This is a genomic window from Microbispora bryophytorum (assembly GCF_006874465.1).
Classification (GTDB): Bacteria; Actinomycetota; Actinomycetes; order Streptosporangiales; family Streptosporangiaceae; genus Microbispora; species Microbispora bryophytorum.
In genome coordinates, this window is record NZ_VIRL01000015.1 from 1 (window position 1) to 115343 (window position 115343).

Annotated in this window: 91 protein-coding genes, 1 tRNA gene and 1 pseudogene; 51 read left to right on the plus strand and 42 right to left on the minus strand. The window is 73.1% G+C overall.

Features of this window, described 5'->3' with window-relative positions:
* Positions 1-451: RNA-guided endonuclease InsQ/TnpB family protein (locus FLX07_RS24300; RefSeq protein ID WP_142573728.1), on the plus strand; the 451-nt coding region annotated here is incomplete at its 5' end.
* A 95-nt stretch (positions 452-546) separates the two neighbouring features.
* Here the strand turns inward: FLX07_RS24300 and FLX07_RS24305 are convergent.
* The gene (locus tag FLX07_RS24305; protein WP_142573729.1) at positions 547-1224 is read right to left on the minus strand and encodes a TetR/AcrR family transcriptional regulator; all 678 of its coding nucleotides are present in this window, start codon (positions 1222-1224) and stop codon (positions 547-549) included.
* A gap of 96 nt (positions 1225-1320) precedes the next feature.
* Between FLX07_RS24305 and FLX07_RS24310 the strand changes: the two genes are divergently transcribed.
* Positions 1321-2367 (plus strand): aldo/keto reductase, encoded by a 1047-nt coding sequence (locus tag FLX07_RS24310; RefSeq protein ID WP_142574009.1) that lies wholly within the window; start codon positions 1321-1323, stop codon positions 2365-2367.
* A 75-nt stretch (positions 2368-2442) separates the two neighbouring features.
* Here the strand turns inward: FLX07_RS24310 and FLX07_RS24315 are convergent, their stop codons facing one another.
* A complete protein-coding gene (locus FLX07_RS24315) occupies positions 2443-3015 on the minus strand; it encodes a hypothetical protein (protein WP_142573732.1) in 573 nt (190 codons plus the stop codon).
* A 1-nt stretch (position 3016) separates the two neighbouring features.
* Complete coding sequence (locus tag FLX07_RS24320) at positions 3017-3784, minus strand: bestrophin-like domain (RefSeq protein ID WP_142573734.1); 768 nt, start codon at positions 3782-3784, stop codon at positions 3017-3019.
* A gap of 148 nt (positions 3785-3932) precedes the next feature.
* On the opposite strand from FLX07_RS24320, the gene FLX07_RS24325 reads away from it, so the two are divergent.
* The 6 genes from FLX07_RS24325 to FLX07_RS24350 all read left to right on the plus strand — a co-directional run bounded on the left by FLX07_RS24325 (position 3933) and on the right by FLX07_RS24350 (position 10697).
* A complete protein-coding gene (locus FLX07_RS24325; protein ID WP_142573736.1) occupies positions 3933-4595 on the plus strand; it encodes an SDR family oxidoreductase in 663 nt (220 codons plus the stop codon).
* Between the two features lie 223 nt (positions 4596-4818).
* Entirely contained in the window at positions 4819-7554 is a 2736-nt protein-coding gene (locus FLX07_RS24330) for a M14 family metallopeptidase (RefSeq protein ID WP_142573738.1), read from the plus strand.
* 93 nt (positions 7555-7647) lie between these two features.
* On the plus strand, positions 7648-8280 hold the full coding sequence (locus FLX07_RS24335) for a hypothetical protein (protein ID WP_142573740.1): 633 nt from the start codon (positions 7648-7650) through the stop codon (positions 8278-8280).
* 280 nt (positions 8281-8560) lie between these two features.
* Positions 8561-8905, plus strand: coding sequence for an SPW repeat domain-containing protein (locus FLX07_RS24340; RefSeq protein ID WP_142573742.1), 345 nt, complete (start codon positions 8561-8563; stop codon positions 8903-8905).
* Between the two features lie 260 nt (positions 8906-9165).
* Positions 9166-9513, plus strand: a complete 348-nt coding sequence (locus FLX07_RS24345) for a bifunctional 3-phenylpropionate/cinnamic acid dioxygenase ferredoxin subunit (RefSeq protein WP_142573744.1) — start codon at positions 9166-9168, stop codon at positions 9511-9513.
* 17 nt (positions 9514-9530) lie between these two features.
* Positions 9531-10697, plus strand: a complete 1167-nt coding sequence (locus FLX07_RS24350) for an NAD(P)/FAD-dependent oxidoreductase (protein WP_142573745.1) — start codon at positions 9531-9533, stop codon at positions 10695-10697.
* Between the two features lie 24 nt (positions 10698-10721).
* On the opposite strand, the gene FLX07_RS24355 is transcribed toward FLX07_RS24350, so the two are convergent.
* The gene (locus tag FLX07_RS24355) at positions 10722-11564 is read right to left on the minus strand and encodes an IclR family transcriptional regulator (RefSeq protein ID WP_142573747.1); all 843 of its coding nucleotides are present in this window, start codon (positions 11562-11564) and stop codon (positions 10722-10724) included.
* Positions 11565-11593: 29 nt separating this feature from the next.
* Here FLX07_RS24355 and betA point away from each other — a divergent pair, with 29 nt between their 5' ends.
* Positions 11594-13228 carry a choline dehydrogenase gene (gene betA, locus FLX07_RS24360; RefSeq protein WP_142573749.1) on the plus strand — a complete coding sequence of 545 codons (1635 nt, stop codon included), beginning with the start codon at positions 11594-11596 and terminating at the stop codon, positions 13226-13228.
* Position 13229: 1 nt separating this feature from the next.
* Complete coding sequence (locus FLX07_RS24365; RefSeq protein ID WP_142573751.1) at positions 13230-14687, plus strand: aldehyde dehydrogenase family protein; 1458 nt, start codon at positions 13230-13232, stop codon at positions 14685-14687.
* A 1-nt stretch (position 14688) separates the two neighbouring features.
* On the opposite strand, the gene FLX07_RS24370 is transcribed toward FLX07_RS24365, so the two are convergent.
* A complete protein-coding gene (locus FLX07_RS24370; RefSeq protein ID WP_142573753.1) occupies positions 14689-15564 on the minus strand; it encodes an alpha/beta fold hydrolase in 876 nt (291 codons plus the stop codon).
* 61 nt (positions 15565-15625) lie between these two features.
* Between FLX07_RS24370 and FLX07_RS24375 the strand changes: the two genes are divergently transcribed.
* From FLX07_RS24375 to FLX07_RS24390, 4 genes are all read left to right on the plus strand, one after another.
* Positions 15626-16087, plus strand: a complete 462-nt coding sequence (locus FLX07_RS24375; protein ID WP_208762365.1) for a MarR family transcriptional regulator — start codon at positions 15626-15628, stop codon at positions 16085-16087.
* Between the two features lie 26 nt (positions 16088-16113).
* Positions 16114-16830, plus strand: a complete 717-nt coding sequence (locus FLX07_RS24380) for a Mut7-C RNAse domain-containing protein (protein WP_142573755.1) — start codon at positions 16114-16116, stop codon at positions 16828-16830.
* A 22-nt stretch (positions 16831-16852) separates the two neighbouring features.
* The gene (locus tag FLX07_RS24385) at positions 16853-17776 is read left to right on the plus strand and encodes a MerR family transcriptional regulator (RefSeq protein ID WP_142573756.1); all 924 of its coding nucleotides are present in this window, start codon (positions 16853-16855) and stop codon (positions 17774-17776) included.
* Positions 17777-17840: 64 nt separating this feature from the next.
* The gene (locus tag FLX07_RS24390) at positions 17841-18755 is read left to right on the plus strand and encodes a DUF6461 domain-containing protein (RefSeq protein ID WP_142573758.1); all 915 of its coding nucleotides are present in this window, start codon (positions 17841-17843) and stop codon (positions 18753-18755) included.
* Between the two features lie 22 nt (positions 18756-18777).
* On the opposite strand, the gene FLX07_RS24395 is transcribed toward FLX07_RS24390, so the two are convergent.
* From FLX07_RS24395 to FLX07_RS24440, 10 genes are all read right to left on the minus strand, one after another.
* Positions 18778-19947, minus strand: a complete 1170-nt coding sequence (locus FLX07_RS24395) for an alpha-hydroxy-acid oxidizing protein (protein WP_142573760.1) — start codon at positions 19945-19947, stop codon at positions 18778-18780.
* 167 nt (positions 19948-20114) lie between these two features.
* Positions 20115-21077: a UDP-glucuronic acid decarboxylase family protein gene (locus FLX07_RS24400; protein ID WP_142573762.1), complete on the minus strand. Its 963-nt coding sequence runs from the start codon at positions 21075-21077 to the stop codon at positions 20115-20117.
* Positions 21074-22021, minus strand: a complete 948-nt coding sequence (locus FLX07_RS24405; RefSeq protein ID WP_142573764.1) for a glycosyltransferase family 9 protein — start codon at positions 22019-22021, stop codon at positions 21074-21076. The genes FLX07_RS24400 and FLX07_RS24405 overlap by 4 nt, the downstream gene beginning before the upstream one ends.
* Complete coding sequence (locus tag FLX07_RS24410; protein ID WP_142573766.1) at positions 22012-22692, minus strand: SDR family oxidoreductase; 681 nt, start codon at positions 22690-22692, stop codon at positions 22012-22014. Before FLX07_RS24410 ends, FLX07_RS24405 begins: the two co-directional genes overlap by 10 nt.
* Before the next feature lie 31 nt (positions 22693-22723).
* Complete coding sequence (locus FLX07_RS24415) at positions 22724-24121, minus strand: PfkB family carbohydrate kinase (RefSeq protein ID WP_142573768.1); 1398 nt, start codon at positions 24119-24121, stop codon at positions 22724-22726.
* The gene (locus tag FLX07_RS24420) at positions 24118-24669 is read right to left on the minus strand and encodes a D-sedoheptulose-7-phosphate isomerase (RefSeq protein ID WP_142573770.1); all 552 of its coding nucleotides are present in this window, start codon (positions 24667-24669) and stop codon (positions 24118-24120) included. The genes FLX07_RS24415 and FLX07_RS24420 overlap by 4 nt, the downstream gene beginning before the upstream one ends.
* Before the next feature lie 3 nt (positions 24670-24672).
* Positions 24673-25866, minus strand: coding sequence for a glycosyltransferase (locus tag FLX07_RS24425; RefSeq protein ID WP_142573772.1), 1194 nt, complete (start codon positions 25864-25866; stop codon positions 24673-24675).
* Positions 25863-26957 carry a glycosyltransferase family 9 protein gene (locus FLX07_RS24430; protein WP_142573774.1) on the minus strand — a complete coding sequence of 365 codons (1095 nt, stop codon included), beginning with the start codon at positions 26955-26957 and terminating at the stop codon, positions 25863-25865. Before FLX07_RS24430 ends, FLX07_RS24425 begins: the two co-directional genes overlap by 4 nt.
* Positions 26954-27988, minus strand: a complete 1035-nt coding sequence (locus FLX07_RS24435) for a glycosyltransferase family 2 protein (RefSeq protein WP_223853865.1) — start codon at positions 27986-27988, stop codon at positions 26954-26956. The genes FLX07_RS24430 and FLX07_RS24435 overlap by 4 nt, the downstream gene beginning before the upstream one ends.
* Positions 27985-29625 carry a carbamoyltransferase family protein gene (locus tag FLX07_RS24440; protein ID WP_142573776.1) on the minus strand — a complete coding sequence of 547 codons (1641 nt, stop codon included), beginning with the start codon at positions 29623-29625 and terminating at the stop codon, positions 27985-27987. Before FLX07_RS24440 ends, FLX07_RS24435 begins: the two co-directional genes overlap by 4 nt.
* 196 nt (positions 29626-29821) lie before the next feature.
* Here FLX07_RS24440 and FLX07_RS24445 point away from each other — a divergent pair, with 196 nt between their 5' ends.
* The 3 genes from FLX07_RS24445 to FLX07_RS24455 all read left to right on the plus strand — a co-directional run bounded on the left by FLX07_RS24445 (position 29822) and on the right by FLX07_RS24455 (position 33226).
* A complete protein-coding gene (locus FLX07_RS24445; RefSeq protein ID WP_229689722.1) occupies positions 29822-30373 on the plus strand; it encodes a D-glycero-alpha-D-manno-heptose-1,7-bisphosphate 7-phosphatase in 552 nt (183 codons plus the stop codon).
* Between the two features lie 132 nt (positions 30374-30505).
* On the plus strand, positions 30506-31459 hold the full coding sequence (locus tag FLX07_RS24450) for a glycosyltransferase (RefSeq protein ID WP_142573778.1): 954 nt from the start codon (positions 30506-30508) through the stop codon (positions 31457-31459).
* Between the two features lie 270 nt (positions 31460-31729).
* Positions 31730-33226, plus strand: coding sequence for an ATP-binding protein (locus FLX07_RS24455; protein ID WP_142573779.1), 1497 nt, complete (start codon positions 31730-31732; stop codon positions 33224-33226).
* A 41-nt stretch (positions 33227-33267) separates the two neighbouring features.
* On the opposite strand, the gene FLX07_RS24460 is transcribed toward FLX07_RS24455, so the two are convergent.
* From FLX07_RS24460 to FLX07_RS24505, 10 genes are read right to left on the minus strand one after another with little or no spacing between them, the layout of a single operon-like run.
* The gene (locus tag FLX07_RS24460; RefSeq protein WP_208762366.1) at positions 33268-34035 is read right to left on the minus strand and encodes an ABC transporter permease; all 768 of its coding nucleotides are present in this window, start codon (positions 34033-34035) and stop codon (positions 33268-33270) included.
* Positions 34036-34075: 40 nt separating this feature from the next.
* Entirely contained in the window at positions 34076-35026 is a 951-nt protein-coding gene (locus FLX07_RS24465; protein ID WP_142574020.1) for an ATP-binding cassette domain-containing protein, read from the minus strand.
* Between the two features lie 23 nt (positions 35027-35049).
* The gene (locus FLX07_RS24470) at positions 35050-35421 is read right to left on the minus strand and encodes a holo-ACP synthase (RefSeq protein ID WP_142573781.1); all 372 of its coding nucleotides are present in this window, start codon (positions 35419-35421) and stop codon (positions 35050-35052) included.
* Positions 35421-36662 (minus strand): acyl-CoA dehydrogenase family protein, encoded by a 1242-nt coding sequence (locus FLX07_RS24475; protein ID WP_142573783.1) that lies wholly within the window; start codon positions 36660-36662, stop codon positions 35421-35423. Before FLX07_RS24475 ends, FLX07_RS24470 begins: the two co-directional genes overlap by 1 nt.
* Positions 36655-37272 carry a hypothetical protein gene (locus tag FLX07_RS24480; protein ID WP_142573785.1) on the minus strand — a complete coding sequence of 206 codons (618 nt, stop codon included), beginning with the start codon at positions 37270-37272 and terminating at the stop codon, positions 36655-36657. Before FLX07_RS24480 ends, FLX07_RS24475 begins: the two co-directional genes overlap by 8 nt.
* Entirely contained in the window at positions 37269-38135 is an 867-nt protein-coding gene (locus FLX07_RS24485; protein ID WP_142573787.1) for a hypothetical protein, read from the minus strand. The genes FLX07_RS24480 and FLX07_RS24485 overlap by 4 nt, the downstream gene beginning before the upstream one ends.
* A gap of 9 nt (positions 38136-38144) precedes the next feature.
* On the minus strand, positions 38145-38417 hold the full coding sequence (locus FLX07_RS24490; protein WP_142573789.1) for an acyl carrier protein: 273 nt from the start codon (positions 38415-38417) through the stop codon (positions 38145-38147).
* A 31-nt stretch (positions 38418-38448) separates the two neighbouring features.
* The gene (locus FLX07_RS24495; RefSeq protein ID WP_142573791.1) at positions 38449-39759 is read right to left on the minus strand and encodes a type III PLP-dependent enzyme; all 1311 of its coding nucleotides are present in this window, start codon (positions 39757-39759) and stop codon (positions 38449-38451) included.
* On the minus strand, positions 39756-41141 hold the full coding sequence (locus FLX07_RS24500; RefSeq protein WP_142573793.1) for a preATP grasp domain-containing protein: 1386 nt from the start codon (positions 41139-41141) through the stop codon (positions 39756-39758). Before FLX07_RS24500 ends, FLX07_RS24495 begins: the two co-directional genes overlap by 4 nt.
* 13 nt (positions 41142-41154) lie before the next feature.
* Positions 41155-42102, minus strand: a complete 948-nt coding sequence (locus FLX07_RS24505) for a ketoacyl-ACP synthase III family protein (RefSeq protein WP_142573795.1) — start codon at positions 42100-42102, stop codon at positions 41155-41157.
* Between the two features lie 211 nt (positions 42103-42313).
* On the opposite strand from FLX07_RS24505, the gene FLX07_RS24510 reads away from it, so the two are divergent.
* A complete protein-coding gene (locus FLX07_RS24510; protein WP_167748378.1) occupies positions 42314-44107 on the plus strand; it encodes a condensation domain-containing protein in 1794 nt (597 codons plus the stop codon).
* Positions 44104-56457: a type I polyketide synthase gene (locus FLX07_RS38730; RefSeq protein WP_142573799.1), complete on the plus strand. Its 12354-nt coding sequence runs from the start codon at positions 44104-44106 to the stop codon at positions 56455-56457. Before FLX07_RS24510 ends, FLX07_RS38730 begins: the two co-directional genes overlap by 4 nt.
* Before the next feature lie 2 nt (positions 56458-56459).
* Here FLX07_RS38730 and FLX07_RS24520 read toward each other — a convergent pair whose 3' ends face one another.
* Positions 56460-57470: a LuxR C-terminal-related transcriptional regulator gene (locus FLX07_RS24520; RefSeq protein ID WP_208762367.1), complete on the minus strand. Its 1011-nt coding sequence runs from the start codon at positions 57468-57470 to the stop codon at positions 56460-56462.
* A gap of 481 nt (positions 57471-57951) precedes the next feature.
* Between FLX07_RS24520 and FLX07_RS24525 the strand changes: the two genes are divergently transcribed.
* From FLX07_RS24525 to FLX07_RS24540, 4 genes are all read left to right on the plus strand, one after another.
* Positions 57952-60819 (plus strand): helix-turn-helix transcriptional regulator, encoded by a 2868-nt coding sequence (locus tag FLX07_RS24525; RefSeq protein ID WP_142573803.1) that lies wholly within the window; start codon positions 57952-57954, stop codon positions 60817-60819.
* A 109-nt stretch (positions 60820-60928) separates the two neighbouring features.
* The gene (locus FLX07_RS24530; protein ID WP_189104974.1) at positions 60929-61453 is read left to right on the plus strand and encodes a DUF6789 family protein; all 525 of its coding nucleotides are present in this window, start codon (positions 60929-60931) and stop codon (positions 61451-61453) included.
* 137 nt (positions 61454-61590) lie between these two features.
* On the plus strand, positions 61591-62241 hold the full coding sequence (locus FLX07_RS24535; protein WP_142573805.1) for a response regulator: 651 nt from the start codon (positions 61591-61593) through the stop codon (positions 62239-62241).
* Positions 62242-62452: 211 nt separating this feature from the next.
* On the plus strand, positions 62453-63076 hold the full coding sequence (locus FLX07_RS24540; protein ID WP_142573807.1) for a DedA family protein: 624 nt from the start codon (positions 62453-62455) through the stop codon (positions 63074-63076).
* On the opposite strand, the gene FLX07_RS37930 is transcribed toward FLX07_RS24540, so the two are convergent.
* Positions 63055-63711, minus strand: coding sequence for a response regulator (locus tag FLX07_RS37930; protein ID WP_229689721.1), 657 nt, complete (start codon positions 63709-63711; stop codon positions 63055-63057). The genes FLX07_RS24540 and FLX07_RS37930 overlap by 22 nt on opposite strands.
* Positions 63699-64919, minus strand: a complete 1221-nt coding sequence (locus FLX07_RS37935) for a sensor histidine kinase (RefSeq protein ID WP_229689720.1) — start codon at positions 64917-64919, stop codon at positions 63699-63701. Before FLX07_RS37935 ends, FLX07_RS37930 begins: the two co-directional genes overlap by 13 nt.
* 110 nt (positions 64920-65029) lie before the next feature.
* On the opposite strand from FLX07_RS37935, the gene FLX07_RS24550 reads away from it, so the two are divergent.
* The 3 genes from FLX07_RS24550 (at position 65030) to FLX07_RS24560 (ending at position 69778) form a co-directional block, all read left to right on the plus strand.
* Positions 65030-65833 carry an ABC transporter ATP-binding protein gene (locus tag FLX07_RS24550; RefSeq protein ID WP_229689719.1) on the plus strand — a complete coding sequence of 268 codons (804 nt, stop codon included), beginning with the start codon at positions 65030-65032 and terminating at the stop codon, positions 65831-65833.
* On the plus strand, positions 65827-68229 hold the full coding sequence (locus tag FLX07_RS24555; RefSeq protein WP_142573809.1) for an ABC transporter permease: 2403 nt from the start codon (positions 65827-65829) through the stop codon (positions 68227-68229). Before FLX07_RS24550 ends, FLX07_RS24555 begins: the two co-directional genes overlap by 7 nt.
* Positions 68230-68431: 202 nt before the next feature.
* Positions 68432-69778: a sensor histidine kinase gene (locus tag FLX07_RS24560; protein ID WP_167748379.1), complete on the plus strand. Its 1347-nt coding sequence runs from the start codon at positions 68432-68434 to the stop codon at positions 69776-69778.
* Here the strand turns inward: FLX07_RS24560 and egtD are convergent.
* Genes egtD through FLX07_RS24580 form a run of 4 tightly spaced genes read right to left on the minus strand, consistent with a single transcriptional unit; the run spans position 69743 to position 73882 of the window.
* Positions 69743-70735 carry an L-histidine N(alpha)-methyltransferase gene (egtD, locus tag FLX07_RS24565; protein ID WP_142573813.1) on the minus strand — a complete coding sequence of 331 codons (993 nt, stop codon included), beginning with the start codon at positions 70733-70735 and terminating at the stop codon, positions 69743-69745. The two genes, FLX07_RS24560 and egtD, sit on opposite strands and share 36 nt — an antisense overlap.
* 9 nt (positions 70736-70744) lie before the next feature.
* Entirely contained in the window at positions 70745-71446 is a 702-nt protein-coding gene (gene egtC, locus FLX07_RS24570) for an ergothioneine biosynthesis protein EgtC (RefSeq protein WP_142573815.1), read from the minus strand.
* Between the two features lie 4 nt (positions 71447-71450).
* Positions 71451-72761 (minus strand): ergothioneine biosynthesis protein EgtB, encoded by a 1311-nt coding sequence (gene egtB / locus FLX07_RS24575; RefSeq protein ID WP_229689718.1) that lies wholly within the window; start codon positions 72759-72761, stop codon positions 71451-71453.
* Positions 72758-73882: a glutamate-cysteine ligase family protein gene (locus FLX07_RS24580; protein ID WP_142573816.1), complete on the minus strand. Its 1125-nt coding sequence runs from the start codon at positions 73880-73882 to the stop codon at positions 72758-72760. Before FLX07_RS24580 ends, egtB begins: the two co-directional genes overlap by 4 nt.
* A 133-nt stretch (positions 73883-74015) precedes the next feature.
* On the opposite strand from FLX07_RS24580, the gene FLX07_RS24585 reads away from it, so the two are divergent.
* The 3 genes from FLX07_RS24585 to FLX07_RS36620 all read left to right on the plus strand — a co-directional run bounded on the left by FLX07_RS24585 (position 74016) and on the right by FLX07_RS36620 (position 75405).
* Positions 74016-74159: a DUF397 domain-containing protein gene (locus tag FLX07_RS24585; protein WP_142573818.1), complete on the plus strand. Its 144-nt coding sequence runs from the start codon at positions 74016-74018 to the stop codon at positions 74157-74159.
* 19 nt (positions 74160-74178) lie between these two features.
* Positions 74179-75144, plus strand: coding sequence for a 2,3,4,5-tetrahydropyridine-2,6-dicarboxylate N-succinyltransferase (gene dapD, locus FLX07_RS24590; protein WP_142573820.1), 966 nt, complete (start codon positions 74179-74181; stop codon positions 75142-75144).
* A gap of 84 nt (positions 75145-75228) precedes the next feature.
* The gene (locus FLX07_RS36620; RefSeq protein WP_167748377.1) at positions 75229-75405 is read left to right on the plus strand and encodes a hypothetical protein; all 177 of its coding nucleotides are present in this window, start codon (positions 75229-75231) and stop codon (positions 75403-75405) included.
* Between the two features lie 102 nt (positions 75406-75507).
* On the opposite strand, the gene FLX07_RS24595 is transcribed toward FLX07_RS36620, so the two are convergent.
* On the minus strand, positions 75508-77385 hold the full coding sequence (locus FLX07_RS24595; RefSeq protein ID WP_142573822.1) for a glycoside hydrolase family 6 protein: 1878 nt from the start codon (positions 77383-77385) through the stop codon (positions 75508-75510).
* Positions 77386-77797: 412 nt separating this feature from the next.
* Here FLX07_RS24595 and FLX07_RS24600 point away from each other — a divergent pair, with 412 nt between their 5' ends.
* The gene (locus FLX07_RS24600; RefSeq protein ID WP_142573824.1) at positions 77798-78775 is read left to right on the plus strand and encodes a malate dehydrogenase; all 978 of its coding nucleotides are present in this window, start codon (positions 77798-77800) and stop codon (positions 78773-78775) included.
* 104 nt (positions 78776-78879) lie between these two features.
* Positions 78880-80262, plus strand: coding sequence for a dihydrolipoyl dehydrogenase family protein (locus tag FLX07_RS24605; RefSeq protein WP_142574027.1), 1383 nt, complete (start codon positions 78880-78882; stop codon positions 80260-80262).
* A gap of 81 nt (positions 80263-80343) precedes the next feature.
* Here the strand turns inward: FLX07_RS24605 and FLX07_RS38885 are convergent.
* From FLX07_RS38885 to FLX07_RS24630, 5 genes and pseudogenes are all read right to left on the minus strand, one after another.
* Positions 80344-80838: pseudogene (locus tag FLX07_RS38885) on the minus strand (DUF998 domain-containing protein); the annotation flags it as partial.
* An 81-nt stretch (positions 80839-80919) separates the two neighbouring features.
* Positions 80920-82590: an alpha-amylase family protein gene (locus FLX07_RS24615; protein WP_223853867.1), complete on the minus strand. Its 1671-nt coding sequence runs from the start codon at positions 82588-82590 to the stop codon at positions 80920-80922.
* Between the two features lie 136 nt (positions 82591-82726).
* A complete protein-coding gene (locus FLX07_RS24620) occupies positions 82727-82930 on the minus strand; it encodes a cold-shock protein (RefSeq protein ID WP_030511616.1) in 204 nt (67 codons plus the stop codon).
* 211 nt (positions 82931-83141) lie between these two features.
* Positions 83142-84086 (minus strand): aminoglycoside phosphotransferase family protein, encoded by a 945-nt coding sequence (locus FLX07_RS24625; protein ID WP_223853868.1) that lies wholly within the window; start codon positions 84084-84086, stop codon positions 83142-83144.
* Between the two features lie 16 nt (positions 84087-84102).
* Positions 84103-85599, minus strand: a complete 1497-nt coding sequence (locus FLX07_RS24630; protein ID WP_223853869.1) for an NsdA family TPR-like regulatory protein — start codon at positions 85597-85599, stop codon at positions 84103-84105.
* A 237-nt stretch (positions 85600-85836) separates the two neighbouring features.
* Here FLX07_RS24630 and FLX07_RS24635 point away from each other — a divergent pair, with 237 nt between their 5' ends.
* Complete coding sequence (locus FLX07_RS24635; RefSeq protein ID WP_142573831.1) at positions 85837-86124, plus strand: hypothetical protein; 288 nt, start codon at positions 85837-85839, stop codon at positions 86122-86124.
* Positions 86125-86143: 19 nt separating this feature from the next.
* Here FLX07_RS24635 and FLX07_RS24640 read toward each other — a convergent pair whose 3' ends face one another.
* Entirely contained in the window at positions 86144-86887 is a 744-nt protein-coding gene (locus tag FLX07_RS24640; RefSeq protein WP_142573833.1) for a DUF427 domain-containing protein, read from the minus strand.
* Positions 86888-87013: 126 nt separating this feature from the next.
* Between FLX07_RS24640 and cysS the strand changes: the two genes are divergently transcribed.
* Positions 87014-88369: a cysteine--tRNA ligase gene (cysS, locus tag FLX07_RS24645; protein ID WP_142573836.1), complete on the plus strand. Its 1356-nt coding sequence runs from the start codon at positions 87014-87016 to the stop codon at positions 88367-88369.
* A 290-nt stretch (positions 88370-88659) separates the two neighbouring features.
* On the opposite strand, the gene FLX07_RS24650 is transcribed toward cysS, so the two are convergent.
* Positions 88660-89778, minus strand: coding sequence for a glycosyltransferase family 4 protein (locus FLX07_RS24650; protein WP_142573838.1), 1119 nt, complete (start codon positions 89776-89778; stop codon positions 88660-88662).
* Positions 89779-89945: 167 nt separating this feature from the next.
* On the opposite strand from FLX07_RS24650, the gene FLX07_RS24655 reads away from it, so the two are divergent.
* The 5 genes from FLX07_RS24655 to FLX07_RS24675 all read left to right on the plus strand — a co-directional run bounded on the left by FLX07_RS24655 (position 89946) and on the right by FLX07_RS24675 (position 96967).
* A complete protein-coding gene (locus tag FLX07_RS24655; protein WP_142573840.1) occupies positions 89946-90758 on the plus strand; it encodes a PIG-L deacetylase family protein in 813 nt (270 codons plus the stop codon).
* 88 nt (positions 90759-90846) lie between these two features.
* Positions 90847-91932, plus strand: coding sequence for a lysylphosphatidylglycerol synthase domain-containing protein (locus tag FLX07_RS24660; protein WP_142573842.1), 1086 nt, complete (start codon positions 90847-90849; stop codon positions 91930-91932).
* A 170-nt stretch (positions 91933-92102) separates the two neighbouring features.
* On the plus strand, positions 92103-95450 hold the full coding sequence (locus tag FLX07_RS24665; protein WP_142573844.1) for an ATP-binding protein: 3348 nt from the start codon (positions 92103-92105) through the stop codon (positions 95448-95450).
* Between the two features lie 166 nt (positions 95451-95616).
* Positions 95617-96120: a DedA family protein gene (locus FLX07_RS24670; RefSeq protein ID WP_229689716.1), complete on the plus strand. Its 504-nt coding sequence runs from the start codon at positions 95617-95619 to the stop codon at positions 96118-96120.
* On the plus strand, positions 96113-96967 hold the full coding sequence (locus tag FLX07_RS24675) for a D-alanyl-D-alanine carboxypeptidase family protein (protein ID WP_142573850.1): 855 nt from the start codon (positions 96113-96115) through the stop codon (positions 96965-96967). Before FLX07_RS24670 ends, FLX07_RS24675 begins: the two co-directional genes overlap by 8 nt.
* On the opposite strand, the gene FLX07_RS24680 is transcribed toward FLX07_RS24675, so the two are convergent.
* Positions 96954-97763 (minus strand): TrmH family RNA methyltransferase, encoded by an 810-nt coding sequence (locus tag FLX07_RS24680; protein WP_142573852.1) that lies wholly within the window; start codon positions 97761-97763, stop codon positions 96954-96956. The genes FLX07_RS24675 and FLX07_RS24680 overlap by 14 nt on opposite strands.
* Positions 97764-97877: 114 nt before the next feature.
* Between FLX07_RS24680 and FLX07_RS24685 the strand changes: the two genes are divergently transcribed.
* From FLX07_RS24685 to FLX07_RS24695, 3 genes are all read left to right on the plus strand, one after another.
* Positions 97878-99638, plus strand: coding sequence for a substrate-binding and VWA domain-containing protein (locus FLX07_RS24685; RefSeq protein ID WP_142573854.1), 1761 nt, complete (start codon positions 97878-97880; stop codon positions 99636-99638).
* Positions 99639-99772: 134 nt separating this feature from the next.
* Complete coding sequence (locus FLX07_RS38535) at positions 99773-101521, plus strand: sigma-70 family RNA polymerase sigma factor (protein ID WP_142573856.1); 1749 nt, start codon at positions 99773-99775, stop codon at positions 101519-101521.
* 197 nt (positions 101522-101718) lie between these two features.
* Positions 101719-102258: a hypothetical protein gene (locus FLX07_RS24695; RefSeq protein ID WP_142573858.1), complete on the plus strand. Its 540-nt coding sequence runs from the start codon at positions 101719-101721 to the stop codon at positions 102256-102258.
* On the opposite strand, the gene pdxR is transcribed toward FLX07_RS24695, so the two are convergent.
* Complete coding sequence (pdxR, locus tag FLX07_RS24700) at positions 102236-103621, minus strand: MocR-like pyridoxine biosynthesis transcription factor PdxR (RefSeq protein WP_229689715.1); 1386 nt, start codon at positions 103619-103621, stop codon at positions 102236-102238. The genes FLX07_RS24695 and pdxR overlap by 23 nt on opposite strands.
* Positions 103622-103718: 97 nt before the next feature.
* On the opposite strand from pdxR, the gene FLX07_RS24705 reads away from it, so the two are divergent.
* From FLX07_RS24705 to FLX07_RS24750, 10 genes are all read left to right on the plus strand, one after another.
* On the plus strand, positions 103719-104366 hold the full coding sequence (locus FLX07_RS24705; protein WP_142573862.1) for a pyridoxamine 5'-phosphate oxidase family protein: 648 nt from the start codon (positions 103719-103721) through the stop codon (positions 104364-104366).
* Positions 104367-104570: 204 nt separating this feature from the next.
* Complete coding sequence (locus tag FLX07_RS24710) at positions 104571-106265, plus strand: serine/threonine-protein kinase (RefSeq protein ID WP_142573864.1); 1695 nt, start codon at positions 104571-104573, stop codon at positions 106263-106265.
* On the plus strand, positions 106266-107651 hold the full coding sequence (locus tag FLX07_RS24715; RefSeq protein ID WP_142573866.1) for a protein kinase family protein: 1386 nt from the start codon (positions 106266-106268) through the stop codon (positions 107649-107651).
* Between the two features lie 19 nt (positions 107652-107670).
* Complete coding sequence (locus FLX07_RS37175) at positions 107671-108690, plus strand: DUF2510 domain-containing protein (protein WP_208762368.1); 1020 nt, start codon at positions 107671-107673, stop codon at positions 108688-108690.
* Between the two features lie 35 nt (positions 108691-108725).
* Positions 108726-109322: an oligoribonuclease gene (orn, locus tag FLX07_RS24725; protein ID WP_142573868.1), complete on the plus strand. Its 597-nt coding sequence runs from the start codon at positions 108726-108728 to the stop codon at positions 109320-109322.
* Between the two features lie 83 nt (positions 109323-109405).
* Positions 109406-109481, plus strand: a tRNA-His gene (locus FLX07_RS24730).
* 90 nt (positions 109482-109571) lie between these two features.
* Positions 109572-110096: a PadR family transcriptional regulator gene (locus FLX07_RS24735; protein WP_142573870.1), complete on the plus strand. Its 525-nt coding sequence runs from the start codon at positions 109572-109574 to the stop codon at positions 110094-110096.
* Positions 110093-110773 carry an ABC transporter ATP-binding protein gene (locus FLX07_RS24740; RefSeq protein ID WP_142573872.1) on the plus strand — a complete coding sequence of 227 codons (681 nt, stop codon included), beginning with the start codon at positions 110093-110095 and terminating at the stop codon, positions 110771-110773. The genes FLX07_RS24735 and FLX07_RS24740 overlap by 4 nt, the downstream gene beginning before the upstream one ends.
* A complete protein-coding gene (locus FLX07_RS24745) occupies positions 110770-112983 on the plus strand; it encodes an FtsX-like permease family protein (protein ID WP_142573874.1) in 2214 nt (737 codons plus the stop codon). The genes FLX07_RS24740 and FLX07_RS24745 overlap by 4 nt, the downstream gene beginning before the upstream one ends.
* A 9-nt stretch (positions 112984-112992) precedes the next feature.
* Positions 112993-115242: a penicillin acylase family protein gene (locus FLX07_RS24750; RefSeq protein ID WP_142573876.1), complete on the plus strand. Its 2250-nt coding sequence runs from the start codon at positions 112993-112995 to the stop codon at positions 115240-115242.
* Positions 115243-115343 lie beyond the last annotated feature (101 nt).

Consider the following 115343-nt stretch of genomic DNA (forward strand, 5'->3'; position numbering starts at 1 on the left):
GGCGAACAGGAAGAAGGCCGTCGCCCGTGTCGCCCGCGCACACGCCAGGGTGACCGACGCGCGCCGGGACTTCGCGCACAAGCTCTCCACCCGGATTATCCGCGACAACCAAGCGGTGATGGTGGAGGACTTGTCCGTGAAGGGCCTGGCCCGCACGAAGCTCGCCAAGTCCGTACACGACGCCGGATGGGGCCGGCTCACGGCGATGCTCGCCTACAAGGCCGCCCGGCACGGCCGGACCTTCGTGAAGGTGGATCGCTGGTTCCCCAGCTCGAAGCTCTGCTCGGCCTGCGGGACCGTCGCCGAGTCGATGCCGCTGAACCTCCGGTCGTGGACCTGCCCGTGCGGGGCCGTCCACGACCGGGACGTCAACGCGGCGATCAACATCCTGGCCGCCGGACGGGCGGACAGGCTAAACGCCTGCGGAGGGACCGTGAGACCCGCCGCCTAGCGGAGGGCAGGACCCGGTGAAACAGGAAGCCACAGAAGCGCCGCACGCGCGGCCCAGGCTGAATCCCCAGCCTTCACTTCAGGCTGGGGAGCGCGTCAAACCTGCTCTGCCCCGGGAATCGGAATCCGGCTGGGCGGGGTGACCGGCCGGCCGTAGAGGATCGATGCCCAGGCGTTGGTGAGGACGTCGACGAGGACCTCCTCGTCGACGAACGGGGGGACACCGGCCGCGGCCAGATAGTAGAGCCGTTCACCCATCCAGGTCAGCGACGCGGCGACCGCGCGCACGTCCATGTCCCCGAGCCGCCTGCGGACCTGCGGGTCGGACTCGATACGGGCCGCGGCGGCGTCGGTGAACAGGTTCATCTGTTCCAGCCAGAGGGCTCGCAGCCCCTCGTCCGAGCCCTGGCTCTCCACGATCGCCATGAGGATGCCCGCGTTGTCGCGCCACAGCCGGGCGCCGTCCCGCACCCCCGCACGCAGCGCGGCGACGGGGTCCTGCGACCCGCCGATCCACGGGTCCGCGGCCTGCTGCCCCTGCGCGACGGCGTCGCGCACCAGCTCGCCGAGCACGGCCTGCTTGCTCGGGAAGTAGAAGTAGAAGCTCGCCCGGGAGACCTCCGCGGCGGTGAGGATGTCGGCGACGCTGAGGGCGTCGAAGCGGCGCTCCCGCAGCAGCTCGCGGGTCGCGGACAGGATCCGCTCCCGCAACCCGGTGGACGCCGGCTCCGCGGCCGATCTACGGGCCGGCTGCGCGCCGGGCTTCGAAGGCATGCCCCTCAGGATACCGACGTGCTGTACGGACGCCTTGTACATACATTGTGTCCATACATGATGTATGGTGCTTCCATGACACATTCTGCCATCGGCATGAGGTACCGCACCTTGGGCACGAGCGGTCTTCGGGTGCCCGAACTGATCCTGGGCGCGATGACCTTCGGAGAGCAGGGCGGGGTGGGCGCACCGCTAGCGGAGTGCCGGCGGATGCTCGACCTGTACGCCGAGGCCGGCGGCAACATGATCGACACGGCCGTCAACTACCGCGACGGAGCCAGCGAGGAGATCCTCGGCGAGCTGCTCGAGGGCAGGCGCGAGTCGTTCGTCCTCGGCACGAAGTACACCGTCTCCCGCGACCGCTCCGACCCGAACGCCGCGGGGAACCACAGGAAGAACCTCCGGGCCTCCCTGGAGACCAGCCTGCGCCGGCTGCGTACGGACTACCTCGACCTCTTCTGGGTGCACATGTGGGACCGTGACACGCCCATCGAGGAGACCATGCGCGCGCTGGACGACGCCGTCCAGGCCGGCAAGGTGCTCTACGTGGGCATCTCCGACGCCCCCGCCTGGGTCGTGGCCCGCGCCAACACCCTCGCCGAGTGGCGCGGCTGGAGTCCCTTCATCGGCCTGCAGGTGCCGTACAGCCTGCTGCAACGGGACATCGAACGGGAACTGCTCCCCATGGCCGAGTCCCTCGGGCTCGGCGTCACGGCGTGGAGCCCGCTCGGCGGCGGGGTGCTGTCCGGCAAGTACACGCTGCCCGGTGGACACACCCGCCAGGACGGGGCCGCGCCCACGGGACGGCTGAAGGCCGAGTCGCTCTCGGCCCGCGACCACGCCGTCGCCCGGGCCGTGCAGGAGGCCGCCGACGACCTCGGCGCGACCCCGGCACAGGTCGCGATCGCGTGGACGATGAGCCGCTCTCCCGCCGTCCATCCGATCGTCGGGGCGCGTTCCGCCGACCAGCTACGTGGCAATCTCGCCGCAGCCGGCCTCGCGCTCCCCCCTGAAGTGCGCACGCGCCTGGAAGATGCCACCGAGTTCACCCTCGGATTTCCCGGCGACTTCATCGCCCAGACCTCGCCGTGGGTGTTCGGCGCCGCGCTCGCCGACCCCTCTTCCGGCACATCCAGGCGATGAGGGCCGCGTCAGCGCCTGCGGCCCACTCCGCCGAGGAACCGCCTGCTTCCCCGGCGCGATAACGACCGTTCCCTCCTACCGGTGGCGGAAGGCGGCGGCACCGGCGGCGGCGATCGCCACCGACAGGACCACGACGACCGTGAGCGCCCCCAGAGGGTTGCGGTGCCGTACGGGCGCGATCGCGCGCATGGCCGGCACCCGGTAGACCGGTGACCTCGACGGCGACGGGGTGGGGCGCGGCGTCGGACGAGGGCGGGGGGACGGCACCGCGACGGGCGGCCGGGGCGCGGCCGCCGCCCGATGCGGGGAGTGCCGTGGCGCCGGTGCGGGCTTCTCGGGGGCCCGTGGCGGTGGCGGCGGCTCGGGGGAGGGCGCGGGGGGCGGTTCCGGAGGGGGCACGGCGGTCGGCGGCGTGCAGCCGGGTCTTCCGATGCCGATCTCGGCGTGCAGGTCGACGATCACGTCCACGTTGAGGCAGACGCCGACCCGCAGGCCCGGTACGCCCGGGTCGTCGGCCGTGAGGGACGCGCCCGCGTCGGCCCGCACCGGGGCGGGAGACGCGGCGGTCAGCGTGGCGCACGTCAGCGCGGCGCAGGCGGAAGCGGCCGCGACCGCGACGGCCGCGCGCGGGCCCGCCGTCCTGCCCATGTCAGTGGCCCTCGGGGATCCGCTGGAACTCGTGCAGGGCGCTCACGAACGCGTCGGGCTTCACCGCCAGGCCTCCGCTGAAGGGGTGGGAGATGTTCCAGGCGAGATAGACGCCGACGCCGAGCAGGACGGCCATCGCCGTCACCGGCACGAGCGTGAGCCCCCGGGGGCGGGCCCCGGCCAGGAACGGGAAGACGACGACGAGGACGCCCGTGAGGACCGTCAGCAACATGACGCCGGGAGGCAGCGCGGTGCCCACATCGGCGGCGCGCTGCCGACGGGCGGCGGACAGGTCCCCCATCCGCTCCAGCACCGTGTCCCTGGCGTCGCGCGCCTCGTCGGTCGTGATCGGCAGTTCGGTCACGCGGGCGCGCAGCGACTCCAGTCGCGCCGTCCCCTCGGTGCCGAGGTGTCCTGCCGCCATCTGCGGCCATTCGTCCTCGAGGACGTATCTCGCGTACTCGCGCAGTCCCTCGCGCACCTGGGCGGCGTCGGGGGCGGGGAGCGGCGCGGCGGCCCAGTAGGCCTCCACCAGCGCCTGGGTCTCCGCGTAGGTGTTCTGCCGCGCCGAGTCGGCCGAGGTCCACGGCACGACGATCGCGATGGCGAACACGAGCAGGAACAGCGAGGAGAGCATCGAGCCGGCGTGACCGGCGGACGCGCCGCCGGGATCGCGATCGTCGGTGCCCCGGCCCAGCACGCGGAACAGAAGGGCCGCCACGGCCACCAGCCCGACGGCCGCCGCGACCGCGAGTACGCCTATGAGCATGTCATCTCCACAGACACTTTGCTGATTACAAGTAGTGACATGACTATCACATGAAGTAACCATTGACCAGCGAGGACGGGCAAGTGACGGCGCGGCCTGCCCCGGCGGCCGGGACCTGTCATGGCAGGATCGGCGCGGAGGTGAGCGCATGCGCGTAGTGATCGCGGGCGGGCACGGGAAGATCGCCCTTCGGCTGGCACGTCTGATGAGCGGGCGGGGCGACGCGCCGGTGGGGCTGATCCGCAACCCGGATCAGATCGCGGACGTGGAGGCGGCCGGCGCCGAGGCGGTGCTGTGCGACCTGGAGCGGACCACGCCGCAGAAGGTGGCCGAGATCCTCCGGGGAGCCGGAGCCGTCGTCTTCGCCGCCGGGGCGGGACCGGGCAGCGGCGCCGCGCGCAAGTTCACGGTGGACGAGGGCGCCTCGGTGCTGCTCGCCGACGCGGCCGAACGGGCCGGCGTGGCCCGCTTCGTCCAGATCTCCTCGATGGGCGCGGGATCGCCGCCCGCGCCGGGCAGCGACGAGGTCTGGGCGGCCTACATCACCGCGAAGACGGCCGCGGAGGAGGACCTGCGCGCCCGCCCGCTCGACTGGACGATCCTGCGGCCGGGGCGGCTCACCGACGGGCCGGGGACCGGCCTGGTGACACTGGCCGATCCGTCGCTTCCCTCCGGGGCGGTGCCGCGCGACGACGTCGCCGCCGTGATCGCCGCGCTGATCGACGCCCCGGAGACGCGGCATCGCGTCCTCGAACTCATCGGCGGGGGCGTGCCCGTCGACGAGGCCGTGCGCCTCGTGCTGATGCGGTGACCGACCGGACCTCGCCGGTACCGTTACCCATGTTGCCTCAGATGGCAAGGGGCCTTAAATACCCAATCGAGCACTAAGTTATACCGTTACGGAAAAATCCCATATGTGGGGCGTTCATGCGCCTTGACGCCGTTTTCGGGGTGCCAAAGACTTCCCTCGAACTCGCGTGATCACTCCGGGCCGGCCCCCCTTCCCGGAAGGCACGCCAGATGGAGGAAACTCGATGAGTAGCTCTCCCCGGCGAGCGCGGCGCTACGCCGCCGCGCTGGCACTCCCCCTGGCGATCGCCCTGAACGCCCTTCCGGCGTTCGCCGATCCCTCTCCCGCTCCGGTCCCGCCCGACCGCGCGTCCAGCACCGCGCAGAACGGCGTCGCGCTGATGCGCGTCGTCGTCGCCGACCAGTCGGCCGTGGACAGGCTGATCGCCCTGGGCGTCGACCTCGCCGAATACAGCAAGCCGGTCGACGGCGGCATCGAAGTGCACGCCGTGCTCAGTCCCGAAGAGGCGCGGAATCTGCGCGACCGTGGCTTCGACGTCCGCGACGCCATCTCCGACCAGAGCGACTACGCCGCGAACCTCACCGAACGCCGGCAGGCCCTCGCCGCCGCGTCGGCCGACGCGGCGGAGACCGACACGCTGACCCCGCTGCGCGCCGAGTGGTTCACCAGCCTCGACAACCAGCGTTTCCTGTCGGTGGAGGTGAAGACGAGCGCGACCGACGCCCAGACGGTGCTCACCGCCACCTGGGACAGCGGCCCCGGCACGGCCCCCGACTCCGGCGGCTCGACGACGATGTCCCGCTTCACCGACGCGGGGCAGTACATGTACCACCGGTTCAACTCGCCGCTGCCGATCACGGAGGCCCCCGCCCAGGTCACGATCACCAGCAGCCGGGGCGGCTCGATCACCGTGCCGGTGACCAAGTGGCTGGGCGAGCCGCGCAAGGCGCCGAGCAAGCACTACGTGCAGGACTTCGTCGACCACTACATGGACCCCACCGAGGTCACGAACCGGATCGTGTGGCTGTCCAAGCAGTTCCCGGAGATCTCGGAGGTCGTCGACCTCCCGTACAAGACGAACGGCTACCGCCGCCAGGCGCAGGCGCAGTTCGGCGCGGGCTCGGGAAGCGCGCTGGCGAGCACGTTCTACGTGACGTCCAAGGCGTACGGCAGCGAGGGCGGCAACGACGTCAGCGTCGCGCTGGTGAACCCCGGGACCGCCTCGGCCCCGCTTTCCGTCGCCGTCAACGGCAAGGACGTCGTGGTCAACCTGGCCACGGACGCCTCCGGCGCGGTCAGCAGCACGGCCGCCCAGGTCGTGGGCGCCGTCAACGGCGACTCGGCGGCGTCGACGCTGCTGACCGCCGACCTCTACCGGACCGGCAACGGCTCCGGTGTGGTGACCGCGGCTCCGGCGACGAAGCTGACCGACAACCTGAAGGCGCCCGCAAGCATCTCGCGTCAGCCGTTCCAGATGAAGGCGCTGCGCATCGGCAAGAGCCGGGACGGCTCGAAGACCGGGGTGTTCCTCTACTGCCAGGAGCACGCCCGTGAGTGGGTGACCCCGCTCACCTGTGTGGAGACCGCCGAGCGGCTGCTGCGCAACTACGCGCTCGACGCGGACACCAGGAAACTGGTGAACAACCTCGACATCTTCATCGTGCCGACGATCAACCCCGACGGCGCCCACTACTCGATGTACGACTACAACATGCAGCGCAAGAACATGGTCAACTACTGCGCCGCCGACGGGTCGGACCCGGCGCGCCGCAACTCCTGGGGCGTCGACCTCAACCGCAACTTCTCGGTGGGCAGCGTCTTCGACGGATTCAACGGCGGCTCGACCACCTGCACCGGCGAGACCTTCTCCGGCCCGGCGGAGCTGTCGGAGCCGGAGACGCGCAACGAGGTGTGGCTCACGGAGAAGTTCCCGAACATCAAGTTCGCGATGAACACCCACTCCTACGGCGGCTACTTCATGTGGCCTCCGGGGGCGTACAAGACCGCCGGTCGGGAGACGCTGCCGCGCCCCGATCTGGGCACGGAGGAGTACTTCTGGAACGCCTCCACCCACATCCTGTCCGCCGTCCAGGGCTGGCGCGGCACGGCGATCTGGCCGGGGCGCACCGGCCCGGTGATCGACGTGCTCTACTCGGCGGCCGGCAACAGCGCCGACGAGTTCTGGTACAACAAGGGCATCATCGGCTGGGACTTCGAGGTCGGCGCCGACGTCTACGACCCGGCGACCAAGAGGTACAACGCGGTCGGCTTCCAGCCTCCGTTCGAGGAGGGCCACGAGGAGGCGATGGAGTTCTCCAACGGCCAGATCGGCATCCTTGAGGTCGCCCAGATGTACCAGAAGGACAAGCAGAAGCCCGAGTCGAAGCTCGTGGTGACCGACAGGGCCGACACCTCGGCGACGTTCACCTTCACGGTGGACGAGCCGGCGAACGTCTACTACACCCTCGACGGCAGCCGGCCGAACCTGAGCTCGCCCAAGCTGACCTCCGCGGGCATGCGCGAGGGCGCCGCGAAGATCTCGATCGACAAGACCACCGAGGTGCACTGGTTCGCCATGGACCTCGCGGGCAACGTCGAGAAGAACTACAAGCCGAACGGCAACGGCAAGAACTACAACACGGAGACCGTCACGGTCGAGACGGCTCCGGCGCTCGCGCTGACCGCGACCGCCTCGTCCCGCTGCATCGGCACCTCGGCGTACGTCGCGGTGACGGCCGTCAACGGATCGGACGCACCCGCCACGGTGACGCTGACGACCCCGTACGGCAACAAGACGGTGGCCGACGTGGCTCCGGGCAAGCAGGCCTACCAGTCCTTCAACACCCGGGCCGAGCAGCTCGACGCGGGCACGGTGACCGTCACCGGCACCGCGACGGTCAACGGCAAGCAGGTCACCTCGTCCTACGACGCGCCCTACACGGCGACCGGCTGCCGCTGAACCGCCCAGGAGCGTCAGCCACGACTCAGCACAACCCGGGGCCGGCCGACAAGCCGGCCGGCCCCGCCCCCCCATATATGGAGCGATGACCACATGAGAATCACCAGGACCACGCAGGTGCTCGCCGCGTCGGTGCTCGGCCTCGCCCTCGCCGGCCTGGCCACCCCCGCACTGGCCGACGACCCCGGCAGCGGCAGCGGCATCGACGTGTCGGTGACGATCGAGCCCACCACCACCCCCGGCCAGATCTCCATGACCGTCGCCGACAACGACGGCGTGTCCCTGCAGGAGAACGGCTCCGACGCCACCGCCCGCCAGTTCGTCGGCACCCTCCCGACGGTCACGGTCACCGACACCCGCCGGCCCGAAGACATCCCCGCCGGGGAGTTCTGGGCCGTCGTCGGCCAGTCCAGCCAGTTCGTCGCGGCCGACGACCCGGCCAAGACCATCGGCCCGGAGTACCTGGGCTGGAAGCCGCGCCTGCTCAGCGAGTCCACCACCGGCGCGGTGGCGGCCGGTGAGCCGGTCTCCAGCGTCATCGGCGACGGCACCGGAGCCCCCGAGGTGGGTCTGGAGAGCCAGGAGCTGCTGGTCTCCACCGCCAACTCCGCCGACGAGATCGGCACCTCCCAGGTCAACGCCGACCTCGCCCTGCGCACCTCCACCGACGTCGCCGCCGGTGAATACCACTCCACCCTGACCCTGTCCCTGTTCAACCAGTCCTGAACCGGAGGCGGGTGACAACCGCCCCCTGTGGACGTCCGCACCGTGGGCGAGTCCGGCCCACGGTGCGGACGTCTGTGATGAGACCGTTCCCGGGGCGCCCTCGCCCTCCTCGCCGTCCTTCCCACTGTCGGTGCGACCGCGTTCGCCCGCCGAACCCGCCCTGTTCGGGGCGAGGTGACACAGGGTTAGGAAATCCTGACTTAGCGGAATGTTGACCGGGCGGTCAATCAGGCAGACCGTCGGGTCAACAGGTCACCTCTCCCCCCGTACGGAGGCACGGATGGATCTCACGAGATCGTTGTCCGACATCGTCGCCCTCGTCGCCGGGCTGGTCGCGGTGCTCGCGCCGTTCTTCTGGGCCGACGCCCAGGCCGCCGCGCAGCCGCTGCTCATCCTCGGCGCTCTGCTCGTCGTCTCCGCCCTGTGGTCCATCCTGGGCGCGGGCGGCGCCGGCTCCTGGGTGACCGCGGCGTTCGGCGCACTGCTGTTCGTCTCCCCCTGGGCGTTCGGCTTCGACGGCGACGCCGCCTCGGCGTGGACCGCCTGGATCACCGGCGCGGTCACCGTCGTCGTCGGCCTGCTCACCGTCCTGCAGGTGCGCGGCCGCACGACCGCGGCCGCCTGACCCCTCACCCGCACCACGACGCGTACGGCCCCGCCGCCCGTCGCCCCTCCGGCGACCGGCGGCGGGGCCGTACGCCTTTCCGGCCTTTCCGGCTCGGGCGGTCGGCAGGAGCGGTGAACAGGGGTCTCACCTGCGCCGGGACCAGGGTCGCGCTTATCACCCCGCAGGCGATGTGTCGCCACTTGACTTTGGCGCGATCTCCGCTCAATCTGTTGCGTATAGCGCTTCCTGTTCCACCTTACGAAACCGGAAACCTCCGCATGATTCCTGCGTGCCCCATCGCCGCCCTGCCCCGGGGCGAGGCTCTCCGAATCGAGACAGATCCCCCGATCGCCGTCTTTCACACCGAGGACGGTGAACTGTACGCGGTGGACGACACCTGTACGCACCAGGACGCGTCGCTGGCGGACGGGTGGCTGGAAGGGTGCGAGGTGGAGTGCCCCCTGCACGCGTCGCGCTTCGACCTGCGCACGGGCCGGGTGGACGCTCCTCCCGCGAAGCTTCCGGTGCGCACCCACCAGGTGGTGGTCCGGGACGAGACCGTCTACGTCGTGCCCTCGGACCTGCCGCCGAACCTGCCGCCCGGCGTCCGCACCGGTTCGGCCTGAGCCACCGTGAGGGTGCCGTGAAATCCGTCGCCATCGTCGGCGCGTCGCTCGCCGGGCTGTCGGCGGCCCGCGCGCTGCGCGCCCAGGGCTTCGGCGGGCGCCTGACGATCGTCGGGGCCGAGCCGCACCGCCCCTACGACCGGCCCCCGCTGTCCAAGGAGTTCCTCGCCGGCCAGATGACGACGGCGGACCTCGCCCTGGAGGGCGACGGCGAGGACCTCGACGCCGAGTGGCGCCTGGGCGTCGCCGCGACCGGGCTGGAGCAGGGCCGGTCGCTGCGGATCGCGCTCGCCGACGGCTCCGCGGTCGAGGCCGACGGCGTGGTGATCGCCACCGGCGCGGTCGCCCGCACCCTCGGGGGCAACCTCGCCGGCGTGCACACGCTGCGCACGATCGAGGACGCGGCGGCCCTGCGGGCCGATCTCGACGCCGCCCGGCGGCTCGTGGTGATCGGGGCGGGCTTCATCGGCGCGGAGGTCGCCTGCGTCGCGCGCACGCTCGGGCTCGACGTGACGATCGTCGAGGCGGCGCCCGCGCCGTTCGCCCGCGCGCTCGGGCCCGAGATGGGCACCGCGCTCGCCGGGCTGCACGAGGCGCACGGGGTGCGCCTGATCTGCGGCGCCGCCGTACGAACCCTGACGGGCGAGGGCCGCGTCGACGGCGTGCTGCTGGAGGACGGGCGCCGCCTGGACGCCGATGTGGTCCTCGTCGGCATCGGCGCGCGGCCGGCGGTGGACTGGCTCGACGGCAGCGGCGTGACGGTCGGCGACGGCGTCGTCTGCGACACCGGCGGCGCGACGAGCGTGCCGGGAGTCGTCGCGGTCGGCGACTGCGCCGCCTGGTTCGACCCCGCTCTCGGCGCCCACCTGCGCGTGGAGCACTGGACCGGCGCGGCGCGGCGTCCCGCGACCGCCGCGCGAACGCTGCTGTCCGGCGGCGCCGCCGTTCCGGACACCCTCGCGCCGCCCTACCTGTGGTCCGACCAGTACGGCATGCGCGTGCAGTTCGCCGGGCACACGCTGCCGGGAGACGAGGTGAGCGTCGAGGAGGGCGACCTCGCGTCCCGCCGCTTCCTGGCCGTCTACCGGCGGGAGGGCCGCACGGTCGCGGTGCTCGGCGTCGACCAGCCGCGCTCGTTCACCCGGTGGCGGCGGCGCGTGAACGAGCCCGCCGGGGCGCGATGAGCGCCGTCGCGCCCACGACCCGCGTCATCCCGCGTGGCCGAGACGGTGGCTGATGTCGGCGGCGCCCGCGACGAGCACGGGCGCGAGCTCGCGCATGCGCTCCTCGCTGAACCGGTAGGCCGGGCCGGAGGCGCTGACGGCCGCCACCACCTCGCCCTCGTGGGAGCGGATGGGCGCGGCGATGGCGTTCAGCCCGATCTCGTACTCCTCCGCGGTGACCGCGTAGCCCCGCCGCAGCGCCTCGTCGAGCTGCCGGCGCAGTACCGCGGCGTCGGTCACCGTGGCGGGGGTGAAGCGCTCCAGCCCGGCGGCGGCGATGAGCCGTTCGCGGCGCCGCTCGTCGAGGTGGGCGAGCAGGACCTTGCCGCTCGACGTGGCGTGCAGCGGGGTGGGCTGGCCGACCCAGTTGTACGCGGTCACGGCCGCCTGGCCGCGCACCTGGTCGAGGTTGATGGCGTAGTGGGACCGCGCGACGGCGATGTTGACGGTCTCGCCGATCTCCTCGGCGAGCCGCCGGCACACCGGGCGGCTCTGCTGGACGAGGTCGAGGCGCGCGGCCACCCCGGCGGCGAGCCGGACGACGCCGAAACCGAGGCGATACTTGCCGCGGTCCTCGGCCTGCTCCGCCAGGCCGCGTGCCTCCAGGGCGCCGAGGAGCCGGAACGCGGTGGACTTGTGGACGCCGATCTCCGCGGCGACCTCGCTCACACCGGCCTCACCGCGCTGGGAGAGGATTTCCAGAATCGTCACGGCCCGGTCCACCGACTGGACGCCGCCGCTCCCCTCGGGCCGTACGGCGGCCTCACCGGCTTCCGCGAGATCGGGGCCCGGCGCGTGACGTTGCGAATGCTGCACTCTATTGCGCATATCAATATCATCCTGCCCGGGAGGCGGACATGTATGACTTTGTCATCGTCGGTGGTGGATCAGCGGGGAGCGCTCTCGCGAACCGGCTGTCGGCCGACCCCTCGAACCGCGTACTCGTGCTGGAGGCGGGCCGTCCCGACTACCTGTGGGACGTGTTCATCCACATGCCGGCCGCGCTGATGTTCCCCATCGGCAGCCGGTTCTACGACTGGAAGTACGAGTCCGAGCCCGAGCCGCACATGAACGGCCGGCGCATCTACCACGCCCGGGGGAAGGTGCTCGGCGGGTCGAGCAGCATCAACGGCATGATCTTCCAGCGCGGCAACCCCATGGACTACGAGCGCTGGGGCGCCGACCCGGGCATGGAGACCTGGGACTTCGCCCACTGCCTGCCGTACTTCAAGCGCATGGAGAACTGCCTGGCCGCCGACGCGTCGGATCCGATGCGCGGGCACGACGGGCCGCTGGTGCTGGAGCGCGGCCCGGCCAGGAATCCGCTGTTCAAGGCCTTCTTCGAGGCCGTGCAGCAGGCGGGCTACCCGCTGACCGACGACGTGAACGGCTACCGCCAGGAGGGCTTCGCGCCGTTCGACCGCAACCTGCGCCGCGGGCGCCGCCTGTCGGCCGCCCGGGCCTACCTCCACCCGGTGATGAACCGCCCGAACCTCACGGTCAAGACCGGGGCGTTCGTCACGAAGATCCTGTTCGAGGGCACGCGCGCGGTCGGCGTCGAGTTCGACGGCAAGCGGGTGCGGGCCGGCGAGGTCGTCCTCTGCGGCGGCGCGATCAACTCCCCGCAGCTCCTGCAGCTGTCCGGCGTGGGCGACGCCGACCACCTGAAGGCGCACGGCGTCGACGTGGTCCACGACCTGCCCGGCGTCGGCGAGAACCTCCAGGACCACCTGGAGGTCTACATCCAGTACGCCTGCAAGCAGCCGGTCTCGATGCAGCCCGCGATGAAGTGGCGCAACCGGCCGATGGTCGGCGCCCAGTGGCTGTTCCTGCGCAGGGGGCCCGGCGCGACCAACCACTTCGAGGCCGGCGGCTTCGTCCGCGGCAACGACGACGTCGACTACCCCAACCTGATGTTCCACTTCCTGCCCGTCGCCGTGCGATACGACGGCAGCGCGCCGGCCGGCGGGCACGGCTACCAGGTGCACATCGGGCCGATGTACTCCGACGCCCGCGGCACGGTGAAGATCAAGAGCTCCGACCCCCGCGTGAAGCCCGCGCTGCGGTTCAACTACCTGTCCACCGACCAGGACCGCCGCGAGTGGGTCGAGGCCGTACGGGTGGCCCGCGACATCCTCAACCAGTCAGCCATGAACGGGTTCAACGGCGGCGAGCTGTCCCCCGGCCCGGAGGTCGAGACCGACGAGCAGATCCTCGACTGGGTGGCGAAGGACGGCGAGACCGCTCTGCACCCCTCCTGCACGGCGAAGATGGGCGTCGACGAGATGTCCGTGGTCGACCCGCTGACCATGGGGGTGCACGGTCTGGAGGGCCTGCGGGTCGTGGACGCCTCGGTCATGCCGTACGTCACGAACGGCAACATCTACGCGCCGGTGATGATGGTCGCGGAGAAGGCGGCCGACCTGATCCTCGGTAACACTCCCCTGGCCCCCGAGCCGGTGGAGTTCTACCGGCACAGGAAGGACGCCTGACATGAAGGACCTGTACATCGGCGGGCAGTGGCGCGACGCGGCCGAGGGCGGGCGGCGCGAGATCCACTGCCCGGCCGACGGACAGCACGTGGCCACCGTCGCGGAGGCCGGCCGCGCCGACACGGAGGCCGCGATCGCGGCGGCCCGGCAGGCGTTCGACGAGGGCCCGTGGCCGCGCACGCCGGAGCGGGAGCGCGGGGCGTTGCTGCTGCGGGTGGCCGATCTGCTGCGGCGCGACAAGGCCGAGATCGCGCGGGCGGAGTCGCTGGACACCGGCAAACGCCTGGTGGAAAGCGAATACGACGTCGACGACGTGATCGCGAGTTTCCGCTACTTCGGCGGGATCGCGGGCACCGACGCCGGGCGGGCGGTCGACACCGGCCGCGCCGACGCGATCAGCCGCGTGGTCTACGAGCCGGTCGGGGTCTGCGGCCTGATCACGCCGTGGAACTACCCGCTGCTGCAGACCTCCTGGAAGGTGGCGCCCGCGCTGGCGGCGGGCAACACCTTCGTGCTCAAGCCGAGCGAGCTGACCCCGTCCACCGCGATCCTGCTGATGCGGCTGCTGGAGGAGGCGGGCCTGCCGCCGGGGGTGGGCAACCTGGTGCTCGGGGCCGGCGCGGAGGCGGGCGCGCCGCTGGCCGAGCACCCCGCGGTGGACATGGTGTCGTTCACCGGCGGTCTGGCGACCGGGCGCTGGATCATGGCCTCCGCCGCGCAGACGGTCAAGCGCGTCGCCCTGGAGCTGGGCGGCAAGAACCCCAACATCGTGTTCGCCGACGCGGACTTCGACGCCGCGGTCGACTTCGCCGTGACCGCGGTGTTCCTGCACTCGGGGCAGGTCTGCTCGGCCGGCGCCCGGCTGCTGGTGGAGGACTCGATCCACGAGAGGTTCGTGGACGCGGTGGTGCGCCGGGCCGAGCGGATCAGGCTGGGCGGGCCGTTCGACCCCGAGGCCGAGACCGGGCCGCTGATCTCGGCCGGGCACCTGGCCAAGGTCGAGGCGTACGTCGAGGCGGGGATCGCCGAGGGCGCGAACCTGCGCTGCGGCGGGCGGCGCCTGGAGGGGAAGGGCCACTTCTTCCCGCCGACGGTGCTGGACGGCTGCCACCGCGGCATGCGGGTGGTCCGGGAGGAGTCGTTCGGGCCGGTGCTGACGGTGGAGCGGTTCTCGGGCGAGGACGAGGCCGTCGCCCTGGGCAACGACACCGACTACGGCCTCGCCGGTGCCGTGTGGACGACGGACGCGGGCAGGGCGCAGCGGGTGGCCGGCCGGCTGCGGCACGGCACCGTGTGGATCAACGACTACCACCCGTACGTGCCGCAGGCGGAGTGGGGCGGGTTCAAGCAGTCCGGCGTCGGCCGGGAGCTCGGCCCGACCGGCCTGAACGAATACCGCGAGATCAAGCACATCTGGCAGAACACCGATCCCCGCCCCCAGCACTGGTTCCGCCCCTGAGTCAGTCGCCTCGCCCGTGCGCGGCGAGGAACTCCCCGATGCGCGCGTCCATCTCGGCCGGCGCCGCGAGGGGAAGGGTGTGATGGGTGGCCCCGGGCAGCACGGCCGTCTCCACGCGGGGCAGCAGCGCCGCGGCGGAGGCGGCCACCCGGCCGATGTCGTGCGCCCTGCTGCGCTCGGCCAGCAGGAGCAGCACCGGGAGCCGCAGCGCCCGCAGCGCCTCCGGGCCGGGGCGCGGACCGGTCAGGGGCCGGGCGGCGGGGAAGGCGGCGGCGTGGTCGTAGAGGCGCAGCCACGTCTCGTCCAGCGCCGCGCCCCGGGTCTCCCATTCGAGGAACGCGCGGCGTCGCCGTACGGTCGGGCGCAGCAGCATCGGCAGGGCGCGCAGCAGGTAGCGGCGGGAGAAGCCGGTGAAGCAGTTCGTCGGGTCGACCAGGACCAGCGCCCTCACCCTTGCGGGCGCGTGCGCCGCGTAGTGCAGGGCGCTCCACGCCCCGTAGGAGTGGCCGCACAGAGACACTGCCGGGGACACTCCTGAGGCGCCGAGCCCGTCGAGCACGGCGTCGAGCCAGGCCATCTGGTCGCGCAGCGTCCGGATCGCCCGCTCGCCGGCGACGCTGCGTCCCGCCTCTCCGACGGTGTCGACCGCGTGCACCCGGTGGGCCGTGCCCAGCGCCCTCGCCGTGCCGGACCAGACGGTCGAAGTGGTGCCGCCGCCGTGGAGGAGGACCACCGGCGGTGCGCCCGCGGGGCCGACGGAGTTGACGTGGGTCGTGCCGTAGGGCGTGCGGATCTCCGCCGCCTCGGTGGAGGCGGGCCAGCGCGCCGCCAGGACGGCGTCGTAGGCCGCGAGAAATCCGTCGTCAGTGCTCTCCATGACCGCCTCCACAATGCCTCGCTGAGCGATACTCTCGTTCAACGAGATAATAGGAGGTTTCATGATGACGCGCGGCCACGAGGGCCCGGAGATGGAGATCTTCCACCTGCTGCGGGCGGTCACGGTGGAGTACGGCCTGCGGCAGGCGGAGTTCGCGGCCGAGCACGGCATGCACGTCACCGACGTGCGGGCGCTCATCTGCCTGCTGGACGCGGAGCGGGCCGGGATCGACGCCACCGCCGGCTTCCTCGGCGCCGGGCTGGGCCTGAACTCGGCGGGCACCACGGGGGTCGTCGACCGGCTCGAACGGCTCGGCCTGGTCAGCCGGGCCCGCGACGTCAGGGACCGGCGCCGGGTCCTGCTGAGAGTCGAGGACCGCGCCAAGGAACTGGGCTGGAGCTACTTCGGCCCGCTCATCGACAGGACGGTCGGAGTGCTGTCCGGGTTCGACGAACGGCAGACGGCCGCCGTGCGACTCTTCCTCACCACCGCGCTGGACGCGTTGACGGCGCGAGACCGATGAGCCGACACGGGGAGCATGCTGGGGGTATGGAGGTGTCCGTACGCTTCTCGCCCGAGCTGTGGATCTTCCTCGCGTCGCGCGACCGGCGGCCCGAGGTGCGCCTGCCGTACGACGGGACGTCCTCGCTCGGCCACCTGATCGAGTCGGCGGGCGTTCCGCTGACCGAGATCGGCGAACCGGTCGCCGGAGGCCGCCCGGTCGAGCGGTCGTATCGGCCGGGCCCGGACGAGGTGGTGGAGGTGCCGGCCGTGCCCAGGCCGCAGGCCGTGCCGGACTGCCGGTTCGTCCTCGACGTCCACCTCGGCACGCTGGCGCGGCGGCTGCGCCTGGTCGGCCGGGACACCGCCTACCGCAACGACATGGACGACGACGCCCTGATCGCGCAGGCCGGCGCCGAGGACCGGGTGCTGCTCACCCAGGACCGGGGCATCCTGCGCCGCCGGTCGCTGCGGTGCGGCGCGTACGTGCGCGGCGCCCGGCCGGACGACCAGTTCCTCGACGTGCTCGACCGCTTCCGCCCGCCGCTGACTCCGTGGACCCGCTGCACGGCCTGCAACGGGCGGCTCGCCCCGGTCGGCAAGGCCGAGGTGGAGGACGCGCTGGAACCCGGGACCCGGCGCAGCTACGACGAGTTCGCCCACTGCCTCGCCTGCGGCCGGATCTACTGGCACGGCGCCCACGGCGGGAATCTGGCCGCCGTCGTCGACCGCGCCCTCCGCGCGGCCGGGTTGCGTCTCCAGTAGGGGGAGGCGCGAGGGTGGGGGCATGGACGGCGACACGCTCTACTCGATCGGTGAGCTGGCCCGGCGGACCGGACTGACGGTCAAGGCCATCCGGTTCTACTCCGACTGCGGGATCGTGCCGCCCACCGGCCGCAGCCCGGCCGGCCACCGCCTCTACGACATCGACGCCGCCGCCCGGCTGGAGCTCGTACGGACGCTGCGCGACCTGGGGATCGACCTGCCCACGATCCGCAAGGTCCTCGACCGGGAGCTGTCCCTGGCGCAGGTCGCGGCGGCGCACGCCGAGGCGCTGGCGACGCAGATCCGGGTGCTGCGCCTGCGGCGCGCGGTGGCGACGGCGGTGGCACGGCGCGGCTCCACCCCTGAGGAGATGTATCTCATGCACAGACTGGCCAGGCTTTCCGACGGCGAGCGCCGCCGCCTGATCGACGGCTTCCTCGACGCCGCCTTCGGCGGCCTGGACGCCGGCCTGACGGGGATCAGGCGCACGATGACCCCCGAACTGCCCGACGACCCCGAGGACGGGCAGGTCGAGGCGTGGATCGAGCTGGCCGAGCTGGCCGCCGACCCGGAGTTCGGGGCGCTCATGCGGCGCGTCACCGAGCAGCACCTGACAGACCACGTGCGGGGAGACGTCCCGCGCCCGGGCGCGGTGGCGATGGTCCGCGACCACGTCGCCCCCGCACTCGCGGCGGGCGTCGGCAGCGCCTCACCCCAGGCGGACGCGGTCGTCGCCTCAGTGGCCGCCCGGTACGCCGACCTCGTCGGCCACCCGGACGACACCGCCCTGCGACGCCGGCTGCTCACCTTGCTGGAGACCGCGAACGACCCGCGCAGGGAGTCGTACCTCCGGCTGCTCGCGGTGGTCAACGGCTGGCCGCCCCCGGACCCGCTGGCCCCGGCCCTCACCTGGTTCGTCGCCGCCCTGCGCGCTCGCACTTCGTGAGACGCGCCCCGGCGCCTTCTGCGAAGATCACTCCGAAATGTCCCCGCGCTCCGGAGTGTCCGCCATGACCGATGGCCGCTCAGCCTTCGCCGAGGTGTTCTCCCACTACCGGGAGCTGCTGCGGAAAGAGCCGTGGCTGGAGACGGCCGTCTGCTGGACGGTCGTCGTCCCGCACGAGCCCCGGCCGTTCTCCGCCGCCGACTTCGGAGCCCGGGTGAGCGGCGGAACCCCGCACGAGGCGCACGAGGCCGCCCCGCTGGAGGCGCTCCCCTACTACGACGGGGTCCACCCGATGTCGGTGGCGCCCGCGGGCCCGGCCGTGGTGCTGTTCGAGAACAACGGATTCTTGGGCAGCCTGCCCGAGGTGCTGCGACGGCTCAGCCGCGACGGACGGGTGTGCGGCGTCTACTGGAACGTGGAGGGCGACAACAGGCTCAACTACGCGGCCGACGGCCGGGTGCTGGTCGGCCTCGACGCGATGTTCTGGGACGAGTGGACGGGCGACGACGTCGCGGTGCTCGAACCCGAGTTGCGCGCCATGACCGACCTGCTGGCCGGGGACGAGGACGACTGGCAGGCCGCCGCGATGACCGTGGTCGAGCTGGTGACGGGGGTGCGCCTCACCGCCGAATGGCTGTCCGGAGCGCATCCCTACCTCACCTTCCAGTGGCCCCTGGCGACGGAGCCGCCCTCACCCGAGGAACTCGCCGAATACCGGAACGACCCGGAGGTGAAACTGAGGGACGCGGTGCGGGCCGCGCCGGAGTCGCGGCAGTTCACCGCTCTCACACACCTGGCAGGGCTGCTCGCCACCCGGTTCCGCCTGGGCGAGTTCCCCGTCGTACGAGACGTCCTGGTCGACCTCGCGTCGGGGCGGCGCGCCGGGGACGCCTACCATCACGCCGGTCTGGCCCTGGGCGACGGCTGGCCGGCGGTCCGCGAGACCATTCGCGAGATCCTGTCCGGCACGGACGCCTGAACGCCGCGCACGCGGCCCGGAATCACGAGGTCGTGACGCCTCCCACGCGACGTAGCGCCTCGGGCGTGAGGTCCTTGAGGGTGGGATATCCGTCGACGGCCATGATGAGGTCCGCTTCGGCCAGTATCGAGCGCAGCACGTGCACGACACCGTCGACGCCGCCGACCGCCAGCGCGAACGCGTACGGGCGGCCGATCCCCACCGCGGTGGCGCCCAGCGCCAGCGCCTTGACGACGTCGGCGCCGCTGCGCACACCCGAGTCGAACAGGACCGGCAGCCCGTCGGCGGCCTCGACCACGCCGGGCAGGCACTCCAGGGCGGGCAGTCCTCCGTTGGCCTGCCGTCCCCCGTGGTTGGAACAGTAGACGGCGTCCACGCCGTGGTCCTTGGCGCGACGGACGTCCTCGGGGTGGCAGATGCCTTTGAGCATCAGCGGCAGTCTGGTCTGCGACCGCAGCCAGTCGAGGTCGTCCCACCTGAACGGTCCGCCGAAGATCGGGAATCTGCGCACGAACGCCTCGGTGGCGTCCTCGCCGGGTCGCAGTCCCCGCCGGAACACGGGGTCGCTGGTGTAGTTGCTCAGGCATCCGCTGGGCACCTGCGGATAGCTCGATGCGCGCAGGTCCCGGGGCCGCCAGCCGGTGACCCAGGTGTCCAGGGTGACGGCGATGCCCGTGAACCCCACCGCCTCGGCGCGGTGCACCAGGCTCGCGGCCAGGTCCCGATCGGGCGGCGTGTAGAGCTGGAAGAAGCCGGGCGTGTCGCCGAGCGCCGCGGCCACGTCCTCCATCGGATCCGCGGAGAGGGTCGCCGCGAAGAACGGAACGTGCGTACGCGCGGAGGCTCGCGCGCACGCGAGGTCGCCGTGGCCGTCCTGGGCGCACACCCCGATCACTCCGATGGGCGCCATGAACACCGGCGAGGGCAGCCGCGTCCCGAACAACTCGATCGACATGTCGCGCTCGGCGGGAGCGACCAGCATGCGCGGATACAGGCCCCAGTGCGTGAACGCCTCGCAGTTGGCCCGCTGGGTGTGCTCGTCGCCGGCGCCGCCGGCCACGTATCCCCAGACCTTCGGCGGCATCGCGGCCGACGCCCGCTCTTCCAGCTCCGCGAAGGTCATCGGATAAGGCGGCTGATGGCCGGTCTGTCCCTGGGCGTACAGCTCGTCCTGATACTCCGCGAAACTCATACGTGCGCGTTACCCCTGGCCGGATGCACTACCCGAGCCGGGCGGCCAAGCGGCCTCCAAGTATGCGGAAAGGAGCCGGTGGCCCGTCCGCGGCGTCCGGCGCTGCCGTTCCAGCCGCCCGTCGCCCGCCCCGGGCAGCCCCGGGCAGCCCCGGGGCGGCGGACGCGTCAGGAGGCGGCCGAACAGGACGAGTTCAGCTCCTTGTCGAACCAGTCGATCGTGCGGCGCAGGCCGGTGACGGGATCGACGCGCGGACGCCAGCCGAGCCGCTCCTGCGCGAGCGAGGTGTCGGGACGGCGGACGGCGGGGTCGTCGACCGGCCGCTCGACGAACCGGATTGGGGAGGACGAGCCCGCCAGATCGCGGATCGTCTCCGCCAGCTCGGTCATCGACATCTCCGCCGGGTTGCCGATGTTCACCGGCCCGGCGAAGTCGCTCTCGGCCAGCGCGAGCACGCCGTCGATCGTGTCGTCGACGTAGCAGATCGACCGCGTCTGGCTGCCGTCGCCGGTCACGGTGATCGGCTCGCCCAGCAGCGCCTGACGGATGAACGTGGGGATCGCCCGGCCGTCGTGGGGCCGCATTCGCGGGCCGTATGTGTTGAAGATCCGCACGATCGCGGTGTCGGCGCCCCGCGAGTCGCGGTAGGCCGTGGACAGCGACTCGGCGAACCGCTTGGCCTCGTCGTACACGCTGCGCGGCCCGACCGGGTTGACGTTGCCCCAGTACGTCTCCTTCTGCGGGTGCTCCAGCGGGTCGCCGTACACCTCGCTGGTGGAGGCGAGGACGAACCGCGCGCCCTTCTCGGCGGCGAGCCCGAGGGCGTGCAGCGTCCCCATGCTGCCGACCTTCAGCGTCTCGATCGGATGGCGCAGGTAGTCGGCGGGAGACGCGGCCGAGGCGAAGTGCAGCACCAGGTCGACCTGGCCCGGCACATGGACGAACCCGGTGAGGTCGCACTCCACCAGCCGGAAGGCCGGCCGCCCGATCAGATGCTCGACGTTGCGCGGCGACCCGGTCAGGAAGTTGTCCAGGCAGACGACCGCCGCACCACGCTCCACCAACCGTTCGCACAGGTAGGAGCCGAGGAACCCGGCTCCCCCGGTGACCACGACACGGGATCCCTTCACCGCACTCCCACCCTTCGCAACCTTCCGACGGCGTCGAGCACCTCGGGCACCCCGATCTCGAGCAGCCCCTCCGACGGCCGGTCGCCGTGCGGGTCGCCCCTGCGCCCGGCCCACAACGCGATGTGCGGGCGGCCCGGCGGCGGCCCCCACAGGGCGGGCGGCACCGGGCCGTAAAGGATGACCGAGGGCGTGCCGACGGCGATGGCCAGATGCGACATGCCCGTGTCGCCGCAGACGACGAGCGCCGCGTGCGCCGTCAACGCGGCGAGCTCGGGCAGGTTCGTACGACCGGCCAGCACGGACTCCTCCGGCAGACCGGCGAGCACGGCGACGTGCCGGGCCAGCGCGATCTCGGTCATGCCGCCGGTGACGACGACCCGGTGGCCCTGGCCGGCCAGTTCCGCGGCCACCTGGGCGAAGCGGTCCGGCGGCCACTGCCGTGCCCGGAACGCCGCCCCCGGGTGGATGATCACCTCGCCGCCGGCGAGCGGGCTCGGCCCCGGGTCGCGCAGCGCGAGGTCCTCCGGGTCGGCCGGGACGCCGTACCACTCCAGCAGGGCGCACCACCGCCGCCTCTCGTGCGTCTCCGGCTCCCAGGACGGCCCGTCCGGGCCCGGCACCAGGTGGTGGGCGTGCGTGAGCATGCGGCCCGGCCGGGTGCGGCGCAGCGCCTGGATGCTCTCCGGGCCGCTGCCGTGCAGGTTGACCGCGACGTCCGGCGACTCGTACGGCACGGGCCCCGGCCCGGACACGTCGAGCAGCTCGTCGACGCCGCCGATCAGCGGCAGCAGCCCGCCCAGGTAAGCAGGGGCGGCCAGCACCAAATGGTGCTCCGGGTGCGCCCGCCGCAGCGCCCGCAGCGCGGGCACCGAGGTCAGCAGGTCGCCGAGCCCGAGCCCGCGCAGGGCGAGCAGGACCGGTCTTCGCGGATCTTCTAGGGCCATGACGTCTCCGTGGAGGCGCACACGACGAGCTCCCTGACCTCGCAGTCCCGCGGCTGGCCGAGCGCGAACAGGATCGCCGAGGCGACGTCCTCCGGCTGGTTCAGCCGGGCGTCGGGGCCGGGCTTGTACTGGTCGGGGCGGTCGTCGAAGAAGTTCGTCCGCATGCCGCCGGGGATCAGCAGGGTCACTCCCACCTGCCCGGCCAGCTCGGCCGCCAGGGCCCGGGTGAAGCCCACGACGCCGAACTTCGAGGCGCAGTAGGCCGTCGCGTCGCCGAGCGCGCGCACCCCGAGCGTGGAGGCGACGGTGACGACCCTGCCTCCCGACTCGCGCAGATGCGGCAGGGCCGCCCGGACCACCGCGGCGGTCCCGAGCAGGTTGACCCCGATCACCCGTTCCCACTGCTCGGCGGCCACGTCCTCCAGCCGTCCGCAGGCGTCTATGCCCGCCGCCGTCACGACGCCGTCGAGCCCGCCCGCCCGGTCGGCGAGCTCGCGCACGGCCCGCTCGGCCTGCTCACGGTCGGCCAGGTCGGCCCGGACGTGGTCGAACCCGCCGTCCGGCTCGTTCACGTCCACGACCAGCGGACGTCCGCCCGCCTTGGCGACCGCCGTGGCGGTGGCCCGGCCCAGGCCGGACGCGCCACCGGTGATCAGTACGTTTCCCACCATTGAGGTCGATCCCTTCGATAGGCGGCCGATGTCACGAAGCGGCTCGGGCGGCGGCGATCAGGCCGGTGGTGGAGTAGCCCGGCACGGTCGGCAGGATGACGACCTCCCCGCCGGCCCGGCGCACGGCCTCGGCCTCCGGCATCGACCGCTCGTCGTAGTCGCCGCCCTTCACCCACACGTCGGGGCACAGGCGCTCGATGACCCGCGACGGCGTGTCCTCGCCGAAGACCGTCACCGCGTCCACGCAGCCGAGCGCGCGCAGCACCTCGACCCGGTCGCGCTCGCTCACCAGCGGCCTGCCCGGCCCCTTGAGCCGCCGGATCGAGTCGTCGGAGTTCACACAGACCACCAGGGCGTCGCCTAACGCCCGGGCCCGCCGCAGCAGGCTCACATGCCCGGCGTGCAGCAGGTCGAAACATCCGCCGGTCGCGATCAGGCGGCCTCCTGCGGCGCGCACGGCGGCGGCCACCTCGAAGCCGGACGCGCCGGGCGCGAACGGCGCCGGCGACTCCCCGGCGGGACAGTGCCGGTCGGGATGGTGCAGGCGCAGCGCGGCGGCCCCGCCCTCCGCCACGAACCTGGTGGCCTCGCCGACCGCGCGGGCGACGGCGTCCTCCGTGGACGCGCCGTCCGCCAGTGCGAGCGCCGCCGCCGCCGCGAAGCGGTCGCCCGCGCCGCAGGCGTCCGGGCCGGACGCGACGTGCGGGACGGGGACCGGTCCGAACCTGCCGCCGCGGCGGGCCAGCATCGCGCCGCGCTCCCCCAGGGTGATCGCGACGGCCTCGGCGTCGAGGTCTCGCACCAGCCTGCGGGCGGTGCGCTCCGGTGAGACGTACGGCTCCTCGCACATGCCGCGCGACTCGGCCTCGCTGGGCGTGACCAGCGCGCATCCCGGCACGGGCAGCGAACCCCGGGGATGGGGGTCCCAGACCAGCGGCACGTCGAGGCCGCGCAGCGGCTCGCGCAGCAGGTCGGCCACGCCGCGCCCGTAGTCGGCGACCAGGACCGCGCTCGCCGCGCCGAGGGCGTCGGCCGCGCGGGCGAACGCGGAGGCGGAGGCCACCTGGCCGGGCCGCCCCATCGCCCGCCCGTCGCCGGTGTCGATCCTGACCAGCGTCTGCCCGCGGGCGCGGACCCGCGTCTTGCGCACGGTCGTGCCGCGCAGCGGCAGCCGCACGATCTCGACGTAGGGCGACAGCAGACCCTCCAGGCAGCGGCCGGAGGGGTCGTCGCCCAGGGCGGTGATCAGCACCACCCGCGTGCCGTCGCGGGCGGCCAGCAGCGCCGCGAGCCCCGCGCCGCCAGGACGGCGGTGCTCCGCCCGCCCATCCACGACGGGGACGGGGGCGTCGGGGGCCAGCCGGTCGGCGGTGCCCTCGACGTCGACGTCGAGCAGGGAGTCTCCGACGATGACGAGTGGTCCGCTCACGCGACAGCCTTCTCGATCACGTCACAGAGCATGTGGATCACCGTGAGATGCACCTCCTGGATGGTCGCGGTGTCGTCCGCGGGCACGGTCAGGGCCTCGTCGCACAGCTCGGCGAGTGGGTTCGGCCCGGGGCCGGTCAGCGCCCAGGTCGTCAGGCCGCACTCGCGGCCGGCCTCGGCCGCCTCGGTCACGTTGCGGCTCGTCCCGCTGGTGGACAGGCACATCAGCACGTCGCCGGGGCGGCCGTGCGCCCGCACCTGCCGCGCGTACAGCTCGGCGATGCCGAAGTCGTTGCCGATGGCGGTCAGCGACGAGGTGTCGGCGTGCAGCGGGATCGCGGCGTACGGCCGCCGGTCGACGCGGTAGCGCCCGACCAGCTCCGCGGTCAGGTGCTGCGCCTCGGCGGCGGAACCGCCGTTGCCGCAGGCGAGCAGCCGTCCGCCGCCGCTCAGCACGGCCGCGAGCTTGTAGCCCCAGGCGTGGATCTTGGGCGTCTCCGGGTCCACCGCCGTCAGCGCGGTGCTCAGCCGGGCCAGATGAGGATGCATCGCTCAGCCTCCCGCGGCGGCGAGGGCGCCCAGGCGCCCGCCGGTCAGGTTCCGGAACACGGACTCGGTCTGCTCGGCGATCCTGGGCCAGCCGTAGCGGGCGCGGGCCCGCCGGGCCCCTGCGGCCGACAGCGCCGCCCGCAGGCCGGGCCGGACCAGCAGATCGCAGAGCGCGCGGGACAGCGCGCTCGGCCGCCGGGGCGGCACGAGCACGCCGCATCCCGCGACGGTGTCGAGGTGGCCGCCGACCGCCGAGGCGACCACCGGCACCCCGCAGGCCAGGGCCTCCAGCGGCACTATGCCGAACGGCTCGTACCACGGGACGGTCACCAGGACGTCCGCGGAGCGCATGAGGGCGGGCACCTCGGCCCGGCTCACGCTGCCGATCAGCCGGACCCGGTCGCCGAGGCCGAGGCCGTCGGCCAGCGTGCGCAGCCGCGTCCCCTCCTCGTCGCCCGGGTCGCCGCCCGCGATCACGAGCTCGGCGCCGGGCACCTGCCGCATCGCGCGCACGACGGTGTCCACCCCTTTGCGCGGCACCATGCGGCCGATGCTCAGCACCCGGAGCCGGTCGCCGCGCGGGGCGGCCGGGCCGTCCGGGTGGAACAGGCCGAGGTCGACGCCACACGGCACGACCGCGATCCGGTCGCGCGGCACGCCCATCGCGACGAGTTCGCCCACCTCGTCGGAGCAGGTCGCGATGACCGCGACCGCCCGGCGGCCGATGTCGCGCTCGATCGCGAGCCGGCTCGGCGGGCTGGTGTCGGCCTCGCCCTGCCAGCGCCGCTTCACGGTGCCGAGCGCGTGGTAGGTCTGCACGACCGGTATCCGCAGAGGCTCCGCCGCCGTCAGTGTGGCCAGCCCGCTCATCCAGAAGTGCGCGTGCGCCACGTCGGGCGGCTCTGCCTTCCACCTGCGGGCCAGGTGCTCCCCGAACTCGGGCATGTGCGGCAGCAGCTCGTCCTTGGGCAGCGGCTCGGCCGGTCCGGCCGGCACGTGCTCGACGGTGACGCCGGGCGCCATGGGCACGGTGTCCAACTGGCCGGGGGAGGTCCGCCGCGTGTGCACGACGACCTCGTTGCCCCGTTCGGCCAGGGCCAGGGCCAGCGCCGCGACGTGCACGTTCTGCCCGCCGGCGTCCACACCGCCGAGGGTCGCCAGCGGGCTGGCGTGCTCCGACACCAGGGCGATCCTCATGGCACCCTCTCCTTCACCGCCTCTTCGGCCGGGATGAGGCGGCGCACCGCGTCGACCACCTGCTCGCCGCCGATCGAAGTCAGGCACGGGTGACCGGGCAGGGGGCAGATCCTCGCCCTGCTCCCCCGGCAGGGGGCGCCCTGGTCGCCGAGCACCACCGTGGGCACGCCGTACGGCGCCCAGCGGGCGGCGGGCACGACCGGCGCGAACAGGCTGACCACGGGCGTGCCGACGGCGGCCGCGAGGTGGGCCGGGCCGGTGTTGGCGGCGACCACCGCCGACGCCCCGGCGAGCACGGCGGCGAGCTCGGCGAACGTGGTCGCCCCGCCCAGATCGAGCGGGAAACCGGGGCCGAGAGGGTAACCGGAGCCGAGCGCCGGCCCTGAGACGAGCTCCGGCCCTGAGACGAGCGCGGTCAGCGCCCGCTCGCCCGGACTGCCGGTGACGACGACCCGCTCGCCGGCGGCCAGCAGCGCCTCGACCGCCTCCGCCCACCTCTCGGCGGGCCACGCCCTGGCCGGCGCGGTCGTGCCGGGATGCACCACCACGTAGCCGGGCGGACCGGTGAGGTGCTCCACGTCCGGCAGCGGGCCGCGCACGGCGAGCCGCCCGTCGTCGCCCGGCGGGAGGTCGAAACCGGCGGCGCGGGCGAGGCCGAGCATGCGCTCCGGCTCGGGGACGTCCACGCTCTCGTCCACGACGTGACGCACGTCGAGCAGGGAGCCGGGGTAGTCCTCGCTGATCGCGGCGATCCGCGGCACTCCGGCCAGCCGCAGCAGCAGGGCCGCCGGCAGCGCCGACTGGTGGAAGGACGTGAAGACGACGGCCACGTCCGGGCCGACGGCGCGGACCTGCTCCACCAGGCGGGCCGCGTGCTCGGAGGTCATCGGGACCGGCTCGGGGTCGATCCACGGGGCGCGCCACTCCAGGACGCGGTCGACGCCGGGAAGCAGTTCGGCCGCGGCCCTGCCGTGCGGGCCGGCGAGCATCACGACCTCCCGCGCCCCGGCGGCGACGGCGCGCACGGCGGGCCCCGCGAGCAGCACGTCGCCCGCGTTGTCGGGCCGGACCACCAGAGCGGTCCCGATCACGAGCGCCTCCCCGTCGTGCCCGTCCGCACCCTCGCCTCTCCTGCGATCCGCTGCGCGCAGGCCACCGGAGGGATGACCACGCTGGTCACGGCCATCCGCACGATCTCCTCCGGCGTACGCGGGCCCGGGGCGATGCGGGCGCGGGCGAACTCGGCCGTGAGGCCGAGCCACGCCAGCCCGGCCGCGGCGGCGAGCCGCCTGCGGCGACCCCCGGTGGCGGCGAGCGTGAGCGCGAGCAGGCCCATGCCGGTGGTGAGGGCGTGCCGCCTGAGCCTGCCCGGGTGGCCGCCGATGATCACCCGCCAGTCGGGGCCGTGCACGTGCCGCATGAGCGCGTCGGACGCGTTGCCGCGCTGGAGGCGCACGCTCGACCAGAAGCCGTCGTCGCGCACCGGGTGGCGGGTCAGCCGCTCCCCCTTGACCAGCGAGAACCCCGCGCGCTCGACCCGCAGCGCGAGATCGGCGTCCTCGCGATACGCCCCAGGGAAGCGCTCGTCGAACCCGCCGCTCGTCTCCAGGGCGGTCCTGCGATACGCCATGTCGGCGGTGATCCAGTGCGCGCCGGCCAGGCCGGCGGTGTTGCGCTCGGCGTCGGTCGGGCGGCGGTCCGCGGGCAGCGGCACCTCCAGCCGTCCCTGGCTCCCGCCGACGTTGTCCGGCAGGCGGGCGAGGTCGTCCGTCAGCGCGCGCGCCCAGCCGGGGCCCGGCACCACGTCGTCGTCGAGGAACACCACCCACGGCGTCGTCGCGGCCCGCCATCCGGCGTTGCGCGCGGCGGCCGGGCCGCGCCCGCCCGACCTGAGCACGCGCACGCGGCCGGGCACCGTCAGCGGCTCCAGGCTCTCGCCCGGCCGGTCGTCCACCACGATCACCTCGGGCCCGTGACCATGAACGCGGCCGACGGCGGCGAGTGTGGCGGCCAGGCTCGGCCGGCCGATCGTCGGGATCACGACCGTGACGGCCGGTCCCGTCTCTCGGTGCGGCTCCCCGGGGGAAGCCGCGTTCGTCTCCCGGGTCATCTCAGTCGTCATCCGGCGAACACCGCCCCCCTGCGCACGACGTACGGACCGAGGACGAGCACGTCCACCGGGGCCGAGCCGAAGCACTCCAGCGCGTCGCGGGGGTCGTCCACCATCGGGCGGCCGGCCGTGTTGAGGCTCGTGTTGACCACCACCGGCAGCCCGGTGCGCGCCTCGAACTCCTCAAGCAGCCGGGCGAGCAGCGGGTCGCGGCCGCGCTCGACGGTCTGGATCCGGGCCGTGCCGTCGACGTGCACCACCGCGGGGACGCGGTCGCGCCACTCCGGCCGCACGTCGTGGACGAACAGCATGTACGGGCTCTGCATCGGGCCTCTGCCGAAAATCGTCGGGGCGCGTTCCGCCAGCACCATCGGGGCGATGGGGCGGAACTGCTCACGGCCCTTCACGTCGTTGAGCCGCTCGGTGTTGCGGGGGTTGCCGGGGTGGGCGAGCAGAGAGCGGCGGCCGAGCGCGCGGGGGCCGTACTCGGCGCGTCCCTGGAACCAGGCGACCACGCGGTCGGCCGCGAGCTCGGCGGCGACGGTCGCGGCGAGGTCGGCGGGGCGTTCGTACGGCACGCGCGCGACGTCGAGCCAGGCGCCCAGCTCCTCGTCGGTCCACCCCCGCCCGAGGTCGGCTCCGGGCATCGGCGTGACGGGGTCGCCGCCGGCCTGCGCGAGGTGCAGCGCACCCCCGAGCGCGGTGCCCGAGTCGCCCGCCGCGGGCTGCACCCACACCTCCTCGAACGGGCCCTCGGCGAACAGGCGGGTGTTGGCGACGCAGTTGAGCGCCACTCCCCCGGCCATCGTGAGGTGGCGCGCCCCGGTGCGCTCGTGCAGCCACGTGGCGAGGTCGAGCAGCACCTCCTCAAGGCGGATCTGCACGCTCGCGGCGAGGTCGGCGTGGTCGGCCGTCCACTTCTCGCCCTTGCCGAGCGCCTTGGCGTAGACGCTCCAGTCGATCGCCTCGACCCGGAAGCCGCCGTCGCCCGTCGGGTAGATGAGCTCGCGCATCTCGCGCAGGAAGCGCGGCTCGCCGTAGGAGGCGAGGGCCATCACCTTGTACTCGTCGCTCGACCGGAGGAAGCCGAGGTGCTGGGTGAGGTCCTCGTACATCAGCCCGAGGGAGTGCGGCAGCGCCTGGCTCGCCAGGACGGTCAGCTCGCCGTCCCGGTAGTGCCCGGCCAGGTGCGAGACGGCCTCGCCACGGCCGTCGCAGACCAGCACCGCCGACTCGCGGTAGGGCGCGGCCAGCCCGGCCGACGCGGCGTGCGCGATGTGGTGGGGGACGAACCGCACCTGGGCGGCGTCGAGGCCGGGCAGCGCGGTGGCCAGGAAGGCGGGAGCGCGGCGTGCGTAGGCGGTGCGCAGGTCCTCCCAGCGCTCGTCCTGCCCGGGGCCTGCGGGAACCACGAGCGCGGGGTCGTAGGAGTAGGCGACGCCGTCGAGGTCCTCGGGCCGCAGACCGGCCTGTTCGAGGCACCACGCGGCGGCCAGCTCCGGCAGCTCCCAGGCGGAGAACGGGACCGGGCGCTTGCCGTGCTTGCGGCGGCTGAAGCGCTCTTCCTCCGCTGCGGCGATCACCTCACCGTCCACGACCAGCGCGGCGGCCGGATCATGGAAAATCGCGTTTATCCCCAAGAACCGCATCGGTTTCCCTCCGTGGCGCAGTGGAGGTCTGGTTACCGAGAGAAGCGCTTCCAAACACTGCTTTGTAGAGAAGTCGACGTGAGTGGGGGATGCACTCAATATTTGCTACTCCGCGTAGTCACGGGCGCAGTTGTGGCAGTGTTTGCCGATCTGTCCCTCGGGTAGCCCGGCGGGCGATTCGTGCAGGAGGTTCCTTGTGCCACAGGCCGCTCGTCCACCCGCCGCGGTGCTTTTCGACCGCGACGGAACGCTCATTCACGATGTTCCCTACAACAGTGATCCCGAGCGCGTGCGGCCCGTCGCCGGGGCTCGGGAGGCGCTCGACCGGCTGCGCGCGGAGGGCATCCCCATCGGGATCGTGACCAACCAGTCGGGGGTCGCCAAGGGCCTGATCGCCCCGGAGGACCTGCGCGCCGTGAACGACCGGGTGGACGCCCTGCTCGGCCCCTTCGAGGTGTGGGAGATCTGCCGGCACGACGACGGCGACCGCTGCGACTGCCGCAAGCCCGCGCCCGGTCTCGTGCTGCGCGCGGCCCGGCGGCTCGGCGTGCCTCCGGAGGACTGCGTGGTGATCGGCGACATCGGCCGGGACGTGGAGGCGGCCCGTGCCGCCGGCGCCCGGGGCATCCTCGTGCCGACCCCGGTGACGCTGCCGGAGGAGGTGGCCGCGGCCCCCGAGGTGGCGTCCGACCTCGCCGCGGCGGTCGATCTGGTGCTCGGGGGGCGTTCAGCTCATAGCGGAGGATGAAGAGGAGACGACCAGGGCAGGTGGGTGGGGCGCCCGCGGGCGGAGGGCAGGGGTGTTGCGACACGGTGTTGCGACACGGTGTTGCGACACGGTGTGGCGAGGTCGGCGGAACGACGGACGGGGAGCGACGCGATGAAGATCATGGTCTGGCATGTCCACGGTTCGTGGACCACCTCCTTCGTGCACGGGCGGCACGACTATCTGGTGCCGCTCACCCCCGACCGCGGGCCCGACGGGCGGGGCCGGGCCGACACCTATCCCTGGCCCGGCACGGTGCGGGAGGTCCCGTACGACCGGCTGGCCGGCGAGGACGTCGACGTGGTCGTCTACCAGCGGCCGCACGAGCTCGGCCTGGCCCGCGAATGGCTGGGGCGCGACGTGCCCGGCGTCTACGTCGAGCACAACACGCCCGCTGGGGACGTGCCCAAGACCCGTCATCCGCTGGCCGACCGCGACGACATCCCGATCGTCCACGTCACCCACTTCAACGACCTGTTCTGGGACTCCGGCCGCGCCTCCACCCATGTCATCGAGCACGGGGTCGTCGACCCCGGCTACCTCTACACGGGTGAGCTGGCCCATGCCGGCGTGGTTGTCAACGAGCCGATCAGGCGCTGGCGGGTGGCGGGCACCGACCTGCTGCCCACGTTCGCCGCGACGGCCCCGCTCGACGTGTTCGGCATGAAGGTGACGAACCTGCCGTCCACGCTCGGCCTGTCCGGGGAGATGGAGGCGTTCGAGGACCTGCCGCAGGCCGCCATGCACGCGGAGCTCGCCCGGCGCCGGGTCTACCTGCACCCCTACCGGTGGACCTCGCTCGGACTGTCGCTGATCGAGGCCATGATGATCGGCATGCCGGTCGTCGCGCTCGCCACCACCGAGGCCGTGGAGGCGGTGCCGCCGGAGGCGGGGGTCGTCTCGACCAAACTGCCGACGCTACTGCGGGCGCTCGACCGGTACACCAACGAACCCGAGCTCGCCGCACAGGCGGGCAAGGCCGCCCGCTCGGCCGCACTGGCCCGCTACAACCTCGACCGCTTCCTCGCCGACTGGGACAGGCTGCTCGGCTCGATCGTCCCGGGATGACTCTGCCGCGGGCACGCCGCAACGGAAAAGCCGAAATCTAGAAAGTTACTGTCCGTAATAAGGTACAAATCATGTCAATGTGTCCATTGAGGCGATCAGTGCTTAAATAGCGATAGATCGCGGGATTGCCTTCTCCTCCACCATCAGGCCGGACGCCGTCTGAGGCAACACGATCGTTTGAGCGAGGTGTATCGAGAGGAGGTCCAGTGGGCGAAACCCCTGGGCACCGCGCGTGACGACGGTCCGGAATTCGCCGAGTCTGGGGTTTCGATGGAGAACGCGTCGTTTGGGGTCGCACTCCGGAATCTACGCAGGGAACGTGGCCTGTCCCTGGCATCCCTGTCGGCGTTGACCCATTACAGCAAGGGCTACTTGAGCAGGATCGAGACGGGCGAACGCCCGCCGACGCCGCTGGTGGCCAGGCGCTGCGACGAGGTGCTCCGGGCCGAGGGCGCGCTTGCCGGGCTCGTTCCCGCGCGACATCGGCATCACGGACGTTTCCTTCGTCCGGCGCAGCTTCCGGCGGCCCCGCGCGCCTTCGCCGGCCGCTCGGCCGCGCTCGCCGAGATCGAGGACGCTCAGCTGGGCCATCAGGTGGTGATCGTCTCCGGCCCCGCCGGTGTGGGCAAGACGGCGACGGCGCTGCACTGGTCCCATCGCGCCGCCCGCCGGTTCCCCGACGGATGCCTGTTCGTGGACCTGCGCGGCTTCGACCCGACCGGCACTCCGGCCGAACCGGCCGACGTGCTCGCCCGGTTCCTCCATGATCTCGGGTGCTCCCCCGCGTCCATACCGGCCGGCCTGGAGCCGCGCTCCGTCCTGCTGCGCACCCTTCTGGACGGCAGACGTACGCTGATCGTCGTCGACAACGCGGCCACGTCCGGCCAGGTACGTCCGCTGATCCCCGGCTCGGCCGGATGCCGGCTGGTGGTGACCAGCCGGAGCCGGCTGTCCGGCCTGGTCGCCAGGGACGGCGCCGCGCGCGTCGTGCTCGCGCCGCTGCCGGAGCACGAGGCGCTGGACCAGCTCGGCCGTGCCATCGGCGGCCGGCGCGTCGTGGAGGAGCCCAAGGCCGCGGCGGAGATCGCCAGGAGGTGCGGCTATCTTCCGCTGGCGCTGCGGATCGCGGCGGAACGGGCGCAGGCACGTCCGTCGCTGCGGCTGACGACTCTCGCCGCCGAGCTCGCGGCCACCCGCGGGATGCTGGACCTGCTGGCCACCACCGAAGACGAGGCGACCACCCTCCGTTCGGTGTTCTCCTGGTCCTACCGCACGCTCGATCCGGACACCGCTCGCATGTTCCGGCTGCTCGGCCTGCATCGCGGAGGCGAACTCGGTGTTCCAGCGGCCGCCGCGCTGGCCGGGATCGGCCACCGGCACGCGCGGCGTCTGCTCGACGCGCTGGCCGCCGTCCACCTGCTGGAGGAGACCGGCGGCGCGCGATACCGCTTCCACGACCTGGTCCGGCTGTACGCCGCCGACTGCGCCGAGGCCGACGAATCGCCCGAGGACCGGTCCGCCGCGGTGCGCCGGCTGGTCACGTGGTATCTGCACGCCGCCGCCGGCGGGCGGCCGGCGGCGTCCGCCGGTTGTGACGACGCTCCCGGCTGGTCCGACGCCGAGTGCGGGCGTCCGGCCGCGGCCCATGACGACCTGGACGATCTCGACCAGGCGCTGGGATGCTGCGAACAGGCCCTGGCGATCCTGCGGCGCGTCGGCGACCGGGCGGCCGAGTGTGCCTGCCCGAACCACCCGGACGGCAACTGACACCCGCTGGGTGATCTCCTCCTCGTCGCCGGTCGCCGTCCTCAGGCGTTCCTCCTGGCGAAGAGGCGGGCGCCGAGCGCCAGGCAGCACGCGGCGGTGGCGAGGGCGACCCCGGCGCCCGCCACGACGACCGAGCTGCCGTAGTCGCCGTACAGGGCGGTACGCATGCCGTCGATGACGTAACGGAACGGAGTGAGCCGGGAGAGGATGTCGAGCCATTGGGGCGCGAGCGTCATCGGGAGCAGGATCCCGGACAGGAGCAGCAGCGGGATGGCCGCCGCGTTGAGCAGGGGGGTGAACGACTCCTCGTTGCGCACGAGCAGGCCGAGCCCGTGGGACAGGGCCGACAGCCCGACCGCGATGGCCGCGACGAACAGGAACATCAGGAGAAGGCCGAGGGCGGGAGCGCGCAGGCCGAACGCGTACGCCACGGCGAGCAGGACCGCCGTCTGGACGAGCAGGACCACGGTGTCCCTCATGACCCGGCCGGCGAGCAGGGCGAACCGGCTCACCGGGGTGACGCGCATCCGCTCGAACACACCCGATCGCAGGTCGGCGATGATGGACAGGCCCGCGAACAAGGGCCCGAACAGGCCGAGCTGGATCAGCAGGCCGGGCACGAAGAAGCGCCATGCCGCCCCGGCCGGCAGGCCGTCGACTCCCGCACCGGCCACCCTGACCAGGAGCGGGCCGAGGAACGCCAGGTAGAGCGCCGGCTGGAACAGGCCGATGACCGGCCACGCCGGGGAGCGCAGCGACAGCCGCATCTGTCGCGCGAAGATCAGCAGGCTCGCAGGGATGAGGGACACGCAAGCTCCTCCACGGTCGGGGACCGCCGCAGCGCCACGGTCACGAATGGTTCTCGCTGAGCGAGGACCCGGTCAGGGCAAGGAAGACGTCGTCCAGCGTCGGCCGGGCGATGTTGACGGATCGCAGGTCGAGGTCCGCCTGGTCCGCCGCCCGCAGCAGCCAGACGAGCGCCTTCTCGCCACCGCGCGCCGTGAGCCGGACGGTCTGCCCGGACACGGCGATCTCGTCCAGACCGGGGCACTCGGCGAGCACCGCCTTCGCCCGGTCGGCGTCGCCGCCCAGGGTCAGGCTGATCACATCGCCGGAGATCCGGCGTTTGAGAGCGTCGGGGGTGCCCTCCGCGATGATCCGCCCGTGGTTCATCACCAGGATCCGGTCGCAGAGCGTGTCGGCCTCGTCGAGATAGTGCGTGCTGAGGAAGACCGTCGTGTCGAAGTCGTCCCGCAGCCGGCGGATGTGCGTCCACAGGTCGCTGCGGCTCTGCGGGTCCAGGCCGACGGACGGCTCGTCCAGGAAGACCAGCGGCGGCTGGTGGACGAGCCCGAGGGCGATGTCGGTGCGCCGCCGCTGCCCGCCCGACAGCGTCCTGATCGGCCGGTCCGCGAGCCCGGTCAGATCGAGGCGCTCGCACAGGTCGGCGGCACGGCGCACCGCGTCCTGCTTCGCGATGCCGTACAGCCGCGCCTGCAGGATCAGCTCCTCGGCCACCCGGCAGTTGCCGTCGGTGCCGCCGGACTGCGCCACGTAGCCGATGCGCCGGCGGACGGCGCCGGGGTCGGTGTTCACGTCGGCGCCGACGACGACGGCCCGGCCCGCGCTGGGTTTGAGCAGCGTGGTGAGGATGCGCAGCGTCGTGGTCTTCCCGGCGCCGTTCGGCCCCAGGAACCCGATGATCTCGCCGGGACGCACCTCGAAGTCGACGCCCCGGACCGCCTCGACCTGCTGGCGGCCGACCCTGAACGTACGGGTCAGCCCGGTGGCCTGGATGATGGGCACGGCCGCTCCCGATGTGCTCATGACCAGCCCGCCGCCACCGCGACGACCAGATCGCCCTTGTGTGTTATCGAGACGTCGAGATGCCGCACGCCGGCGGCGTCGGCGGCCGTCCGGGCGGCGCCGAGCAGCGTGACCTCGGGGGCTCCGGAGGAGGCGCGGGCGACCACGATCTCGCGTGGCGCCACGCCCTGGAACAATCCCATCCGGAACGCCTTGAGCACGGCCTCCTTGGCGGCGAACCGGCCGGCCAGGAACTCTACGGCGCGCGCGTCCGACAGACTCTCGGCCTCCGAGAGTTCCGCCGGGGCGAAGGCGTAGCCGTCGAACCAGCGGCGCGCACGCAGCCGCTCCAGCTCGCCGACGGACATCAGGTCGACACCGACACGCATCACATCACCCCTTCGACGGCACGTCCGGGACGGGCGTCCCGGTCTCGCGGCGTGAAATAGTCATCCCTCAACAGCCCCTGGAAGACGCCACGGCGGTGGATGTTCCCGGTGCCCTCCATGAACTCGAACGCGCGTACGTCCCGGTAGAGCTTGTCCAGCCACGGATGCTCGACCAGCGACGCCGGGCCGAGCAGCCGGGCGGCGAGCATCGTGGCGTCCTCCGCGAGGTGCGCGGCGCGCATCTTGACGCCGCTGACCCGGAACGTGTTGGGCGAACCGGCGTCGATCTCCGCCGCGACCTCGTGAAGGAGGCGGCGCAACCGGCGTATCCGGTCGGCCAGGGCGTCGATCCGGGCGCGGTCGGCGCCGGCGAGCGCGGGGCGCTGCTCCAGCACGTAGTCGCAGGCCGCCCGCCCGGCACCCAGGGCGAACGCGGCCACACTCGGCCGGAACCACAGCATGGCCTGGAGCGCGCCCTGCAGCCCGCGCCGGCTGCGTGGCCGGTCCCGGCCGAGTATCCGCTCGGGCGGGATGTACATGCCGTCGAACCGCAACCGGCTGATCCGCGCGCCGCGCAACCCGATGATCGGGAGCGTCTCGGCGTGGAAGCCGGGATCGCCGGTGTCCACCATGACGGCCTCGATTCCCCACGGTCCCGGGGCCCGCCGGCAGAACACCACTCCGGCCCGCGCGTGCGCGCCGTTGCCGATGTACATCTTCTCGCCGGTCAGCACCCAGCCGTCGCCGCCGGGGGCGGCGTCGAGGCGGGTCGTGAGCTCGGTCGCCGCCGAGCCCTTCTCTGGTTCGGTCAGCGCGAAGAAGGCCCACGAGGGCCAGTCGGCGGTCTTGGTGAAGAACCAGTCGCGCTGCGCCTCGTCGGCCAGGGCCCGCAGGACCGCGGTCGACAGGGCCGGACCCGGGCTGGCCAGCGTCATGCCCGGGTCGCCGTAGGCGAGCCACTCCGCCGCGAGTATCCACTCCGCGCACGAGGCCTCGGCGGGCACGAAGGACGGCAGGAGATCCCCGCCCCCGGCGTACCGGGCCGGGGTGAGCATGTGCTGCTGGACGCGCACCGCGGGCAGGTGCAGGAACCGGGAGACGGCGTCCGGATCGGCGTCGAGCTCCTCGCCCGGTCCGCGCAGATCCCGCGCGGCCTCCCGGAGGAAGTGTTCGAGCTCGCCCGCCCGCCCGCCGTACGTGTCCGGGTGGTACGCCGAGGCCGTCCGGCCGGAGTCAGACATCGCCGTCACCCGCCTCGGGCTGGAGGTAGACGTTCCCCGTCACCTCGGCCAGGTACAGATCGACGCCGGGTCCCTCGGCGAGCATGCTGTAGCCACCGAGGAGGCGGAGCAGGACCCGCCCCGCGCGGGTCAGGCGCAGGTGGCGAGCCCAGCGGACGTCGCGGCCCGTCTCCTCCGCCGGTTCCGCCGCCGCCTCCTGCAGCTCCATCGCGACATCGGCCAGGTCGGCCTGGAGCTGAGGCCGCGTCAGCAGGCTGGTGCCCTCGCTGGCCCGCTCGCCCAGGCGTGCGATCGTGTGCGTCAGCGTCCGGTGGACGACCTCGCGCTGCAGGGTGAGCAGCCCCTCGGCGAACCGGCCGGCCGTCACGTCGTCCCGGGCGCTGCCGCCGGGTGCGGGCACACACGCGAGCCCGAAGCGGGTGAACCTCCGCGTCCCGTCCCCGCCGAGCGCCCGCGCCGACGCGAGGACGCGTCCGGAGGGCGAGGCGACGAAACGACCGGACGCCACGTCGGCGTGCAGGGCGTCGAGCAGGGCCGGATAGTCTCCGAACCCACCGGTCGTCGATGCGCCTGTGGTCAGTGCGCCTGTGGTCAAAGCGCCTGTCGTCATGGGTGCCCTCCCCGCCTGTTTCCGGCGGCGACGGCACGCTCGCGACGGGTGAACGTCGCCACGTGGCCGGCGCCGGTGCGCGGATCGACATCGCCGAACACGATCGTCCGGTAGGCGTCGCGCCACTCCTCGTGGTGCCTGGCGAACTCCAGCCAGACACCGGTGCAGTAGGAGCCGGGAGGCGCCTGGTGGGCCTTCGGCCCGGCCGGCCCCAGGTCGAGGGAGTCACCCCACGAGCCGGTCACCACCAGCCGGTCGCCGGGCCGCTCGTCGCCCGGCAGTCCCGGCGGCTTGTCGAGCAGGGCGGCGAGGTCGCAGTGCGGGCCCGAGGAGCCGACCCCGGCCAGCTCCCAGCCGCCGGCGGGTCCGAGCGCCAGCAGCACCGCCGAGTCCACCAGGTCGCCGTCCTGGACGAACGGCTCCGGATAGGGGAACGACGTCTGTTCGAGGATCAGCAGGACAACGCTGCGGCAGCGGCCGGAGCGCAGGTAGGCGTCGGCGATCCGCAGTGCCGTGAACGGGGCGCCGAGTCCCTGCTCGGAGACCGCGAAACTCAGGGGACGGCCGTCGAACACGCGGGTGAGGTGCGCCGCCAGGGTCTTCTCCGGCGCGTGCGGGTCGGGCAGCGCGTAGGCGACGATCAGCAGGTCCGGGGCGGGCAGCGGGCCGGGGGCCTCCCGCAGCACCCCCTCCGCGAGTTCGAGGAAGGTGGTGTTGCTCCCGCCCGCCGCGTACGACGGATCGAACCGCATCCCGTACGGCGCGAGCACGCCCTGGTTGAACTCGAGGATGTCGGGTTCGAAGTGGCACGGACGGGCGGCCCGCGGCACGTAGGCGACCGCGGTCTCCAGTGACAGGGACATGACCGTGCGTCAGCCCGCGTTGCCGGTGGCGACCAGGTCCACGAGCCCCTGAAGGTAGTCGACCAGGGTGCCGACGGTCCGGAAGCTGTCCATGTCCAGGCCCTCGGGGTCGATCTCGACGTCCATCGTGTCCTCTACGGCCATGAGCAGTTCGAGGATCGACGTGGAGTCCAGCTGGAGGTCGTCGAACAGCCGGGTGTCCTCCGTAACGCCGGGGATCTCCCGCTGGAGGACCTCGCCGATGGACCGGACGACGGCTGCGACGATCTCGGATCGGGTCATTGCCGGGTTTCCCTTCTCACTGTGGGACTGATCACTGTGGAGCTGTCTCTGCGGTGCCCGTCTCCGGGCCGCCGGCCGCCGTAGTCGGTGGGTCGACGAGGATCTGCCGGCCCAGCAGGTCCTCCACGGTGTCGCGGTGCCGGACGAGGTGTGCGGTGGCGCGAGAGACGAGGACCTCGGCGGGATAGCCGTGGCTGAGGAACAGCACCGGTGACGAGGTGGGTCCGTAGGCGCCCGAGCGTTCGACGCCGATCAGGTCGCCCGGCCGCACCTCGGGCAGGGCCACCTTGCGGCCGAGCACGTCGTCGGGGGTGCACAGCGGCCCGGTGACGGTGTACCGGCGGTCGGCGAGCGCGTCGTGGTGGTCGATCGACCGGATGGGGAAGTTGCGCTTGACGAAGCTGCCCACCCCGACGGCGGCCATGTGGTGGTTCATCCCGCCGTCGGTGACGACGAACCACTCCCCCTTGGACTGCTTCACGTACCGGGCCCGGACGACGTACGTGCCGCAGCGGCCCGCGAGGTACCGGCCGAGTTCCATGATCACCCGGCAGCCCGGGTGCTCGGCCGCGAATTCCGCGACGACCGCGTTGACCCCCTCGGTCAACTGGTCGAGATCGAGATCCTTCTCGTTCTCGAAGTACGCGATGCCGAGGCCTCCGCCGATGTCGACGGTCTCGAGCGGGAAACCGAGCTCGGCGCTCAGCTCGCGCGCGGCGGCGAGAATGCCGGCGGTGTTCTGGACGATGCCGTCCGGGTCGAGGATGCGGGTGCCCATGTACGCGTGTATCCCGATGACGCGTACGTTGCGCAGGGCGCGCAGCGCCGCCCCGCTTCGCAGCAGCAGCTCGTGGTCGATGCCGAACTGCCGGGGCTTGCCGCCCATGGACAGCCGGGCGCCCTTGGTGCTGAACGCCGGGTTCACCCGCAGCAGGGCCCGGGTCCCCGGGCGGCTGATCCGGTCGAGCGCGGCCAGCTCGTCGAGCGACTCGCAGACGACGGCCGCGATCCCGTACTCCAGGCAGGCCCGCAGTTCCTCCTCGGACTTGCCCGGCCCGAGGAAGATGACGTCGGACGGCTGCGCCCCGGCCCAGCGCGCCGTGGCGAGCTCCGCCAGGGAGGACACCTCGAGGCCGGCGCCGAGCGACCGCATGACGGCGCAGACGCTGACGTTCGGGTTGGCCTTCGCCGAGTAGAAGACGTCGACGGCCGGATGGAGGCGGCGCCGGAGCGCGGTGTAGGTCTCGGCCAGCACCTCGGCGTCGTAGACGTACAGGGGGGTGCCGAACCGATCGGCGAGATCCGCGACCGGGATGCCCTGGACTGCGTACGCGTCGGTCATGAGCCCTCCCTGGGCTGTAGCACACCGGACAGGGCGGCCCGAGCGGCTTCGTCGAGCGCCGCCAGCCGGTCGTGGTCGGGAGCGGTGAGCAGGGTGTAGAGCCGGCCCTGATACGGCGGGCCGTCGCCGGTCCCGGCGTTGGCGGTCCCGGCGTTGACGGTGCCGAAACAGGTGACGACGACCCGGCCGCCCGGCGCCGGGGACAGCAGCGGGCCGAGGACCCGGCGCAGGTCGTCGAAGACGATCGGCGCCGCGGTCCGCACCGGATAGTGCCGGGCCAGGGCGACGTGACCCGGCTGATGGAACAGCTCGGTCATGCCGCCCTGGTAGGTCGACATGTTGAGCCTGGCATTGATCTCCAGGACGGGGTGGACCCGTTCGTCTTCCGCGACGATCGCGTCGATGCCCGCCACCCCGAAGAACCCGTCGGCGGCCAGCCGGCCGCCGATCTCCGCGGCGGCGCGGCGCAGCAGCGCGTGCTGGTCCGCGCCGAGATCGGGAGGCATGAGATGCCCCTGGTGGACGCCGCGCTCGGTCAACGCCTGCTTGACGAAGTCGAACCGCACGTCGCCGCGCCGGTCGACGGTGATCTGGTAGTTCAGGTCGGCGCGCTTGGGGATCCAGCGCTCGACCACCACCGCGAGCCGGTCGTCACCGGTGCGGGCCGCGCGCCGCTCCACGATGCGCAGCAGCCGGTCGGCCTTGGCCGGGGTGTCGAGCACGACCAGGCCCTTGCCGGAGACTCCGTAGGCGTCCTTGACCACCACCGCCCCCGGGGCGCCGGCGGCCTCGGCGAGCGCGTGCCGCAGCTCGCCGAGCGACTCGCAGCACCATCCGGGCACGGCGGGCAGCCCGAGCTCCTCGGTGATCCTGCGGCTGTAGATCTTGCTGTTGACCCGCTCGAACGTCGTCGCGTCCGGCACGGCCAGCGGCACCTGGGCGGAGACCGCCAGTTTCTCCTCGGACTCCGAGGTCCCCATCGGCATGAGCCGTGCCCCCCGCCGGCCGAGAAGGCTCAGCCGGTCGAGCGCGCGCGGCGAGTTCAGCAGGTCCTCCGCGGTCGGCCTGTCCTCGGTGGTCGTCTCCGGCACGAGCACCGCCGGGAGGCCGACCCCGAGATCCTCCTCCAGGTAGCGGAGGTAGCCCTCGTCCGGCGCGTGTTTGACGACGAGGACGTCGCCGGGCCCGGCGAGCAGGATGCCGAGCTCCTCCATCCGCTGGACGATCGCCGTGGGCGTCGCCGCGGGCGCCGGCAGGCCGACATGGTGCCGGGCCCACTGGGCCTCCACCTCGAAGTTGCACAGGAACGCCAGAGGCGTGGCCGGGTCCCCGGTCAGCGCGGTCTTCAGCCGCCGGAGGTAGTCCGTGCTCTCGCGTGTCACAGCGTGTTCCCTCCTATCCGCCGATCACCATCGCGGCGTACGTCGCACCCAGGCCGACGGCGGCGAGCAGGTACACGCCGTCGTCGCGCAGCCGGCCCTCGTCACGCATGCTGGCGAGATTGATGAACGGATCCGATCCGAAACAATGGCCATATCGGGGCACGTTGTCGAGATATATTCGCTCGACCCCGAAACCCAGCTCCCGAATCACGCCCCGCCACGACGAGTTGTTCACGTTGTGCGGCACGATCATTGTTATTTCCTGCGGGCTCAGGCCCGCCTCGTGAACGGCCTGGCGAATGATCTCGACGACGGCCGGCGTGTAGGAGGTGAAGAATTCCGCGAGCACGTCGGGTTGCGGGCGGTACAACTGCGCGTATTCGCCGCGGGTCCGCACCGCGTACGACCGGATGCGCCGGCCGGCGCCCGCCACGCCGACCAGGCAGGCGGCCGACCCCTCCCCCATCACCGTCGTGTTGGGAATCACCGAGAAAATCCGCGACGACGCCTTCTCCCCGGTCACGACGAGGGCGCGCCCGTCGGTGTCTCCGTCCGCCAGCAGCAGTTGCACCGCGATGTCGACGGCGGCCAGCCCGCTGGCGCAGTTCTGCTGCGTGACCGCGAACGCCTCGGCCCTGGGCAGGTCCAGCCTGCGGCACAGCTCCTGCGCCGTGCTGACGTGCGCGGGCGCGACGTCCGGGGCGGTGTGCGCGTAGACCAGGTAGCGGATCCGGTCGCGGTCGGCCGCGGTGGGGACGAGTGCCCGTGCCGGCGCGACGAGCAGATCGATGAGGTCGAGGTCCGGATCCATGGGCAGCCGTGCCAGACCGTGGACGCGCTGGAACACCCGTAGCTGGTGCCGGTTGATCCCGAGCCGGTCGGCCACCTCCTCGATGGCGACCGACCGGCTCGGGACGAAACCCTGCACCGCCTCTATGGCCGGGACGGGGGCGGTGGGCATGAAACGCGCCTCCACTGCTCACGTGATCGAAACGATGCACACGCTAGGCCCGACCACCCCCGGAGCAATATTGGGGTTTTCCCTACCGTTGCCCGCCGGACGGCGGGACGGGAGATGTAGGGGTTTCCCCAATAGGCCTCCGATCCGCCGGATAAATACTCTCCGCATGAAATTCGTCGAACGCCCGGGTGCTGAGTGCTCAGGAGGCGGCATGGGTGACCTGACTTTCACCGAACGCATGCTTGTTAAATACGCCGGAGAACGCGCGGTGGAGGCGCCGTTGACACTCGGGCAGATCAACACCCTCGAATGGCTCGGCGACGACACGCGGGCCGGGCTGTACCGGATGATGGAGTGGGCCGTCACGGTGCCGGACGGAACCACGCTGGACGACGTGGCCGAGACGCTCGCCGTCCTGGTCGAGCGCCACGAGTCGCTGCGGACGTCCTGCGTCACCGGCGATTCGGCACGCCAGCGCGTGTCGGGCTCGGGCCAGGTGGCCGTCGACGTGTACGAGACCGCGGCCGGCGCCGGCTCGCCCATCGACCCGGTTGAGGTCACCGATCTCATCTCGGCGCTCCAGGCCAGGCCCGTGGACGACGTGGGGGATCCGATGCTCCGCGCGGCGGTCGCCGTGCGCGACGGCGCCATCCGGCTGGTCCTCATCGCGTGCAGCCACCTGGCGGTCGACTGCGAGAGCCTGGCCGTAGTCGTCCGGCAGTTCAACTGGTTGATCCGCCATCCCGCCGAGCGCCGCGCCGGGCCGCTCACGCACCAGCCCGTCGACCAGGCGGCCGCCGAGCACTCCCCACGCGGCCGGCGCCGCGCCGAGGCGTCGCTCCGATACTGGGGGCAGCACATGTCGCGGATGCCGCAGAGCGTGTACGCGATGCCCCGGCCGACCGGCGGCGGCGAACGCGAGGTGCGCCACGACTACGCGGTGCCGGGCGCCGCCTCCGGCGAGGGTGACCCGCTCGGCTGCTGGCTCGACTCGCCCGCGCTGCGGCTCGCGCTGCCGCACATCGCGGCGCGCACCCAGACCACCCTGCCCATGGTGCTGTCGGCCGCCTTCTGCGCGGTGCTCGCCTGGCGCACCGGCAGCACGGACCTGGTCTTCGCCTCGCTGGCGAACAACCGGATCGGCCGGAACCTGCACGACTACGTCGGCACCCTGGCGCAGGACACCCTGCTCGCGGTCGACGCCGGCACGACCAGCTTCGACGAGCTGATCCGGCGGGCGGGCAGCGGGACGCTCCGGGCGGCCATGCACGGGCTGTACGACGTCAAGCTGCTCCAGAGCCTGCAGTCCGAGATAGGCGACCGCCGCGGCGTGCTGTTCCAGCGGGACTGCGCCTGCAACATCAATCTCTTCGACTTCGACGGCGAGACCCGGCCGGCCGGTCCGCCGGAGGCGGCGCGGGACGCGCTCGCCCGGACCGCCCTCCGCTGGCACGTGCCGCCGTACTTCCGGGTGCTGCTCCTGCTGCGGGTCATCGACTCCGACGGCGAGCCGCTGCTCGGCCTCACCACCGGCCACGCCGATCTGGTGCCCGCGGCCGAGATCGAGTCGCTGCTGCTCGGGATCGACCGGCTGCTGGCCGCGGCCGCCACCGGGGACGTGGATCTGCGCCGGATGACCGAGATCACCGGGCTGACACCGGTCACCCGCGGCCCGGAGTGGCAGCGGGTGGACGGCTGCTGGATCGAGTTGCCGGAGGTGCAGCGACTGGTCGACGACGCCGTCCGGGTCCCGGCCCGGGTGATCGCCGTCCCGGACGACGACGGCCGCCCCGTCCTGACCGCCTACATCACCGCCGGCGGCCCCGTCCGGACGCCGCGGGAGGCCCATGACGCCTGCATGAGCCTGCTGACGGGCCGGTACACCGCGATGGCTCCCGGCCGGTACGTGATCTGTGCCGGGCCGCCCGGCGATCCGGACGACCCGGCGGCCTGGCGCCGCAGACCCGTCCTCGCCGAAGGCGACGGCCGGGAGGAGCAGCGGTGAGCCACGCCGAACCGATCGCCGTGCTCGGCCTGGCCTGCAGGCTTCCCCAGGCGCCCGACCCGGACGGATTCTGGCGGCTGCTGCGGTCGGGCACGGACGCGATCACCGATCCGCCTCCCGGCCGGCCGGAGGCCGCACCGGGACACCGGCGAGGCGGGTTCCTCGAAGGGATCGACGAGTTCGACGCCGAGTTCTTCGGGATCCCGCCGATCGAGGCCGCCGCCATGGACCCGCAGCATCGGCTCATGCTGGAGCTCGCCTGGGAGTCGCTGGAGAACGCCCGGATCGCGCCGACCTCGATCAAGGATCACCCGGTCGGCGTGTTCGTCGGCACGATGTCCGGCGACTACGACACGGTGCTTCACCGCAACGGGCCGTCCGGGATCACCCACCACACCCTGACCGGCTCCAACCGCGGCGTCATCGCCAACCGGATCTCCCATCACCTCGGCCTGCGCGGGCCGAGCTTCGCCGTGGACAGCGGCCAGTGCTCGTCGCTGCTGGCCGTCCACCTCGCCTGCGAGAGCCTGCGCGACGGGGAGGCGGAGCTGGCGATCGTGGGCGGGGTCAACCTGACCATCGTGCCCGAGAGCACGGTCGGCGCGGAGCGGTTCGGCGCGCTGTCGCCCGACGGCCGCTGCTTCACCTTCGACTCCCGTGCCAACGGGTACGTGCGCGGCGAAGGCGCCGCGGCCGTAGTCCTCAAGCCGCTGCGCCTCGCCGAGGCCGACGGGGACCGCGTCCACTGCGTGATCCTCGGCAGCGCCGTGAACCACGACGGGAGCGCCGGCGCTCTCACCGTCCCGAACCGCGAGGCGCAGGAGCGGGTGATCGAGCTCGCGACGCGCCGCGCGGGCGTCGGCCGGACCGAGGTCCAGTACGTCGAGTTGCACGGCACCGGCACCCGGGTCGGCGATCCGATCGAGGCGGCCGCGCTCGGCGCGGCCCTGGGGACGGGGCGGCCGGACGGCGACCGGCTGGCGGTCGGCTCGGCCAAGACCAACGTCGGGCACCTGGAAGGCGCGGCCGGAATCGTGGGGTTGCTCAAGGTGGCCCTCAGCCTCGCGCACCGGGAGCTCCCGCCGAGCCTCAACTTCGTCACGCCGAATCCCGCGATCCCGCTGGAGCGGCTGGGCCTGCGGGTCCAGACCGGGCTGTCCCCCTGGCCGAAGCCCGACCGGCCGCTGGTGGCGGGCGTCTCCGCGTTCGGCATGGGCGGCACCAACTGCCACGTCGTGCTGGGCGAGGCTCCGGCACGGCGTCCGGCGCGGCGTGCGGCGCGGCGTCCGGCGCGGCGTCCGGCGCGGCGTCCGGCGGCACGCGCCGCCGCCGACGGCCTGCTCCTGCCGTGGGTGCTGTCGGCGAGGACCGGGCAGGCCCTGCGCGCCCAGGCCGGACGGCTCATGGAGTTGGCCGAGGCCGACCCGCGGCTCCTGCCGATGGACGTCGGGCGCTCGCTCGCCGTGACGCGGGCGCCCCTGCGGGAGCGCGCCGTCATCCTGGGCGCCGACCCCGCGGAGTTCCTGACCGGCCTCGCGGCGGCGGCGCAGGGCGCACCGGCCGGGAATCTCCTCCGCGGGGACGCCGGCGAGGAGGCCGGGCTGGTCCTCGTGTTCCCTGGGACGGCACCCGGCGACGTCCTCGACCGGCTCACCGCGCCGGGCGGTTCGATGGACTCGGCCACACCCCTCGGGCGGATGTTCCGCCGCCACCTGGACGAGTGCGCCGAGGCGCTCGCGCGGCTCACCGGCCGCTCGCCCCTCGACGTGTCGCGGAGCGCGCCCGGAGCGCCCCGCTCCGAGACGCCGGAGGCCGCCCGGTCCGCGTCGTGGGCCGTCGCGGTGGCGTTCGCCGCGACGCTGCGGTCGTTCGGCGTCCGGCCCGACGCGGTCGTCGGCCACCTCGACGGAGAGATCGCGGCCGCCTGCGCGGCCGGTCTGCTGAGCCTCGACGAGGGCGCCGAGCTGATCGCCGGCGGCGCGGATCGCGGACGTGGCACGCCCTCCCCGGCCCTGCCCGGCGACGGCGCGATTCCCTGCCACTCGACGCGTACGGCCGGCCTGCTCGACCGGGCCGCCGTCGGCTCCGCACCCGCGGACGCCCCCGATCGGCTCGGTCCACTCGTCGGCGCCCTGGTCCGCGAGGGACACCGGGTCTTCATCGAGGTCGCGGCGGAACCCCTGCTGAGCGGCGCGATACAGGCCGCACTCGACGCGTCCCGCGAGAGCGGGGCGGACGGCAGCACGGACGGCAGCGCGGTCCTCACCGCCGGGCCCGACCGCGCCGGTGTGCTGCGCTCGATGGCCCTGGCCCACGTCCACGGGGCGGACGTCGACTGGTCCGCCGTCTTCGCGGACGAGGCGGCCCTGGTCGACCTGCCGACCTACGCCTTCCAGCGCACGTCGCACTGGATCGCGCCGGCCGCCGCCGGGGCGACCGGCCCCGGCCACTCCCCGGCCGCGGCCACGCCGCCGGCCGGCGACGCCGGCGCGTGGAGGCACATGATGTCCGGCCTGCCGGAGGCGGAACGGCGCGAAACGGCGATCGCGCTGGTACGCGCGCAGGTCGCCGGCGTTCTCGGCCACTCGGCGCCGGAGGCCGTCGCCGTGCGGCACACCTTCGGCGACCTCGGCCTCGACTCCGTCACCGGCGTCGAGCTGAGCCACCGCCTGAGCGCCGCGACCGGGCTGCGCCTGCCGGAGACGCTGATCTTCGACCATCCCACGCCGATCGCGCTCGCCGAGCACCTGGCCGAGCATTCGGCCGGGCATCTGACCGGGCCTTCGGCCGGGCTGACGCCGCACGCCGCGGCCGAGGCCGGCGAGCCGATCGCCGTAGTGGCGATGGCCTGCCGGTTCCCCGGCGGCGTACGCTCGCCGGAGGATCTGTGGCGGCTGGTGGAGTCCGGCGTCTGCGCCGTCTCCGGTGTGCCCGCCGACCGTGACTGGCAGATCCCAGCCGTCGGCGGCTTCCTGGCGGACGCGGCCGGCTTCGACGCCGGCTTCTTCGGTATCTCGCCGCGCGAGGCGCTGGCGATGGACCCGCAGCAACGGCTCATGCTCGAAGTCACCTGGGAGGCCCTGGAACGGGCCGGGATCCCCGCCGAGACGCTCGCGGGCAGCGACACCGGCGTCTACGTGGGCGCCATACCGCAGGAGTACGGCCCGCCCGCGCACGAGGGGCCCGACGAGCTCAAGGGCTACCTCATGACCGGTGGCACCGGCAGCGTCATCTCCGGCCGCATCGCCTACACGCTCGGCCTCGGCGGCCCCGCGGTGACCGTCGACACGGCCTGCTCGTCGTCGCTGGTCGCGGTGCACATGGCCTGCCAGGCGCTGCGACTGGGCGAAAGCGATCTGGCCCTGGCCGGCGGCGTGACCGTCATGGCCTCTCCCACGATGTACACCGAGTTCGGACGGCAACGCGGGCTCGCGGCCGACGGCCGGTGCAAGCCGTTCGCCGCCGCGGCGGACGGCACGAGCTGGGGTGAGGGCGCGGCGCTGCTGGTGCTCGAACGGCTGTCCGACGCGCGGCGCAACGGCCATCCGATCCTGGCGCTGGTCCGCGGCAGCGCCGTCAACCAGGACGGCGCCAGCAACGGGCTGACCGCGCCCAGCGGCCCCGCCCAGCGGCGGGTGATCCGCGCGGCCCTGGCCGCCGCCGGGCTCGGACCCGCGGACGTGGACGCCGTCGAGGCGCACGGCACCGGCACCTCGCTCGGCGACCCGATCGAGGCCGAGGCCCTGCTGGCCACCTACGGCCGGGACCGGCGGGCCGACCGGCCGCTGCTGCTCGGCTCGGTGAAGTCCAACATCGCGCACTCCCAGGCCGCCGCCGGCGCCGCGGGAGTCATCAAGATGGTCATGTCCATGCGCGCGGGACTCCTGCCCAGGACCCTGCACGTCGACGAACCCACCCCCCGTGTGGACTGGTCCTCCGGCGCCGTCCGGCTCCTGACCGAGCCGGCCGCCTGGCCGGACACCGGCCGCCCCCGCCGCGCGGCGGTCTCGTCCTTCGGCATCAGCGGCACCAACGCGCACCTCATCGTCGAGCAGGCCCCGGCCGCCGCGCCGCCGCGGACCGCGCACGCCGACGACGACCCGCCCGCGGCCTGGCTGATCTCGGCCAAGACCGAGCCGGCCCTCCTGGCGCAGGCGCAGCAGCTCAGGGACTACGTGGCCGCCCGACCCGGGCTCGACACCGACGCCGTCGCGCACGCCCTCGCGTCGGGCCGCACCGTCTTCGAGCACCGCGCCGTGATCACGGCGGCCGACCGATCGGGCCTGCTGGCCGGCCTCGGCGCGCTCGCCGCCGGTGAGTCCGCTCCCGGCGTGCTCCGCGCCGCCGGCCCGGTCGGCGGGACCGCCTTCCTGTTCGCCGGGCAGGGCAGCCAGCGGCCCGGCATGGGCCGTGAGCTCTACGAGGCGTCCGCGGTCTTCGCGGCCGCGCTCGACGAGGCCTGCGCGCACCTCGACGCACACCTGGACCTGCCGCTGCGCGACGTCATGTGGGCGCCCGCCGGATCGGCCCGCGCGGAGCTGCTCGGCCAGACCCGCTACACCCAACCGGCGCTGTTCGCCCTGGAGACCGCGCTGTACGCGATGGCCCGGGAGCGTGGCATCACCCCGGACTATCTCATCGGCCACTCGATCGGCGAGCTCGCCGCCGCGCACGTCGCGGGCGTGCTCTCCCTGGCCGACGCCGCCACGCTGGTGGCGACCCGCGGGCGGCTGATGCAGGAGTTGCCGCAGGGCGGCGCGATGGTGTCCATCCGGGCCTCCGAGGACGCCGTGCTCGGTCTGCTCGCCGGGCAGGAGGACAACGTCGGCCTGGCGGCCGTCAACGGCCCGGCCTCGGTCGTCGTCTCCGGCGACACCGACGCCGTGCTCGCGGTCGCCGAGCGCTGCGCGGAGCTGGGCTGGGCGACCCGGCGGCTGGACGTCAGCCACGCCTTCCACTCACCGCACATGGACGGCATGCTCGACGGCCTCGTCGACGTCGCGGCCGGTCTGACCTTCCGGCCGCCCGCGATCCCCGTCGTCTCCAACCTCACCGGCCGGATCGCCACTCCGGAGGAGCTGTGCTCGCCCGCGTACTGGGCGCGGCACGCGCGCGAGGCGGTGCGTTTCCTCGACGGCGTCCGCCGGCTCGCCGAGCAGGGCGTCACGTCCTACCTGGAGCTGAGCCCCGACGCCGTGCTCGCCCCGCTCGCACGGACCGCGCTCACGGCCCCGATCCCCGACGGCGCGGCACCCGAACCAGGCGCGGCGCCGGCGGTCATGGCCGTCCTGCAGCGCGGGCGCCCCGAGGCCGAGACCGCCGACCGGGCCGTCGGCTGGGCACGCGCGCGCACCGCCGGCGTCACGCGGCCCCCGGGCCGCGCAGGGCGGCCGGACGCCTGCACCGACCTGCCGACCTACCCCTTCCAGCGCCGGAGGTACTGGCTGACCGGCACGTCCGGATCACGGCCGTCCCCGGCCGTCCCCGCCGAAGCGCGCTTCTGGGCCGCCGTCCGCGACGGCGACCTCGGCGCCGTCGCGGACGCGCTCGGGATCGCCGGCGCGGACGAGCGGTCGTCGCTGCGCGCCGTCGTGCCGATCCTGTCGGACTGGCATCGGCGGCAGCGCGGGCAGGCGGCCGCCGACGGGGCGCGGTACCGCGTCGCCTGGCGGCCGATCCCCATGACGGCGGCTCCCGCTCCACGCGGCACCTGGCTCGTGGTGGTTCCGGCCGGGTACGCCGGCCACGAGTGGGTGACCGCGTGTGCGAGCGCCCTCGGCGACGGAGGCGCGGACGTCCGCGTGATCGCCGACGACGGCGGCGACGGCGGCGAGACCGGCCCGGAGGCGCTCGCGTCGCGGCTGCGCGCCGCGCTCGGTGACGGCGCCGCGGCGCCGGGCGGGGTGCTGTCGCTGCTGGCGCTCGACGACCGCCAGGACCCGCGTCATCCGGAGATCTCGCGCGGCCTGTCCGCGTCGCTGACGCTGGTGCGGTCCCTGGCCGGCGCCGCGCTCGGCGCCCCGCTGTGGCTGCTCACGCGGGGGGCGGTCGGCACCGGTCCCACGGATCCGGTGGAAAACCCCGCCCAGGCCCAGATATGGGCACTCGGCCGATCCTTCGCCCTGGAACATCCGCGGATGTGGGGCGGCCTGGTCGACCTTCCCGCCGACATCCGGTCCGCGCATCTGGTGCGTACGGCCCTGACCGCACCGGGTCACGAAGAGGAGATCGCGATACGCCCCGCCGGGCTGTTCGGACGCCGCCTGGTGACCGCCCCGCGGCCGGAGCCGGCCGCCGAGCCCTGGCGTCCCCGCGGGACCGTCCTGGTCACCGGCGGCACCGGCGGTCTGGGCGCGCACGTCGCCCGCTGGCTGGCCGCCGCGGGCGCCGGCCATCTGGTGCTGGTCAGCCGCCGGGGCAGGGCCGCGCCCGGCGCCGAGGCCCTCGAAACGGAGCTCACCGCGGCCGGCGCCGCCGTCACCATCGCCGCCTGCGACGTGGCCGACCGCGCCGCGCTGGCCGGCCTGATCGCCACCGTGACCGCCGGGCACGGCCCCATCAGGTCGGTTTTCCACACGGCGGGCGTCGGACGGCGCGTACCGATCGCGGAGCTCACGGCGGATGAGCTCGCGGCGGCCTGCTCCAAGGCGGCCGGCGCCGCCAACCTGGACGACCTGCTCGGCGAGAGCGCGCTGGACGCGTTCGTGCTGTTCTCCTCGATCGCCGGCGCCGGCGTGTGGGCCACCACCGGCCAGGCCGCCTACGCGGCGGCCAACGCCTTCCTCGACGCCCTGGCCGAGCGGCGCCGCGCGCTGGGCCGCACCGCGACCTCGCTCGCCTGGGGACTGTGGGCCGGGCCGGGCATGGGCGCGGACCCCGCGTTCGCCCGCCACCTCGCCCGGCACGGCGTCGAGGCGATGCCGCCCGAGCGGGCGATCGCCGCCCTCCAGGCCGCCCTGGACGACGACGCCACCTGCCTGACCGTCGCCGACATCGCCTGGGAGCGGTTCGTGCCGCCGTTCACCGCGGGGCGCACCCGTCCGCTGCTCGACGACCTCGCGGCGGCGCGGGAGGCGCTGAGCCCTCCGGCGGACGCCCCGGACCAGGCGTCCGGTCCGGGGCTGCGGCAGGAGCTCGCGGCCCTGCCCGCCGTCCGGCGGCGCCCGCGGATCCTGCAGGTGGTGCTGGGCCACACGGCGGCGATCTCCGGCGACTCCGCCGGGGCGACCGACCCGAGCCGGCCGTTCCGCGACCTCGGGTTCGACTCGCTGATGACCGTCGAGCTGCCGGAACGGCTCACCGCCGCCACGGGCCTGGCGCTTCCCGCCACGCTCGCCTACGACCACCCGACGCCGGCCGCGGTCGCCGATCACCTGTACGCCGAGCTCACCGGCGAGCGCTCCCCCGTCGCGGGCCCGGCCGGCGCCACCGCCGCGTCCGAGGACCCCATCGCGATCGTCGCCATGTCCTGCCGGTATCCGGGCGGCGTGCGCTCCCCCGAGGATCTGTGGGACCTGCTCGCCGCCGGCACCGACGCGGTGTCGGAGTTCCCCGCCGACCGTGGATGGGACCTCGACGGCCTGTACGACCCGGAGAGCGCGCGCCCCGGCACGTCGTACACGAACCTCGGCGGCTTCCTCCACGACGCGGGGGAGTTCGATCCCGCGTTCTTCGACATCAGCCCGCGCGAGGCCCTCGCGATGGACCCGCAGCAGCGGCTGCTGCTCACGCTCACGTGGGAGGCCCTGGAGCGCGCCGGAATCGACCCCGCCACCCTGCGCGACAGCGACACCGGCGTCTTCGTCGGAGCCTCGTCGCACCAGTACGGCGGCGGCGGCGCGCACGTACCCGAGGACGTCGCCGGTCACCTGCTGACCGGCACGGCGGCGAGCGTGAACTCCGGCCGCGTCGCCTACAGCCTCGGCCTGCGGGGACCGGCCCTGACGGTGGACACCGCGTGCTCGTCGTCCCTGGTCGCCGTGCACCTCGCCGTCCGGGCGCTCCGTTCCGGGGAGTGCGGCATGGCACTGGCCGGCGCGGCCGCGGTGATGGCCACTCCCATGGTCTTCACCGAGTTCAGCAGGCAGCGCGGGCTGGCCGCCGACGGCCGGTGCAAGCCGTTCGCCGCGGCCGCCGACGGGACGGCGTGGGGTGAGGGGGCCGCGATGCTCCTGCTCGAACGGCTGTCGGACGCCACCCGCAACGGTCACCGGGTCCTCGGACTCATCCGCGGCAGCGCCGTCAACCAGGACGGCGCGAGCAACGGGCTGACCGCGCCCAACGGGCCGGCGCAGGAACAGGTCATCGGGCAGGCCCTCGCCGCCGCCGGGCTCGAACCGGCCGAGGTGGACGTCGTGGAGGCGCACGGCACCGGCACCACGCTCGGCGACCCCATCGAGGCCGGGGCGCTGCTCGCCGCCTACGGCCGGGACCGGGACGCGCGGCTGCCGCTGCTGCTGGGATCGGTCAAGTCCAACATCGGGCACACGCAGGCGGCGGCCGGAATGGCCGGCGTCATCAAGCTGGTCATGGCGATGCGACACGGCGTGCTGCCGAAGACCCTGCACGTCGACCGGCCCACCCCGCACGTCGACTGGTCCTCGGGGGCGGTCCGCCTGGTGACCGAGCCGACCGCCTGGCCCGGCACCGGCCGGCCGCGCCGCGGCGCGGTCTCGTCGTTCGGCATCAGCGGCACCAACGCCCACGTCGTCATCGAGCAGTCTCCGCCGGAGGAGGCGCCCGAGCGCGTGTCCGGGACACGTCCGGAGGAACCGGTCCCGGTGCCGTGGCTCGTCTCGGCGCGGTCCGAGACGGCGTTGCGGGCGCAGGCCGGCCGGCTGCGGGAATTCGCCCGGCGTCACCCGGAGCTCTCCCCCGGTGACATCGCCCACGCGCTCGTCACCACCCGGCACGCGTTCGAGCACCGCGCCGCCGTGACCGGCCGGACCCACGCGGAGCGCGTCGAGGCGCTGGACCGTCTCGCCGCCGGCGAGGAGCATCCCGGCATCGTGCGCGGGGTCGCGAAGACCGCGCCGACGGCCTTCCTCTACTCCGGCGAGAGCGCCGGGGGGAGCGCCGGGGAAAGCGCCGGGCAAACCGGTGCCGCGCTCGACCTGTACGACGCGTTCCCCGTGTTCGCCGCGGAGTTCGACGCCGTCTGCGCCGCGCTGGACGTCCATCTGGACGCGCCCCTGCACGACGTGCTCCGCGACGCCCCGGACACGCTCAGGGACGGCCGCTCCGCCCACGCGTACGCCGCGCGGTTCGCGCTCGACGTCGCGCTCACCCGGCTGCTCGAACACCTCGGACCGGTGCCCGAGCACGTCCTCGGCGTCGGAAGCGGCGCGCCGGCCGCCGCGTACGTCGCCGGCGCCCTGTCCCTCACCGACGCCGCGGCTCTGGCCACCGCCCTCGGCCGGCTCAGCCGGCGGCCCGGCGAGGAGGCGGCGCTCGGCGAGTTCCGCGCGACCGTCGAACGCATCCGGTTCGGCGAGCCCGCCATGTCGATGGTCTCTCCCTCGACCGGCCGGCTCGTCACCGCCGCGGATCTGGCCGTCCCCGAGCACTGGACCGGCCGGGAGCCGACCGCGCCTTCCGACGGCGTCCGGCTGCTCGCCGAGAGCGGGGCCGGCCGCGTCATGGTGCTCGGTCCCGCCGCGTTCGCCGACCAGCCGGGCACGGCGATCCCGGTCGTACGGCCGGGGCACGGCGCGGTGCGGGGCCTGACCGCCGCGCTGGCCGACGCGTACTGCCAGGGCCAGGCCGTCATGTGGCGCGACCTCCTCCCCACCGAGACGGGCGCGCCCGTCGACCTGCCCACGTACGCCTTCGACGACCGGCGGTTCTGGCTGCCGGTCTCCGGCCGCGGCCGGGCCGCCGACGGACCGCCGGCGGCCGAGCGCCATCCCCTGGCCGGCCAGGCCATCGAGCTCGACGACGGCGGCATGCTGTTCACCGGTGGCTTCTCGGCGCGCACGCAGCCGTGGCTCGCGGACCACGAGGTGCACGGTCATGTCGTCGTGCCGGGTGTGACGTTCCTGGAACTCGCCGCGTGGGCGGCCCGGCAGAGCGGCTGCGCCGGGGTCGTCGAGCTGACCCACAAGGCTCCGCTGATCGTGCCGCAGGACGGCAGGGTCGAGCTCCAACTGCGGACCGGGCCCGCCGACCCTGCCGGGCGGCGGGAGTTCTCACTGCGGTGCAGGAGCGAGACCGCGGCACGCGGGCGTCCCTGGTCGCAACTGGCCACCGGCGTCCTCGGACCGGCCGGGACCTCCGGCGTGCCGTCACCGCACGCCGTCGTCCCCGACGGCGCGGTCCCGATCGAGATCGGCGACTTCTACCAGCGGTTCAACGCCCACGGCCACTACGGCTGGGGTCCGGTGTTCCAGAGCCTGCGCGCCGCCTTCCGGCACGGCGACCATCTCTACGCCGAGCTCCGGCTGCCGGAGGACCCGCGCCTTCGCTCCGGCCCGTTCGACCTGCATCCGGCCCTGCTGGACGCGGTGATGCACGGGCTCGGCCTCGACGGCGCGCCGGAGTCGCTCATCGACCTGATCAGCGACGGCGGAGACGGGACCCTACGGCCGCGCATCCCGTTCATCTGGAACGGGGTCGCCGTATCCGGGCACGGCGCGCGCGAGCTGCTGGTGCGGATCTCACCCGCCGGCCCCGGCGCGGTGTCGATCACCGCGTGGGACGAGGCCGGCCGGCCGGCGGTCGTCGTCGAGTCGCTGGTCATGCTGCCCGTCTCGCCGAAGCAGCTCGGAAGTTCGTCCGGCCGCCGGGGGGCGTTGCACCGCGTCGCCTGGCAGGTCGCCGAGCCGCCGCGCGAAAAGCCGCGCCCCGTCGTCACGGTGCCCGGTGGCGAACCGTCCGCCGCGCGGGCGGCGATCGCGGCGGAGGCGGAGCCGCCGGCCGCGGTGGTCGTCCCGCTGCCGCCGGACGACATGACGCCCGCCGCCGCCCGCCGCGCGACCCGCCGCACGCTGGAGATCGCCCAGCGGTGGCTCTCCGACGACACCCTCGCCGGCGTCCGGCTGGTCTTCCTCACGCGGCACGCGGTCGCCGCCCTCCCCACCGACCCGGTCGAGGACCTCGCCAACGCGGCGTCATGGGGCCTGATCCGCTCGGCCCAGGCCGAGAATCCGGGCCGGTTCACGCTCGTCGACCTCGACCGGACGCCCGAGTCCGAGGACGCGATCGCGGCGGCGGTGGCGACCGGTGCGCCGCAGGTCGCCATACGCAACGGAATCCCGCACCGGCCGGAGACCACCCCGGTCCCGCTCATCACCGGCCGGACCGGCCGGCCCCTCGACCCGGGCGGCACCGTGCTCGTCACCGGGGGAACCGGCGGCCTCGGCGCGCTGTTCGCCCGGCACCTCGTCACCGAGCACGGCGTGCGCCACCTGATCCTGGCGAGCCGCCGGGGCGACGCCGCGAAGGGCGCCGGCGCGCTCGTCGCCGAACTGGCCGGCCACGGCGCCGAGGTCAGGGTCGTCGCCTGCGACGTCGCCGACCGCGCCGCCGTGCAGGCCCTGCTCGCCGCGGTCGCGGCGGACCACCCGCTCACCGCGGTCGTCCACGCCGCCGGCGTGCTCGACGACGCCGTGGTCACCGCGCTCTCCCCGGAGCAGGTCGACGTCGTCATGCGGCCCAAGGCGGACGGCGCGTGGCATCTGCATGAGCTCACCCGCGGGTTCGACCTGGACGCCTTCGTGCTGTTCTCCTCCGTGGCGAGCGTGCTCGGCACCGCGGGCCAGGCGAACTACGCGGCGGCCAACGGTTTTCTCGACGCCCTCTCCCACCACCGCCACTCCCTCGGGTTGCCCGCGACGTCACTCGCCTGGGGGCTGTGGGACGCCGACGGCATGGGCGGCGGCCTCGGGCAGGCCGACCTCGAACGGATGCGGCGCGCCGGGATCAGGCCGCTCTCGGCGGAGGACGGACTGGGGCTGTTCGACGACGCCCTCACGGTGGCCGAACCGCTGCTCATGCCGGCCGATCTGGACCTCGCGGCGACACGTACCGAAGGGGCGACCTCGCGGGACCCCGCGGCCACGCCGATGCCGTCCGGCCTGTCGCCGGACGAACGCGACGCGTTCCTGCTCGACCTGGTCGTGGGGCACGTCGCCGAGGTCAGCGGCCATTCCGACGACGCGATCGAGCCGGACGCCACCTTGTTCGAACTCGGCCTGGACTCGCTCATGATCGTGGAATTGCGCAACCGCCTGGCCTCCGCCAGCGGGCTGGCGCTGCCCGCGAACGTCGCGTTCGACCATCCGACGCCCGCGGCCCTGGTCGATCACCTGCGCGACCGGCTGCTCGGGGAGCGCCGGCCGGTGGACGCGTGACGTCACGAGGACGGCGCGTCCACGCACACGTCGGTTTCGGGCACGGGGTAGTGGAACCAGCCGCGTTCCGCCGCCTGTGCCCCGGCCTGGAACCGGCTGCGGGCGCCCAGCCGGTTCATCAGGTCGGCCGTGATCCTGCGGCACGTCCTGGTGGAGATCCCGAGTTTGCGCGCGACCACCTCGTCGGTGTGCCCCTCGTACAGGAACCTCAGCAGTTCGCGCTCCTGGCCGGTGAGGCCGTGGCGGTCGCGTGCCCGGGGCGCGCCGAAGTCCCGGCCGCGTTCCCACAGCAGGTCGAACAGCGTGCGCATCGCCACGACCATGCCCGCGCCGCGGACCAGCACCGCGCCCAGCGCGGTGTGCTCGGAGTCGACCGGGACCATCGCGACCTCCCGGTCCACGATGATCATCCGGATGGGCAGCACGGGAACGGTGCGCACCCGGGCGCCGAGCCGGGTGAGCCGGCGGGCATAACCCGACGTGGCCGGATCCCGATCGATCGTGTCGAGGCAGAGGGCGCGCACATCCACCCCGCGTTCCAGCATCTGCCTGTCCGCCGACCGGCTCGCCGTCATGCTCTCGGCGGACTGCGCGCCGATCGGCATCAGGGACAGGAACTCATGGCGCGCGTCACGCGCCAGCTGCACCGACCGCTCTCGGACCGCGTCGATGTCCGCGAGGCGTTCGAGGACATCGCCGGACGCGTGACGGGTGATCGCGTACTCGGCCGCCAGCACGGCGATCACCGCCCGGCTCTCCGCGATCTGGTTCTGCTGCCGGACCAGCTCGGCCTCTTGGTGTTTGACGAGGGCTTCCAGCGCGATCTCCGGGCTCACCGGGCACAGCGCACCCGGGCTCTCCCGCGACGGCCGCAACAGCGAGAGCCCTTGCAGGCAGTCCAGTGCGGCCCGGACGTCGTCCTCGTTCAGGTCCAGCCGCAGCCCCAAATCGGCGACCGTGCTGTCCGGCTCCGCCAGGACGGTAAGGTAAACCGATTCGCTGATAGCGTCCAAACCGAAACCCTGGAGCACGCTGTTACGGCAATGCCTGCGAATCAACATGCCATTTCCCTCGCACACCGCCGGCAGTTCGCTGTATCGCGTCACATGGCAGTTATCCGGCGCTGAGCATCGCGGCAGCCTGCCAGGCACCGTCATATTAAGGCTGCCCCGCCAACTCGTCTCCGCGGCGCCGGTTGCCATCTGCTTTGGCAACCGGGCAGGTCGGCGGATCGTGTGGACCGGTCCGACGGGAAGTCGTCAAACGCTCACGGAGCGTGGACGCGCGGGTGGCGACGCCATTTCACGAGCGGGCGGCGGCTGACAACATCCTGCCAGGACACCTCTTGCCAGTCGGCGGCCGCTGACATTCCGGCGACAATTCTGTAAACATTGTGGGAGCGCTCCCATTGCAATCCGCCGATCGTTTCACAGCTGCGCCCGAAAGCCGGCCAGCAAGCACCGGACAAGAGTGCGAGGCAGTTGAGTGACAGATATGAGTGCGCTGCCGCGGTGGTATCCGGCGCCCGGAAACACGGCTGCCGCCGCGGCGCCGGATCGATGTCGGCCGACGGGTCCGCTCATCGGACGGGAGGCACAACACCGGGAGATCGAAGCCGCCGTTTCCCGCTTGTCGAAGGGCCGCCCCGCGCTCATCGAAATCAGCGGGGATCCCGCAATGGGCAAGACCGCGTTACTCGCCGAGGTGACACGCGTCGCACGGGTGGCGGGAATCGCCGCGTTCACCGGCCGGCCGCACCCGGCCGACGGCGATCTGGCGTTCGGAGCGATCGTCGACGCTCTGGACGGTCCGCTCTCCGCCACGCGGAGCGGACGGCTCGAAGGGCTGACGGCGGTCCATCTGGACGTGCTGGCGGCCGTCTTCCCCTCCCTGGCCGCGGGCGCCGGCGCGCCTCCGGAGGCCACGGCGCCCCACCGCACCGGTCACGCCGTTCGCGTGCTCCTGGAGGTGCTCGCCTCGTCCCGGCCGATCGCCCTCGTCCTCGACGATCTGCATCACGCCGACGCGGGCACCGTCGACGTGGTGTCCCGGCTGATGGCCACGCCGCCGCGCGCCCCCGTGCTCCTCGCCTTCGCGCACCGCCCCCGGCAGGCGTCCCCGCGACTGCGCGCCGCCGCGGACACGGCGCGGGAGGTCACCCGTCTGCGCCTGCAACCGCTGGCCGAAAGCGACGCCCTCACTCTGGTCGACGAGGACCTGCCCGCGGAATGGCGCAGGGATCTGTATCGCGCGAGCGAGGGCAATCCGGGTTATCTCGGAGCCCTGACCGATCTGCTGCACGGCGGCCCGCCCGGCATCGACGAGGCCGACATCGCCCCGGTGCCGCCGTGGTTCGCCTCGCTCGTGACCACCGAGGTCGCCCGCCTGTCGGCCACGGGGAGACTGGTCGTCGCCGCGTGTTCCGTGCTCGGCGACCCTCTCACCGTGCCGTTGGTGGCCGCGGTCGCCGAGCTCGACGAGCAGGACGCCTATCCGGCCATCGACGAGATCGCCTCCCACGACCTCATCCGTCTCGTGGCGGGCACCGGGCGGTTCGAGTTCCGGCACTCGCTGGTGCGTCGCGCCGTCTATCACGACGTGAGCCCCGGCTGGCGGCTCGGCGCCCACGCGCGGGTGGCTCGGCTGCTGACCGGCCGTACGTCCGGCGTCGCCGGGAGTGCGGTCGAGGGGGCCGTCGAGAGGGCGCCGCACGTCACGCGGATCGCCACCTCGCGCGACCTCGGCGCGGTCGCGCTGCTCGCCGCGGCCGCCGACGACATCGAGACGGCGTGTCCGCGGCGGGCGGCCCAATGGCGGCGGGCGGCCCTCGACATGCTTCCCGGCGACCTAGCCAGTGATCTGCCCGGCGATCTGCCCGGCGATCTTCTCGGCGATGACGACGAGCGTGCCGGCGGCCGCGTCGGTCTGCTGCTCGCGCTCGGCAGAGCCTGCGCGTCGGCGGGGCAGCCGGAGCAGGCGTCCGACGCCTTGGCCGAGGCCCTGCGGCTGCTCCCCCCCGGCGTCCACGGCCTGCGCGCCGCGGTGGTCGCGGAGCGCGCCCACCTTCTGCACGACCTGGGCCGATCCGGCGAGGCCCGCGTCCTGGTGGGCGCCGAACTGGCGCACACCCGGCATGAGGCCGATCGCGCGGCCCTGTCGTACGAGCAGGCGTGGCTCGAAACGGTGAGCGGTGACCCCGCCACGGCGTGCGACGACGCCGCGCGGGCCGGCCGCATGGCCGATCGGCTCGATCTGCGCCTGCTGGACTGCGCGGCGCGAGGGACTCTCGCCGTCGCGGCGGTGCTCTCGGGGACGCCGTCGGCGGGAAGACTCGACGAGCTCCCCCGAGCCGCCGCGGTCCTCGGCGCCCTCACCGACGACGAACTGGCCATGCGCCCCGACGCGCCGCTGTGGATCGGCTGGGCCGTGCTTCTCCTCGAACGCCCGCACGACGCGATACAGCATCTCGATCGCGCCGTGACCGTCAGCCGGTCGGCGGGCCGGTGGGCCGTCGAATGCCACGCGCTGGTGGCGCGGGTCATGGCGCTGTGCGCCGGCGACCGGCTCACGGCGGCCCAGGAGAGCGCCGACGAGGCCGCGCAGGCGGCCTGGCGGTCGGGGAGCGCCACGCTCCGCTCCTACGCGCAGGCGGCGCGCTGCCTGGTCGCGGCCCGCATGGGCGACCTCGACACCCTGCGACGCCGCCTGGCGGCCTCCGGCCCGCCGGTGGTGCGTGGCTGGCCCGGGGCGCTGGCCGCCGAGATGGTCGCGGAGGCGAGGCTGGCCGCGGGCGATCCCGACGGCTGCCGGAGCCTTCTCGAGATCGCCGGTGAAGAACGCGCGGCGGGTCCGGCGGCCGGGGTCCGGCGATGCGGGCTGCTCGCCCGCGCGGCGCTCGACGCCGGGCGGCCCGACGTGGCCGGCCGATGGGCCGCCGCGGCCGAGGCGCTCGCCGCCCGGTTCGAAGCCCCCGCGCCGGCGGCCGTCGCGCTGCTCACCCGAGCACAGGTCCTTGCCGCCGCCGACGCGACGGCCGGGGCGAAGGCCGCGTCCGACGCCGCCGCCGCGCTGGACGCCGCCGGGCTGACGTGGGACGCGGCGCGGGCCAGAAGCGTCGGGGAGGCGCTGCGGCGCTGCGGCCCGCCCGGCGACCGGCCGGGCGCCGCCCCCCTCACCGAACGCGAACGGCAGATCGCCGGGCTGGTCAGTGAAGGGCTGAAGAACCGGGAGATCGCCGACCGGCTCTACGTGACCCAGAAGACCGTGGAGATGCACCTGTCGCGCATCTTCGCCAAGCTCGGCGTGTCCAACCGGGTCGGCGTCGCCCGCGCGCTCTACGCGACGTCCGTGAAGCCGGGGTGACCGCGCCGCCGCGACACCGGCGTCCGGCGGCCGGGCGGACCTTGATTGTTTACCGAAGACGGAGCACCGCGAGGGCAGGTGATCCGATCCGGGTGGGAAAAGGCTCCTCATGATGCGCAACCTGGTGAACGGCGCCGTCGGCGGCGCGCTCGCGACGGCCGTGTACAGCGCGATGCTGATGGCGGCGGACAGGGCCGGCCTGCTGGAGGAGCCGCCGCCGAGGCGGTTCGCGCGGCTGACCCTCTCCGGGCGGGACAAGCCCCGGAGGGGGGAGAACGTGCTGGGCACGATCGCGCACTTCGCGTTCGGCTCCTCCTGCGGCTCGATGCTCGGCCTGCTCTCGGCCGGACAGCGGGTGCCCGTTCCGATCGGCACGGCGTACGGGTTGCTGGTGTGGTATTTCGGCTACCAGGGCCTCGCGCCGAGCATCGGCGCCTACCCGCCCTTGCCGAAGGATCGCGCGGGACGCCAGGCCGCGCTGCTGGCGGGACACCTGCTGTGGGGCACCGCGCTCGCCCTCGCGCTCAACCGGCTGCGTACCGAGAAGGCGCCGATGACCGCCGGGCTCGCGCCCCGAGCGCGCGAGCAGGTCCGGCGCATCATGCCCACCCCCGAGCCCGTCCCGGCTCGGTGACGTTCACCAGAACCTGACTTCCGGATATTTCGCCGACGGCCCGTCCAGCAGGGGCCGGCGCCTGCCCTTCAGGTGGGTGTCGAGGAAGGCGGTGACGTAGTCCCGGGTGATCCGGAGGGAACGCTGATTCCCGCCGCATGATCCGCGTACTGATCGTCGACGACGAGGCGCTGGTCAGGTCGGGGCTGCGGATGATCCTGGAGGCGGCGGGCGACATGGTGATCGTGGGCGAGGCGCGCGACGGCGAGGAGGCGATCGGCGCGGCCGCCCGGCTCCGGCCCGAGGTCGTGCTCATGGACGTCCGGATGCCCGGCATGGACGGCCTGACCACCGCGGGGCGGCTCCTGCGCGCCGCCGCCGGCGCCCCGAAGGTGGTGATGCTGACCACCTTCGATCTGGACGAGTACGTCCACGAGGCGCTGCGTCTCGGCGCCGTGGGGTTCCTCCTCAAGGACACCCCGCCGCGCGAGCTGATCGCCGCGGTCCGCACCGTCGCCGCGGGGAACGCGATGCTCTCCCCGGCCGTTCTGAAGCGGCTCATCGGCTCGTTCGTCCACAAGGCGCCCTCGCGTGCCGAGGCCGCGCGCGAGCGGCTCGCCGCCCTCACGGCCCGGGAGGACGACGTGATCAGAGCGCTGGCACGCGGCCTGTCGAACGCCGAGGTCGGACGGGAGCTGATGCTGTCGGAGCCGACGGTGAAGGCGCACGTGAGCCGGCTGCTCGCGAAGCTGGGCCTGGCCAACCGAGTGCAGGCCGCGATCCTCGTCCACGACGCCGACCTCTCCTGAGGCCGGCGTTTCCCCATACGAAAGTAGGGACTGACGCCCGCCGATCGTCCGATGTGCCGTGACCTGCCGAGTGTCTAGTTTCATGCCGTGTCGGCCCTGACCCCCGTGCCGGGGATGCGCCAGCGTCCGATCCGGGACCTCCCGGATGTCCCCGATGCTCCCCGGCCGACACGGTGTACCCAAGCCCTGACGGACGAACGGAGTCACGCTGATGTCGCACGCGATCCTCGACCTGGTCCAGCAGGTGATGTCATCGCCCTGGTTGTATGTGGCGCTGTTCGCCCTGGCGCTGCTCGACGGGTTCTTCCCGATCGTGCCGGCCGAGACCTCGGTGATCACCGCCGCGGTGTTCGCCGCGTCGGGCGAGACCAACCTGGCCCTGGTCATCGTGGTCGCGGCTCTCGGCGCATGCGCGGGTGACCACGTCTCCTACCTGATCGGCAGCAGGTCGGCGGGCAGGCTGCGGGAGAAGAAGCCGTTCGTCTGGGCGCGGAGCGCGCTGGCCGAGCGGGGTGGTCTCGTCCTGGTCATGGCCAGATACATCCCCGGTGGACGCACCGCGACGACGCTCACCATGGGCGCCGTACGGCATCCGCTGCGCTCGTTCACGTTCTTCGACGTGATCGCGGCGGGCTCGTGGGCGGTGTACTCCGGGCTGATCGGCTTCTTCGGCGGGACGGCGTTCGAGAGCGACCCGATCAAGGGCCTGCTCCTCGGCCTCGCCATCGCGCTGTCGATCGCCGCGCTCGTCGAGCTGGTGAGATGGCTCAGGAAACGACGCGCCGCCCGGCTCTGCCTGGAGCGTCTTCCCGCTCACGCGGCGGCGCGCAGGTAGGCGAGCACGGCGAGCACCCGGCGGTGGTCGTCGGCGTCCGGAGGCAGGTCCAGCTTGGCCAGGATGCTCGCGATGTGCTTGGCGACGGCCGCCTCGGAGACGAACAGCGCGCGGGCGATCGCGGCGTTCGACCGCCCCTCCGCGACGAGGGCGAGCACCTCGCGCTCGCGCGGCGTGAGCCGGGCCAGCGGGTCGCGGCGCCCGCGCAGCAGCTGCCGGACGACCTCGGCGTCGATCACCGTGCCGCCGCCCGCGACCGTCGTCACCGCGTCGGCGAACTGCGTGACCTCGCCGATCCGGTCCTTCAGCAGGTAGCCGACGCCGCCCCCGCCCGAGGGGCGGGCCTGGTCGAGCAGTTCGGCGGCGTAGGTCTGCTCGACGTACTGGCTGAGCACCAGCACCGCGAGGGACGGCCGCGCCGCCCGCAGCTCCAGCACGGCCCGCAGTCCCTCGTCGCTGTAGCCGGGCGGCATGCGCACGTCGGCGACCACCACGTCCGGGTCCTGCTCGGCGACCGCCGCAATCAGCGCGGGGGCGTCGCCGACGGCCGCGACGACGCTGTGCCCGAACCGCTCCAGCAGGCCGGCGAGGCCCTCCCGGAGCAGCACCGAGTCCTCGGCGATCACCACTCGCACGGGATCTGCGCCCTCACCGTGGTCGGGCCGCCGCACGGGCTCTCGACGGTCAGTGTGCCGCCGACGGCCGCCACCCGGTCGGCGAGCCCGGTCAGGCCGGTGCCGCCCGCCGGGTCCGCTCCCCCGATCCCGTCGTCGGCGATCTCCAGCAGGAGCCTCCCCCGGCGCAGCCGGCCGCGCACCGCGCAGGAGCCGGCCCCGCTGTGCTTGGCCACGTTCGCCAGCGCCTCGCAGGCGACGTAGTAGGCGGCGGCCTCCACCCGCTCGGGCAGCCGCCGGTCCAGCTCGACGTGCACCTGCGCGGGCACCGGCGACCTGCCGGCCACGTCGCGTACGGCGGCGGGCAGCCCGCGGTCGGCGAGCACCTGTGGATGGACGCCGCGGATCAGCTCGCGCAGCTCCGCGAGCGCCTGCCCGGCCAGCTCGCGCGCCTCGTCGAGCCGCACGGCCGCGGGCGAGGCCGGCGGAAGGTCGAGCCCGGCCAGGCCGAGCTTCATGGACAGCGCGACGAGCCGCTGCTGCGCGCCGTCGTGCAGGTCGCGCTCGATGCGGCGGCGCTCGGCCTCGAAGGCGTCCACCAGCCGAGCCCGCGACCGCGCGATCTCCCGCATCTCGGCCTCCTGCGGGACGATCATCGCCCGCGCCATCGCCGCCCTGGCGCCCGCCCAGGCGGCGAGCGTGTACGCCGCGACGGGCACCAGCAGCAGCCCGACGGCCGAGGCGACGAAGGTCTGCCCCAGCGTGGCCTCGCCTTCGGGAGCGGTCGGCTGCACGACCGGGGAGAGGATCAGCACCGCCGGCCCGGCGATCGCGGCCGCCACCACCAGCAGGTCGGCCCACCAGAGCGCGACCAGCGCCACGAGAGCGTGCCCCGCCTCCCGCCACCCCGGCCACCAGCCGTCCGGCAGTCCGCGCACCGGCTGCCGGTCCGCGAGGCGCAGCCGCCATCGCTCGAACCTGGCCATGGGCGTCAGCAGCACGGCGGCCACCACGAGGGACAGCGGCGCGGCCGCCAGACCGCCCACCACACGGACGGGCGCCAGGACGGCGGCGAACGCGAGGCTGGGGACGACCCCGGCCAGCAGGTACGCCAGAGACCTCCACGGCCAGGCCGAGGCGAGGAAGCGCTGGGGTGGTCCGCTGAGCGCGTCGAGTGCGGTCCGGGGCACAAGGGTCACGGGGGCGGGGGCGAGAAGCGGGGTGGCCACGGCACCGACGGTAACCGCTGGGCGCGCCGGTGTCGGTAGTGCTGGGGATACCTCTGGTTCTCGCCCCAGTGCCAGTGCCTCGCGGGCCCGCCGCCGGTTGGCTGAGCGACATGACACAGACCGGCATGACACAGACCGGCACGACACAGACAACCGGGCAGGCGGTCCTGCTCGACGCGGTCCGCGTGGTGTACGGCTCCGGGCCCGGCGCGGTGACCGCTCTCGACGGCGTGACCCTCGGCTTCGGCCAGGGGACCTTCACCGCCGTGATGGGGCCCTCGGGCTCCGGCAAGTCCACGCTGCTGCACTGCGCCGCCGGGCTCGACCGGCCGACGTCCGGGACCGTGCTGATCGGCGGCACCGACCTCGGCCCGCTGGAGGAGAGGGCGCTGACCCTGCTGCGCCGGGAACGGGTCGGTTTCGTCTTCCAGGACTACAACCTGGTCGACGCGCTCACCGCCGAGGAGAACGTGGCGCTCCCCCTCCGCCTGGCCGGGCGCCGCCCCGGCCGGGCGGAGGTGCGCGACGCGCTCGCCGAGGTCGGCCTGGAGCGGCGCGCCGGGCACCGGCCGGCCGAGCTGTCCGGCGGCGAGCGGCAGCGGGTGGCGATCGCCCGCATGCTCATCGCGCGGTCACTCATCGCGCGATCAGGGGGAACCGGGCCCGCCGTGCTCTTCGCCGACGAGCCCACCGGCGCGCTCGACAGCGCGGCGTCCCGCGTGGTCATGGAACTCCTGCGCACGCTGGTCGACGCCCGCGGGCAGACCGTCGTCATGGTCACGCACGACCCCGCCGCGGCGGCGTACGCGGACCGGGTCGTGCTGCTGGCCGACGGCCGGCTCGCCGGGGAGCTGGGCCGGTCGAGCGCCGCCGAGATCGCCGCCCGCATGGCTCTCCTGGAGGAAGGATGCTGAGCCCGTCCCTGCTCCGCTCTCTCCTCCATGGCCGGTGGACCGGGCTCGCGGGCACCTTCGTCGCGCTCTGCCTCGGCGCCGCGGTCCTCACCGCGAGCGCGCTGCTGCTGACCTCCGCGGGCCCGCGGGTGCCCGCGCGGTACGCCGCCGCGCCCCTGCTCGTACGCACCCCCGGCACGCCCGGGGACGGCAACGCCTTCGCCGAGAACCGGCCCTGGTCCCCGGAGACGGTGGAGGCGCTGGTCCGCGCGCTGACGTCGGTGCCCGGCGTCGCGGCCGCCGTCCCCGACCGCGCCTTCTACGCGCAGGCCGTCGTCCGGGGCGGACCGGCCGGCGCGCACGAGGCGCGTGGCTGGAGCACCGCGGCGCTGGCGCCGCACCGGCTGGTGGCGGGCAGGCCGCCGGTCCGCGCCGGAGAGGTGGTGCTCGACCGCGCGCTCGGCCTCGCGCCGGGCTCGCCCGTCACGCTGCTGACCGCCGGGGGACCCGCGCCGTACACGGTCAGCGGGCTCGCCGACGGCCCCGGGCCGTACGTCTCGGACGGCGAGGCCGCGCGTCTCGGGGGCGGAGTGCGCGTCATCGGACTGCTCACCCGGCCGGGGTTCGATCGTGCCGCTGTAGGGGCCGCTGTACGGGCCGCCGTGGGGGACGCCGCACGCCGCGTCGCCGGCGGCTCCGGGCAGGTGCTCGCCGGGCCGGACCGGGCGGCGGCCGAGCCCGCGGCCGACGCGCGGACCCGCTGGATCGGCATGCAGGTGCTGACCGCGATGGCGCTGCTCGGCGGGTTCGTGTCGGTGTTCGTGGTGGCCTCCACGTTCGCGTTCCGGGTCACCCAGCGGCGCCGGGAGTTCGGTCTGCTGCGGGCGGTCGGCGCGACCCCGCGCCAGGTGCGGCTGATCGTGTACGGCGAGGCGCTCGCCGTGGGAGCCGCCGCCGCGGCGGCCGGGGCGCTGCTGGGTGCGGTCGTCGCGCCCGCCGTGGGCGGGGTGCTCGTCGCGGCGGGCTTCGAGCCCGCGTCGTTCGGCGTGCGGCCGGCCCCGCTGCCCGTGGCCGGAGCGGTCGCGGCCGGGATCGCGGCGGGCCTGCTCGGCGCGTGGTCCGCCTCGGGCAGGGCCGCCCGGGTCCGCCCGCTGGAGGCCCTTCGCGACCACGCGGCGGGCGGCACGCCGATGACCCGCGTGCGGTGGGTCGCGGGCGTCGTGTCGCTCGCGGGCGGCCTGGCCCTGGCGGCGGCGAGCGGGTCCGCCGCCGAGGACGCCCTGGTGAACGACGTCCTGCTCGCCGCGATGGCGCTGATCGCCGGGCTCACCCTGCTCGCGCCGGTCGTCCTCCCGGCGCTCGTCCGCGTCCTGTCGTGGCCGATCTCCCGGCCGGCCGTGGGCATGCTGGCCGCGCGGAGCGCGATGACGGCCGTGCGGCGCACGGCCGCGACGGCGGCCCCGGTGCTGCTGACGGTGGGCTTCGCCGTCCTCGTCACCGGCATGGTGCGCACGACCGCCGCGGCGTACACGGCGGGGCGGGCGGCCGATGTCTCCGCTGCGGCGGTGCTCGTGCCCGACGGCGCCCCCGGCCTGTCGGACGCGGCGCTCGCGGCGGCGTCGGCCCCCGCGGCGATCACCGCTCCGCTGCCCACCACCGTGTACGGCGACCGGCCGCTCACCGCGCTGGGCGACGGTGACCTCGCCGGGGACGAGGCGGCGGTCGCCGAATGGGTCGCCCGGGACCACGGCTGGCGGAAGGGAGACGTCGTGCCGCTCACCTTCGAGGACGGCAGGGCCGTGCGCCTGCGGATCGCGGCGGTCCTGCCCGGCGCGCCGGCGGAGGTGCTGGTCGCCAGGGACACGGTCCGGGCGCACGACCCGTCGGCGCTGACCCCCGAGGCGTACGTGTCCCGGCCGGCCGGGATGGTCTTCCCGGGGGCGCGGACGGTGAGCGTCGCCGACCGCGCGGCCGGCGACCAGGCGGAGGAGGACCGGCTCGTCTGGCTGTTCACGCTCCTGCTGGTCGGGGTCTCGGCCGGTTACTCGGGCCTGGCGATCGTCAACACGCAGGTCATGGCGGCGTCGGCGCGGGCACGCGAGTTCGCGGTCCTGCGTCTGTCCGGCGCCACGCGGCGGCAGGCGACCGCGGCGGCCGCGGCCGAGGCGGCGCTCGTCACCGGGATCGGCAGCCTGCTCGGTCTCGCCGTGGCCGTTCCCGCGCTGCTCGCGATGCGCGCCGGGCTGGCGCAGAAGTCCGGCGCGGACGTTCCGCTGGTCGTCCCCTGGCCCACGGTCGCGGCCGTCGTCGCCGCCTGTCTCGTCCTCGCGGCCGGAGCGAGCGCGATTTTCACAGGAAAAACAGCATTCACTTCCGTTAGGACACCATCCAGGCCGTCTACCTGCGCAGATGCTTGATCGGGCAAAAGGAACGTCGATCCTTCGCCTTGTTCTCGCAAGTATTGCGATCCCACACGTTCAGATGGCCCGATTTCCGGACACGCCTTATTAACATTCTTTTCCTGAGCATTGCACAACGGACACGAACGGAGGGGTCATGGCGGGCCGGCATATGCCTTCCCTTTTACGCCCGCGCTCGATCCAGGCGCGGACCGCCCTGATGAGCGCGGTCCTCTCCCTCGTCTTCCTCACGGTGATCGGTTTCAGCCTGGACATCGCCATCCGCAACCGGATCCACGACCACCTCTTCATGGAAACCCAGCGGGTGGCCACCGACTGGATCTCCTCGATGGGCTCCGGCGGCGTCCCCGAGCCGCCCGCCGGGCACAAGGACCTGGTGCAGCTCGTCGACTCCCGCAACCGTGTGATCACCGCCAGCCGGGCGGCGCGCGGCCTGCCCCCGCTGACCACCCCCTTCCCCACGGGCCAGGACCCGCTGCAGTACCGGATCGACTGCCCGGATGAGGGCCGGTGCGTCGTGCTCACCGCCGTACGGGTCCTGCCGATGCAGTCCCGGCTGTTCTGGGACGGCGAGCCGCACGCCGTCTACGCGGGGAGGACCGAGCCCGGCCTCCTGGCCTCGCGACGGCTGGAGCTGTTCATCGGGATCGGAGTGCTGCTGATGACCGCCGGATGGACCTGGGCGAGCTGGCGCGTCGCGGGCCGCACGCTGCGCCCGGTCAGGGAGATTCGCGAGAGGGTGACCGAGATCAGCGTCCGCGACCTGACCCTGCGCGTCCCCCAGCCGTCCGGGCGCGACGAGATCGCCGAACTCGCGCGGGCCTCCAACCACCTGCTCGAACACCTCGACACCTCGGTGCGCCAGCAGAAGCACTTCGCCTCGATGGTCTCCCACGAGCTGCGCAGCCCGCTCGCCGGGCTGCGCACGCAGCTGGAGGAGGCCCTGCTCTACCGCGAGGAGACCGATCCGTACGAGACGATCCGTACGGCGGTGCGCACCACGGAGAGGTGCCAGGCGATCATCGACGAGATGCTCACGGTCGCCCGCGTCCGCACGGCCGCGACAGGCGAACCCGAACTGGTCAGCCTCGGCGCGCTCGCGCGGGAGGAGGCCGCCGCCCGGACGGACGGCGTGCCCGTGCACGTCGATGTCGAGGACGAGGTGACCGTCCTCGGCAACCGGGTCCAGCTGTGCGGCGTGCTGACCAACCTGATGGTCAACGCCCAGCGCCACGCGTGCAGCAGGGTCGACGTCACGGTGGGGCGGGCCGGGGGCGAGGCGGTCGTCACCGTGCTCGACGACGGCGACGGCATCGCGCCGGAGGACCGCGAGCGGGTCTTCGAGCCGTTCGTCCGTCTGAAGGAAGGCCGCCGTCGCGACCCCAAGGGCACCGGGCTGGGCCTCGCCCTTTGCCGCGTCACGGCGGACACGCACCACGGGACGCTGCGCGTCGAGGACTCCCCACGCGGCGCCCGCTTCGTCCTGCGCCTGCCGCTGCCCGCGGGCGTGTCACCCGTGGGCGCCGGGCAGGCGCTCAGCCGGTGACACCGCGGCCAGGGTCACCGCGAAGTCGGCGGCGCCGTCGGTGTACCAGCGGCAGACCGCGAACCCGGCCCGGGACAGCTCGTCGAGCACGCCCTCCCTGCGGAACTTGGCGCTGATCTCCGTGCGCATCTCCTCGCCCTCGGCGAAGGCGACCGTGAGGCCGAGCGCCCCGATCGGGACCTTCATGGGCCGGGTGGCCCGCAGCCGCATCTCGATCCAGTCGTTGTCCTCGTCCCACAGCGCGACGTGCTCGAACGCCTCCGGCTCGAAACCGGCGTCCAGCTCCCGGTTGAGCACGTGCAGCACGTTGCGGTTGAAGGCCGCCGTCACACCTCCCGGGTCGTCGTACGCCGCGACCAGCCGCCCCCTGTCCTTCACCAGGTCGGTGCCGAGCAGCAGGGTGTCGCCCGGCCGCAGCGTGGCGCGCAGCTCCTTGAGGAACACCTCCCGCGCGGCGGGCGGGAGGTTGCCGATCGTGCCGCCGAGGAAGGCCACCAGCCGCCGGCCGGTCCTCGGCAGCAGCGCCAGGTGCTGCTCGAAGTCGGCGCGCACCGGCCGCATGTCGAGGCCGGGATAGCGTACGGCGAGCCGCTCCGCCGCCGCCTCCAGCGTGACGTCGTCCACGTCGACCGGCGTGTAGGCCCGCAGCGTGCCCGCGTTGGCCAGCGCGTCGAGCAGGAGCACGGTCTTCTCGCTGGTGCCCGAGCCCAGCTCGACGAGCGTGTCGGCGCGGCTCAGGCCGGCGACGTCGACGGCGCGGCGGCGCAGGATCTCCAGCTCGCGCCGGGTGGGGTAGTACTCCGCCAGCCGGGTGATCCGGGAGAACAGCTCGCTGCCCGCCGCGTCGTAGAACCACTTGGGGGGCAGCCACTTGGGTGACGAGGTGAGCCCGGCACGTACGTCGCTCTCCAGAGCCTGGCGCAGGTAGTCGCCGCCGAGATGGTCCGTGACGCTCATGGTCGCCTCTCAATCGATGGGTGTCACCGAAACGCCGTCGGGGGACGCGAGCAGCAGGCTTCTGTCGGGCACCGCCCGCCAGCCCGGCCGGTCGTCCAGCGGCTCGCTCGCGACGAGCACCCCCTCCTCCAGGTGGGTGAACAACGTGTCGCCCCACGCGACCGCGGCCAGGTGGGAACCTCCCGTGACGAGCAGGTTGAGCCGGGCCTCCGGATCGCCCTCGGCGGCCGCGCCGACGACGGCGGGCAGGACGTCGGCGAGCGGCAGGCCGTCCCGCAACCGGGTGAACACGGCCGCGGCGAGCCACGCCGAGTCGCACACGCTCTCCGCGTCGGCCGCGAGGGGCCGGACGGCCTCGCGCCCGACCCTGCCGTTGTGGCTGAGCAGCCAGGGCCCGTCGGCGAACGGCGCGGTGGCCGTCTCCTCGATCGGCATCCCGGCCGTGGCCGACCGCACCGCCGCGATCAGGCAGGTCGAGCGGGCCGCCGCGGCGAGGCCGGGCAGGTTGGCGTCCGCCCAGACGGGCACCGTACGGCGGTAGCGCACGGGCCGGGACCCGTCGTACCAGCCGAAGCCGAACCCGTCGGCGTTCACCGTGCCGTACTTCTGCAGGCGCGGCGCGTACGACTGGCGCAGCAGGCCGTGCTCGGGGTCGCTGATGAGCGTGGTCAGGGACCGCGCGGGGCCCAGCCACGCCGCGTGGCGGCACATTTCCTCACTCCTCCGAGCGGGCGCAGCGGAACCCGGCGAAGATCTGCCGCCGGAACGGGTAGTCCCAGTTGCGGAAGGTCGTGCGGACGGCGGAGGGATGGGTGGCCCACGATCCGCCGCGCAGCACCCGGTGGGTCTCCCCGAAGAAGACCTTGCTGTACTCCTCGTAGGGGAAGCACCGGTAGCCGGGATAGGGCTGGAACCAGGAGTCGGTCCACTCCCACACGTCCCCGATGAGCTGCTCGACGCCATAGGGGCTCGCGCCGTCCGGGAAGGCCCCGGCGGGGGCGGGCCGGGCCGCGCGGTGGCCGAGGTTGGCCCAGCGCCCGTGGTGGCCGGGGTCGGCCTCGCCCCAGGGGTAGGTGCGGCCGCCGCACGCCTTCTCCCACTCGGCCTCGGTCGGCAGGCGCTTGCCCGCCCAGCGGGCGTACGCGTCCGCCTCGTACCACGAGACGTGCTGCACCGGCTCCTCCGGCGGCACGGGCTCCTCCCGGCCGAACCGGACCCGCCACCAGACGTCGCCGTCGCGCGTCCAGAACAGCGGGGCCTCCACGCCGTTCCGCTCGACCCACTCCCAGCCCTGCGGCAGCCACCAGCGCGGGTCGCGGTAGCCGCCGTCCTCGACGAACTCCAGGTAGGCCCCGTTCGTGACGGGGTGGCGGTCGATCCGGTAGCCCGGCAGGTACAGCCGGTGGGCCGGCCGCTCGTTGTCGTAGGCCCAGGCCACGGTGTCGGTGCCCATCGTGAAGACCCCGGCGGGGATGTGCACCTCGGGATCGGCGGCGGGCCGGCCGGGCGGCAGTTCCCCGTCGCGGACCAGGCCTGGCCGCCGGGACAGCTGGAGCGTGGCGAGCATGGTCTCGTCGTGCTGGTGCTCGTGCTGCAGCACCAGCCCGAAGACGTAACCCCCGGACCGCAGCGGGTCGGGGGCGGTCAGGTCCACCCGGTCGAGCACGTCGAGCACCCGGCCGCGCACGCCGGAGATGTACTTCCTCGCCTCGGCCGGGTCAAGCAGCGGGAGCGACGGCCGGTCCTTGCGCGGATACTTGAACGCGTCGTAGAGGTGGTCGATCTCCGGGCGCAGCGGCTCGATGCCGCCCACCTCGCGCAGCACCCACAGCTCCTCGTAGTTGCCGACGTGGGCGAGGTCCCAGACCAGCGGCGACATCAGGAGCGAGTGCTGCCGCACGAGCATGTCGTCGTCGGCGTCGGTGTAGGCGAGCGACCGCTCGCGTACGGCGGCGAGCTCGGCCGCGATCCGCTCCTTCAGGCCGGTCGGGCCGGCGGCAGCCAGGGCCGCGTCGAGATCGGTCACGCGAACATCTCCTCCATCTGGTCGGCGGCCGGCGATCGGCCGGATTCGATGTGCCGAGAGGCGAACGCGCGGACCCGGGCGACCAGCGAGGGCTCGGCCCCGAGGCGGGGCAGGGCCTCGGCGGCGGCGGCGAAGCAGACCGAGGCGGAGCGGCGCAGGTGGGGGTCGGCGAGACCGAGACGGGCGGCGTCCGCCCACCGGTGGGCGCTCGGCCGGGCCGCCTCCATCGCGATCCCGGCGGCCCGGTCGTCGGTGACGAGCGCGTGGACGACGGCCACGCACACGGGCCACTCGGTGGCCCCCTGCGCGTCGAGGTAGCGCACCTCCAGCCAGCCCCGGGGCCGTACAGGCGGGAAGAGCGTGGTGGCGTGGTAGGCGAGGTCGGCATGCCCGGGGGGCCGCCCGGCCACGCGGGCGAAATCACGGAACGCCGAGCCGTCGAGGACGGGCCGGAGACCGCCGGCCTCCCGGACCAGCATCAGGCGGGCGTCGAGGAGGTAGCGCGCCCAGTCGCCGGCCGGGTCGCCGCTCTGCGCGACCGGCGCGGTCCTGCTCGGGTCGAGCCTGCCCCACACGGCCTGGCGTCCGCAGGCCCACCCGTCGGCGGGCGAGTTGGCGAAGGCCGCGACCAGCACCGGGCCGAGCACGTGGGCCCGTTCCCAGCGGGCGTGGTGATCCTCGCCGAAGTCCAGGTTGACCTGGATCGACGCCGTCGAGCACATCATCGTCAGGCCGTGCGGCCGCTCCAGGACCGCGGCCATCGCCTCATATCTGGGCTCTCGTAACTGCCGCAGGCGCGGGCGCAGGGTGTCCAGGCCACGGCCGCCCAGGCGCAGCCCGGCCCGGGCGAGCGCGAGCCGTACGGCGTCGACGTCGGCGGCGAGCTTCGCGACGGCGGCTGGCAGGACGTCCGGCGGGGCGGACAGTTCGAGCTGCCCGCCGGGCTCGAACGTCACCCGGCTGCCGCCCGGAAGGGCGGGGAGCGCGCTCGCGGTCCGGGCGATGGGGACATGAAGGGCGGGGTTGTCCGCGTCGAAGACCAGGAACTCCAGCTCGACGCCCAACCGGTCGGAGGTGACCCCGCGGAAACAGTCCCGCGCGTACCTCTGCACGTCGGTCATTCGCCCCCCAACGGGCCGATGTTTACGTGACTCAGTCGTGCCGAGTCAACTTTCCCCGTAATGCCCCCTTTCAACCTGAAACCCACCGAAACGGCGCGTTGACACAGGTCACCGCTGACGTCGACGAGAGCCCATGGTGGCCGTACGGGACAGCAAGGACCGCTCGGGCCCGGTCCTGGCCTTCACTCCGAGCGAGTGGAGCGCCTTCGACCGCGTCCAGGCCGTCCGTTACGCCTGCGAGCCGGGCGTCGTCCGCCCCCGGAACGCCCCTCCGTGAGCCGGTAGCGTAGGTGCACATGACAGCTTTCGACTCCACCTCGGGTGCGTACGGCATCGGCCTCGCCACGATCGCCGCGGACGGCACCGTGCTGGACACCTGGTTCCCCTTCCCGGCGCTGGGCGAGCCCCCGGCTGTGGGCACCGAGCCGATCGCGGGCGACGACCTCGGCGAGGGCATGGCGGACCTGGTCGGCCCCGACCCCGCCCGGGGCGTCGAGGTCGTGGCCGTGCGCACCGGCATCGCCGACCTGTCGGCCCCGCCGACCGACGCGCACGACGCGTACCTGCGCCTGCACCTGCTGTCCCACCGCCTGGTCCGGCCGCGCGCGCTCAACCTCGACGGAATCTTCGGGCTACTGGCCAACGTCGTGTGGACCAACCACGGCCCGTGCAGGGTGGAGGGCTTCGAGGAGGTGCGGCTGCGCCTGCGCGCCCGGGGCCCGGTGACCGTGTACGGCGTGGACAAGTTCCCCCGGATGGTCGACTACGTGCTGCCGGCCGGGGTGCGGATCGCCGACGCCGACCGCGTACGGCTCGGCGCCCACCTGGCGAGCGGCACCACCGTCATGCACGAGGGCTTCGTCAACTACAACGCCGGCACGCTCGGCGCCTCCATGGTGGAGGGCCGCATCTCGGCGGGGGTCGTCGTGGGCGACGGATCCGACGTGGGCGGCGGCGCCTCGATCATGGGGACGCTGTCCGGCGGCGGCAAGGAGGTCATCTCGATCGGCGAGCGCTGCCTGCTCGGGGCCAACTCCGGCATCGGGATCTCGCTCGGCGACGACTGCGTGGTGGAGGCCGGGCTGTACGTCACGGCGGGCACCAAGGTCACGCTGCCGGACGGGACGGTCGTGAAGGCGAGGGAGCTGTCGGGCAAGTCGGGTCTGCTGCTGCGCCGCAACTCGACGACAGGAGCGGTCGAGGCGGTGTCCCGCGACAGCAGGGGCATCGAGCTCAACGCGGCGCTGCACGCCAACGACTGACCCACCCTGAGATGACCCTGAGTCTGCCCTGAACTTGGGCTTCAGCCCTGGGAACGGCGGGAGGGCGGACCGTACGGTGAAGGCATGGGACGCATTCTCCTCATCGCCGCCGCCGTCATCGTCGGGTTCTTCCTTCTCGGTTCCGTCATCGGGCTCCTCTTCGGCGCCCTGAAGTGGGTTCTGATCATCGGTGCGATCGCGCTGATCGTGTCGGTGGTGTTCAAGCTCACCCGGAGCAGCAGGTCGAACCACTACTCCTGACCGGCCCCATGGCCGGAGAACAAGGACCGGAAAACAGGGCCGGAAAACAGGGGCGGGCCCCGCCGCGGATGCGGCGGGGCCCGCTGTCACTCGCGCCTCGTGTTACGAGAGGGGCGGGTAGGCGTTCTGCATGAGCTGCTGGAACTGGGCGGAGAACCAGTGGCCCGAGACCGGAGCGTTCGGCAGGGCACCGGACATGTTGTTGCCGTTCAGGCTGTTACCGGTGTAGGTCGGGTCACACATCCGGTCGAAGCCCTTGCCCTCGTCGTTCTCGATCGCCGAGCTGGCACCGTCGGACTCACCCGGCGGCTTGATCCAGACGTAGGCGTCGAAACCGGTGGCGGGGTTCGCCCTCGGCCGCTCGCCCATACCGGCGCCGGACTGGTTGCACCAGTTGCCGGCGTGGATCCGGCGGTCGACGCGCGACTCGTTGACGAAGGTGTCCACGTTGGTGGACGTGCTCGGCCCGGTCGGACGGGCCGAGCCGCCCCAGCCGTTGCGGGAGGTGTCGACCAGCATGCCGATGGTGTTCGGGAAGCCCTTCGCCACCAGGGCGTTGCGGAGACCGGTCGCGAAGGACGACTCGTCCACGTACCAGTTCCAGTCGATCCAGTGGGACTGGCGCACCGACTGGCCGTTCACCGTGGTGTTGATGTTGAAGTACGGCTCGGTCAGCGCGGAGGCGTTGGCCGTGTTGACGATGAAGCCGTCAATGCTGTTCACACCGGCGGTGGTGCCGGTGGCGACCTGGTGGAAGAGGTTCACCATCGGCTGGAAGTTGGTGTCCCAGCCGAGCCAGGCGTGGTGAGCCGCGTCCACGTAGGTGTACACGTTGCTCATCGCGTGCAGCTTGTTCAGCGCGTACTGCACGCCCTGGACGTAGGCGCCCGAGGACTGGGCCTCCTGGCACGCCTGGAAGTTGTTGACGTTGGTGATCAGGTTCGGCAGCGAGTCGGGCTCGATGATCGTCACGATGCGGAGGTTCGAGTACTTCGAGTCGGCCATGATCCCGGCGATCACGTCGATGTACTCGCTCTTGTACCGTGCGAGGCCGTTCTGCGAGACCTTCAGCTCGCCGTTGGAGGCGAGCGCCGAACAGTCGCGGTTCGGCAGGTCGTAGATGACGACCTGGATCGTGAGAGGCGCGCTGCCGTTGGCCGCGTCCTGCTCGACCGCCTCGTCGAGGTGGTCACGCAGGCCCATGCTGTTGTTGCCGGCCGAACCGGAGCTGATCGCGGCGATGCGGTCCAGCCAGACCGCCGTGGAGACGTTGGCCACCCGCGAGCCGCCCGGCTCGGACCTGGCGCTGGCCGACCAGTCCGGGTTCACGTAGCCCGTGGCGCCGGCGTACGGGTTGTCCACGTGGGTCCCGGGCGGCTGCGGCGAGTACGACGGGGAGGGGGACGCCGACGGAGAGACCCTCGGAGAGGGCGAGGCCGACGGGGAGACCCGCGGCGAGGGAGAGGCGGACGGGGAGACCCTGGGGGAGGGCGAGGCGGACGGAGAGGCCGAGGGCGACGGCGACGGCGACGGCGACTGCGGGGTGCCGTTGCAGGACACACCGTTGATCTTGAAGTCGGTCGGCGCCGGGTTGCTTCCGGACCAGGTGCCGTTGAAGCCGATGCTCGTCGAGCCGCCGGTGGACAGGGACTTGTTCCAGTCCATGGCGGTCACGGTCACGTTGCTGCCCGACTGGCTCCAGTTGCCGGACCAGCCCTGGCTGACCTTCTGGCCGCTGTTCGGGAACGTGAAGGCGAGGGTCCAGCCGTTGAGGGCGTCGCCCAGGTTCTGAATGGTCAGGTTGACGGACATGCCGCCCTGCCACTCACTGGCGGAGTAGTTGACTTTGCAGGAGACCGCGGCACTCGCCGAGGTGGCGGTTGCGACGGCCGCCGTGGAACCGAGCGCGAGCACGGCCGCCGCGACCAGGCCGCGGCGCACCGTGGAGCTCACGGCTCCCGGTCGGGGGGTGGATCTCATTGGGAAGGTCCTCCTGGCGATGAATTCTGCGCTTGGGAGCGCTCCCACGAACCATAGGCACCACCTCCGGCGCCGTACAGAGACGCGTCAAGGGCGGATGTGCGGATAAGTCGCGCCCCGGCGTTCACCCGGCGTCCGAGCAGGGATTCCGTCGCGCCGTTACGGCTGAAGTCACCTGCGTGTTTCGTGAAAGTTTCACCCATTCGCAGCGAAACGCGTGGCCAGGGGCCGGATATCCCCGTCCAGACCGCTCCCGACGTGCGGCGGCGGGAAACCGGACACGCCGGTGCGACCCGGCGGATGCGCGCGCCCCGGAAGGCGATGCGGGGAACACCGCCCCTCCCTGCTCACAAGGGGATGCGGGCCGGCGGGTAACATCCGTGAGTCACACATATCGCGAATGGGGATCGTCATGACCGTCAAAGTGACCGTCACCGGCGCAGCCGGCCAGATCGGTTACGCGCTGCTCTTCCGCGTCGCCTCGGGCCAGCTCCTCGGGCCTGACATCCCGGTGAAGCTCAGCCTTCTGGAGATTCCACAGGCCGTCAAGGCGGCCGAGGGCACCGCGATGGAGCTCGACGACTGCGCGTTCCCGCTGCTGCAGGGCATCGAGATCTCCGACGACCCGGCCAAGGCCTTCGACGGCGCCAGCGTCGCGCTGCTCGTCGGCGCCCGCCCGCGGACGAAGGGCATGGAGCGCGGCGACCTTCTCGAGGCCAACGGCGGCATCTTCGGCCCGCAGGGCAGGGCCATCAACGAGCACGCGGCCGACGACATCCGTGTGCTCGTCGTGGGCAACCCCGCCAACACCAACGCGCTCATCGCGCAGTCCGCGGCCCCCGACGTGCCGGCCGAGCGGTTCACCGCGATGACCCGCCTCGACCACAACCGCGCGCTGTCGCAGCTCGCGGCCAAGTTGAACGTGCCGGTGGCCGAGATCAGGAAGATGACGATCTGGGGCAACCACTCCGCCACGCAGTACCCGGACCTCTTCCACGCCGAGGTCGGCGGCAAGATCGCGGCCGAGCAGGTCGAGCAGGAGTGGCTGCGCGACACCTTCATCCCGACCGTCGCCAAGCGCGGCGCCGCCATCATCGAGGCGCGCGGCGCGTCCTCGGCGGCGTCCGCGGCCAACGCGGCGATCGACCACGTGCACGACTGGGTGAACGGCACCCCCGAGGGCGACTGGACCTCGGCCGCCATCCCGTCCGACGGCTCCTACGGCGTGCCGGAGGGTCTCATCTCCTCCTTCCCGGTGGTGTCCCGGAACGGCCGCTGGGAGATCATCCAGGGCCTGGAGATCGACGCGTTCTCCCGCGAGCGGATCGACGCCTCGGTGAACGAGCTGGTCGAGGAGCGCGACGCCGTGCGGGCTCTCGGTCTCATCTGACGATCGCGCACACGCGAGGGGCGGGCCCGCACGGGCCCGCCCCTCGCGTCGTCCCGGGTTCCCCGCGCGTGGTACGGCTCCGCCTGCCTGGGCAGTTGACGGGCATGGACGGGATGTACGACGTGGTGGTGCTCGGGCTGGGACCCGGCGGTGAGGACGTCGCGGGACGGCTCGCCGAGGCCGGCCTCAGCGTCGCCGGCGTGGAGGCCGGTCTGATCGGGGGCGAGTGCGCCTACTGGGGCTGCGTCCCCTCCAAGATCATGGTGCGCGCCGCGGGACTGCTGGCCGAGGCGCGGCGGGTGCCCGGCATGGCCGGCTCGGTCCGGGTCTCCCCCAGGTGGGCCCCGGTGATCGAGCGGATCAGCGCAGAGGCCACCGACGGCTGGAGCGACGACGCCAGGGCGGAGCATTTCGAGAGCGCGGGCGTCCACCTGGTGCGTGGCCGCGGCCGGATCACCGGGCCGCGGGAGGTGACCGTGGACGGCCGGGTGCTACGCGCGCGGCGCGGGATCGTCCTCGCCACCGGGACCAGCCCCGCCATCCCCCCGATCGACGGCCTGGAGGGCACGCCGTACTGGACGAACCGGGACGCCGTCGCGACGCGGCAGGTGCCCGAGTCGCTGATCGTGCTCGGCGGCGGGGCGGTCGGCTGCGAACTCGCCCAGGTGTTCGCCCGGTTCGGCACGCGGGTGTCGGTCGTGGAGGCCGCCGACCGCCTGCTCGCGCAGGAGGAGCCGGAGGCCGGCGTGCTGCTGGCCAGGGTGTTCGCCGGCGAGGGCCTCGAAACGCACACCGGCGTCGCGGCCGAGCGGGTGCGGCACGACGAGGACGGCTTCACGCTCACGCTGGAGGACGGCCGGACCCTCCGCGCCGTACGGCTGCTGGTCGCCACCGGGCGCAGCACCGACCTGGCCGCGATCGGCGCCGGCGACGCCGGCCTCGACGAGAACGCCCGGTTCGTCGCCGTGGACGGACGGATGCGGGCCGCCGACGGCGTGTGGGCGGTGGGCGACGTCACCGGCCGGGGGGCGTACACGCACGTCGCCGTCTACCAGGGCAGGATCGCCGCCCGCGACATCCTCGGCGAGGGCGGCCCGCCGGCCGACTACCGGGCGGTGCCCCGGGTCACGTTCACCGACCCCGAGGTGGCCTCGGTCGGCCTGACGGAGCGGGCGGCCCAGGAGGCCGGGATCGACGTGCGGACGGGCATCGCCTCCGTCAGCGAGTCGGCCCGGGGCTGGATCCACGGGGCCGGGCACGAGGGCTTCGTCAAGCTGGTGGAGGACGCGCGGCGCGGCGTGCTGGTCGGCGCCACGAGCGCCGGGCCGGCCGGCGGGGAGGTGCTCGGCGCCCTCGTGGTGGCGGTGCAGAACGAGATCCCCACGGCGCGGCTGCGGCACATGATGTACGCCTATCCGACCTTCCACCGGGCCATCGAGGACGCGCTCGAAGCGCTCGGCGGCCAGGCGTACGCGGCGGACCTGTGACGGAACCGGCCTCGCCGCCGACACGGACAGGGCCACCAGCGCCGCCATGTCGGAGACGACGGTGATGCGCTGGGTGAGCCCGGCCGGCACCGCCCCGGGATCGAGATGCAGCATCTGGAAGGCGTACGGCAGGACCACGAGGAGCAGCGAGCCGAGCGCGACGGCGCACAGCGCGCGCACCAGGCGCGAGTGGGTGGCCCGGGCGACGAGCAGCCCGGCCACCGGCAGGCTGGCGAAGGCGACGAAGGCGGCATAGCGGTGGATGTTGCCGGAGAGCGACAGCGGCAGCCCCAGCGGGTCCGTCGGGAACCCGGCCACCAGCAGCAGGCAGGCGCTCCACATGCCCACCAGTAGCGTCGCGCGCCGTTCCAGCCGCCCCAGCCGGTCCAGCCGTACGGCCAGCACGGCCGAGCCCACGGCGATCGACGTCAGCGAGGCCGGCAGCAGCCAGCCCTGCGGCGCGTAGAAATATTGGCTGATCGTCGCCGTGAGCGGGTCGAGCCCGCCCACCAGATGTAACGCGAGCATCGCGGTGGCTCCGAGTGCCACCAGTGCGTATCCCAAGACCATCCCCATGGCTCTTCACTGTGGCCGCGGGGAGGGCGCGGGCCCATCGGAGATCCACCCGAGCCGCCCCTGAGGGATCCCCTAGGGATCTCAGGAGACGTCGGCGGAATCGGCCGGGGCCGTCTCAGGGGTGGAGGCGCGGAACCAGCGGCAGCCGTACCCGCCCATGGGGAAACGGGCCCGCCCGGAGTCGGAGATCTCGACCGTGCCGTCCACCAGCAGGTCGGTCAGCACCTTGGACGAGTCGAGCCCGTCCAGCGTGATCTCCACCTCGACCTCGGTCTCGGCGAGGTTGTGCACGGCCACGACCGTCTCGCCGTCGCAGTCGGCCCGGTGGGCGAACACGGCGTCCACGCCGGCGTCGAGCACGGTGTACTCGCCCCACGCGAACTCCGGGCAGTCGCGGTAGTGCCGGATCAGCCGGGTGATCCACGACAGCAGCGAGTCGGGGTCGCGCTCCTGCGCGCTGACGTTGACCTTCTCGGGTCCGTACTCCCCGGTGGGCATGGGGATCTGCACCTTGGAGGGGTCGGCGTCGCTGAAACCGCCGTTGCGGTGCGGGGTCCACTGCATGGGGGTCCGGACGGCCTGGCGGCCCTCCAGCTCCAGGTTCTCCCCCATGCCGATCTCCTCGCCGTAGAAGAGCACCGGGGTGCCCGGCAGGGAGAACAGCAGGCTGTAGACCATCTTGATCCGTTCCAGGTCGCCGCCCAGCATCGTGGGCAGGCGGCGGCGCAGGCCCCGGCCGAACAGCTGCATGTCCTTGTCCGGGCCGAAGGCCGCGAAGACCTCCTCGCGCTCGGCGTCGTTCAGCTTGTCGAGCGTGAGCTCGTCGTGGTTGCGGACGAACGTCGCCCACTGGGAGTCCTTGGGCGCCTTGGGGCGCTCCCGCAGGGCGGCGGCCAGCGGGCCGGCGTCGTTGCGGGCCAGCGACAGGTACGTCCGCTGCATGGTGATGAAGTCGAAGCACATGGTGATCTCGTCGCCGAGATCGTTGCCGAAGTATCGCACCAGGTCGTCGTACGGCAGGTTCACCTCGCCGAGGAGGATGGCGCTGCCGTCGCGGCGGCTGAGGAAGGCCCGCAGGCAGGCGAAGAACTCGTGCGGGTCGGGCAGATCGCCGCTGTCGGTGACCTGCTCGACGAGGAACGGCACGGCGTCCATCCGGAAGCCCGAAAGGCCCAGCTCCATCCAGAACCCGAGGATCCGGGAGATCTCGTCCTGCACCTCGGGGTTCGCGGTGTTCAGGTCGGGCTGGAACCGGTAGAACCGGTGGTAGTAGTACTGCTCGGTCTTCTCGTCGTACTCCCAGAGGCTGTCCTCCTTGTCGGGGAAGACGATGCCCTTGGGATCGTCGGGCTCCGGCTTGTCGGACCAGATGTACCAGTCCCGATAGCGGGAGTCCCGGCTGGAGCGCGCCTCCTTGAACCAGGGATGTCTGTCGGAGGTGTGGTTGACCACGAGATCGGCGATGACCCTGATGCCGCGGTCCCTGGCCACCCGCATGAACTCCACGAAGTCGCCGAGCGTGCCCAGGCGTGGATCGACGTTGTAGAAGTCGGTGATGTCGTAGCCGTCGTCCTTGTCCGGCGTCGGGAAGAACGGCATCAGCCAGATGCACGTCACGCCCATCCGGTCCAGATGGTCGATGCGCTGGATCGCCCCCCTGAAGTCACCGATCCCGTCGCCGTTGCCGTCGGCGAAGGTCTCGATGTCCAGGCAGTAGACGACCGCGTTCTTCCACCACAGATCGGAGGTCATGCTCAGTCTCATGACCGTTCCCGATGCCCGGCAAAGGGAGGGTAAAACATCGGGCCCGCGCCGCCGGAGCGGCGCGGGCCGATGCGGTACCGCCGGCGCGGCCGGTCACAGCCGCGATGTCACCGTGAGTCACGTCTTAGAGCGGCGTGACCTGTTCGGCCTGCGGTCCCTTGTTTCCCTGAACGGTCACGTAGCTGACTCTCTGGTTCTGGTCCAGCGTCCGATAACCGTTCGAAGTGATCGCCGAATAATGAACGAACACGTCAGCGGTGCCGTCGTCCGGAGCGATGAAACCGAAGCCCTTTTCGGCGTTGAACCACTTGACGGTGCCTTCAGACAACTGCTTCTCCTTCTTGGAAGCTACGCCATGTTCCCAGGTCGGGAGCATGAGGCTGCGTAGCGGATTCGTCGCGCGACCGCGTGAGACGCTGAAATGCGCGCATATCCGCCGCCGGGGCGAACCCGGGTGCGCTTTTTACAAACCATGTTTTCAGGGATTGTCCACTGCGACACTCACAGCCTGTACGGACAGTACCCGCGATTACCCGAGGCTATGCCGGTGCCGCCATGTACCAGCGAGCGTGCCCGTCACCGCGCGTGAGCGAGTCGAGCCGCCGGGGCAGCTCCTGCCGGGAGAACGGGTCGCCGGAGGCGTTCCGGATATGGATGCCCACGGCGTACATGTCCCGCACCTCCATCAGCGTGCCGTAGCCGGGCCACAGCCGCAGGTCCGAGCCGTACGCGCGGGCGAACTCGTCCACGTCGGACGCCGACAGGCCGAAGCGGCGCTGCCCGTGGTAGGTGTGCACCAGGTCCCACTCACGGGGACCGACGGCCACGCCGTCCCAGTCGCACAGCACCACGTGCCCGTCCTGGCAGCGCAGCAGGTTGTCGATCCAGGCGTCGCCGTGCAGCAGTACCGGCGAGCCGGTGTCCAGGTCGCGCCAGCGCCCGGTGAGCTCCTCGATGCGGTCGCTCAGCCAGGACCGCTGGGTGTCGGTGAGCACCTCGGCCCGGTGCTCCACCGCGTGCCGCACCTCGGCGAGGGGGTCGGTGAGCGTCCGCAGCCCCACCGGCGGCACCGGCTCGCGGTGCAGGCTGCGCAGCACCCGGCCGAGCTGCCGGGTCGTCGGGCGGCCGCGGGAGGGGACGTACCGCCAGAAGGTGACCACCCGGCCGTCGTGCACGATCGGCTGGTCGACCTCGTCGGCGGGCCGCACGGTCGGAAAGCCCCGGTCGGCGAGCCAGCGGGCGACCTCCACGACCACCGGCAGCCGGGTCAGCGCGTCCGGCGCGGTCGCGATCCGCACCACCATCTCCCCGCCGGCCACTCTGTTCCCGGCCGCTCTGTTGCCGGCGACAGCGTTCCCGCTCAGTTTGAAGACCGCGTTGCTGCGCAACCGCAGGAGCCGCGCGCCCCGGGCGTCTATTCCGATCTTCGCGCAGACCTCGCGCAGGACCCGGAACGCCTCCTCCGCCAGCGGTGCCGTCTCCATCGTCCTCATGGCGGTTTCAGGCGTTCTCGGCGGGCTCGGCGGTCTCGGCGACGGCGAGGTCCGCAGCCGGGAACAGCCCGCTGAGTGCCAGCGTGGGCGACGACTCCGACAGCACCCGCCGCAGGCGCCGTACGGCGGGCAGCGCGGGGTCGGCGTCCGCCAGCAGGGCCCTGGCCCGGGTGACGACGATCGAGGTGCGGTGTTCGGCGGGCACCTGCCGCAGCGCCTCCGCGGCGATCCTGCACGACTCCTCGTGGTCGCCGTGCCTGGCCAGGTGGCTCGCCTGGTCGAGCAGGATCAGCGCCGGGTCGATGGTCTGGAAACCCGGAGGGAACCCGTCGATGCCCTGCACCTGCTGGGCGTCCCCCAGCTCGATCAGGGTGCCGGTGCGGTAGAACTTCATCCGCTTCTCGGTGAAGACGAAGGCCAGGTCGTCCTGGCTGATGCCGCGCATGCGGGCGAAGATCTGCTCCGCCTCGGCGAGCGCGATCCTGGCCGCCTTGCCGTCTCCCATCCTGGCCAGCGCGCGGGCCTCGGCCGCCGCCGCCAGCGCCGCCGGTGAGCTGGGGGCCGAGCCGGCCAGCATCCGCGCCTCGCGGGCCAGCCGCACCGTCTCGTTCAGGTCGCCGTAGTAGTAGAGGAGCATGGTCTGCTGGGCCCGCACGAGCGCCCGCAGCCGCAGGTCGCCCACGTCGTCGGAGGCGGCGCGGGCGGTGCCGTACCACGCGTGGGCCTGGCGGGTGTCGCCCAGCTTCATCAGCGCGTCGGCGGCGAGCAGAGTGAGCATCGTGGTCGCGGTGAGAAGGCGGCGCTGCACCGACGACGGCTGGCGGACCGCGCTCAGCCGGCGCACGTCGGAGATCTCCAGCATGACCCGGCTGAGCATCGGCGTCGGCGGGGTCGTCATGTACTCCCTGCGGTAGCGCAGCACCTGCTCGTCCAGCCGGTCGAGCTGGTCCTCGTTCACCGTGCCCGCGGCCAGCGTGCGGTCGAGGTCGTGGCGCAGGCCCTCGACCTCGGCGAAGAACCGGCCGCTCGGCGTGCCCATCAGCATCGCCTGGTGGAACAGCGCCCGGCGCTCCGCGTCGTCGGCGGCCGGGTCCTCGGCCCTGGCCTGCTCGGCGGTCTGGCCGGGGCCCACGACGACGATCTTCTGCCCGCCCTGGTCCTCGCAGTAGTCGGCGGCCAGGCCGAGCCGTACGGCGTTGCCCCGGTAGAGCCGGGCCAGCAGGTCGATGGTCTGGGGGCGCGGGCGGGCCCGGTTGTTCTCCCAGGCGTTCAGCAGGTCGATGCTCGCCCGCGGGTGGCCGAGGTTCTGCTGCTCGCACAGGTGCTCCAGCTCCTCGATCGCCTGCCGGGCCGACCACCCGCGGCCGAGCCTGTGCGCCTTCAGCAGGCTGACGCCGCAGCACCCGTGGATCGCCTGGACCGTCTGCCAGAGCGTCCACTGCCGTAGTTGTGCCTGTTCGCGCCAGCGACGCGCGCAAGCGGGTGAGTGCTCTCCGCGGGCCATGTGCACGCCCTCCAGTGGTGAACCGATCCCCGTTCAGGTTGTTTCCCCAAGGTAAACGCGCAGGCACACAACCCCCGGGACTGTTATGCCTTCGTGTTCGCGAACCCGCGTGTCTTCCACGGAATCCCGGTGGGTTACCTGGTTATTGCACGGTTTCGGGAGATCGGGGCGATTGCCGGTGGGTCGTTGCGGGTTCACCCTTTCCGGTGATAGGTCCTGACGTTCCGGAGGCTGACCATGACGACGGTAGAACGCAGCGAGGCGATGGACCACCTGGAGCGGCTCGCCGCGCAGCTCGAGGCCCACTCCTTCCAGGTGCGCCTGACGGCGCCCGCCGGCCTCTATCCACGTCTGCGCGTCGTCAACCCCATGGAGCCCACGATGGCCGAGGACGTGCTCGCCTCCAGCGGCGGCGACGGCGAGTGGTGGTACTGGCTGTCCTGGGCCGGCCGGATCGGGCACGCCTCCGACGTGGTCACCGCCGCCGAACGCATCGCCAGCGTCCTCCACGTGATCCGCCGCTGAATCGCCGGATCGCCGGGGGTCACGCGAACTTCGACTTCGGGCGGTCCTGGAGGACGCCGTCGACGTACACGTCCACCTTCTCGTCGTAGAAGGCGACCAGCCCGGCGATCTTCTGGGACTCCGGGAGCGGCGTGGGGTACGACCAGACGAGGTCCCTGCCGGACTCGTCCTCGCCGACCGACCAGTACACCGCGCGGCCCTTGTACGGGCAGTGCGTGACGGTCTCGGACGGGCGCAGCAGGTCCAGCCGCACGTCGGTCTTCGGCAGGTAGTAGCGCGGCGGCAGACCGGTCTCGAACAGGATGCGCGGGCCGCGCGAGTCGGCGACGGTCACGCCGCCCACCTCCACTCGGACGTGGCGCGAGCTGGGCAGGATGTCCACCCGCGTGTACGGGTCGCGGGCGTGGACGAAGACCTCCTCGTCCTCCTCGAACCAGTTGTCCACCGCGTTCCAGTCGAACCGGACGTGGCCCCGGATCTGCTCCAGCGGCGCGTCGTCTCCGTACACCAGGGCGGCGCCCGCCCGGCCGGCCACGTCGTGGACCGCCGCCTCGCCCCTGCTGGGCGAGTGCCGCGTCTCCCCGGTGGCCTTCAGCTCCTCCACCCGGACGTCGTCCGCCGGGAAGTAGTAGGCCGGGTAGTAGGGAACCTCCCAGACCAGCAGGGCCCGGGTGGTGTCGGCCACCGCCCGCCCCCCGACGTAGACGCGCACGCGCTTGGCCGTCGTCTCCACCCGGACACGGCCCCGTTTCGTCTCCTCCATGCCTGCGCCAACCGACGGGCGGATCGTCCTTATTCCCCGGCCTCACAATCGCCATTTCCCGGTGTGCGGGGCGGGGCCGGCCCGCGCTATCGACAGCGAGCGGATAAGTCGCTTACCCTCGGCTAGGTGGGTCTTCGCCTTCACGATACACATCGCCGCGCCCTCCGCGATTTCGTCCCCCGAATTCCCGGAACGGTGTCGATTTATCTCTGCGGTCCCACCGTCGTCGTCCCGCCACACCTGGGACAGCTCAGATCTCAGGTGAATTTCGACATCCTGCACCGCTGGCTGAAAAGCAGTGGATACGAGGTGTTGCTCTGCCGGAACGTCACCGACATCGAGGACAAGATAATCCACAGGGCCATTTCCGAGGGAGTTCCCTGGTGGCGGATCACCGATCCCGTCCACCGCGCCTTCGTCCGCACGTACACCGCCCTGGGATGCCTTCCGCCCAGCGTGGAGCCGCGGGCGACGGGACACATCCCGGAGATGATCGAGATGGTGGAGCAGCTCGTCGCGTCAGGGCACGCCTACGAGTCCGACGGTGACGTCTATTTCTCGGTCGGCTCCTACCCGCATTACGGGTCCCTCTCCCGGCAGCAGACAAGGCATCTGCGAGCGGCCGAGGACAACGAGCACGGAAAGCGCGACCCGCGCGATTTCGCGCTGTGGAAGAGCGCCAAGCCCGGCGAGCCGGTGTGGAACTCACCCTGGGGCGACGGGCGCCCGGGGTGGCACCTGGAATGCTCCGCGATGGCCCGCAGATATCTGGGCACGGAATTCGACATCCACGGCGGCGGAGCCAATCTCATATTCCCGCACCACGAGAACGAGATGGCCCAGTCGCGGGCCGCCGGGGATTCGTTCGCACGCTTCTGGCTGCACAATGGACCGGTGACGCACCGGGGCGAGAAGATACGCAAACATCTCCGCAACCCATTGGCCGTCCCGGCCCTGCTCGACCGCGTACGGCCGGCCGAACTCCGCTATTACCTGGCGGCCGCCCATTACCGGTCGCCGGTGGAATTCAGCCCCGACGCCCTGGACGAGGCGGCGGCCGCCTTCCGGCGGATCGAGAGGTTCGTGCTGCGGGTGGCCTCAGACGCCGCCGCGTCCCTTCCCCCGCAGTTCAGCGAGGCCATGGACAACGACCTGAACGTGCCGCAGGCCCTCGCGGCCGTCCACGGCGCGGTGGCCGAGGGCAACGCCGCACTGGCGTCCGGAGATCACCGGAGGGCGGCCGGGAAATGCCGCACGGTCCGGGCCATGCTGAATGTGCTCGGCCTGGATCCGCTCAACGACAGCTGGCATCGGGAATCGCATCTCCAGGAAGTCGCCGGGGGCGTGCTCCGGGTGGTCCGGAATCTCGCCGCCGCCAGCGCCCGGCAGGGAGATCACGAGCGTGCGCGGATCACCGAGCAGCACATCGAGAGGGCGCTCGCTAAACGGCGCCAAATCGAGCACCCCGCGCTTATCAGATAGATCTTGGTCGTCCGGGCTCCCTGGAGCACGGACACGACCACGGCGTGACGCGTCGCCCCGACGGGCCGCCGGCGACGCGCGGATGACCGGCGGGCGCATGTTACAAGAACAAGAACTGACGCGCGGAGGATAATTTCGGCCGATTCATGGGAATCATGACGGCACCAACTGACGGACACCGCCGAAAGGAGGGCCCCGATGAAGAAGGTGCAGATCGTGCCGCGACCGCGGCCACCGAGAACTCCCGCTCCGGTCGACCTGCGCACCCCCTCAGGAAGGGTCCTCCCCTACTAACCGGGCACGCCCCTGGCCAGCTCGTAGCAGTGGGCGAAGCCCTCCAGGACCGCGGGCCAGGAGCAGCGGACCGGCTCGGTCTCCCTGTTGTGCTCGGCGATCGACTGACGCAGGGCGGAGTCGCGGGCCAGTCGCGCGACCGAGGCGACGAGATCGTCGAACGTGCGGCCCAGCAGGCCCTCCTTTCCCGGCCTGACGAAGTCGGCCACGCCGCTCTGCGCCCGTGCCACCACCGGCACGCCGGCCGCGCGGGCCTCCAGCGCGGCCAGGCCGAACGACTCACGCGGAGCCGGAGCCACGAATACGTCGGCCCCGGCCAGCAGGTCCTTGATCTGCTCCCGGCTGTACCTGCCCGGCAGCGACACCCAGCCCATCCGGCGGGTCCGCAGGTAGCGCTCCATGCGCCCGCGGGCCGGGCCGTCGCCCACGATCGTGGCGCGCATCGCGATGTCCCTCGGCACCCTGTTGCGCACCGTCTCCAGCAGCTTGAGCAGCCGCAACGGCTGCTTGCGCGGCGCCAGCCTGCCGACCGCCACCACATGGACGACGCCGTCCGCCGGCCCGTCCCCGGCGTCCCGTACGGCGTCGGGCCCCGGCCGCCACGAGGTCACGTCCAGGCCGTTCGACACCACCTGTACGGGCACGCGGGGCCCGGCCACGGCGCGGATGGGGCGCGCGGCGGCCTCACTGACGGCGGTGAGGACCAGCCCCCAGCGCCGCCACGCGAAGGCCGCCTGCAGCGCCCGGTAGACGCCCCGGGTGACCGGATCCCACATGCTGTGGACGGTCGCGACCACCGGCAGCCCGGACCGGACCGCCGCGCGCACTCCCATCCAGGCGAACGGCGAGACCGCCCCCGTGTGAACGTGCACCACGTCGAAACGTCCGCTCGCCATGATCCGGAGAAGGTGGGCCGTGCCGCGCGGATGGACCGGCAGGTCGAACGGGAGGTTCGCGACCACCCGGTGCACCCCGGGCAGCCGCTCGCCCGGCGTCGCCGTCGCCACCTCGACCGTGTGGCCCGCCTCCCGCTGGGCCCTGACGAGGTCGGCGACCTGCACCTCGATCCCCCCGAGGCGCGGCAGATAGCAGTCGCTGACGTGAAGAATCCTCACCGGTTCAGCCTGGCAGAGCGCGCCACGCCCATCAAACCGCACGCCTGTCCCGACTGGTCACAGGGAGGGCGACGTCACGCGACCCGGGCCACGTGGGATCATGGGCGGAACTGGCCGCGAGTGGCCTGACGAGTGGAGCACGCGATGACGACGTTCCGTGGGGCGCGATGAGGACGGCGGTGTTCTTCCACGCCCATCCCGACGACGAGGCGCTGCTGACCGCCGGGACCATGGCCATGCTGGCCAACGAGGGGCATCGCGTGGTGCTCGTCGTCGCGACGGCCGGCGAGCGCGGCCTCGCGGAGCTCCCCCACGGCGAGGAGCTGGCCAGAGCCCGCATGGACGAGTTGCACCGGTCTGCCGCGGCCCTGGGCTGCGCCCGGGTCGTGCTGCTCGGCTACGGCGACTCCGGCCTGGCCATCGACGGCGGCGTGGCCGACGACCGGCCGGACAACGCGTTCATCGACGCCGACATCGAGGAGGCGGCGCAGGCGCTGGCCTCGGTACTCAAGGAGGAGACCGCCGACCTGCTCACGATCTACGACCCGGCCGGCGGCTACGGCCACCCCGACCACGTGCAGGTCTACCGGGTCGGAAGCCGGGCCGCCGAGATCGCCGGGACGCCCATCGTGCTTGAGGCGACGGTCGACCGCGACCTGCTGCTCAAAGGGGTGCGGCTGGCCTCCCGGTTCTACCCGGCGATCGACGTGCGGAGCTTCGAACGGGCCTACTCGCCCCGGGACGCGATCACCCACCGGGTCAACGTGCGCAAGTACGCCAAGGCCAAGCGGGCGGCGATGGCGGCCCACGCCAGCCAGGCCACCGGCGGCGACGGCGACCGCACGCTGGGCGCCATGCTGAAGATCCCCGGGTTCGCCTACCGCTTCGTCTTCGGCACCGAGTGGTACGTACGCCGCGGCCTGCCCCGCGGCACCCGCCTGCGGCATCCCTTCGACGGCAGCCCGCAGGCCACCCCCTGAGGGTCGTGATCCTCCGCCGGGAGGATTCCGCCGCCCCCCGGGCCCGGCAGACTGGAGGGGACCGACACCGGACTGGGGGCGTACGCGGGTGAACAGGAAGTGGCTGCAGATCACGCTGTCTGTGGTGTCGCTCGGGCTGGCCGCGGCGCTGGTGCTCTATCTCCCGGAGATCGTGCACACGCTGACCGGCGCCACGGTGAGCTGGACGGAGATCGGCCACCGGTTCGGCGGTCTCGGGTGGCAGATGATCGCGCTGATGGCCGTCCTGTGGCTGGCGAGCCTGTGGGCCTACACCTTCGTGATGACCTCCGCGCTGCCCGGCCTCACGCACACGCAGGCGCTCACGCTCAACGCGGCGGGAAGCGCGGTCAGCAATCTGCTGCCGTTCGGCGGGGCGGCGGGCGTGGCCCTGACGTTCGGCATGACCCGCGGCTGGGGCTTCGCCAACCGGCCGATCGTCGTCTACACGCTGGTCACCGGCATCTGGAACTCGCTGTTCCGGTTCATCCTGCCCGCCGTGGGGATCGTGTGCCTGCTGATGGCGGGCGAGACCACCGATCCCACGGTCACCAAGGCGGGCTGGGCCGGGGCCGTCTCGATCCTCGTCCTCGTCGCCGTGGTCGCCACGGCGCTGTACTGGGACCGCGCGGCCGCCGTCCTCGGCCGCGTCCTCGACGGGCTCGTACGGCTCGCGCCCCGGCGGTTCCGTCCGGCGGAGCACGCGGCGTCGGCGGCGATCGAACGGCTGCGCAGGGACACGGCCGACATCATCCACAGCCGGTGGGCGGGCCTGTCGCTCGGGATGGTCGCCTTCCTCGCCCTGCAGTGCCTGATCATGGCCGCCTGCCTGGTCGCCACCGACTCGTACCCGGGGCCGGCCGAGACCGTCGCCGTCTTCGCGCTCAGCCGCGTCCTCACCACCGCCCTGGTCACGCCCAGCGGAGCGGGGATCATGGAGGGGGGCGTCGCCACGCTGCTGATCGGGGCGTTCGGCCAGCCCGCCGGCGGGGCTACCGCGGCCGCCGTGCTGTTCGGCTTCTGGACCTACACCATCGAGATCCCCTGGGGCGGGCTCGCGCTCGGCGGGTGGGCCCTGCTGCGCAGGCGGGGGGCCCGCGCAGCGAACGCGGAGGCGGGAACGGCCGCCTCCCCGCACCGCACCCGGGTCCGCTGATCAACTGCGAGTAACTGCGCCGATCTCCTAAACTCGCGGGGCGAGAAGGTGAGGATGTCCGGGTTGGTGAATGCCTTGTGCCCCTTCGCGGGCGCGCATACGGTGACGCCTGGGATAGGACGACCAGCGGCGGCCGGCAGGCACGGCGCACGACAGCGGAGGAGCGCCCGATGAGCCCCCCGACGAGCCCGGTGGCGTTCCGGGTCCTCGGGCCGGTGGGGGCGCACGACGGCACCGACGAGCTCGACCTCGGCGGGCTGCGGCAGCGCGCGGTGCTGGCCCGCCTCCTCGCGGCGCGCGGCCAGGTCGTGCCCGTGGACACCCTGCTGTTCGACCTGTGGGACGACGACACCGCCAAGGGCGCCCAGTCCGGGTTGCAGGTCTACATCTCCCGGCTGCGCCGCGTGCTCGAGCCCAACCGCCCGCGCGGCGGCCCCAACCGCCTGCTCGTCACCGTCGCGTCGGGATACGCCCTGCGCGCCGCCCCGGAACAGGTGGACGCGCTCCGCTTCGAGGCCATGGTCCGCTCGGCCGGGGAGCGGCTGGAGGAGAGCCCCCAGGCCGCCAGGGCCCGGCTGGATTCGGCGCTCGCGCTGTGGCAGGGCACGCCGTACGCGGACTTCGCCGACCAGTCCTGGGCGGAGGCGGAGGTCGCGCGGCTGAGCGAGCTGCGCCTGGTGGCCAGGGAGCGGCACGCCGACGCCGGGCTGCGGATGGGCCTGCACGCCGAGACCGTGCCCGATCTGGAGGCGCTGACGACCCAGCACGCCCTGCGTGAGGAGGGCTGGCGGCTGCTCGCGCTCGGGCTGTACCGGTGCGGGCGGCAGGGCGACGCGCTCGCCGCGCTGCGCCGGGCCCGCACGATCCTTTCCGACGAGCTGGGCATCGACCCCGGACCTGCCCTGCGGAAGCTGGAGTCGGACATCCTGGCCCAGGCCCCCGGGCTCGACCTCGTGCTCCCCTCGCCCCGGCGGCCCCCCGAGATCACCGCGACCTGGCCGCCCCGGCCGGTCGCCACCGGCGACGCCCCGCCGCTGGAGCCCGAGCCGTTCGTCGGGCGTGACGCCGAGCTGGCCGCGCTCGCCGCCGCCGCGCCCCGCGCCCAGGCGGGCCGGTTCACGGTCACCGTGGTCAGCGGCGATCCCGGCGCGGGGAAGACCACACTGGTGCGGCGGCTGTTCGAGCGCCTGGAGGGCGACGGCTGGATCGGCGCGACCGGCGGCTGCCCCGACAGCACGGCGACCCCGCCCGGCTGGGCCTGGGTCGAGGTGCTGCGCGCCCTGGTCGCCCGCAGGGGCGCGGGCGAGTACGCCGCGCTGCTGGCGCCGCTGCTCGACGACGCCGCTCCCGACATCGCCGACGACGAGGCGTCGGGCGGTTTCCGGCTGCACCGGGCCGTCGGCGGCTACCTGTCGGCCGTGGCGCGCGAGGCACCGCTGCTGATCCTGCTGGAGGACCTGCACTGGGCCGACGACCAGACGCTCGCGCTGCTGCGCGCGCTGCCCAGCCTGCTCGCGGCCAGCCGCGTGCTCGTCGTGGTGACCTGCCGCGACGGTGAGCTGAACGACCAGCAGCAGGACGTGCTGGCCGCGCTGGCCCGGCTCGACCCCGTACGCGTGGGGCTCGGCGGCCTCGACGACGCCGCGGTGGCGGAGCTCGTCCGGGCGACCTGCGTGCACGAGGTGGACGACGAGGTCGTCAGCACGATCGTCGAGCGGGCCGGGGGCAACCCGTTCTTCGTCAAGGAGACGGCACGGCTGTTCGAGGCCGAGGCCGACATCTCCGAGGTGCCCTCGGGCGTGCGCGACGTGCTGCGGCGGCGGATCGCCCGGCTGCCCGAGCGGGCCCAGCAGGTGTTGCTGCAGGCCGCCGTGATCGGCCGCGACGTGGACGTGGACGTCCTGGTCGACGTGTCCGGCGACGAGGACGCCGTGGTGGACGCGGTCGAGGCGGCACTGCTCGCCGGGCTGGTGACCGAGCCGGGGCCCGGCCTGCTCAGGTTCGACCACGACCTGGTCAGGGACACGATCTACTCGGACGCCTCCCGGTTGCGCCGTTCGCGCCTGCACGCCGCGGTCGCCTCGGTGATCGAGCAGCGCAGCCCGAACGACGTGGCCGCGCTGGCCCACCACTACGACGCGGCGGGCACGGTGGAGACCGCCGCCAAGGCCGTGCGGTACGCCGGGCTGGCGGCCGAGCAGGCCGAGCGCAGGTTCGCCCACCGGGAGGCCGCCACGCTCTGGCAGCAGGCCATCACCGCCTTCGACCGGGCCCGCGCGGGCCGCGGATCGGTACGCGACCGGCTGGAGCTTCAGCTCCGGATGATCAGAGCGCTGGCCCTGTGCGGGGACATGACCGCCGCCCGCGCGCACCGGGGCGAGGCGATGTCGGTCGCGCTGCCCCTCGGCGATCTGGAGCTGACCGCCCGGGTCGCGGCGGCGCTCGCGGTGCCGCACAAGGGCATCGCCCGCGACTTCACCCGCACCGCCTGGGAGATCGTCGACGTCACCGAGAAGGCGCTGGTCGAGCTGCCGCAGGGCGAGCAGTCGCTGCGGGCCAGCCTGCTCGCGACGCTGGCCCTGGAGCTGGAGGGGTCGGCCACCGAGCGCGGCTACCAGGCGTCGCTGGAGGCGGAGGAACTGGCCAGGTCGAGCGGCGACCCCGCGCTGCTGGCGATGGCGCTGAGCGGGCGGCTGCGGCAGTCGTACACGCTGACGCAGGTCGACGAGCGCGAGACCATCGGCCGTGAGCTGCTGCGGGTCGGGGCGGAGTCGGGCCAGATCGCGGTGCAGACGCTGGCGCACCTCGTGCTGCTGGAGTGCGCGGCGGCCCGCGGCGACTTCGCCGAGGCCGACGAGCACCTCGCACAGGCCGAACGCCTCGGGCGGCAGTACGCCCTGCCCGCCCCGGCGGCCGTCGGCGCTTGGTACGCCGGGCAGCGGTTGATGATCACCGGGGACTACCCGGGGGCCGAGCGGGCCTACCGGAACGCCGCGCGGCTGACCGCGCGGGCCGGCATGCTCGAAGGCCGCCAGGACCTGCCGCTGATCGCCACGTTCTGCCTGCACCTGGTGGACGGGCGGGCCGCCGAGATGACCGAGCCGCTGGGCGAGGCCCACCTGCGCGGCGCGAAGTGGACGCTCGACGCCTACGCGGTGGCGCTCGCCTCGGCCGGGCACGTGCGGGACGCCCAGGTGGTGGCCACGAGCCGGGAACCGGTCCGCACCGACTTCCTCTACGAGCTCGCCCTCAACTGGCGGGCGCTCGCCGGGATGCTGCTGGACGACGAGGGCCGGATGCGGGAGGCGTACGAGAAGCTGGCGCCGTTCCACGACCGCATCGCCGGGGCCGGCACCGGCGTGGTCGCCCTGTGGCCGGTGGCCAAGACGCTCGGCGACCTCGCCGTACGGCTCGGCCTGCCGGCTCGCGACCACTACGAGAAGGCGCTGGCCGTGGCCGAGCGGGTGGGTGTGCCCCGCTGGGTCGCCGAGGCCCGCGGGGCACTCGCGAACAGGTGAGTCAGCAGGTGAGTGAGCAGACAGGCACCGAAAGGGCGGATTGATCAGTCGCTGACATCGGCGTGCAATCAGGGCGTTGGGGGGCGCTAGGGTGAGGCTCGCTGATGGCTGCCCCGACGACCGGCGGTGAGAGCACGTGCGGATCCCCGACCCTACGGCCGCCTCCGTGTTCGGCCTTCCTCTGTGGCTGGTCGTCGCGGTCGGCGCGGTCGCCCTGTTCGGCGCGTTCCAGGTGTACTACTGGGTCGGCCGCAGGCTCGGCGAGGCGCTCTACCGCTCGCGGGTGGGCCGCAGGATCGGCCGGGAGCGGATCGAGCGCGTGGAGAACGTGGTGCGCCGGTGGGGCGCGCTCGCCGTCTACGGCTGCTTCTGGGTGCCTGGCCTGCGGCACACGCTGCCGTGGGTCGCGGGAGCGCTGCGGGTGAACTACCGCTGGTATGTGGTCGCCAGCGCGCTCGGCTGCCTGACCTGGGTGCCGGTGGCGTCCTTCGGCCTCTATTCGCTGCTGTGGGCCTGGCTGTCGCTGGCGGCCCGGTCCCCCGGGCTGGCCGCCGCCGTCGTCGCCGTCGTGGCCCTGGCCGTCGCCCTCCTCCTGCGGCGCCGCAGGAGGGGCGGGAACGGGGACGCGCCCGCCGCGCCCGAAGCCGTGCGATCATGTCGGGATGCGTAACGGGGTACTCATCGCGCTGACCGCCGCCCTCGTCACGGCAGGGACCGCGGCCGTGCCCGCTCAGGCCGCGCAGGCTCCGTCGGTCACGGCCCGGGAGGCCTACCTGGTGGACACCACGCAGGGAACGGTCCAGTTCGCCAAGCGCGAGACGCGCCGGGTGCCGATCGCGAGCCTGACCAAGGTCATGACCGCCTACGTGGTCCGGCGGCAGGCCAGCCTGAACGACGTGGTGACCGTCACCGCGGCCGACATACGGCACGCGACGGCCGGCGGGGCCACGACGGCGGGCCTGCGGGCGGGCGAGCGGCTCACGGTGCGCGACCTGCTCTACGGGCTCCTGCTCCCCTCGGGAGCGGACGCCGCCCACGCCCTGGCCGAGCGGTACGGCCCGGGGACGGCGAAGTTCGTCGCCAGGATGAACGCCGCGGCGCGGGCTCTCGGCCTGCGCGACACCCGCTACGCCAACCCCGACGGGCTGCCGTCGAAGGCTTACTCCACCGCTCGTGACCAGGCGACGCTGGCCGTGGCGGCGCTGCGCGACCCCGTGATCGCGTCCGTGGCCAAGACGCCCAAGCGGGTGGTCGGGAAGTCGGCCGTCCACCGGGCGCACGTGTGGCGCAACACCAACGACCTGCTGGACGACGGCGCGGTGGGGCTGAAGACCGGCTTCACCTCCCAGGCCGGCTACTGCCTGTCGTTCGCCGCCGTCCAGGACGGGCACACGTACGTGGGGGTCGTGCTGGGCGAGCGCAGCGAGAAGGCCAGGCTGGCCAGCGCGCGCAAGCTGCTCGACTGGGCCGAGACGGGAGCCTCCGAGGAAGCGGGGACGGAGGTCACGCTCCCCTGAGCAGGCCGTGACAGGCGACGGCGGCGGCGGCCACCACGTTCAGAGAGTCGACGCCGAGGTCCATCGCCAGCGGGCTCATCGGGATGCAGACGGGCTGGTCCGCCTCGTGCAGCCAGTGGGACGACAGCCCGTCGCCCTCGGAGCCGAGCATCAGCGCGACCCGGCCGGACAGCGGGGCCTTGTCGAGCGGCACGGCCGACTGGTCGGGCGTGAGCGCCAGCAGGCGGAACCCGGCCGCCCTGAGCTCCGCCAGGCCGCCGTGCCAGTCGGTCATCCGGGCGTACGGGATCGCGAAAACCGCCCCCATCGACACCTTGACGGCCCTGCGATAGAGGGGGTCGGCGCAGCGCGGCGACAGCACGATTGCGCCGACGCCGAGCGCCGCCGCGCAGCGGAAGATCGCCCCCACGTTGCCGTGGTCGACCAGGTCCTCCAGGACGAGGATCCGCGACCCCGCGTCCGCGAGGAGCTCGCCGACCGAGGGAAGCGGGGTGCGCTCCATCGCGGCGAGCGCGCCCCGGTGCACCTGGAAGCCGGTGATCCCCTCCATCACGCGGTCGGAGACCACATAGACGGTGGCCTCACCGACGACGTCGGCCAGCGCGTCGAGCCACTTGGCCGTGGTCAGCACCGAGCGCACCGGATGGCCCGCGCCGATCGCCCGCCGGATGACCTTCTCGCCCTCGGCGACGAACAGCCCGCGCTCGCTCTCGACGCTCTTGCGCAGGTCGACGTCGCGCAACCGCACGTAGTCAGACAGCCGCGGATCGGCGGCGTCATCGACCGAAATGACCACGGGCCTCAGCGTACGGCCAGGTAGAACACTCGCGCACACCCGGGCGCAAGATATGGCTTTTGCCAGTATCGTTCCCTAAACCTGTTACGGCCAGTCGACACCGGAGAGAGCACCGTGGGCGGACGACACCGCACAGACGAACTCGATGGCGGCTTCGACCCCCAGTACGAGCCCCCGCCGCCGCCGCGGCGGCGAGCCGGGCGGGGGACGGTGTTCGTCCCGCTGGCCGGAGCGGTCGCCCTGGCCGTGCTCCTCGGCGTCGCCGCGTACGTGGTGGTGAACAAGAGCCCGGGCTGCGCCGGCGAGAAGATCCAGCTGTCGGTCGTCGCCGCGCCCGACATCCAGCCCGCCATCCAGAAGATCGCCACCAGGTTCGGCAAGTCGGGCAGGGCCGTCGACGGCAGGTGCGTCGCCGTCACGGTCAAGGCCGCCGATCCGGCCGACGTGGCCAACGCGATGGCGGGCACCGGTCCCACCAGCGGCAAGCTGGACCCCGACCTGTGGATCCCCGACTCCAGCCTGTGGCTGAGCGGCGTCAAGAACGCGCCCGAGCCCACCGGGAACGCCGCGAGCACCCCCGTCGTGCTCGCCGCGTCCAAGACCGGCGCGGGCAAGCTCCAGTCGGCCTTCAGCCCGAGCTGGACCGGCCTGATGAGCGCGGCGAACGCCGCCAACCCCGACGGCCTGGCGCGGAAGGTGCGCGTGCTCGCGCTCGATCCCACGCAGAACGCCTCCGGCCTCGGCGCGCTGCTCGCCGGGGCCGCCGTGCTCAAGCAGGGAGGCGGCAGCGAGGAGACGCTCGTCGGCGTGCTGCGCCAGTTGTCGGAGTCCACCGTGTCGACCCCCGACAGCTTGTTCGCCACGCTGACCAAAGCCGCGGCCCGCATCCCGGTCGGCGTGACGTCCGAGCAGGCCGTGTGGTCGTACAACACGACGACGACCCCCTCGAACCCGGCGGTCGCGCTCTATCCGGCCGAGGGCACGGTCAGCCTCGACTACCCGATCATCGTCACGGCGAAGGACGCCGCGACGCGCAAGGCCGCCCAGGCCCTGGCGACCGAGGTGACCTCGCCCAACGGCAGGAAGACCGTCCAGGACTACGGCTTCCGCGCGCCCGACGGCAAGGGCGGCAGCCTGCTGAAGCCCGACAACGGCGTGAGCGCCAAGAAGCCGGCCGCGATCCCGCTGCCGGACGCCGCGACCGTCACCCGCCTCTCCCAGGCGTGGCACCAGATCAAGCTCGGCACCAGGCTGCTCGCCCTCATCGACATCTCCGGGACCATGGCGCTGCCCGCCGACAAGACCGGCGTCACCCGGATGCGCGCGATCGCCGACCTCACCGTCGAGGGCCTGAAGCTGTTCCCCGACAAGGCGGAGATCGGCATCTGGGCCTTCTCCGACAACCTGCGCGGCGAGGGCGTGGACTGGAAGCCCGTCGTGCAGATCGGGCCGCTGGCCCAGCAGATCAACGGGGTGACCCGCCGCGACGTGATCAACCAGGCGCTGCAGCGGGCGGAGGCCATCCCCACGGGCAACACCGGCCTGAACGACACTCTGTGGGCCGCCTACCAGAAGATGACCAAGGAGTACGAGCCCGACAAGGTCAACACGATCCTGCTGTTCACCGACGGCGTCGGCAACGACGACCCGAACGGCGGCATCTCCAACACCGAGATCCTGTCCAAGCTGAAGGACGCCTACGATCCCAAGCGGCCGGTGAGCCTCCTGATCATCTCGTTCAACACCCAGAAGGACGAGGACCAGGCGCAGATGACCTCCATCGCCAAGGCGACCGGCGGCGCCGCCTACTTCCCGCAGACCATCCTGGAGATCCGCAACATCTTCCTCAAGGGCATCGCCCGCCGACTCCAGTAACAGCAGCCGCTGTTTTCGCAGGTCATACCCGTTGGGCATGACCCTGTGATCCGTAAACGACGCCAGAGGGGACGGCGTCCCACTCGTGTGGGGACCGGCAGAACCAGGTTCCGTCACACGGGGAGGAATGTTCGTTGCCCGAATGGCCCGGCGTCGGGCGAGCCGACGACCACCGACTGCTGGAGGCGCTGCGCCGCGGCGCCGACGCCCAGACCCCGGCCACGCTGTACGACGCCTACGCCGACCGGCTGAGCGACTACGCGTACGCGCTGGTGGGCGACCTCGACGCGGCGGAGCGTGCGGTGCACGACGCGCTCGTCGCCGCGTCCTGCTGCGCCGACCGGTTGAAGGAACCGGCCCGGCTGCGGGCGTGGCTGTACGCACTGACCCGGTTCCACAGCGCCAGCCGAAAGAGTGCCACCCAAAAGAGCGCCACCCGGAAAAGCGCCGCCGGACCCGTCATCGCGGTGGAGGAGTCCGCGGACCCGCCGCTCGCCGCGCTGGTGCGGGAGGCGCTGGAGGAGCTCGGCGACAACGAGCGCGAGGTGCTCCAGCTCGCCGTACGGCACGGCCTGACGACGGCCGAGATCGGATCGGTCCTCGGGCTCGCCTCCCGGCAGGTGTCGGCGCGGCTCACCCGGGCCCGCAACCACCTGGAGAACGCCGCCGCGGCCCTCGTGCTGGCCAGGGCAGGCCGGGCCCACTGCCCGGAGCTGTCGGCCCTGGTCGACCACGGCGTGGGCGCCGCATGGCAGGACGGCCCCCTCGGTCCTCCCGTGCGCAAGCGGTTGAGCAAGCACATCGCGGCCTGTGAGATCTGCCGCGAGGGCCGGGGCAGGCACGTGTCGGCCGCGCGGCTGCTCGATATGGTCCCGGTCGCCTACCCCCCGCTCTCGCTGCGCCGCCGGGTGATCGAGTCCGCGCTCCAGGCCGACCGGCGTGGCGCCGCCACCGCCGCTACCACCACCGCCGCCACCACCGCTACTGCTGCCGCCACCACCGCCTTCGACCGGCGCGGTTTCCCCGCGACCACCGGCAGGCAGGCAGGACACGGGCGGCCAGAGCACGGGCGGCCAGAGCACGGGCGGCCAGAGCACGGGCGGGTCCGCTCCCGCCCACTTCGGACCGCCCCCGTCATGCTCGCCGCCGTCTGCGTGTTCGGTGCGGCCGGCGGGCTCGCGCTGGTCTCCGGTCATGCTCCGGCCGGGCGGCTCGACGCGATACATGTGCCTCCCACGTCGGCGCCCGCGGACTCTGCCCCCGAGGATTCGGCCCCCGGAGATCCGGTGCCGGATCCGGAGGACAGTGACCTGCCCACCGCGACCCCCATCGCGACCCCCGCCCCATCCGGAGACGAGACACCCACACCGGACGCTTCCCCCCGATCGGCCGCGACCGCCCCGCCCCACACCAACGCACCCTCGGGGCGGTCGCGGCCCACTCCCACCCGTACGCGACCCGCGCCCAAGCCGGCCCTGACGGCGCTGTGCCCGGGAGACCTGGGCAACGCGACGAGCGCATCGGTCACGCTGGCCGCGCGCAACGCCGTGATCGAGTGGACGGCCGTCACCTCGGGCGGGATCGCGGTCTCGCCCCGGCACGGCAGGCTCCGCGCGGGCGCGAGCGGCCGGATCACGCTCACCGTCGTCGATCCCGGCGTCGCGGGCAGGGGCGTGGTGACCTTCACGTCCTCAGCCGGCCGGCCCTCGTGCCGGATGGCCTGGGACGGCCAGGAAGGGAACGACGACGAGGCCGGGGCTGGGCCCGGCCCGACCTCCGACATCACGGCCGGTCCCCCCTCCGATTCCGGCGGCGAGCCGGGCGACGGCCCGCCTTCGGCCGGCGAAGCCGCCGCCGCGCCCACCGCCACGCCCGCCGGCTGACGCATCCGTCACAGCATCACCAGTTGTTACACCCTTGTTGGAAGATTGGCGCTCGCCAGTAACAATCAGGATTCGCGAGGTGTCAGCGGAAGTTTGAAAGGGGAAAAACGACGCGACCGAGGATTTGAGGGGGCATTGTGGCCCAAGCATGGCTGCCCGGCGCAAGCCGACTTCCCTCCCCCGGGGACTCCGGAGCGATGCTCGGAGGAGCCCCGAGGACCGTCTGGTTCATCTGGCCCGCCGACCCCCAAGGGGTCTCGGCCAGATCCGTCGCCCAGCGGCTGATCCAGCTCCGCCGGCCCTCCCACCTGGTGTGGAACCCGGTGACCGGGGAGATCGTCCAGTTGCTCCCGCCCATCAGGGCGGGCGGCGGGCTCGCCGCGGACCGCGGCAGGAACGGACGGGTCTGTGTGCAGATCCAAGTCATCGGCTCGGCGAGGGAACCGTTCACCGACACCAAACTCGACGGTCTGGACGACATCCTGGCCTGGCTCGACTCCTGGGAGGTGCCGCGCCGCTGGCCGGCCGGCCCTCCACTGCCCTATCCGCACTCCCTGGCCGCCGAGCGCAGCAAACGGCTGTGGGCCCTGGGCGGCCACTTCGGCCACTCCCAGGTGCCCGGCACCAGGGAGGGAGACCCGGGATCGATCGACATCGCCCGCATCATCGGCGAGGAGGCGCTCAACCTGAAGGTCCCCCTGTCCGGAAGTGAGCTCAGGCTTCTGCAGGGGGTATGAGCTCCCGGATCACCGCGCACCCGCGCCGCACGTCGGCCCGGGAGGCCGAGCCGTAGCCCAGCACGAGGCCGTGCACCCGAGGCGGCCCGTGGTGGTGGGCCTCGGTCGTGTCCAGGAGCACGCCGCGTTCCCCGGCCCGCCGTACGAGGCCGGGGACCACGCCGGCGGGCAGGGCGACCATGACGTGGAGCCCGGCCGTGTCACCCCGCACGTACGGCCCGAGCTCCTCGACGATGACGGCCCTCCGGCGGGCGTACTCCAGCCGCATCCTGCGCAGGTGCCGGTCGAGGTCGCCGCGTTCCAGCAGGGTCGCCACGGCCCGCTGGACCGGCCCCGACGTGCGGTCGGCGAGGTGCGTCCGGCGCTCCGCCACGGCGTCGAGCAGGTCGGCGGGGGCGACCAGCCAGCCGAGCCCGACGTCGGGACCGAGCGACTTCGACAGCGTGCCGAGCAGCACCACCCGCCCGGGGTCGAGCCCGTAGAGCGCGGGCAGCGGCGCGACGTCGTAGCGGAACTCGGCGTCGTAGTCGTCCTCGACGACGATCGCGCCGGTCCTGCGCGCCCAGGCGAGCAGCCGCTCCCTGCGCGGGATCGGCAGCCTGCCGCCGACCGGGAACTGGTGCGCGGGCGTGGTGTAGAGCACCCGCAGGTCGTCGGGGAGCGCCTCGACGATCACGCCCTGCTCGTCCACCGGGCAGGGCACGACCTCCGCGCCCCGGGAGGCGAAGATCCGCCGGGCGGCCCGCCAGCCGGGCTCCTCCACCCCGGCCCGGGTCCCCGGGCCGAGCAGCGTGGCGGCGATCAGGTCGAGCCCGTTCCCGGTGCCCCTGGTGACCATGACGTTCCCCGCGCCCACGGGCACGGCCCTGGCTCTGCGCAGGTGGTCGGCCAGCAGTTCGCGCAGCTCCGGGTGGCCGTAGGGGTCGGGGAACGCGTTCAGCGCCAGCTCGCCGGCCGAGCGCCAGGCCCGCCGCCAGGCCGCCGTGTCGTACCCGAACACCCACGGCCGCCCCGGCCGCAGGTCCACCCATCCCGGGGGCGCCGGCTCGCGACGGACGGCTCCGCGGACGTCGACCGCCCGCGCGCCGGGCTTTTCGTACGGCAGCGCGTCGTCGGCCACGTAGGTGCCCGAGCCGTGCCGCCCGTCCAGCCACCCCTCGGCGTACAACTGCTGGTACGCGTCGGTCGCGACGGTCCTGCTGACCCCCAGCAGCGTGGAGAGGGCCCGCGTGGACGGCAGCCGCTCCCCCGCCCTGAGCCGGCCGGTGCGCATGGCCTCCCGCAACTGACCGGCCACCTGGACGGCGAGCGGCACCGGGGACTCGCGGTCCACCGCCAGTGGCAGATCTATGGTCAGGCGCACAGTGTTCCCCGCAAAGTGTTCCCCCGCAAAGTGGTCTCCCAGTATGGGCACTGAGTGGACGTGTTCCGGCAGTCCACTTCGGCCTAACGTATCGGACATGCTCTCCACAACCGCCCGTACCACCCTCAGGCGGTCGAAGGACCGCGCCCGCACCGACCGCGCCGACCTGTACGCGATCCTGGACGCCGGCCTCGTCTGTCATCTCGGCGTGCTGGCCGGCGGGTCCCCCATGGTGATCCCCACCGCCTACGGCCGGATCGGCGACACCCTCTACCTGCACGGCTCCACCGGCGCGACCTCGCTGCGGGCCGCGCTCGGCGCCCCGGTCTGCGTCACCGTGACCCACCTCGACGGCGTCGTGCTGGCGCGCTCCGCCTTCCACCACTCCGTGAACTACCGGTCCGCCATGGTCTACGGTCTCGCCCGGCTGGTGGACGACCCCGAGGAACGGCTCGCCGGCCTGCGGGCCGTCACCGAGCAGCTCGCCCCCGGACAGTGGGACGCCGTACGCCTGCCGGACCGCAAGGAGACGGCCGCCACGGCCGTGGTCGCCCTGTCCCTGGAGGAGGCGTCGGTGAAGGTCAGGCAGGGGCCGCCGAAGGACGACGAGGAGGACTACGACCTGCCCGTCTGGGCGGGCGTGCTGCCGCTCACCGTGTCGTGGGGCGCTCCCGAGCCCGACCCGCGCCTCGCGCCCGGCATCCCGGTTCCCCCGCACATCGGGAACCGTCAGCCGCGGCTGTAAGCGACCTGCAAGCGGTTTCACCGACACTGCGGCCGAGCCTTCATCAGCCGGCCGCGGCGAGCGGCGCCTCCACGATCGCCCGGCAGACTGATCCCGACATTCATTCTGACTAAACGGTGACTTTTCAACGTAATCGTAAAGTCGCCACTAAACTTCGGTCTGGTCATTTGGCGGGGGCCCCAGGCGATGAGGAGACAGACCGTTATGCACGGCCAGACGGGCGCCTGGCGCGTCCCCGGCTATACGGAAGTTCGTGAGCTCGGCACGGGGGGCGCCGGGCGAGTGATGCTCGCGCGGCATGACGCCGACGACATCCCTGTGGCGATCAAGTACCTGTCCGACGAGATGATGGCGGACCTCCACTTCGTGGCCCGGTTCCGGCACGAGGCCCGCCTGCTCGCCGCCATGGATCCCAGCCCGCACGCGGCGCGCTTCTACGAGTACGTCGAGACCGCGCGCGGCGCCGCCATCGTCATGGAGCTCATCGACGGCGTCTCGCTGCGCGCGATGCTCCGCTCGGAGGGCCCGACCGGTCCTGAGGCCGCGCTCACCGTGCTCAAGGGCTCGCTGCTCGGGCTGGCCGTGGCGCACTCCATCGGCGTCGTCCACCGCGACTACAAGCCCGAGAACGTCATGGTCGAGGCCGACGGCGCCAGCAAGCTCGTCGACTTCGGCATCGCGGCGCAGGCCGGCGAAGGGGTCAGGGCGGCCGGGACACCGCCGTACATGGCGCCGGAGCAGTGGTCGGGCGGGAAGGCCGGGCCGGCGAGCGACGTCTACGCCGCCACCGTCGTCTTCTTCGAGTGCCTCACCGGCGGACGGCCGTTCCGGGCGCAGAACATGGCCGCGCTGGCCCGCCAGCACCAGGCCACCCCTCCTCCGGTCGACGAGGTGCCGCCCCCTCTGCGCGACCTCGTGGAGCGCGGCATGGCCAAGCGGCCCGAGGAGCGGTTCGCGTCGGCCGAGGAGTTCGTGCGGGAGCTCGAGATCGTCGCCGCGGGCGCGTACGGCCCGGCCTGGGAGGAACGCGGACGGCGCCGGCTCGCGGCGCTCGCGGGGCTGCTTGTGCCGTTCTTCCCGCTCAAGGAGAACGTCTCCGAGACCGGCACCGCACTGGCCGAAACGAAGCTCGGCGGGCTGCTGAGCCGGACCCGCATGAAGATCGGCCTGACCCTGGCCGGGATGGTCGTGATCGCGGGCGGAACGGTGGCGCTGGTCCAGACCATGAGCGGCGGCACGACTCTGCAGGCCGGGACGACGATCGCGACGCCGCCCGCGGTCGATCCCTCGTCGATCGAGGTGGAGGACGACTCCGGCGACGACCCCACCGAGGACCCGGAGGATGCGACGCCCGCCCCGGCGACCCCCACCCCTGCGGGCACCAGCCCGGCGGCCACCAGCCCCGAGCCGAACCCCTCGCCGCCATCGGTCGTCCAGCCCAGCGCGACCGGCCGGGCGACCCCCCGGCCCTCGGCGAGCGCGAAGCCGAAGCCCACGCCGACCATCAGGCGCACCCCCAGGCCGAGGCCCTCGCCCAAGCCCGTGCCCTCGGAAGACGCGGTCACGGTCGACCCACGCGGCAACTCGCAGACGACCCCGCGGCCCAGCCCCGCCCAGACCAGCAGGCCGCCCACGACCCGGCCCACGACACAGCCCACCACGCGCCCCACAACCCGCCCCACCACACAGCCCTCCACCAGCCAGCCGACGCCTACGCGGAGCAACCCGGGCACGAGCCCGCCCCCGGCGACCGAAGAGCCGCCGCGGCTGACGCTCTCGCCCGCTCCTCCTCCGGAGACTCCGACGGGCGGGCTCGCCGCGGCCCTGGTGACGATCGGCCTCGTTCCCGCCACACTGGCCATGGGACGCATGCGCGGACGGCACCGAAGGCGGCGGTAGATGCGAGAAGGCCTGACGGTCGCGGGGCACCGGCTCACCGGCCGCACCCGGCCCAGCGAGGTCGGCACCTGGGCGGACGCCGTCTCCCCGGACGGGCGGCCGTCCGGTGTGCTGCGGTTCGCTCCCGCGGCCGTCGCGACGGCCGCGGCACGCGAACGGCTCGTCGCCGCGGTCGGCGCCGACGTGCGGCTGCAGGAGGGCGGGCCGATCGGGCTGCTGCCCGTGATCGACCTGGTGGCCGCGCGTGACGAGGTCTGGCTGATCACCGCACGGGCGACGCCGGCCGTCGCCGACCTGATGGCCGCCGGCCGCCTGGACCCGGGTGGCGCGGCGACCGTGCTCCTGGAGACCGCGCAGGCGCTGCTCGCCGTGCACGCCGCCGGGCCCGCCCACGGCTCGCTGCACGCCGGCACCGTCGTGATCGGGGAGAACGGCTCGGTGCTGCTGGCCGAGCGCGGCCTGCTGCGGGCGCTGCGGGGCGAGACCGCGTCCGCGGAGCAGGACGTGGCGGCCTGGGCCGCGCTCGCCGGCGCGCTGGCCGCGCACTGCGGTCAGGGACACGCGGCGGCGGCGCTGCGGCGCGCGGCCGCCGCCGCGGCCCACGGGCTGGCCGCCGCCCGAGACACCCTGCTCGCCGAGCGCGACGCGTTCCCCGGCATGGGCCGGGAACGGCTGGCTCACTCGGCACACAGCGCGGCATACGGCTTCGCCGCGCCCGCGTCCCCTGCGTCCCCCGAGCTCCCCGCCGGCCCGGCGGCCGGCTCTTCCGGCGGGGAGGCGGTGACCCTGCTCGACCTGCCTAACCTCGACGGGCCGAACCTTGACCGGCCAAACGCTGGGGACGGCCCCGGCGACGTGATGATGCGGTTCGGGCCCGGGGTCCCGACCGAGACCACGGCGGCGCAGATCTGGCGGGCCGGGCAGACCCACGACGCCGTCACGGCCGCCCACACCGGCGGTCCGGCCCCCCGGCGACGCCGGAGGCGTACGACGGCGTGGGCGGGAACCCTGCTGCTGGCGATCCTGATCGCGGCGGTGATCCTGTGGCTGCGCCAGGCGCCCGGCGCACCCCTCGCGGTGAGCGACGTCGACGTCAAGGCGCCCAAGAAGACGGTGCACTGCGACGGCAGAGCCGATTTCGTGGGCGTCGTCACCACCAACGGCGAGGCCGGCACGCTCCGCTACCTCTGGATCCGCAGCGACAACCGCGAGCCGCTGGAGCAGGAGCAGCAGGTCTCCTCGGGAGACACGTCGGTGGACCTCCCCCTGCACTGGAAGGTGACCGGACCGGGATCGTTCAAGGGCACGGCCACACTCCGCGTCCTGTCCCCCACGACGACGGGGAAGCCGATCCAGGACAAGGCAAGTTTCACCTACAAATGCTGATTTCATTAGTGTGGCGCGCATGACGACGACGCCCGCCGGCTGGTATCCGGACCCGTACGGCTCCCCTCTTCTCCGTTGGTGGGACGGCACCCAGTGGACCGACGCCACCCACGCCCCCGGGCAGGAGGCCGGAGCGCCGCCCCAGGCCCCTCAGCAGGCCCCGCCCCAAGCTCCGCAGCAGGCCCCGCAGCCGGCCCCGCAGTGGGCGCAGCCCCAGTGGGGACCTGCGAACCAGACGGCGCAGCTCCCGATGCCCGAGTTCGGCGCGCCGCGACGTACGGCGCCGGTCTGGCCGTGGATCGTGGGCGGCATCGCGGCGGTGGTGGTGCTCGCGCTGGTCATCGGCGGTGCGGTCATCGTCCTGCGCGACCGCGCCGGCTCGACCCTCGCCCTGCCGGAGACCACCGCGACGGCCCCGCAGCTCGACCAGACCGTGCCGCCCGAGCAGGAGCCGCAGCAGTCCACCCCGCCGCTGCCCCAGCTTCCCCAGCCGTCCGGTGACCGCATCAAGGACCCGGTGACCGGCCTGTCGTACGCGTACCCGGGCGACAAGTGGCAGGTGCCGGAGTCGAAGAACGTCAACGACCCGTCCGACCCGAGGATGCCGCTGTGGACGAGCGGCTGCCTGGCGACCTCCCAGGCGAACTACGACGGCAGGGGCGGCGACTGGGTCGGCAGCATCTACGCCGCCGAGGTGCCCCAGTTCTTCCCCTACAGCGGCCCGCAGAGCTTCGGGCAGCTCTCCCAGACGCTGCTACTCGCCTACGACCCGATCTTCTACGGCATCCAGCACGAGCGCAAGGTGCTGCGCAGCGAGGCGACGACCGTGAGCGGCAAGCAGGGCTGGGTGATCGAGTTCGAGATGGACTTCACCAAGGTCGCCGAGGCCAACGGCCTGAAGTGGAAGAAGGAGAAGGGCGCGATCGTCCTGGTGGACCGCGGCCAGAACGCCCGTCCCGCGATGCTGTACGTCTCGGTGCCGGACAACCTGGACCAGTCGATCATCAAGCGCGTGGAGGACTCGCTTCAGTCTCAGTGACGTCCCCATTTACCCTTCCGCATTACTCTTGAGCCATGACTGACCCGCTGGTCTGGATCGACTGTGAGATGACCGGGCTCGACCTCGGCCGTGACGCGCTCATCGAGGTGGCCTGTATCGTCACCGACGGCGAGCTGAACCAGCTGGATGAGGGCGTGGACGTCGTCATCAAACCCCCTGCCGAGACGCTGGAGCAGATGTCAGAGGTCGTGCGGGAGATGCACACGGCCTCGGGACTGCTGCGGGCGCTCGCGGCGGGGGTGACCCTGGCGGAGGCCGAGGCCGTCGTGCTCGACTACATCCGCTCCCACGTGCCCGAGGCCAAGAAGGCGCCGCTGTGCGGCAACTCCATCGCGACCGACCGCGCGTTCATCGCCCGGGACCTGCCTCTGGTGGACGCCTTCCTCCACTACCGGATGGTCGACGTTTCGTCGATCAAGGAGCTGGCCCGCCGCTGGTATCCCCGGGTCTACTTCGCCTCCCCCGAGAAGCAGGGCGGGCACCGCGCACTGGCCGACATCACCGAGAGCGTCCGGGAGCTGCGCTACTACCGCGCCGCGGTCTTCGTGCCGCAACCCGGGCCCGACTCCGCCACCGCCCGCGAGGTCGCGGAGGCCGTCTCCGGGTCCTGACGAGGAGGGCGAGCGGTATTACAGGCGCGGAGGACTCCGAAATACCGCTACACTTTCTTCGTACGCCGCGCACGGCGGACATGGTGGGTGTAGCTCAGCTGGCAGAGCGCCAGGTTGTGGTCCTGGATGTCGTGGGTTCAAGTCCCATCACTCACCCCAATACGAACGGCCGGTCCCGACGGACCGGCCGTTCGTTTTTTCACGAGCGATTATCACCCCCGTGTATACACTCGATGTATAGTCCGGAACATGACCGTTCCCCTCGCGTTGCTCGGCCTCCTGGAACGGGAGCCGAGCCACGGATACGACCTGAAACGCGACTACGACGCCTTCTTCGGCCGGGGCCGGCCGCTGCCCTTCGGGCAGGTGTACTCCACGCTCGGCCGCCTGGCCAGGGACGGCAAGGTCACCGGGCAGAGCGAACCGGGCGACGGGCCGGACCGCAAGCGCTACGCCATCACCCCCCTGGGCCGGCAGGAGGTCGCCACCTGGCTGGTCGAGCCGGTCGCGGCCGAGCCGTACCTGCAGACGGTGCTGTTCACCAAGGTCGTGCTGGCGCTGATGCTGGGCCGTGACGCGGCCGGCTACCTGGACGCGCAGCGCGCCACGCACATGCGGCGCATGCGGGAGCTGACGGAGATCAAGCGCGGCGGCCCCCTGACCGACGCCCTGCTGGCCGACCACGCCATGTTCCACGTGGAGGCGGACCTGCGGTGGATCGACGTCACCCAGGCCCGGCTGGGGGCCCTGGCCGAGATGGTGCGCGCCTCATGATCGTCGAGGCTCGGGAGGTCAGCCGCTCCTACGGCAGCACGCCCGCGCTGCGGGAGGCGAACCTCTCGGTGGCCGCGGGCGAGGTCGTGGCGATCATGGGCCCCAGCGGGTCCGGCAAGTCCACGCTGCTGCACTGCCTGGCCGGCATCTTCACGCCGGACACCGGAGAGGTGTGGTTCGACGGACGCCGCCTGGACACCCTGGACGACGGCCGCCGCAGCGAACTGCGGCGCACCGCCTTCGGCTTCGTCTTCCAGTTCGGCCAGCTCGTGCCGGAGCTGACGGTCACCGACAACGTGATGCTGCCGCTGCTGCTGGGCCGCACCAGGAGAAGGCACGCCGAGCGGCGGGCGGCCGAATGGCTGGAGCGGCTGGAGCTGGCCGGCCTGGGCGGGCGGCGCACCGGAGAGCTGTCGGGCGGGCAGGCGCAGCGCGTGGCCATCGCGAGAGCACTGGTGACGCGGCCCCGGGTCGTGTTCGCCGACGAGCCGACCGGCGCGCTGGACACGCTCACCGGCGAACACGTGATGGACCTGCTGGTGGGCCTGGCCCGCGAGGAGGGCGCCACCGTCATCGTGGTGACCCACGACGCCCGGGTGGCCGCCTGCGCCGACCGGGAGGTCGTGGTGCGCGACGGCCGGGTCTGCGACCCGTACGCGACCGGGGCCGTCCGATGATCCGGCTGGGCCTGCGGCTGTCGCTGAGCAGCGGCAGGGAGGCGGCGGCCAGGCTGGCGCTGATCGTCGTCGGAGTGGCGGCCGGCGTCGCGGTGCTGCTGGCCACGCTGTCGCTGTTCAACGCCTTCCAGGCCACCGGCGGCCGTCCCTGCTGGGAGTGCACGACCGGCTCGGCGCCCAGTGGCTGGGCCCTCGACCCGACGGCCGACGGCGCGTTGTGGAGCTACCGCGAGGACTTCTACGCGGGCCGGACGATCAAGAGGCTGGACGCCGCCGCGCTCGGCACGCGGGCGCCGGTCGTCCCCGGCCTGTTCCGCATGCCCGGCCCGGGGCAGTACGACGTCTCGCCCGCGCTGGCCGGGCTGCTGGACTCGGCGCCGCCTGCGGAACTGGCCGACCGCTTTCCCGGCACGCGCGCCGGGCTGATCGGCGACGCCGCGCTGTCCGGGCCCGACGAGTTGGTCATCGTGGTGGGACGGACGCCGGACGAGGTCGCCGCCATGCCCGGCGCCCGGCAGGTCGACGTGGTCGACGCCGAGCCGGCGATCGACGACGGGGCGGACGTCTACCGGTTCGGCTTCGGCGTCGCCGCCGTCGGGCTGATCGTCCCGCTGCTGGTGCTCGTGGGCACCGCCACCCGGCTGGCCGCGGCTCGCCGCGAGACCCGCTTCGCCGCCATCCGCCTGGTCGGAGCCACCACCCGGCAGATCAACGTGCTCGCGACGGTGGACGCCGCGCTGGGCGCGCTGGCCGGCGCGCTGGCCGGATTCGCGATCTTCCAGTTCGTACGGCCGGCCGTGGCCGGGGTGCGGATCACCGGCGCCCGGTTCTTCCCCGAGCTGGTCACCCCGCACCTCTGGCAGTACGCGGCCGTGCTCGGCGGGGTGCCCGTCGTGGCGGCCGGCGCCGCCCTGTGGTCGCTGCGCCGGGTGCGGATCTCGCCGCTCGGCGTGGCGAGGAAGACCACCGCGTCCCCTCCGCGAGCGTGGCGGGTGATCCCGCTGCTGGCGGGCCTGGGGATGTTCGCGGGCCCGGTGTACCGGAACGGCAAGCCCGACGAGCTGCTCGCCGTCGTCGCGCTTGTGCTGATCATGGCCGGGCTGATGCTGGCCGGCCCCTGGCTGACCATGGTCGCCGCACGTCTGACCGCCCGGCTGACGCGGGGCGGGGCGACGCTGCTGGCCACGCGGCGCCTGGCCGCCGATCCGAAGACCGCCTTCAGGTCGGTGAGCGGGCTGGTGCTGGCGGTGTTCATCGGGACGACGATCGCGGCCCTCGTGCCGGCCGTGGTCGCCGGCCAGCAGAAGGTGGCCGGGGGCACGCTCAACGACGTTCTGGGCGCGACGTTCGCCCGGCCGGGCGTCTCCGGCCTGTCACCACGCGCGGCGACGGAGCTGCTCGACCGGTTACGCGCCCATCCGGGCGTGGAGGTGCTGCCGATCTACGCCAGGGCGGACATCGAACGCGTCCCCCCGGGGCCCGACGGCCCGCCGCCCGCGCCGTACGTCGTCGAGTGCGCCGGCCTGGCCCGCTTCCCCGTGCTGGGCCGGTGCCCCGAAAGTACGCGCGCCGTGGCGGGCAACTTCGCCCGCATCGTCGGCGCCGACAACCCCCTCACCGTCGACAGGCTCCTTCCGCTGGCGGGCCCGGACAGCCCGCCCGCCGTCGCCGACGGGCTCGACCTGGCGGCCGTCATGATCACCACACCCGACACGGCGACACTGGAGCGGCTGCGCACCCTGCTGGCCGGTTACACCGTCGAAGCGCCGATGACCTTCGCCGAGGTCGCCGAGGTCAGGGCGGACCTCTACACCCGCGCGGAGAACGTCGCGCTGGCCATGGTCGGGCTCACCCTGGTCGCCGGCGCCTGCGGCCTCGTGGTGGCGGCCGGCGGCGGGCTGGTGGAGCGCAGGCAGCCGTTCACCCTGCTGCGGCTGGCGGGCACGCCCACGCGCACCCTGGCCGCGGTGGTGCTGCTGGAGTCGGCGCTGCCGCTCGTGCTGGCCGCCGCACTCGCCGCCGGCGCCGGCTTCGGGGTGGCCGAGCCGCTCATCGACGCCCTCGCGATGAGGAGCGCGTCGATCGCGATCCCGGGCCCCGTCTACTTCGCCTCCCTCGGCGGCGGCCTGGCCGCCGCCCTCCTGGTGATCCTCACGACGCTGCCGATGCTGCGGCGCATGACCATGCCCGACAACGCGCGTTTCGAATAGGAGCCCCCCATGAAGCTCAGGCCACTCGTGATCGCGCTGGCGTTACTCGCCCCCGCCGTCGCGACCGTACCCGCGGCGGAGGCGGCCGACGGGGGATACTCGGCGACGATCCGGCGCACCGAATACGGCATCCCGCACATCACTGCCAAGGACTACGGCGGCCTCGGATTCGGATACGGCTACGCCTTCGCCCAGGACAACCTGTGCACGCTCGCCTCCTGGGTGGTGACCCTGCGGGGCGAGCGCTCCCGCTACTTCGGGCCGGAGGCCGAGTCCGACGACCCCAAGCCGGTCGCCAACCTCACCAGCGACGTCTACTACAAGAGCGTCGCCGCCTCGGGCGTCGTACGGCGGCTGCTGGCCCGGCCCGCGCCGGTCGGCCCGAGCGACGAGCTGCGCCGCCTGGTGGACGGCTATGTCGCCGGATACAACCGCTACCTGGAGGACACCGGGGTGGCGAACCTGCCCGATCCCCGATGCCGGGGCAAGGCGTGGGTCGGCCCGATCACCGCCACCGACATGTGGAACAACCTGCTCGACTTCAGCCGGATGGTCTCCAGCTCCGGCCTGAAGGAGGTCATCACCGGCATGGCCGAACCCGAGAGACCGAAGCCTGAGCCGCCGCCGGCGGCAGGCAGCAACGCCTGGGTGCTCGGCCGTCAGGCCACCCGCGGAGGCGGCGGCATGGTGCTGGCCGATCCCCACTTCCCCTGGCAGGGGATCCGCCGCTTCTACCAGGTCCAGCTCACGATCCCCGGCGTGCTCGACGTCTCCGGCGGCAGCCTGTACGGCACCCCGGTCGTCCAGATCGGCCACAACGCCGAGGTCGCCTGGACCCACACCGTCTCCCACGCCCAGCACTTCACCGTCTACCGGCTGAAGCTCGCGGGCGGCCACAGCTACCTGGTGGACGGCCGGGCGGAGCCCATGGGCGAGCAGGAGGTGACGGTCACGCTGCCGGATGGCACCGTCTCGGTCCACACACTCCTCAGCTCCCGCTACGGCCCGGTGCTCGCCACCGGCCACACCGACGAGGCGGCGTACGCGCTGGCCGACGCGAACGCCGCCAACCTGCGGGCGGCCGACGAGTGGCTGGCGCTGGCCAGAGCGGGCGACCTCGACGAACTGCGCACGGCCCAGCGGACCTACCAGGGGATGCCGTTCGTCCACACCCTCGCCACCGACGCGAGCGGGACCGCCTACTTCGCCGACACCTCGGTCGTCCCCCACGTCACGGACGCCGAGGCGAAGCGCTGCGCCGAGCCCTCGCCGGATCCCGGCCTCGATGCGTACGTCCTGGACGGCTCGACCTCCGCGTGCCTGTGGGGCAGGGACGGCGACGCCGTCGTGCCGGGCGTCTTCGGGCCCGGCAGCCAGCCGAGGCTGGTCCGCGCCGACTACGTGGCCAACTCCAACAACACCTATTGGATGACCAATCCGGCGAAGCCGCTCACCGGCTATCCCCAGGCGTACGGCAAGACGGGCACGGACCTGGAGCCGCGCCCCCGGGTCAGCCTCGACATGATCGCCCAGCGGCTGTCCGGGACCGACGGGCTCGGCGCGCCCGGCTTCACGCTGGAGACGTTGCAGGCCACGGTGCACGGCAAGCGCAACCTCACCTTCGAGCTGATGCGCGACGACCTGCTGAAGCTGTGCCGTGCACAACCCGAGCTAAGCCACGAGGCGTGCCAGACGCTGGAGAAATGGGACGGGCGGGCCACTCTGGACGGCGAGGGCGCCGTCCTGTGGCGCGAGTTCTTCTCCCGGCTCGGCCGTCCCATGTGGCGGGTGCCGTTCGACCCCGAGCGTCCGCTGACCACTCCGCGAGGGCTGAAGATCGATGACCCGGCGGTGCGGCAGGCCCTCGCCGACACCGTGGAGTTCTTCCGGTCCAACCGGATCCCGCTGACGCTCACCCCGGGGGAGGCGCAGAGCTACTCCTCGATCCCGATTCCCGGCTGCACCGAAGGGGAGGGCTGCTTCGACCGGGTGCGCACGGGCGGGCCGCTGGGCACGGACGGACGCTACCCGGAGGTGAACACCGGATCCAGCTTCATGATGGCCGTCGAGCTCACCCCCGGCGGCCCCCGCACGCGGACCGTCCTCACCTACTCCCTGTCCGCCAACCCCGCGTCGCCGCACCACACCGACCAGACGGCCCTGTTCTCGCGCGGCGAGTGGGTGACTGAACGCTTCACCGCGGCCGAGATCGCCGCCGATCCACAGCTCGAAATCATCACGATCCATGAGGAGCCTTGACCCGGGCAAGTCAGCGCATTTTTCCCCAAAAGTGGACGTTGCAGGTTATGCTGCCTCACAACCGCCGTGCGGGGGCCCCGGCGATCTCTGATCGTCTTCTA

What these genes read in the sequence shown, in the direction of transcription:
- FLX07_RS24305 (WP_142573729.1), bottom strand. Translation starts at nt 1,224, where the DNA reads ATGCCTTCGAAGCCCGGCGCGCAGCCGGCCCGTAGATCGGCCGCGGAG.
- FLX07_RS24310 (WP_142574009.1), top strand. Translation starts at nt 1,321, where the DNA reads ATGAGGTACCGCACCTTGGGCACGAGCGGTCTTCGGGTGCCCGAACTG.
- FLX07_RS24315 (WP_142573732.1), bottom strand. Translation starts at nt 3,015, where the DNA reads ATGGGCAGGACGGCGGGCCCGCGCGCGGCCGTCGCGGTCGCGGCCGCT.
- FLX07_RS24320 (WP_142573734.1), bottom strand. Translation starts at nt 3,784, where the DNA reads ATGCTCATAGGCGTACTCGCGGTCGCGGCGGCCGTCGGGCTGGTGGCC.
- FLX07_RS24325 (WP_142573736.1), top strand. Translation starts at nt 3,933, where the DNA reads ATGCGCGTAGTGATCGCGGGCGGGCACGGGAAGATCGCCCTTCGGCTG.
- FLX07_RS24330 (WP_142573738.1), top strand. Translation starts at nt 4,819, where the DNA reads ATGAGTAGCTCTCCCCGGCGAGCGCGGCGCTACGCCGCCGCGCTGGCA.
- FLX07_RS24335 (WP_142573740.1), top strand. Translation starts at nt 7,648, where the DNA reads ATGAGAATCACCAGGACCACGCAGGTGCTCGCCGCGTCGGTGCTCGGC.
- FLX07_RS24340 (WP_142573742.1), top strand. Translation starts at nt 8,561, where the DNA reads ATGGATCTCACGAGATCGTTGTCCGACATCGTCGCCCTCGTCGCCGGG.
- FLX07_RS24345 (WP_142573744.1), top strand. Translation starts at nt 9,166, where the DNA reads ATGATTCCTGCGTGCCCCATCGCCGCCCTGCCCCGGGGCGAGGCTCTC.
- FLX07_RS24355 (WP_142573747.1), bottom strand. Translation starts at nt 11,564, where the DNA reads ATGCGCAATAGAGTGCAGCATTCGCAACGTCACGCGCCGGGCCCCGAT.
- betA (WP_142573749.1), top strand. Translation starts at nt 11,594, where the DNA reads ATGTATGACTTTGTCATCGTCGGTGGTGGATCAGCGGGGAGCGCTCTC.
- FLX07_RS24365 (WP_142573751.1), top strand. Translation starts at nt 13,230, where the DNA reads ATGAAGGACCTGTACATCGGCGGGCAGTGGCGCGACGCGGCCGAGGGC.
- FLX07_RS24370 (WP_142573753.1), bottom strand. Translation starts at nt 15,564, where the DNA reads ATGGAGAGCACTGACGACGGATTTCTCGCGGCCTACGACGCCGTCCTG.
- FLX07_RS24375 (WP_208762365.1), top strand. Translation starts at nt 15,626, where the DNA reads ATGATGACGCGCGGCCACGAGGGCCCGGAGATGGAGATCTTCCACCTG.
- FLX07_RS24380 (WP_142573755.1), top strand. Translation starts at nt 16,114, where the DNA reads ATGGAGGTGTCCGTACGCTTCTCGCCCGAGCTGTGGATCTTCCTCGCG.
- FLX07_RS24385 (WP_142573756.1), top strand. Translation starts at nt 16,853, where the DNA reads ATGGACGGCGACACGCTCTACTCGATCGGTGAGCTGGCCCGGCGGACC.
- FLX07_RS24390 (WP_142573758.1), top strand. Translation starts at nt 17,841, where the DNA reads ATGACCGATGGCCGCTCAGCCTTCGCCGAGGTGTTCTCCCACTACCGG.
- FLX07_RS24395 (WP_142573760.1), bottom strand. Translation starts at nt 19,947, where the DNA reads ATGAGTTTCGCGGAGTATCAGGACGAGCTGTACGCCCAGGGACAGACC.
- FLX07_RS24405 (WP_142573764.1), bottom strand. Translation starts at nt 22,021, where the DNA reads ATGGCCCTAGAAGATCCGCGAAGACCGGTCCTGCTCGCCCTGCGCGGG.
- FLX07_RS24410 (WP_142573766.1), bottom strand. Translation starts at nt 22,692, where the DNA reads ATGGTGGGAAACGTACTGATCACCGGTGGCGCGTCCGGCCTGGGCCGG.
- FLX07_RS24420 (WP_142573770.1), bottom strand. Translation starts at nt 24,669, where the DNA reads ATGCATCCTCATCTGGCCCGGCTGAGCACCGCGCTGACGGCGGTGGAC.
- FLX07_RS24425 (WP_142573772.1), bottom strand. Translation starts at nt 25,866, where the DNA reads ATGAGGATCGCCCTGGTGTCGGAGCACGCCAGCCCGCTGGCGACCCTC.
- FLX07_RS24435 (WP_223853865.1), bottom strand. Translation starts at nt 27,988, where the DNA reads ATGACGACTGAGATGACCCGGGAGACGAACGCGGCTTCCCCCGGGGAG.
- FLX07_RS24440 (WP_142573776.1), bottom strand. Translation starts at nt 29,625, where the DNA reads ATGCGGTTCTTGGGGATAAACGCGATTTTCCATGATCCGGCCGCCGCG.
- FLX07_RS24450 (WP_142573778.1), top strand. Translation starts at nt 30,506, where the DNA reads ATGAAGATCATGGTCTGGCATGTCCACGGTTCGTGGACCACCTCCTTC.
- FLX07_RS24455 (WP_142573779.1), top strand. Translation starts at nt 31,730, where the DNA reads ATGGAGAACGCGTCGTTTGGGGTCGCACTCCGGAATCTACGCAGGGAA.
- FLX07_RS24470 (WP_142573781.1), bottom strand. Translation starts at nt 35,421, where the DNA reads ATGCGTGTCGGTGTCGACCTGATGTCCGTCGGCGAGCTGGAGCGGCTG.
- FLX07_RS24475 (WP_142573783.1), bottom strand. Translation starts at nt 36,662, where the DNA reads ATGTCTGACTCCGGCCGGACGGCCTCGGCGTACCACCCGGACACGTAC.
- FLX07_RS24480 (WP_142573785.1), bottom strand. Translation starts at nt 37,272, where the DNA reads ATGACGACAGGCGCTTTGACCACAGGCGCACTGACCACAGGCGCATCG.
- FLX07_RS24485 (WP_142573787.1), bottom strand. Translation starts at nt 38,135, where the DNA reads ATGTCCCTGTCACTGGAGACCGCGGTCGCCTACGTGCCGCGGGCCGCC.
- FLX07_RS24490 (WP_142573789.1), bottom strand. Translation starts at nt 38,417, where the DNA reads ATGACCCGATCCGAGATCGTCGCAGCCGTCGTCCGGTCCATCGGCGAG.
- FLX07_RS24495 (WP_142573791.1), bottom strand. Translation starts at nt 39,759, where the DNA reads ATGACCGACGCGTACGCAGTCCAGGGCATCCCGGTCGCGGATCTCGCC.
- FLX07_RS24505 (WP_142573795.1), bottom strand. Translation starts at nt 42,102, where the DNA reads ATGCCCACCGCCCCCGTCCCGGCCATAGAGGCGGTGCAGGGTTTCGTC.
- FLX07_RS24510 (WP_167748378.1), top strand. Translation starts at nt 42,314, where the DNA reads ATGGGTGACCTGACTTTCACCGAACGCATGCTTGTTAAATACGCCGGA.
- FLX07_RS24525 (WP_142573803.1), top strand. Translation starts at nt 57,952, where the DNA reads ATGAGTGCGCTGCCGCGGTGGTATCCGGCGCCCGGAAACACGGCTGCC.
- FLX07_RS24530 (WP_189104974.1), top strand. Translation starts at nt 60,929, where the DNA reads ATGATGCGCAACCTGGTGAACGGCGCCGTCGGCGGCGCGCTCGCGACG.
- FLX07_RS24535 (WP_142573805.1), top strand. Translation starts at nt 61,591, where the DNA reads ATGATCCGCGTACTGATCGTCGACGACGAGGCGCTGGTCAGGTCGGGG.
- FLX07_RS24540 (WP_142573807.1), top strand. Translation starts at nt 62,453, where the DNA reads ATGTCGCACGCGATCCTCGACCTGGTCCAGCAGGTGATGTCATCGCCC.
- FLX07_RS24550 (WP_229689719.1), top strand. Translation starts at nt 65,030, where the DNA reads ATGACACAGACCGGCATGACACAGACCGGCACGACACAGACAACCGGG.
- FLX07_RS24555 (WP_142573809.1), top strand. Translation starts at nt 65,827, where the DNA reads ATGCTGAGCCCGTCCCTGCTCCGCTCTCTCCTCCATGGCCGGTGGACC.
- FLX07_RS24560 (WP_167748379.1), top strand. Translation starts at nt 68,432, where the DNA reads ATGAGCGCGGTCCTCTCCCTCGTCTTCCTCACGGTGATCGGTTTCAGC.
- egtD (WP_142573813.1), bottom strand. Translation starts at nt 70,735, where the DNA reads ATGAGCGTCACGGACCATCTCGGCGGCGACTACCTGCGCCAGGCTCTG.
- egtC (WP_142573815.1), bottom strand. Translation starts at nt 71,446, where the DNA reads ATGTGCCGCCACGCGGCGTGGCTGGGCCCCGCGCGGTCCCTGACCACG.
- FLX07_RS24580 (WP_142573816.1), bottom strand. Translation starts at nt 73,882, where the DNA reads ATGACCGACGTGCAGAGGTACGCGCGGGACTGTTTCCGCGGGGTCACC.
- FLX07_RS24585 (WP_142573818.1), top strand. Translation starts at nt 74,016, where the DNA reads ATGGTGGCCGTACGGGACAGCAAGGACCGCTCGGGCCCGGTCCTGGCC.
- dapD (WP_142573820.1), top strand. Translation starts at nt 74,179, where the DNA reads ATGACAGCTTTCGACTCCACCTCGGGTGCGTACGGCATCGGCCTCGCC.
- FLX07_RS36620 (WP_167748377.1), top strand. Translation starts at nt 75,229, where the DNA reads ATGGGACGCATTCTCCTCATCGCCGCCGCCGTCATCGTCGGGTTCTTC.
- FLX07_RS24595 (WP_142573822.1), bottom strand. Translation starts at nt 77,385, where the DNA reads ATGAGATCCACCCCCCGACCGGGAGCCGTGAGCTCCACGGTGCGCCGC.
- FLX07_RS24600 (WP_142573824.1), top strand. Translation starts at nt 77,798, where the DNA reads ATGACCGTCAAAGTGACCGTCACCGGCGCAGCCGGCCAGATCGGTTAC.
- FLX07_RS24605 (WP_142574027.1), top strand. Translation starts at nt 78,880, where the DNA reads ATGGACGGGATGTACGACGTGGTGGTGCTCGGGCTGGGACCCGGCGGT.
- FLX07_RS24615 (WP_223853867.1), bottom strand. Translation starts at nt 82,590, where the DNA reads ATGACCTCCGATCTGTGGTGGAAGAACGCGGTCGTCTACTGCCTGGAC.
- FLX07_RS24625 (WP_223853868.1), bottom strand. Translation starts at nt 84,086, where the DNA reads ATGGAGACGGCACCGCTGGCGGAGGAGGCGTTCCGGGTCCTGCGCGAG.
- FLX07_RS24630 (WP_223853869.1), bottom strand. Translation starts at nt 85,599, where the DNA reads ATGGCCCGCGGAGAGCACTCACCCGCTTGCGCGCGTCGCTGGCGCGAA.
- FLX07_RS24635 (WP_142573831.1), top strand. Translation starts at nt 85,837, where the DNA reads ATGACGACGGTAGAACGCAGCGAGGCGATGGACCACCTGGAGCGGCTC.
- FLX07_RS24640 (WP_142573833.1), bottom strand. Translation starts at nt 86,887, where the DNA reads ATGGAGGAGACGAAACGGGGCCGTGTCCGGGTGGAGACGACGGCCAAG.
- FLX07_RS24655 (WP_142573840.1), top strand. Translation starts at nt 89,946, where the DNA reads ATGAGGACGGCGGTGTTCTTCCACGCCCATCCCGACGACGAGGCGCTG.
- FLX07_RS24665 (WP_142573844.1), top strand. Translation starts at nt 92,103, where the DNA reads ATGAGCCCCCCGACGAGCCCGGTGGCGTTCCGGGTCCTCGGGCCGGTG.
- FLX07_RS24675 (WP_142573850.1), top strand. Translation starts at nt 96,113, where the DNA reads ATGCGTAACGGGGTACTCATCGCGCTGACCGCCGCCCTCGTCACGGCA.
- FLX07_RS24695 (WP_142573858.1), top strand. Translation starts at nt 101,719, where the DNA reads ATGCTCGGAGGAGCCCCGAGGACCGTCTGGTTCATCTGGCCCGCCGAC.
- FLX07_RS24705 (WP_142573862.1), top strand. Translation starts at nt 103,719, where the DNA reads ATGCTCTCCACAACCGCCCGTACCACCCTCAGGCGGTCGAAGGACCGC.
- FLX07_RS24710 (WP_142573864.1), top strand. Translation starts at nt 104,571, where the DNA reads ATGCACGGCCAGACGGGCGCCTGGCGCGTCCCCGGCTATACGGAAGTT.
- FLX07_RS24715 (WP_142573866.1), top strand. Translation starts at nt 106,266, where the DNA reads ATGCGAGAAGGCCTGACGGTCGCGGGGCACCGGCTCACCGGCCGCACC.
- FLX07_RS37175 (WP_208762368.1), top strand. Translation starts at nt 107,671, where the DNA reads ATGACGACGACGCCCGCCGGCTGGTATCCGGACCCGTACGGCTCCCCT.
- orn (WP_142573868.1), top strand. Translation starts at nt 108,726, where the DNA reads ATGACTGACCCGCTGGTCTGGATCGACTGTGAGATGACCGGGCTCGAC.
- FLX07_RS24735 (WP_142573870.1), top strand. Translation starts at nt 109,572, where the DNA reads ATGACCGTTCCCCTCGCGTTGCTCGGCCTCCTGGAACGGGAGCCGAGC.
- FLX07_RS24740 (WP_142573872.1), top strand. Translation starts at nt 110,093, where the DNA reads ATGATCGTCGAGGCTCGGGAGGTCAGCCGCTCCTACGGCAGCACGCCC.
- FLX07_RS24745 (WP_142573874.1), top strand. Translation starts at nt 110,770, where the DNA reads ATGATCCGGCTGGGCCTGCGGCTGTCGCTGAGCAGCGGCAGGGAGGCG.
- FLX07_RS24750 (WP_142573876.1), top strand. Translation starts at nt 112,993, where the DNA reads ATGAAGCTCAGGCCACTCGTGATCGCGCTGGCGTTACTCGCCCCCGCC.